A 115,343-nucleotide genomic window follows, 5' to 3' on the forward strand; every position below is an offset into this window, starting at 1 on the left:
AGGCGAAAACACTCCTCTACTTCTGTACGGTTACGGAAGCTACGGAGCCAGTATGGATGCGTACTTTAGCAGTACAAGATTGAGTTTATTGAACAGAGGTTTTGTATATGCAATTGCTCATATCCGTGGGGGGCAAGAAATGGGACGTCAATGGTATGAAGATGGTAAATTGTTGAAAAAGAAAAATACCTTTACCGATTTCATCAATTGTGGAGAATTCCTTATCTCAGAGAAATATACAGGTCTTGGGCATCTTTATGCATCGGGTGGTAGCGCCGGAGGATTACTGATGGGAGCGGTAGTCAATATGAAACCTGAAATCTGGCGCGGTATTGTAGCCGATGTCCCTTTCGTTGATGTTGTAAATACTATGCTGGACGAAGATATTCCTTTGACTACAAACGAATTTGACGAATGGGGAAATCCGAAGAATAAAGAGTATTACGACTATATGAAGAGCTATAGCCCTTACGAAAACGTAGAGCGAAAAGCTTATCCGAATATGTTGGTTACAACCGGCTTGCACGATAGTCAGGTTCAATATTTCGAGCCGGCTAAATGGGTAGCAAAACTTCGTGATATGAAAACTGACGATAATATTCTATTATTAAAAACCAATATGGAATTTGGTCACGGAGGGGCTAGTGGACGTTTCGATTATCTGAACGATATTGCTCTCGAATATGCATTCTATTTTACTCTAGAGGGTATCAATAAATAAGGTACTTATATAAAATACAATAGCTAAGTTTTAAGCGATAGTGCAATGCTACTACCAAATTAAAACTTAGCTATTGTTATTTGAATATTAATTTATCCTTTTCGGCAATTGCATCCGATCAAATGATCGTTTACGAATCCTACTGCTTGTAAATGAGCATAGCAAATGGTTGTACCGAAGAATTTAAATCCTCGTTTCTTCATATCCTTGCTCATTGCATCCGATTCGGGACTTGAAGCAGGGACTTCACTCAACGATTTGAAGTTATTTACGATGGGCTTTCCATCAGGGAAAAACGATAGTGTATAATTGTAAAAGCTACCAAACTCTTTCTGAATATTGATGAAGAGCTTAGCATTACTGATTGTAGATGCGATCTTCAGCCGATTTCGGATAATACCATCAAACTGCATTAGACGTTCAACATCCGATTCGGTCATCTGAGATACTTTCTCAACATCGAAGTTATGAAAAGCTTTTCGATAACCTTCCCGTTTGCGAAGAATAGTAATCCAGCTCAATCCTGCTTGCGCACTTTCGAGTACAAGAAACTCAAATAGAGTCTTATCATCGGTAACAAGCTTACCCCACTCTTCGGTATGATATTTCACATACAATTCATCGGTTCCGCACCAACCGCAGTTGTCATTTACTAAATCTTCCATCTCTCAGTTTTTTACTTCAACTCAATATCGTCTTTCTGAATTTTCACTCCACAGTAATAACATTGAAGCTCAATCTTAGCAGGATCTGTAACATTGAAACGAGTAACCATAGTTTCGTTATTGGTTATACATTTCGGGTTATTACATCTTACGATTCCTTTAACTACCGATGGTAGTTCTACTTTGCGCTTCTCGACAACTTCGTAGTTCTTGATGATATTTAATACTACATTCGGAGCAATTACAGCAATCTTATTCAATTCTTCTTCTTCGAAAAAGTGATCCGAAATCTTGATGATTCCCTTCATCGACATCTTGCGACTTTCGAGTTTGTTACCAATCGTGATCGGGCGATCGATCTTATCGAGATTGAGTAGTGATACGACTTTGAAAACTTCGGTCGTAGGGATATGATCGATAGCAGTTCCGTTGCAAAGGGCTGCTACTAATAATTCTGTTCTTTTTTCTGCCATGACTTTCTCTGATTTTCGTTAATCGACTTGAACTCCTAAGATATCACAAATGATTGCTTCGCGCATAAACATGCCGTTCTTGGCCTGTTCGAAATAGTAAGCCTTCGGACTATCGTCTACATCTTGCTGAATCTCGTTGACACGAGGCAGCGGATGAAGTACGCGAAGATTGTCGCGCGATTCGTCTAGCATTTTCTTACGGAGGATATATACATTTTTCACACGTTCGTATTCCATCAAGTCGGTAAAACGTTCGCGTTGAACACGTGTCATGTAAAGAATATCGGTACGATTGATCTCGGATGTTGAGAAATCGGTATAATGTTCGTGCTCGATATTATGAGCATCGCAAAAATCGATATAAGATTTTGGTAAAGCCAATTCTTCGGGTGCGATAAAGATAAATTTCGGATTGAAATGCGACATTCCTTCTATAAGCGAATGGACTGTACGTCCATATTTCAGGTCGCCAACCATTGTAATGGTCAGATTTTCGAGCGTTCCCTGCGTCTTATAGATGGAATAAATATCCAACATGGTTTGCGTTGGGTGCTGATTGGCGCCGTCGCCGGCATTGATGATCGGCGTTGCCGATATTTCTGATGCGTAACGGGCTGCTCCTTCGAGGTGATGGCGCATGATGATAAGATCGGCATAGTTGTTTACCATGGCAATTGTATCTTTCAGAGTCTCGCCTTTGGTTGAACTGGTAGTTGCTGCATCCGAGAAGCCAATTATGCGTCCTCCTAGACGATTTACAGCTGTTTCGAAGCTCAGACGGGTACGTGTTGACGGCTCGAAGAAAAGCGTGGCACAAACCGTTCCTTGCAACAAACGACGATTTGGGTTTTCGTCAAATTTCTTAGCCAACTCGATCAAACGTAGAATGTCTTCTTTTGAGTAGTCTGTGATTGATACTAAACTTTTTGTTTTGGTCATAAAGCTAAAGTTATGTTACAAAAAAAATCCCCGAATCAACAATTCGAGGATTTTCTATTATATTTAAAATAGTTACCAAAGTCAGAAAAATAAGAATCCTGTGCATGCACTTTGTCGGATATGTAAACATTGTGATTCATCGGATTCAATTATTTTATACTTATGCAAAGGTAGTATTTTTATTTATGAAGTAATTTTTTTTATATAAAATTTTAGAATAACCTAACTCTGATAATGATATATATCGTAAATTTATGACAGCCAATAAATCAACACAACATGAAAAAAATATTTATCATAGTAGCCTTATCTTTTTTTGTATTTCCAATGTTAGCAAAACAAGATAGTATCCCTATTCTCACGCTAGGAGTCTTTCATTTCGCTTTTCCAAATCTAGATAGACAACAAATAGCAGACAATGATCAAATAGATGTATTAGAACCTCAATATCAGCAAGAGATAATTCAACTGGTTGAACAATTAGCTAATTTTCAGCCAACAATTATTGTCATAGAAAGACAACACAAAGCACAAAATAAAGTAGATTCCTTATATAAAAAATACCTAAAAGGCGAATATGAATTAAAAAGAGATGAAGAACAACAAATCGGTTTTAGGCTCGCAAAACGGATGGGTATTGACAAATTATATTGCGTTGATGAATGGGGCAGTCATTACGACAAAATAGATAAGTTATTTGATAACGAAAATAGTTATGAATATATTCAATTTGAAAAGAGTTTTAGCCAACACCCTGATTCAACTATGAGGTTTTATAGTGATAATATATTAAAGCATAGTGGTATTATCGCTGAATTAGTAAAGCTAAACGAAAAAGACAATATAAAAAAAGACATGGGAAATTATCTTATTGGTCATTTTAAATATGAATCTCATCCATACGACTACACAGGTGTTGATTTCGAGACTGGTCGTTGGTTTAATAGAAACTTAAGAATATTTAGAAATATTCAACGCATCAAGATTAAATCGTCGGATAGAATTCTTGTCATTTATGGATCAGGTCATCTGAATATTCTTAATTATCTTTTCGAATGTTCTCCTGAGTATCATTTAGAAGACACCAATAAATACCTGCTTTATAAATAAATTTATTCTTAAGATACCTATCCGTTAACAAAGCAATAAAATAAATACAACTTTATCTCTATAAGAAACAGCTATGGCAAAATACAGCAAAAAACTTGTAGAGACAATCGCAGAATTGTTAGAGAATGATATGTCGGTAATCGACATTTGTCGTGCAGTAGGTATTACACGAAAAACATTTTATGAGTGGAAAAGTTCTAAATCGGAATTTGCACAAGCCATTGACGATGCTCGAGAGCGCGCTTATGACGAACTGATAGCACTTGCCCGACGCACATTACGCGATCGGATAGAAGGATATACCGTTGAAGAAACTACTTTTACTTACGAACCATCATCGCTTGACGAGGCTGAAATGGTTTTGAAAAAGAAAGTTGTTAAACGTAAACGAAAAGAGCCGAGCATCACTTCGCTCAACAATATGATACAACGGATAGAGAAGAAAAGTGACAACCGCAATAGCATCAAAAATTCTTCCACTAACACATCCAACAAAGGCATGATTATTCCGAGTAATAGCCAGGAGGCATTCACATTAGCAAACTTTTTCTTAAGATTGGAGCAAAACAACACAGCTGAGAAACAAGTCGAAAAGTGTAGTAAAGTGTCACTTTTTGAAGATAAAACCCCTCTTATCCCCTAAAGGGGAAGACCTCTTAGAAAAGCCTCTTTAGAGGTTTGGGCTTATGATAAACCGAAAGCATCATATTCCAATAAAAAGCAGTAAATTCGCCTTCTCGTAGACAATATGCAGACAACAACCGATATATCGAAATTCATCAAAGAAGCAGCATCGAAACTTGGATTTGACGCCTGTGGATTTTGCAAAGCTCAATCCATAGGGGATGAGCAGCAAAACTTTGCTGCCTCATGGCTCGCCAATGGGTATAATGCCGATATGGCTTATATGGCAAATAATTTCGACAAGCGTTGCGATCCCACTATATTAGTCGAGAGCGCACGCTCTATCGTTTGTCTTGCATTGAACTATTTCCCTGCAGAATTTCAACGTGAGGATGTTCCTCAATTTGCATATTATGCCTATGGCAAGGATTATCACGACATTGTAAAACAAAAGCTACAAACGCTTTTCGATACAATCAAAGAAGTTGTACCATCGCTCGAAGGTCGTGTATTTTGCGATACTGCTCCCATTCTCGAACGTTATTGGGCATCGCAAGCCGGCATCGGTTTTATCGGTAAAAATTCACTGCTCATCATTCCCCGCAAAGGCTCGTTCTTTTTCTTGGGCGAATTGATTATAAATATCGAACTCGATTACGATCAGCCATTGACCAATCATTGCGGTAACTGTACACGTTGTATTGATGCTTGCCCTACGAAAGCTATCGTTTCGCCAAAAGTCATCAATTCGAACCGATGTATTTCGTATCAAACGATTGAGAACAAAGGAGAGATTGATAGCGCAATAATTCCACTACTTAGCAATCGCCTTTATGGATGCGATATTTGCCAGAAAGTTTGTCCATATAATCATTATGCTCGTCCCCACTCTACCGAAGCCTTCAATCCTTCGTCCGATTTTTTATCTTTAGATGCGGAAGCCGTTGCGAATATGGAAGTCGAAACCTATCAGCGCATCTTCAAAGGATCGGCAATCAAACGTGCAAAACTGAGCGGATTGAAGCGTAACGTTGAAGCTTTAAAACACTCGCAGGGGCAATAAACAGAACGATTCATCCGTTTAAACTAAAAACAGATTAATAATGAAACGTATCTACATATATCTTACTCTTATTACTACATTACTCTTCATATCTTGTGGCGAGGAAGAAAATCCGCAGACAATACCTTATGCTCCGTGCAATTTCGTGATAAATCTGAACGGAACACATAACTATCTGAATGGCTCGTTCACTATCGGTGCTTTCGTCAAAGACAAAGCAGGTTTCGAATCGCTACTTAGTAATGCCTCAGTTGTCAAGGTATATAATTTTCCCAATCTTGCTTCCGAACGCCACGGACTCTCCGGTGTCATGATTTTGAACAAGAATGGATCACTCATAGCTTACGATCTTTGTTGCCCGAATGAAGACAATGCTAATACCAGAGTTCTTCCGAATAATAGTTATACAGCTAAATGCCAGAAATGCAAATCTGAGTTCGACTTAGAGTCAGGAGGTTTCCCAATTAGTGGTCCAGCTCGAGAAAAACTGCAGCAATACAGCGTTATATCTGAGAATGATAATAAATATCGAATACTTCATTAACAATTTCGTAAGAAATTCTTTGATTGAAAGAAAACATTTTTTACATTTGCACTCGCTAAAGTGAAACGGACAAAGAGTTGTCAACAAAGTTTCTTTACACATCTTGCGAAAGTAGCTCAGTTGGTAGAGCACAACCTTGCCAAGGTTGGGGTCGCGGGTTCGAATCCCGTCTTTCGCTCCAAGGATGCTCGGATGGTGGAATCGGTAGACACGCAAGACTTAAAATCTTGTGACCATTACGGTTGTGCGGGTTCAAGTCCCGCTCCGAGTACAGAAAAAGCTTATAATCGATTGATTATAAGCTTTTTTATTTTTAAAGAGGGATAAAATGAGGGATAAAATGTTTATGTTATCTCTAAATCTTCTTCTAACAGGATTTCATCATTGCTAAACCAATCATTATTAATTGCTGTATTTCTGAGTTTTTCAATATCTTTAGTATAAGCTATTAGAGCTAAACTTTCTTTAGCCCTGCTACACACTACATATAGTAGCCGTTTAGTCCTATTTATACTGGAATCCTTATTTTCTTCTATGTTTTTTAAATCCGTATCAGTGAGTTTTTGAACACCAAACAGTTTTTCATAACTAAAAAGAAATCCTTTTGCTCCTTGATCATCCAATATTCCGATAACTCTATCATATTCTAGTCCTTTTACTCCTTGATGTGTAGCAAATTGGGTGTTTCCAGAAATATATTGATTGTATTTTTCTACTTCATCAAAAGTAGCTTTAAAAGCTTCACTCCATGCTTTTAATGGCTTATCGTCTTCTTCTAATTCTTCTTCATCAAAAGCTTCTTCTTCTATATCTATTTCAGTTTCTAATACTTGTAAAAAGATATTAGGTATATTATATAACTTTGAGTTGTGCAGATTTATTAATATGTCATAAATGGTGGGAGTCGAATCATCCCATAATTTCAACAAATCATTGACTTTTTTATTGACTTCTTTTAAAACATTTAGTTGATCTTTACCACTATCTTTTAATAGATCTTTCATTAATAATGGAGAGGTATTTGCTACATGTCTAGCTATTTCTAATTTATTATTCTTTCTAAACGCTTCAATTAGTGGTAATATATTTCTGATAAAAAAATTTAACAGAGACAATGTGCCATCACGTAAACCTTGCCTATATTTTTCTATTTGATTAAGAAGTTGAAATAAATTATTAAATCCTAATCTAGTAGCAGCCATATGATGTTCTAGAATAAGTGTTTTCACACTATCTTCATTTTCATCAAGCCATCTATCATCCTCAGTAATCATTTTCATTTTCTCTCTTACGCGTCGCTCTATTACATCTTTATACGTTATGTTAGATTCGAAAATAAATAATCTCACTAATCCTCCTTGTTTTTCGGCTCTCTCTTTTTGTTCAATACCATCAATATCGAATCTAATTTTATTAATTAGCTCTACAATACGTTTCTGACTCCTATGATTTATCAACTTCATAGGACGTTCCCATCTTTTGGATACACTACTACTCAGATCTTCTTTCCCATCTTGATATATTCGTTGCATCATGTCTCCAAAAAGTCCTAGTGAAAAGTTTTGTTTCTCTTCTTCCATAGAGAATAAAGCCTCAATTAAATCTTTCTTTGTATCTTGACTTTCATCTATTAATATAATAGGATACTTCTGGGTTATTATTTGTTTAAATAGAGATTTGCTCTTAATAAAAGAAGAACAAATAAAAATAACCTCCTCATGACTAAGCGAATTTTTGTCTGAGTTTTTCCCATTGGGATCGTACTTGAACTTTTTTATTTTTTTCAGATTATCAATTCTACTAGCTCCTTTTGTTATGTTTCTTAATCGATTTTTTGAAGTTTTAGTTTCTTTATTTTTATTTTCACTTTCTTCTAATTCCCATTTCTCGATTTTTGTTTGTAGATCAATACTTAGATAGTCTTTTATATCTTTAGTGTAGTTTTTAATGATGTCCCATGCAAAACTGTGTAGTGTTGAAACATGAAAATGTCTAGTATCTATATCATTGGTCGTTAGTCGATTTATAATCTCATTAGTTGCAGCATTTGTATAGGTAATTACTGCAATTTGTTTATTTTGCATTTTTAGATACGAACCATATCTAGCCCAAATCTCTTTTAATACATTTATTAAAGATCTTGTTTTTCCTGCTCCTGCTCCTGCAAAAAGAAAAAAACTTTTAGGTCTCTCTAGATTCAAACACTCTATAAGTTTATCATCAACCCAATCATCAATATTATTTTCGTTCATTTATCTGCTTGTTTAATTGTAGTAATGTGTCTTGTAACCAATCTAATCCTTCTTTGATGTATTGAGGCGGTTTCAATCCATCAAGATATAAAAGATCTAAAGCAAATTCAGCTTTCTTAAATGTTGATTTGTTAATTGTATTGTAGATTTCTGTATTTATAGCGTTAATAATATCTTCATCTTCTGTCAATAAATTAGAAATTTTCATTATAGAATTATCTATTTTATTTTCTTTGATCAGATCGATATTTTCGAAAATTAAAGCATCTTCAAAGGTATTAGGGTATACATTTAAAATCTCACTCCCTAAAGTTACATTTTGTTTATATTGATATGCAATACGTATCAGATTATTAGAGCTTATTTTCGTATTGGTAGATAATAAATCATCAATAAGTTCTTTTTGAGGTAACCATGCTTTAAGAGTTCCATTTCCTGTATATAAATCTTTGCCTATCTCTACTTTTTCCTTCTTTCTTTTATCATCTTTTTGTACAGCATCTATATCTGTAATAATAAGTGTTATGATACCTAACTGTTCAATAAGGCTCTGTAGTGTATGTGCATGTCGTCCACCTATTTCTAAGATAGAGATATAAGCTGAGTTTAGTTTTTCATAATAGTCTTTTATGAATAATGGTACTAAAAGCTTCTCAGCTAGTCCTTCAACTAATATAACAGCATCTGCAAAAAATAAATCTGCATGTGTTAGTTTTAAATATCTTTTTGCAAATCGTATAGCATCTTCATCACTATCAAATATATGTGATAAATTTACAATAGTTGATGTTGGAATTGACTCACAATTAAAATCTCGTTTAAAGTATCTTAATGACGAAAAATCGACTTGCTCAACTATATGGTTAGAATGCGTACTTACAATTAATTGAGTTTTAAACGTATTGTTATCTCCTAGATTTTCATGATCTCTTAATCTGCTATAAGCTTCTTTTATAAATACTTGTTGCACTTGTGCATGAAGATGAGCTTCTGGTTCTTCAATTAATACAACATGTAAAGGCTCAAACTCTTCATTCTCTTTTCTATCTTTAGAGGCCTTACCAACTTTCATCCATTCATCACGAAATGCCATTAGCTTAAAAGTCATTGAGATCAAATTCTGATATCCTAATCCATTGTGCGTTTCAGAAAGTTTTAGAAGTCTATCAAAATCCTTACCAAGTAAATCGAACAACACAACTGACTCATGGTAGTAACCCTCAATAGGATTTAACTTACTAGTCAAATTAATATTAGGACTACCAAATGTTGGATAATTTAGTTTTTCTAATTCTTTTAAAGATTTATTGAATTTTATTCCAATTTTATCATCAAAGATCGCTTTTGCATTTTCAGATGCTTTTATAGCTTCTATATCTGAAGCTTCAATAAATTCATCTGGATTAAGATGTCTATCGTAATATTTTCTCAACTGACTAGATAAACTTTCATAGCCAGTATCTTTATCATTGGAGTCTCTTAAACCTCGTTGAGCATTTATTATATCAACTCTGATTAATCCCTTCAAAGGATCGAAATCTAATGGGTTATTTGTAAGATTTTGATCTAATTCTTTATTATCATATAGTTCAGAAGGTAGAATGTAAGCTTTAATTGTGAAGTATTCATTTAACTTATTTCCTTTCTTCAAAAAATCTAATAATGAGTTTGGCCATAGCTCAACATCTTTAGCATTTAGTTTTTTAACATTTGCTCTTCTATCTTGGTAGTCTTTTAGTAATTTCGTGATGTCCTTCGGTTCAAATCTAAGTCTTAAGCCTAGTTTCCCTCCCTCCCAATCTAATGAGGGTAAAATTTTATGAACTTGATACAATTTACTTTCTGAAACTTCTAACCAAACGTCTAATTGTGGTAGTAATAAATTCCACTCTGATAAGAGAGATACTTTATCATCTTCACTAAATTCTTTCACATCAATAGTTTCCCATCTTTTTCCAATTTCGTTTATTTGAATCCAATTATTGAGTGTGAAATCATATGTAGTGAATGAGTTATTTTCTTTTGATTTATCTAAGAAAAGTCTTAAACAATCCATTGCAGATGTCTTTCCACTATTATTAGCTCCAACAAAGATCGTTTCTCTTTCAGCAATCTCTATTTTACATTGTTTTAGTTTTCTAAAGTTTGAAATGTCTAATCGTGATAATTTCATAGTTATGTATTATGCATTTAAGATCTAATAAGACATAAAGTTAAAAGTAAATCTATTTGGTTCAAAGTGATTATGATATATATTTATATCTTTGTTTGTAGATATAAGGCGAAGCGTCGCATATTAAAATATAACATTAGCATTTTAATTATTACTCTAGTTTTCGAAGTCTGGTAAATTTCAATGGTACGAGAGTGATAAGCAAAGTGCTCCATGTCTGTGTATAGGCGTGGGGCTGTTGCTTATTTGTACCAAGGTTTACCAGAGCCCGAAAACGAGTAAGTTAATAGTTCCCACGTTCTTTTTTGTGGTAATGTGAAATGCTATTGTGAAATAGAATAAACAACAAATGATTATAAACCACAAAATAAACATAACATGACTAATACAGAATCTTTAGAACTCATCGAAGAGCTTTATACAAAGGAAGCCTACAACTACATCAATGAGCATTATCCTACCCAATTTAACGATGATACTGAATCTTTAGAATTCGTATGGAAACTTCTTTACTCAGCACATGACAAATACAAAGAAGCTGTTCTTTTAGGTCAATCAGAGCTTGATGCTTTGAGTTCCGCTAAATCGATATTCACGTCTAAAACTATACAACCATGAAAAAGTTAATTGCTATTGCTTTTTTCCCTTTTGTTATTTTATCTTGTTCGGCTCAATCTGAATATGAAAAGCCTATAAGAGAATATCTTGAAATGCAGAATGGAGTTAAAACAGACCTTAAGATTGAATTTCTAGAAATGAATGTTTCAGATATAACTGTAGCTGATAGCATCGCTATTATACAAGAATATTTCGAAGCAGAAAAGGCTAAAAAAATAGAAGCTCAAAAATCAAATATTGCTCGTTGGCAAAAGTCAATAGAAGAACAAAGGGGAAAAAAGAATCAAGTTGTAGCTAAAGCCTTGATTACGAAGTTTACTGAAAATATATCTAAAGCTGAAAAAGCGCTTGAGAATATTGAAAATTGGCATCCGGAATATTTAGACAGATACAAAGGTCGAAATGTATCAGATATACTAGCTAAAAAAGCAGATACACGTTTCTCTTATTTGAATCCTAAACTACAGACCAGACAGGAAATGCAAGTTTTATTTATTCTTTCTGCTGATGGTAAACAATGTCATAAAATGATTAAGCAATAATGTTACAATATGATATTATGATAAAGTAACATTGTTATAATATTACATTTTTATAAAAATAGAGCAATACTCACTAGCTGATTAACTTTTGATAAATAGTTTTCTAGTGAGTATTTTTGCTAAATTCGAATAGTTGAAAAATAGTACAATATGAAGATTCTCTATTTATCCGATACACACGAAACGCATAGGCAACTGACTAATTTACCAAAAGCTGACATGATTATTCATGGCGGCGATGTTTCATATCGAGGCGGCACGGATGAAGTGGAAGATTTTATAGATTGGTTTTCAAGTCTAGACTATCAATACAAAGTCTTTATAGCAGGGAATCATGACTTTTACTTCGAAGGAAAGCTACAACATATGATTCAGCAAATTCTGTATAAAAACACCTTCTATTTATGTGATAGTGGTATAACAATAGAAGGAATCAATATTTGGGGTTCTCCAATATCTCCTTCATTCTTTGATTGGGCTTTTAATCGTGACAGAGGCGAAGAAATCCTTCGCCATTGGAAACGAATACCTAAAGATACAGATATTCTTATAACTCATACCCCTGCTTACGGGATTCTTGATTATACAGCTAGAGGTGTTAATGTTGGTTGTGAAGATTTGCTTAATGTTATCAATGAAATTAAGCCTAAATACCATCTATCGGGGCATATTCACGAAGGCTATGGTATTGAGAAAAAAGAACACACTACTTTTATTAATGGTAGTGTGTTAAATGAAAATTATGAGTTGGTTAATGAACCTGTGGTATTTGAATACTTGTGAGAACCTTTATTATATAGGGTTATTTTAATAATGATCTTAATTCGCCTTTAGTAGATTCACTTATATTCAAACGTTCATATATATGTTCCACATATTCTAAGGCTGTTTTCCCATTATTATCTTTAGTATATTTATTTGCTCCATATTTTAATAAAAGTTTTACTTTCTGAGGCTCTCCGTTAAATGCTGCCAACATCAAAGCTGTTATTCCATCGACGCTTCTTTTTTGATTTGTTTTTGCTCCATGTTTCAGTAATACCTCAAGCACTTCGCTCGAACCAAAACTTGCCGCTTTCATCAAGACTGAATAACCATTATCTAAAGTTTCATTTGGATTTGCACCATATTTAATCAATAGCTCAACATTTTGAGCGCTATTTTGAGCACAGGCTGTCATCAAGTATATTTCGGGAGTCAATACTTTATTTGTATTGAGCAATGCTTTAACTGCAATCTGACTATCTTTCCTTATTGCAACATCTAAAGCAGTTAGCTCCCATCCAGTATTTTCATTCCCAGATTTAAAATTTACATCTGCATCCTGCTTTATCAATTCTAAAAAAGTTGCAGTTTGGCTATTATATATTGCAATCATCAGAGGTGACCAAGAGTCTCGGTTCTCATCCCATCTTTCTTTATGTGCATAAGAATATAGGCATATAAGTAATAGGAAAATAGAGATAGCAACCTTTTTCATATATTTTCTAATTATTAGTTTAATTAAAGAGTTTTACTTGGACAAAAAACCATGGAACAGGCTCAAATCCATTACTCTCATCATTCATATAGTCAATAATAGCTTCCCATTTGTTCTCATTCTGGATTAATCCAAATTCATTAATTGCTATGTCAAATCTTTCAATTAAATCGTTTGCCAGATCATGACAATGAAAAGAGTGAAATTCGCCTCCTATTTCAACTCCGATTAAATCAAAGCCTAATAAAATCCCTGTATCATCATCGGGTTGATATTGTTTCAATTTATATCTTAATCCTATTTCACCTTCGTTTTTACCTTTTGGCTCAAAACAATCAACAAACTCTTGACTCTCCCTTATTGGAAAATAAAGTCCTAAAATTAAAGTTTCATCTAGATGAGAAAAAAAACAATTTTTATATTCCTTTGCCGTTTCAATGCTATAGAACAAATTCATATAACCAATCATATTACTCGAATCCATTTCATCAGTCCATTTATGAATAGATGAAATAGTTTCTTCACTAATATTATATTCTTTCATAGCATCTTCCTTGTTTGTATTATGGATAGTCCAAGGTCTTGAGAAGTTGTCAAGTAGACTATCATTTAAACATGTGCTGCATGTTAATATTTTTTGTCCTTTAAAGCTCCCAAAATCTATTATTCGTGGTTTTATTAAATAATATCCTGCCTTATTGTAAATCATATAATATATAATAAATTGAACCTAAAAACATTTTAATTACTCTCCTAATATTGTAACAATATCCCAAAAGGATCTTCCATTAGGTAAGAGAAATTCTACATACTCTGTTCCATAAAGCCCGTCCTTTCTCTTTATACATAAACCTTTTAATATCGGCTTATTCTCTCCTCTTTTTGTTATCATAAACCTTCCATCATGTATTAAATCTGCGACAATATAATATAGCTCTCTGAAATAGTACCAATCTTGATTTTTATAATCTATATCTCCAAATTTATTTTTTCTATATTCGTCATCATAATCATACCACCAATCAGTAATAATATATTGAGGCTTTTTTATATTTAACAGTTCTGTTATATTTGAGAATTTATTATTCCATGTCCTTTTATTCTTTTCAATATATTCCTTAATATCAGTTTGCTTTAGATAGATAGTAGCATCCCTTTTATGAATAATAAAAATTGAATCTAAGCCTATATCTATTTGACAAGGAGACAATTCTTTATATTCTATTTTATTATAATCAACCTGTGCACTTAGTCTGCTGAAAACAAGAAACATAACTAAAGTAACAATTACTCTTACCATAGTCAAACTATTTAAATTATTGTTGCATATTTAACAAATATAACAATATTACATTGTCATAATATAATATCACTACCTCTTTCTCCTTCTTTTCCTAATATTCTCCTGCTCATTATCATAATTCAAACCTTGAAAAACACTAGCTACATTATGAATAGCCTCCTGTACCTTAAGAAGGTTTGTGTTCTCTTGATATAAAACTAACTTTTCAGATAAAGAACCATATCTCTGTATTTGATGACTTAAGAGCAGAGATTCTTTTCGGTTAAATCCGAACATTTTATCAAAAGCTTTCTCGCTTTTCAAGTAGAATTGTACTCTATTAAAGCGATTTCGATTATTTATGTTCGGATTCAATGTTATACTTTGGCTCTTATCTCGTGCAGAAACAATGACGTGTATATGCATACTATTTGCCGAAAATTCTCCATTTCTCATATGCTCTAGTTTGGCAAACCAAGTTAGGTCTTCACTTGATAGCTTTTGACCATTCGCCAAATTAAAACTTTGAGCATATTGTTCCATTACTCCTCTGGTGTAATCTTTCATCGCTTCTGTACTTTGTTTAATATGATATAGTTCTTGAGCCGTTGGAGCTATAACAAGACTGTGAAATTTAGGTATATTTCTTCTCAATCCTTTATGATTGCTGTCAATTGCTTGAAGTACTTCATTTGAAGTAACATTGTTGCGATGTTGGTCAAAGAATAGCTCATTGTCTATGAGTTGAAATTCTCTATTTTCCTTGTTGAGATAGTTTACCAAAGCAACACATGAACCTGCATTAGAATAAGCTACTTTTCCATGCTTTGCCGGATTGATGATTTTCGTATACACTATCCGAACATCTTTTTAGTGAGTTTAGTATCTACAACCTCCTTCAATTCATCAATACTCTTAATAAGCTCCGATTTGATATTATCAAGATTTATAGAAAGGGCTTCCGTAATATCTTCATAAGACTCTTTGAATGACGTAGAAATATTTTTGCTTTGGGTTTCTAAATCCTTTTTAGTAGTTGTGTCTTTCAGTTCATGAGCCAAAGCAAGCAACTCTTCCGATATTCGAGTTAAATGCGTCTTCTCTTGTTGCCGCATCCATTTTCTAAAAGTTTCATTCAACGCTTTAACTGCATCATAGGCTGTTTTCTCGTTCTTCTCTATCTCTCCTCGTTTTAGTGCCTGTCTAATAAGAATTTCGGTGGAGCTAGATAAAGTGAGATTTGGAAAGCGAGATACTAGTTCTTTATATTCTTGATGTAAGGGTGCAGATATACGTATTATTTTCTGTTCCATAGGTTATAATTTATTGTTTAAGAGATACTTTTATTCCCTTTAGTTTAAAATGTTACATTTTATAATTTGATATAACTTTACAACTATCAGATTAAGCTATGCTTATCATTCGGAATGTTACTTTGTGACGTTCCCCTCTTGCTAATCTATTCCAAAAGTAATATTTACTATACTAGCCTACTTAAGACAAATAGAACCGGCTGTTTTATTTGTCCTCCTGCATTTCTTATTTCATTAAATAGTTTCCAGATAGGTGTACCTATTTCTCCATAATTAGAGAATAAGATAATTCTATTTGCTTGTTCTCGGGTTGCCCTCAAATCAACTAACCATTTTTTTAAGCTTTCCCAATTACGCTGTATTCCATCATCAGGAGGATTTACATCTTCATATAAATCTATCTTTACGTCTTCTAAGGAGATATTTTTATTTATTTTATTTTTATTTACTTTATTTGCGATCGCTAGGTTATCGCTACCCAATTACTCTGTTATTTTTTTGTTATGCCATCGTATTTGATTACCTTTTTTCCCTGCTTCTGATAAAGCTTTTTTCTTATCAAGATAAATTTGCATTCTTCTATTAAGACTCTCGGAAAAGAAAAATCTGTCATCACGAACAATAAATAACCCATAAGAGAAGACAACCGCTTTCATCTTTTCTGCTGTCGTATTATATCTTCTAGCTAAAGCAGGAATTAATTTGATCGGGTATCTAAAATCAGGTTGTTCTCTTAGAGTCTCAACAAGTACCCAAAATATACCATACCCTTCTAATCCTAATTGTTCTATTAATAACACACATTTAGGATCATCCTTAGCATTACAATCATGGGGGAAATAATATGCGTCCTTTTGCACCCTCATACTTTCAGCATATTATTATTTTGCCTAGCAGCTTCCAACAATTCTGACCTCAAATAGAAAACTCGATTGCCTAGTTTATATTTACTAATAATACCTTTCTTAGACCAGTTAATAATTGTCTGGACAGTCACTTGAAAGAGATTAGCAGCTTCTGTCTGAGATAATCTATCTTTCTCAAATTGGATTTCTTTGGGAAGAATTAAGTTTTGAGGAGTTTCTTCTTGATTCAATTTGATTACAATCGAACCATCTGTGTTAAGCTGTATATTTTCAACAGCCTTGAGTTGTTTGAAATTTGTTTTTGCCATGTCAAATTATTTTTAATGAATTTGGTGGCAATTTATAAAGTATGCGATTACACTATTCTACACTATTTAATAACATGTTGTGTTTTTCTATAAATTCGGGTGAAAAACAACAAATCTTTCCAACTTCCTGTCCAAAATCGTTAAAGTTTTTGTTTACCCTATCTTTTCTTGTTAAGTACGATTTTATAGAGTCATAACTTAGAGATGTTGATTCGGGGAAATAATCAGAAAGCACTTCTATAAATTTTGTCACATTTCTAATACAGAATATATCTGTAGATAGGTCTTTGTCATATTTCAAGAAATATAGTAGTAGAATAAATTTGCGATTAAGTTCTTTATTTGCTTTTATTGTTTCAATAAGTAACATTCTTACATAAATAGCCTCTCCATATCCAAACTCCTGTATATTTTTCTTTTGCAACGTACTTATAAATATATGAATATGTTTTTTAGATATTTCAGGGTTAAAATTATTAAACAATAAATATATTTTCTCTTCAAGCAATTTAATATTAGTAACACTACCTGAATCTAAATAACTAGTCAGATAAATTTGATTTGTTGCAAATTGGATTGACTTTAAATTTCTGTCAATTAAATCTTTCGTTAATATATTAATTTTGATATTACAATCTTCTATATAGATAAAAGGTATTCCACAAATCCCACTATGGTTTATATAGCAATCACTTAATAACACTTCCATTCGATACATAAGAGAATCATCATAGACTACCCCTATATGGGACAAAATATTATCTGCTTCTGATTTGGGATATACCATATATGCCCCTACAGCGTCTATTATATCTAATGTTTGATGTCTTAGAGAATCATATTGCTCCCCTTTTCTATTGTATGCTTTCGCTTTAATTTGCTCCCGTTGGAGTGTCCATAATCGGTGCAAACGTGTACAAATACAAGTAATCTGCTTTTCATATACCTCATTAAATATAGAGGTCGGTGTGAGTTCTAAGAGCCGTTCTTCATATAAGAACATCAAAGAAGCTAGCTTGCTTATTGCTTTTGGATATTCAAAATTAGAAAAAATATAATCTATAGATTTATATCCTTTCTCACATAGGATATTAGTAAATTCAAGTCCTTCAATAAGATAATTAGTTCCACATTCATTTTCATTAAAATTGACTTTTTCTAATATAAAATGTATAGCAGATTCTATCTCCAGTAAACTATGGGAATAATCAACTAAATCCAACATCACATTTTTTAAGTGAGCATAACTTGTATATTCTTGAGGATTAAAAGATTTCAAGAATACCGCTAACAATGGAGAGTGTCTATTATCCTTATTCATAACTTATCCCAAGTATTTTTCATTTATCTAAAATAGAAGTCTAGTCCTTCCAGTGGATTTTGTTCAAAATATCTTTTATTCTTGTGTGTTTTATTTGCAAACTCGAAAATATTTTTAATCCTATCCAAATCATTTTTTGATGGAGTAGCATATAAACTCGTAGCCCGAACTCTCCATGTTTCAACGTGTTGCTTGCCAATATTTCTTATATTTTCATTATTGTCAATAGTAGCTATCATTAAATCTGATAGAGCTTCCCATCCCCCAATTTTATTAAATAAGTTTAGCATAGAAATTTTAAGTTCTTCATTCCCTTTTTCATAACACTTTTGAGCGATTCCGAGCACTTCTCGACTATAATTAGTTGAAAGAAAGTCTATAATAATTCGTCTTAACCCAACAATTGTAGTACCAATATTTGCTATTGCGTAGTTGTAAGCACTTTCTTTATCAAGCTTTATCAGAGCTAGCAACGCAGCTTTCTTTATCTTAACCTTTTTTGAATACAGATATGCCTCGACTGTTTTAGAATATTGACAAGCATCAACTTCAGCTAAACCAAGTAATGATCCGACAATTTGATTGTCGTTTTGAAGCTGTAAGTTATAGAACTCGGCAAAATCAAATGCTGAATCTTTTAGTGTGAATCTAGCCAAATGCCTTATTGAACTGGATTCGTCAGCTAAAAAATCTATTATTACAGTTGAGAAATCTTCTCTCTCTTTTAAAGCATAGAGTGTATTAAGTCTAATTTTTGATGATTTATCTCTTAACAATAGACTAATATCTTCTTCTTTTAATTTGCCAAAATGATTTAAAGCTAAATTTCTTATTGTAAAATGCTTATCTTTCAATAAAAGACTCAATTCACTAGTATCTCGAAGAGAAGACGAGATATGTTTTGCAATTAAGAATCTTAACTTATCTGGATATTTTCTATAATTAGCTATCGTATAATCTCTATTTGTTAATATTATGAACTCAATAAGGCTATTATAAATATCGTCAAGATTTATTCGTTCTACTTTCTGTAGCCATTCAATTACAGGAAGATTTTCTATCAAATCATCAATATACTCCTTTGTTATGTAATTTGACAAAGCTTTTTTTGCAGATTCACGTACTGGCAATACCCAATCAGCAAGCCTATAAATTAAGAATCGTATAGCCTTAGAATTCGAGATTTTGGATAAACTTAGTATTGCTTTCTCTCTAACATAGCCATTGTGATTTAAAGAGCTTACAGCTAATAAGTATGCTAATTGTTCAGAAATAAATTTATCAGCATAATAATCTGTATCCTTTGTGCTTATTTCACAGTATTTTAGAATATTATAGTATTCTTTTTTATTCTTAATCTTTCCGAATAAATGAATAATTGTACTACAAGCCTCTTCTCTGACTAATTTATTCTTGCTTTTCAAAACAAAGATTATACTACTAATATCATTCGGAGAACCATATTTTGCCACTTTATCTAGCGCTGCAAGTTTCTCTCTAGTAGTATCTTTCGATAAAAAAAGAGTTTTATCAGGCTTCTTGAGAATCTCAATATATTTCCAGACTACCATCTCTTATAATTGTTTTTTTATAGTTTATCCCAAGTATTTTCCATTTGTTTTTTAATCTCTTGCTCTGCAATCTTTACATAGCGATTGAAAGATGCATCACGCTTATGTCCTGTTACACTCTTTACAAACCGTTCGCTCATTCCTAAGATAAGAGAAACAGTAGCAAATGTTTTTCGCGCTGTATGGCTTGTGATTAATTCATATTTTGGTAGTGTAACATCTTCTCTCCTACTGCCAACGTATCTTGTAATTGTAACAGGTGTATCAAGTCCTATTTCTTTGCAACACTCTTTGATATACTTGTTCAGTTTTTGAGAGGATATCGAGGGTACAGGCTCAAATGGGGTATCTTTATATTTATCAAGTATGCCTTGACTGAATTTATTCAAAGGGATTACATGGTCAGTTTGTTTCGTCTTTTTAATATTTAGCTTAATATAATCCTCATAAATATTCGATGGTTTTAAGTTCTGAATATCTGAAAATCGCAATCCCGTAAAACAACCAAAGCAATAAAAATCACGAACTTTAGATAGTCTTTCAGACTTAAACTCAAAATTATATAGAGTCATCAATTCCTCTGTATTTAGAAAGATTACTTCTATTTCTTCTTCGGGAGCTTTAAATTTAGAATATTGAGTATTGGTATGGTAGTTTCGCTCTTCTGCCCAAGACATAAAACGCTTTATGATAGAAACTATCTTTGAAAAATAATTATTCCGAACTCCTTTTACTTCAAAGGCAAATTCTCTTAGCTCTTCATAAAATTGATTATTGATATTATCCAATATAATTTGTGTACCTCTATGTTCTGCAAAGTCTTTTAAGAAGTTCAGAACGGTTATACGTCCCTTGGAGGTATTGGGGGAAGATACAGGGCGATTAGTCTCTATAAACTCATTAAAAGTGTCGAAAAAGTCATGTTCTACATTGATCTTCTGCTTTTGCTCCAACTTATCGAGAATAAATTCTTTCGTCAATTCTATCTTATTGAGCAAAGCATAACGCTCTATATCTCGAATACGTTCTTCAAGGTCGTCTAAAATTTGATTATACTCTACATGGAAATTATAATCTTCGGTCTTATAGTTCGCACGAATACGCATCCGCTTATCCTTCCATTGATCGGGTTTTGTATTTACTCCTTTGATGGATTTCTTTATCAGTTGCCCATTGAATGTAATGTGCATCCGTATTGGTGCTAAACCATTTTTGTTTAACAGTTCTTTACGTAAATAAAATGAAACTTCCATACGTTTATTTATCTCTCATAAATTATCAAATTACATTCATCATCTAATACAGCTAATAATTTTTCGTTTACTTGTATTGGTTTATTAAAGAATCCTTGTCCTTCTTTCCTTGTTTCATGCCAAATTATTTCTGCCTTTTCAGTATCGAAAATGCCAAATGCATTGGGAGTTGTGTCGACTAATTTATACATCCCTGAAAAGAATAATAAATTGGGTTCTTCTTGGCGAAAACTACTTCTATTAATTCGCCATCCATCTTCCCACTTACCAAAGTCTCGTTTCATTTTTCCCGTCAATGTATTCAAGTCAACTTCAAAATAATAACGGAACGCGAAAGATTTTAACACTCCTGCATTTTGATCTAAATGGATAGTATATACTGAGAATCCTAACCTACTATCTCCTTGCAATCCTAAAAAAGAAGGAATATCTTCTATGTGATATACTAAATTCCCTGTTACAATATCAATCCCTAAAAAACTGTTTTGACTTGCATAAACCCAAAGGATATTATTATAAATTCCTATTATTTGCTCTATTTCCGGTTTTCTTTCTTCGCCAAAGTGATTAATATAGTATGGAAAATCTGATATAGAAAACTGCCAAATCTCAGTGCCTTCAAGATTGAATAATTTAATCGATTGATCCTGTTTTGAGAATAAATAATTATCTAAAAAGAAAAGATTTTCATATAGCCATTCCGAAAACATCAATTCATTCTCCTTAATATTGAATAAATTAGATATATACAACATAGCATCATAATCGAAATCCATAACAACAATTAAATCTGATACTATACATGGTTTATCCACATCATAGGGTATTGTTTCTATATATTTTGATCTAAAATCGTATATTTCACCTTCTCCACTATTGTAACGAATTACCATCTGATTTTCATTCAAGTATAGATATGTAATGTTGCTATCCTTGTCAGATTCAAATAAGAAAACACATAATCTTTTTTCAAACACATACTCATAGATTAACTTTCCATCAAAATATATACATGTTTTATCATCTAAATGAATAAATTTAATATCATTTTTCTCTAGCAATATTTTCATTTTACTCTACCTTTATCTTTACATCAGTCTAATTGATTGATGCCAGTTAGCTCTGTCTTAAAATTAATCATAATCTTAGCATCTAAATATCTTGCCATTCCTAATAAAATATCAGCAATATCTCTGGTCATATCTTGTTCCAATGTAATAAAAAGCTCTTTTTCATTTATTCGAAATGTTATTGAAAAAGTTTTTAAATCCTCAGTAGATTTATTTATACTATGAGCTATTATTTTATTTAATGAGTGTAAGAGTATTTTTTTAGCCCAATCTTCTAACTCATTAGCAACAGACAATTCCTCTTGACCTCTTTTAGTATGTTCATGCCAAATAAAATGTTGAGGATGGTTTTCTATAAATGTCACCCATCTTTCATAATCAATTCCATCACTATTATTTGATGGTACAATTTCAATTAAATCACTTTTATTAATCTTCATGAATATTTTTATCTCTCCCAATTTATTAAGGGATAAAAATAGGGATAAATTTTAGATTATATAGGATTAAAAAGGATGAAAAATAATTTTTATAATAAACTGATATTGAGAATCAACTAATTAAAAATTATCAAAAGTAGTTTTGATATTAAGCCACTCCCGCTCCGAGTACAGAAAAGGATTTTTTAGTTTTTTGACTAAGAAATCCTTTTTATTTTCCACAACAATCACCTATATCACAACTATTTACATTAAAGAAACGGTTTATTAAAAGAGGTTCGATATGGAATTTTTGTGTTTCGCGATTTCATTCTCAATCTCATCAAAATCAAATAATCTGTTGTACATAAAACTATAGTTATGAAACAACGAAACCCACCTTGTAAAGAAGCGTGGGTTTTGTTGCTATAAATATTCTTATCTGTAAAAACAAAGAGCTTTATTTTAAAATCATCCTTCTTTTATTTTTACTAATAAGTATATATTAATCAATACCTGTATCGATAGAATACTCGATATAATTCAAATATAAATCAGAGATCTAATCATTCATTGTAGACTTTTCTGTAGCGATAGTTCTGACTAAATTTTCACCAATACCGATACGATATCCGACTGAATAATAGAGGATACCTCCATTATTGTTCAAATACAGCGTTAGTGGGAAATTATCATGAAGATCTATTTGCAGCGCTCCTGTTATCTGCCCCAACAATGTCCGTGCATTGTCGATTGACCAAGTTGTTTTTGCAGGTAAGCCTCCAAATACCGCAGGATCAAAAGTTTCACTCATTTTATCATCTGGTACCATGAAAACAATACCACCGCCCCATCCATCAAGAGCGGCAGCCTGTGCTGGCAACTCCTGTAGAATATGCTTAGTTGGCTCTTTTCCTGGATCAGCAAAACAAAGTACGACTCCATTTCCTTCAGATAACTCTTTCAAAGTTTTCTTATTTCCATCTTTAAGCTGAATGATAGAATTCATATCAACTATACCCATAACCTGCATCTTACCTTCAGGTTCGGGTAAAACGATTTCTATCGTTTTGTTCTCATTTTCTTTCAGTTCAAAATAATTGATATTTGCTGTCACCGAACCATCATTGGCACGACTGGCAACCATATATTTGTAATATCCGACATCAAGCGTTAGAGAAGCAGGAAACTTTGCCAAATTAGGGTCATAAGAATAGTTGAGAGTTTTGAAAATCCCATCTTCATAACGTGCAATGCTAAAGTGACTTCCATAAGATGGAGTTACTATATTTTTCGGAGAATTGGAAAATGTTATTTTACCTGTCGGCTGAATTACTTTTTCGACAGGTTTTTCAAAAAAGACATCGACCCAATTACCATTTTCATAATATTGAATTTTAGATGTAGCCCGCTCTATACGAGCTGGAATTCCATAAGCACGGCAAAGTGCAACAAAGAAAATATTACGTGAAATTTTATCCGATACTCTCAGTTCATACACGCCCCAAGGAGTAATACGACAATTATAATAGTTATCAATTGTATTGATTTCAATACTGTCTTTTACGAATTTAATTACTAGAGAAACATCTTTCTGTGCTTTTTTAACTTTTTCTTCATTTACTACGGAGTGAATTTTCCCTCTCCAAGGTGTAATCAATTCTCTATCAATACGAGGAGACAATATATATTCAGCAATCATATCAGAAGGTGTTCCTTCTTTTACCCCAAAAGCCAAACCATTGTTCAGGTGGTCTTTCAGATACTCGGAAGGTGTATCCCGAAGGTCTTTTTCATACAATACATTCAAGAATGGAATTAGGTAAGGATTATCCTTCTCATCTTCAATAAATGATCTGATATCTTTCCAGTTACCTTGAGCTGCCGATAAAAACTTAAATATATCCTTTTTGTCAAGCTTAGTTTCCAAAGCAAGTAACTCTGCATCTTTTTCGGTTGCAAAAGTACTCATGTATACATTCCGAATAGAGTCTTCGTGAGCCAATCGTACCGCATTAATTCTGATCTTCTCTTCCGAAACTTTAGGAGCAGGAGCTTCTTTGGGTGGATTCATCTCTATAGTTTCTTGATATTCTTCTCCGGCATTACGGTCTAACATCACTGTAACAATCTTGTCATCAGGGCTTGACTTTATGTATCCGTAAAAGTTATCTTTATTAGCCCAGACAAGAATATCTCCAAAACCAGAAATAACCGAAGCCATTCCATACTCATCAGTTCTTGATTCGGCTATCGGATAAAATTCGGCCGAATTGTAGACATTAAATTTCACAACAGCTTCTGATACCGGCTGATTTTCAGAATCAACAACTTTCACTTCAACCTTTCTTGTCGGAGCATATATATCCATCAGATTGATAGTAGTACTCAGGTCCGTTTTTTTATTATACTCTTCAGTTCCATTGTATAGACCTATTACGTTGGTAAGCATCATCATACTACGTTGGGCAGGAGATGTAAACCATGCCATATTCAGCTCAGGTTCGGGTTCACAGGCTCCAATATAATACCATTTTCCGTCAGCCCAAGCTTCTACCCACGCATGATTGTTATCGGTATGCACCCAACGTGGAGTATAGGCATCGCGAGCCGGAATTCCAACAGCACGTAAAGCTGCAATCGTAAATACAGTTTCTTCGCCACAACGTCCCCACGAAGTTTTAGCCAAAGCCAAAGGAGCCGAAGTCCGTCCGTCTGTAGCCCGATATGTAACTTTCTCGTGGCACCAGTGATTCACTTCCAAAATTGCGTCATACATTGACATTCCTTTGACACGATCTTTCAGCTCATCGAAAAATACTGTACGAGCTGAATCCAAGTATTCGTTACTTGAACGGTGAACCAAAACAAAATGACGGAATAAATCGTCGGGAACTTTTTTACCCCAATCAAAATATTCTCTTGCCTTGAAAGCCCCCTTTACCTGTTCGTAAAAAAAGCCGCCGTCATAGTCAGCTAAATCAGTTAGTGGCATATATGCATATAGAAATTCCAAAGCTTCACGTTCCTCCAAACTCATTTCGGGATTGTCGAATACCGAAAACAGCACTTCACTACGATTTTTTGCCAATTCTTTACGTTTAAGGAATTGTTCATGTACTTTTTCTCTGTACTCTTTATCTTTCAAAAAATGGTTCTCTGAGCATGATTGCAAAATAAATGCGATCAAAAACAAAGAGACAAATATTAGTTTTCTTCTGATCATTATTTAGTTTCAATTAATTCTTTATACTAATAAATATATCCTGACTGACATATAATTAGGCAGTCAGGATATATGGTATTGTTATTATCAGTCTGTACAAAATTTCAATTTCATTCAGACTTTAACTGCAGAAATTAATATTTATTCTGTATTATTTCTCCTCCACTTATTTCTATTTCAATCTGAGGAATCGGCAATATTTCAGCTCCCTTCTTGAAATCTTTAAACACTTTCTCACCCCATCCGATGCGGGCAATGTCGAAGAAGCGAAATCCTTCCATTGCCAATTCCAGATGACGTTCGTTAATGATATCTTCAAAAAGCTGATCTCCGGTCGATTCTATATATTCCAATTTAGCTCTACTTCTGATAAGATTAAGATATTTTCTAGCTTCAGGTTCTTCATTGGTCAATACACATGCTTCGGCATAGTTTAGATAAACTTCTGCTAAACGAATTAATCTAAGATTTAGTGGCTGGTTGTTTCCATAATTTTCTTCTCTTTCACCAGGACCTAAATATAATTTACGGTTGTAGAAACCGGTTCTGTCTCCAGATATTGGCTTAGCCTTAGGGTTTGCTGCCAATTCTATCTGAGTAACTTCAAGACTATCTATCAATGTCGCTTTTTTTCTAACAGTATCGCCTGCTTTATCAAAAGCTTCAGCCAATGACTTGGTTGGTTGTGCGACACCAAATCCGATAGTAAGTTCGCGAGGCATAGACATCAATACATGACGATTACCATTATTTACATTCCAAGATGCTTGGTCTGGAGAATTATACATATTAACTTCAAGAATCGATTCCGACCCATGTTCTCCAGCTGTCAAAAATTGATGTTGATAGTCATCTACCAAATCATATTCTTTTAGTTTAAATAGTTCTTTAGCTGCTTCTTTAACTTTATCATATTTTTTCTGATATAAACAAACACGTGTCAGCATCGCATATGCAGCACCTTTCGTTATTCTTCCGGCATATTTGCTGTAATCTACCTCTTTTTTCGAAGGTAAAACTGCAGCAGCTTCTTCCAAGTCCTTTTCTATGTAGGCGTATACTTCTTCGGCAGTCGATCTAGACAATGTCTTATGGTCTAATCTTAAGACACCATCATAATAAGGAACTCCACCAAAAGTTTTAACCAACTCGAAATACGAATATGCTCTAAGGAACTTAGCTTCGCCTATCATCTGCTCTTTGTTGTATTTATCGTATACAACACCTTCGCTGTTGTGTTCGAAATCATATAACAGCAAATTGGCTTTGTTAATACATTGATAAGTCTGAGAATATTTATTTAAAATTTCTCCGTGATGCGCTTGATATTGGTATTTCTCCATCAAAGCAAAAGACTGAGCATCATTGTTCGAACCGCTATATGTAGCATCGTCAGACAAGACGTCGCCAAAAGCATTTATCGACCAAGTGTATCGGAAGTCTTTCATATCAGAATATGTAGCCGTTAACCTTAGAAATGCTTGTTTTTCTGTTTCTATTTTACCTGCAATACCATATCCCAGTGGATCTGTATCCAAATCTACACAGCTACTACTGATAAATAGCAAAAACGTATAAAATGCAATTAAAAGTTTATTTATTTTCATGATATTTTCATTTTAAAAAGTGATACTAACACCACCTGTTATTACTCTTGACTGAGGATATATACCAAAGTCTACTCCTCTTGATAATGATGATGACTGACCTACTTCTGGGTCTATGCCACTATAACTAGATACTGTAAATAGATTCTGGCCACTTACATACAATCTAACTTTCTGAAGCATTGCTTTTTTCACTAGTGCCGAAGGTAATGTATAACCGAATTGAACATTTCTCAAACGGAGGTAAGTTCCAGATTCAACATATCTGTCAGACGGACGGTTATTATCATTTGCATCATTTGCTGCCAATCTTGGAATATTGGTATTCGTATTTTCCGGAGTCCAATAATTCAATAGAGCTCTGTCTTTATTTGTTATATCGCTCAAGCTGTATGTATATACACGTGCTGCATTGTAAATATCGTTCCCTATTGTTCCTCCAAACTGCATATTCAAATCAAAACCTTTCCATGCAGCAGAGATATTGAAACCATAAATAATATCCGGGATTGGATTGCCTATCATTACTCGATCATTTGAATCCAAAACATCATTGCCGTCCGTATCGACAAATAATACGTCTCCAAGCTCGGCATATATTTGACCTTGGCTTCTCGCCAAATCCAATTGTCCCTGAGTCTGAATCAAACCATCTGTTTTGTACCCCCAAAATGCACCTATTGGTAATCCTTTATTGGTATAAGTCACATTTTGCTGTCTTACAACTCCACTTGAAATAGGTTTACCGCCATTTAGCTCAGTCATTCTGTTTCGTATAGTAGACATATTGAAGCCCAAGCTATATTCAAAGTCGTTGATTTTATCTCTCCATTCCAGGTTAAATTCAATACCTCTATTGTTAGCTTCACCTGTATTAGTATATGGTGCATTAGGGTATCCCATATAGTAATTCATAGGGGTTCCCAGAAGCATATCTTTAGTATCCTTGTCATAATATTCGAAACTAAAGATCAATCTATTGCTTAGGAAAGTTGCATCAAGTCCGAAATTGACTGATTCGGATGTTTCCCATTTTATATTAGGATTACCCAGTTTAGCTACAGCTATACCTTGTTGATGTTCTTTGTTTGTTCCAAACAGATATCCGTACTGTTTCCATAACGACAATAGGCTTAGATATTGGTGACTTCCGATACTTTGATTACCTATTTGTCCCCATCCGGCACGCAGTTTCAATGAAGATATCCAATTTGCATTCAATTTCTTAAAGAATTCTTCATTGTCTATTCTCCAACCTAAAGCAAAAGAAGGGAAATTACTCCAACGGTTCTCTTTTGCAAACTGAGAAGATCCATCTCGTCTGAAAGATGCAGTCAATAAATATTTGTTGTCAAATTCGTAGTGAACTCTACCTAAATACGAAATCATTGCATACTCACTGGCACCGTTTGAGTTATTCTGCAATGTATTCAAAGCAGCCGTACCATAATGGAAGTTAGGAGATTCGCCTATAAAATCTCTGAAATTATTTCCAAAACTTTCAGATTTACCCCATTCATTGGTATATCCCAATACTACATTCAAACTATGCTTCTCAGCAAATGTATTCACATACGACAATGTATTTTCCCATGTGTAATAGTTACTATTTACATTTGATTTAGACATATAGCTCTCATTATTTTGCTGACTGGATGAGACAAAGTATATAGGACTAAAATATTTGCTATTATTTCTTCTGATCTCTGCCCCAAAGTTGGTTTTTAATTTAAGTCCTTTGATTATACCAACTTCCCCATACACATTACCTACAAAAGTGAACTTTTTGTCTTTAGGATCTCCATATTCTATACTTGCTAATGGATTGTAATAATCAATATAAGGCGATGAACCATATTTCCAATTTCCTACCAAATTTCCATTTGCATCTTTTTCTTTATATTTGGCCATCACAACCGGCTCTACTCTGATTGCATTACTGATTACACCATAATCGGCATCATAGACACCTTGATTGTTGTACTCACTGATACCACTTGAGTTTGATACTGACACCGTAGCATTAGTTCCTACAGTAAAGTAATCTTTGATTACTGTCTTCTCTGTACTTTGACGCAATGAAATTCTTTCGAATTCTGTTCTTTTTATTGTTCCTTCCTGATTAATGTAGTTGGCTCCAAAATTATACATGAAGTCATCTTTTTTTCCTCCGCTAATACCTAAGCTATAGTTATGCATAAAAGCACTTCTTGAAACAGCATCCATCCAATTAGTGTTAGGCACATAAAGGTTATCTCCTACTTTTTGCACTTTACCAACAGCTATATATCTATTATTCAAATCTTCCTCAGTAAGAGTAACTCTACTCAAGTCCAAAGCTTTAACATCTGACGCTGCTTTGATCTTATTTATTTCTGATTGCAGAGTATACCATTCTTTTCCATCCATCAGATCCAGGTTGTTCAACAATTTATTGACTCCCCAATAAGCATCAAATGTTACTATCGCTTTTCCATCCGATCCTTTTTTAGTAGTGATAAGAATGACACCATTAGCTCCTCTTGAACCATAGATAGCCGAAGCCGAAGCGTCTTTCAGAACCTCCATTGATTGAATATCAGAAGTACTCAAATACCCTATATCCGTAACAGGCATTCCATCAACCACATACAATGGGTCAGCATCATTTACGGTACCTACACCGCGAATACGTATCGTAGCCGATGCACCTGGTGTTCCCGAATTGGATGTCACAGATACACCTGTAGCTAGCCCTTGCAACGCTGATGCAACATTTGCTACTGGTTGACGGGATATTTTATCTTTATCTATAGATGCAATAGCTCCCGTAATGTCACTCTTTTTCATCGTACCATAACCAACGACCACAACTTCGTCCATTACGGTTGAATTTACTTTTAGTATGACATCATTAACTCCTTCTTTTACAGCCACTTCTTTAGACTCATACCCTACATAGGAAAATACAAGAATCCCACCTTTGGGTACAGTGATTGAATAATTGCCATCAATATCAGTGGCCGTACCAACAGTAGATGAGCCCTTAAGCGTAATGCCGACTCCTATTAGGGCTTCGCCTTGCTCATCGGCAACGTTACCAGTTACTCGAATATCTCCTTGTTGGCTTACGCCTTGAGACAGACTGTAATTTTGTCTCTCATTGGCTATCATAAAGCCAATAGAAGAGATCGCCAAACACATCAAAAAACAGATTGTTCTTAGCTTTTTTGGATTTCCAATACTCATAATTGATATTATTTAAGAAATTTAAGGTTTTACACTTTGTAGGTCTTTATTGTTATTCATAAAAAAACGAAAGCAAATTTAGCATAATTAACTAAATAAACAACACAATAAGTGACATTGTGTAAAAACACCAATCTCTCAAAAAAAGCAAAAATGAACATTAACATTTGATTTAATAACAAAACCAGAGCAATCAAAAGGCGATTACTTAACGCTTTAACTCAATAATTAACAATTGCCAGAATCATCGACGCAACTTATCACACACACACAAGAATAGATATTATCACTAACAAAAACCAATTTATTCTGTCATTATCAAGCTAAGCAAAGCGCAGCTCTATGCTTCAATATTGTTTGATTGGCATGGAGCTATACTTTATATAAGCATTTATCACGACTTAGCGTACATAAGCGAAAGGATTTCATATATTTTCAGTCAAACCTCCTCCATAATCTTCATCGGCTATAATTATCTTTACTTTCTTATTGTCATCAAGTTGTTCAACAACAAGCCAGCACTCTGTATAACAACTATTTATAAAAAAACACAAACAATTATCTATTTAGCTATATAATTATTCTTTGATTTAAACATAAGTCTCATTCATAGATATGCACATTAATCGTCTGCATGCCGGTGGTTGCCTATCACTACCTTTTGACGAGCAGAAAGTCTCGCAGCAGTTAACCCACTACGCTATAATGTCTGTGATCCTTGAGAAAAGATATTTGACGGAGTATGGCTAGAAAAGAATTGGAATATTATTTGATTCAGTATTCATAAAAAAAAGTTTTACAAAACAGAATAAATACACATTGACAACCTATATACAAACACATTAGCAAAACAAAACACTCTTATTTTACTAAACTAATCTAAATTTAAACCATAATTTCAAAACGACTTTATCTATAGAATAAAATACGATTCTAGAATAAATTAAAACAAAGTAACAATATCCAGACTATTGATTACATTTGCAATTATTAACTTAAAACACAAAACAACATAAAAAAATTACTACTCCTTTTTGTACTTCCTTTACTTTTATTAAATTCATGCAGTAGCGATGATGATAGTGGTTATGACACTCTGGATGGCACAATTTGGATATCAGAAGGAACAGAAGATGGATTTTCATATAAAAGTACAATTAGTTTCCAAGAATCAACATATATCATATCTGGGTATGAAATATTTGATGACAGTAAATATGAGTCTACTAGTATAGGAACCTATACATATAAACATCCAAATGTTACACTAATAGACGATGCATACCCTACTCCAGAAACTTTTAAGATATCAGGAAATAAATTAGGAGTTGGCAATGATATTGTTTGGACTAAGAAATAAAAAATTTACATAAGTTTTAATCTTCTTTTTTAGAGGATTAAAACTTATGTAAATTAACCGACTATTCATAAATAATAGGTTTATACTAGTATATCTGTATTTCATCAACGAATAAAGATGCAGCTTTACCTGCTCCTCCTGCCCATGATGGCTGAGATCTTAAATATTTGGCTGTAACTTTCACATAGCGAGCCTCGACTTTGTCAAATTTCGCATTTAAATATTCCGGACCTATTTTATGGCTTTCATCTACAGGTGCATATTCTTGCGAAAACACTTTTGTAAAACTAGCATTATCATTTGATATTTCTACAGTAAATTCACTAGGATTGAATATCCAGCTTGCTACATCAATAAATGTTCCAATTACAACAGATGAGAAATCAGTGATCTCACCTAAATCAACAGTAGCAACAAGATCTTGCTGAAATCCAATCCATCCGCCACTAGAATATACATCCCCTCCTTTTTGTCCATCCACCAGAGTAGGGGCTCCGGCATATGTATATCTTCCCCAAGGTTTATTTTCCAGAGTAATAGGACGGAAAGTAGCTTTGTTGATATTCAATTCTCGTTCGTAAATTTTACTTTTCACACCATCTCTAATAGATATAGCTTTCAGAATAGCATCTTTATCAATAATCAAAACATCAGTGTACATTGAGCTGTTTTCTGTAGGCTCGCTACCGTCTAATGTATAGTAAATAGCTGCATTGTCAAATGTTGACAAAGTAAGTTTTACTTGTTTCTTTTCGTTATCAATCTCAACTTTATCCTTGATGTTGAAAATGTGCGTAGCATAATTATAACCATAGTGCTTATATAACTTAGTCAAGTTAGCCAAGCGAGGAAGGAATTTGGCATAATCTTTCTTCTCAGGTATTGCCCATTGTATTTCGGACAAAGCACCCATACGTGGTAATACCATGTATTGAACATGATAGAAATTTTTCATATATTCAGTCCAAACATTCGCTTGTGTTCCAATTATATGTTTCTTCTGTTCTTCAGTTAATTCTGCAGGAACAGGTTCATAATTGTAAACAGTTTCAACTGGGACGTATCCTCCGATTCCAAACAATTCACCTTTTAAATCGACTGATTGATAATAGTCGAAATATAAAAACGTAGTAGGAGTCATTATTGCATCGTGGCCTTGTTTAGCAGCAGCAGTACCTCCTTCAACACCTTGCCATGACATAATAGTGGCATTCGGAGCGATTCCTCCTTCCAATATTTCATCCCAACCGATAACTTTACGTCCTTTGCTATTAATGTACTTCTCTATACGTTGAATTACATAACTTTGAAGTCTTTGTTCTTTTGTGTGTTTAGCATCAGCTTTGAGTCCTAGTTCATTTATCTTGGCTTGGCATTTAGGACATTTCTCCCATTGTGTTTTAGGACACTCGTCGCCGCCAACATGAATATATTCAGATGGAAAAAGGTCGATAACTTCGTTAAATATATCCTCTAAGAACGGATAAATATCTTCATTGCCAGCGCAAAGTACATCATCAAATATGCCCCATGTTTGAGCAACCTTATAAGGACCTCCAGTACAACCTAAATTCGGATATGTTGTTAATGCTGCTAGCATATGGCCAGGAAGATCAACTTCTGGTATAACTGTAATAAAACGATCTTGAGCATATTTTACGACATCTTTTATTTCCTCTTGTGTATAATAGCCACCATAAGGTTGTCCATCATATTCACCACTATTTTTACCTATAACGGTTTGTTCTCTCATCGATCCGATCTTTGTCAATTCCGGGTATTTTTTAATCTCCATTCTCCAGCCTTGATCATCAGTCAGATGCCAGTGAAAGCGGTTGATATTATGCAACGCTAGCATATCAATATATATTTTGATTGAGTCGACAGAAAACATGTGACGGGCAACATCAAGATGCATACCTCTGTATGAAAAGCGAGGATAGTCATTGATAGTAGCACCTTTAAAATTCACCATACTTACGTCGTTGTCCGCAGGAATAGATTTACGTATGGTTTGCACTCCATAGAAAACTCCTGCGTGCGAAGCTCCCTCGATATATATACCTTCTGAAGTTACATCAATTTTGTAAGCTTCAGAATTAGAGGAAGAAAGACCTATTTTCAAGATTATGTTATTCGTAGCTGCTGCTTGATCTGTTATCGAAATTTTTAGTCCGGTATTCTGTTTAATATATTCAGCTAAGAATTGGGCTGTACGCTCCAACCCCTCATCTCCAGATGTATATACGATCTTTGTATTCTCGTTCAACGAAAATACAGTTTCATCTTGTATTTCAATGCTTTGAGGTAATGGTACAATATCATAATTCGCTTCTGCCATTTTTGATTCTTTACAACTAGTGAATAATATAATTATACAGCAAACTAATACTGTTATATGTTTTAATTTCATATGCTTTAAAATATAATCATCGTTATTATAATAAATAGAGAGACTCAGACATCTAACTGCTAAGTCTCTACTATTCACTTTTCATATATACTCACACATCTTATTTTGTTGAAGTACAGTAGTTCGATAGTTTAGATGCCCACCATAGAGGAGTTCTTGCTCTATCACCATTGTCGCTATTGCCTCCTGATTCTGCTACAAGTATATTTACACCCTCAGCATAATTCTCTCTGTTTCTTCCTTCTTCATATAAAGGGAAATTGTTTCTTTGAATAAAGTTAAGAGGATTATAGATATCATTGTCTGGCCAGTTAGCTAATCCGTCAGGTCTAACTTCTGGAATATCCATTGCAGGTAGATTCAATCGTCTCTTATCATTCCATACTTGTATAGACATATCAGGATATAAAGCTATATACTTTTGTGAAATAATTTTTTCTAGATTAGTGTTACCTGCTGAAGTGATATCATCGTCATATTTTGCAGATGTACCCCAACCATTTTTGCTTGCAGAAGCTAAATATTCATCAAGCTTAGCATCTACACCGTATTCTTTGAATGATGCTCTAATACCATTTTCATACATTTCTTTGGCATTACCTGCAGCCAATTTGCGTTCAAATGATTCGGCCAACAAGAAACATACTTCCGAATAAGTCATTAGTTTATATTCTCTATCTGCATTAGCAGAGCCTCTGAATACAGACGCATTCATTCTTGATACTTGTAAAGAGAAATCTCCTGCATTTGCTTTGTTTGGGTTCATTCCTTGCCAGTAATACTTATCATTATGTTTCGCAAAACTATACATGCTTAAAGCTCTAGGGTCTATAGTTTCGGGAGCAACAGCAATAGCATCTTTGTTGATATCACTTGGTATTTCCATTGCTATACCTCCAAGTCCGCTAAGATTTTTAGACATTGAGGTCGTTAGAATAACATTATGCCACCCTATCACAGAATATGGATAAGTATTTCCCCATTCACTATAAGATTTTGCAGTCAAATCTTCTCCCTCTAAAATAAAGCCAATTAGTTCGCCATTCTTAGTTGCTTCAAGTGATTTTTTGATTTGCTCTTTAGATAGGTTTTCATCTATTTCTGAAACTTTCAGTGCTAAACGTAAGCGTAGCGAGTTTGCAAAGCGTAACCATTTTTTTACATCTCCGTTGTAAGCCGGTTCTATTTTAAGAGCATCTTGAGATTCATCAAATGATTGGATTGCTGTTTCAAGATCCTCAAAATAATATTTATATTGATCTTTCAATGGCATATATTCTCCGTTGGTTTCAGTTGATGAACGAGGATAGGGAGCTGGTCCAAAATGATCGGTAAAGTTAGATTGTAGAAATGTTCTCCACGTGAGTGCATATCCAATTAGATTATCTTCGTCGAGATAAATATCTGTCTTTTCCAATGCTTTATTCAATAACTTCAGGTGAGAAGTGTAATGTCCTGAAAAGTAATCCGAATTATATGAATCGTTGGAGCTGAATCCTCCTGTTGTAAACTGAGCAAATACGTCTTGTTCAATCATCTTGATTCTTTCCATCAAGTGTCCGCCACCTGCAAGACCTCCGTTTTCTTGAGTATAATTCAAATTGCTAGAATATTGTATAATCGAAGATATGTATCTGTGAGAATTTGAGTATCCGTCCTCTGCTATTTGATGAGGATTTTTGTTTATGTCTTCGAAGCTATCGGTACACGAAGTAGAGAAAAATCCTATGGCTAGCAGTGTTATTAATGTGTATATATATTTATTGTATTTCATAATTCTGAATTTTTTAGAATGTTACATTCAAGTTGAAACCAAAACTTCTAAGAGTCGGCATTGAACCATATTCGAAACCTTGAGCATTTCCGGTAGAATAACCGGCTTCCGGATCAAAACCTTTCACTTTGCTATGTATCATCCATAGGTTACGTCCTACAAAGCTAATTTTTGCACTACGTATGAATGTTTTAGATAGTACTGATTTAGGCAGATTGTAGCCTATGCTCAGTTCTCTTAGTCTTAAGTTTGTTGCGTCTTTTACCCATTCTTCAGTAGGACCATAACCTCCTGCGACTCTAGCCCAATATTCTTGAGCTTGTGTGTGTGATGTCACAGCTTCGCCATCCTTATTCACTCCATGAAGTTCAATACTTCCTTTTTCACGGTTTGCAGCTGTGAAGTCCAATGTTCCAGCTTCAGCTCCTTGTCTTAAAGATCCCATATATACTTTACCTCCATAACGGATATCAATTTGGAAAGCAAGATCTATTCCCTTATAGCTAAATTGATTGATTAAACCTCCCATCCATTTTGGACTAGCATTTCCAAGATAGTGCATTTCCTGAGTTGCCTGAGGTAAACCATCTGAACCTAAAATCAGTTGTCCGGCATCATTTCTCAGATACTTTGTTCCATACATATCACCAAATTTGCCTCCTTCTTTAGCTACAATACGCAACACTTTTGAGTATGAGCTATGACTTAATAAAAATTCGTCAATACGATTATCAAGTCTTACAATTTCATTCGTATTCTTAGAGAAGTTGAAAATAACATTCCAATTAAAATCTTTGCTTACCACTGGTTTCCCGTTCAATACTAATTCAATACCTCTATTCCTTATTTTTCCGGCATTTATCATCCTAGAGAAATATCCTGTTGTAGGCGATACCGGAATTGCGAAAATTTGATCTTTAGCATCTTTGTTGTAGAATGAAAAATCAAGTCCTAGACGATTGTTAAATGCACTTAATTCCAGACCGACTTCATAAGAAGTTACAGTTTCACTTTTCAGGTCAGGATTAATCTTTACAAGTGAGGGTAAAACATTTCCACCACTCATATTTGCATATGGTATTGTTGCATAAGGATTTGTATCATTACCTACCTGAGCCCATGAAAGTCTTATCTTCCCATAATTTATAGGGCCTAATTTAGATGCAAATGTTTCCGAGAATAACCAACTGAAACCTACAGACGGATAGAAATAAGACCAATTCTTTTGGGGTAGAGTTGAAGACCAGTCATTACGAGCGGTAACATCAAGATAGTATGCGTCATCCCAGCTTAGAGATGCTGTCCCATAAAGAGAATTTAGCTTTTTACGAGTATGTGATTGACTCGATCTAACATCCATACCATTCATCATCGAATAAAAATATTCTACATGTAGTCCGTTAGCTGTTGCGTAGATACCATCAAAGCGTGAATACATCATATTTCCTCCGGCACTAGCTAGAATACCTAGACGATCGTTTACGAAACGTTTGTTGAATGTCAATAAGAAGTCTGTATTCATTTCATAACCTTCATTATTATCTGTCATAATATTGCCTCTAACATCGGCGTAAGTAGAGAATACAGTACCTGTTCCTTGAATATTTTCGTATCGTGTTGATATATAATCGATACCATATCTTACCTGCAAATTTAACCAATCTGTAAATTCGTATTTAGCCGAAGCAAAACCCATAAAACGATTTCGTCTATTTACTGTCGTATTATTGTATGCCGAGAAGTATGGGTTAGCTGTATTTCCTGACAAAGGATATACATAGCTGACAGGTTTGCCAACAATATTTTCGGAGCTTTCTACCATTTGTGTTCCTGCAGGCCAAGCATATGGATCCACAATGTGATCGTATGTTGCATGATAGCCGTTGTCTCCTAATCTTAGGTTATTAAGATTTACTGATCTAGGCATAACCAAGAATTGACTGAAGATATTATCGTGATTACCTCCTAATCTCAACATATTCTCTGTATTCTGATGTACAAAGCTTCCTTTAGCATCTACAGATAGTTTTTTCGATAATTGTGATGTTGCACGTAGAGTTGCAGAAGTTCTGTTAAATTCATTATTTGGAACAACACCTTTGTTTCTTAAGTGAGAAACACCAAGACGAACTGTACTTTTATCTGTTGCATTAGTGATATCAACACTATTTGTCCAAGTATGACCGGTCTGTAGGAAATCCTTCATGTCGGCTCCACCTTTATCATATATTAACTCACGACCTACATAATCTGTATAAGTTTGTCCCGAAATAGGTGCTCCCCAGCTAAAACGTCCGTGATCTTTTGTAGTGTTAATTTCACCTTGTGTACCTTGCCCGTATTGATTTTGGAATTTAGGAGTAGTCATTAAATCGTCAATAGTCAAGTTCATCGAGTAAGACACACCTAATCCTTTAGTGCCCTTACCAGTCTTCGTCTTGATCATGATAACACCATTACCGGCACGAGAGCCATACAATGCCGCTGCAGCAGGACCTTTCAGAACCGACATACTTTCGATATCATCCGGAGAAATATCAGCCATTCCTGATCCTCTGTCGACCAATTGTTCACCCCATTGGTCATCATTATCAGATCCAGTACTTCCATCAATTGGAACTCCGTCAACAACAATTAGCGGTTGATTGTTTCCCGTCAATGAACTGTTACCACGTAACACGATTCTGCTTGATCCCCCTGCTCCTGACGGAGATTGGCGAATATCAAGTCCGGCAATCTTACCGGCTAATGAGTTTGCCACATTTGCGTCACGGGTCTCTAGTAAATCAGCCCCTTTAACCTCCTGAAGTGCATAACCTAACGATTTGCGGCTTCTCTCAATACCCAAAGCTGTGACAACAACATCGTCTAAAACGACATCACTCTCTTGCATTGTGATTGTTATCGAAGTTTTTCCGTCAAGATTGATTTCTGTAGTTTTCATACCAACATAGGTAACTACCAATGTCGCATTCGTATTAGTTACATTGAGTGTAAAGTTGCCATCAATATCAGTCATAACCCCCGATGTGGCAATACCTTTTTCTTGTACTGTAGCTGCAATTACAGGTTCATTATTCGAATCAAAAACAACACCTTGTATTGCTACTTTTTGTTGTGCGAATCCCGGTATAGCCATAAACATGAGAATCCCTAGTATAAAGGATTGAATCAAATGGCCATTTCGTCTTTCTTTTAGGTTTTCTTTTCTCATAGAAATAAAGATAAAATGTATAATAATTTTTAAGGTTTTCCGTATAGCTGATTTGCTACAATGTTTATTGGTTAAAATGTGTGTTTTCTTTCATTAAAAAATATATTTTATATTCGTATTTAATCTTAGGCTAATATGTAACAGTCCGATCTATAAGACAATATATCAATTTATATAGATAAGAGGTTTTTCATATGACTTATCTTTCACTTACTTTCTTTATGCTAAGATATGGTATATACAGTTATTGGAAATCCGATTTTGCGTATCAATATCCTCAAATTGCGAAATTAACAACTTCAGTTTTCGACATATTGTATTATATACAGAAAGTATGGATAATTAGTATTCGGATGCCCTATTTCTTGATCTTATGCTGTTTTCTATACTCGAGAGGAGTACAACCTTTCATCTTTTTAAATTGCCGACTTATATTTTTATAATCTGAAAATCCCAGATTCATAGCTATATCAACTATAGCATCATCTGTTTCGACCAATTGCAGGATAAACTTTTCGATGCGTAGATTTAATATGTAATTGTATATTGATTCTCCCGTTACCTCTTTGAACTTTATTTCGAGTAAACGTCGAGACATTGGAACCAAGTTTACAATATCATCAACGTTAAGTTTTTCATTCGTATTAATATGTATATGTTTGAGTGCTTTTTGTATATGTTTATTGCTGGTTGCATAGGTATCAGTCGAATTCCGGGTAGTTATATGCGTTGGCTGAACCACTATATCATATGGTTTCATACCTTTATTGGCTAATAGCCGATCTATCATTTCGGCAGCTTCGAAACCGCCTTTTTCTACATCCTGATTGATAGAAGATAAGGGAGGAATAGACATTAGGCATACTGCTTCATCATTATCAACCCCCAATATGGCAACATCTTCAGGGATTCTGATTGAATTTTTATTGCAAATCTCAATTATATTGTGCGCTTGATTGTCGTCAGACGCCATGATTGCTATTGGCTTAGGAAGAAGTTTTAACCATTCAGTCAATGGCTTGGATTCGTAATACCAAAGATCTTTAAAATCAATATTCTGATATTCAAATAAATTTTTGCCCAAGTTTTTTTTTTCTAATGTTTCTCTAAACCCGATGAAGCGCTCATCAGACCATACAACCCCGCGATATCCGTAGAATGCAAAGTTTTTAAAACCTCTTTGGATAAAATATTCCGCGCCCATTCTTCCGGCTGCTATATGATCACCTGTTATATTAGGAATGTTCGTAAAGCGTTGCTTGAAATCCTGAGCTATAGCAATAATGCCATTTTCTGCAAAAATGGACACATTATCGGTCGGGTAAAACTGAGCAATTATAGCATCAGCTCCCCAGTCCAAAGCCCATTCTAGCACACCTTCTACTCCATGCTCAACCCTATAAGAAAGAGGCATTTTGCATAACTCCCAAGGCTCATGCTCTTTAGTGTATTCGACAATTCCTTTTAGTAAGAATTTAGCGTACTCTTCTGTAAAGTCGGTCAAGAATATTATTTTAGCCATTCTTAAAGATAAATAAAAAAACAGGAAGCTTCAAAGCCCAAAGCCCTAAAACTTCCTATTTGAGAGTTGATCAAAAACTTGTCAATTTATTGTAATAGTAGTTTCATTTATATTCCATCCAGAAATTTTGAGATGATCGATTGCTAGTTTATCTGCATCATATTTACATGTAAACTCCTTCTTCTCTTTAGGTTGTAAACTATTGTAATTGTCATTCCAAAAAATAGGATATGGAATTTCTCCATCTTTATCCTTAGCTAGAAGCTGAACAAAAAATGCTATTTTATCACCAGTATTTTCAATGCTTACTCGAAGTTCGTCTTTTTCTTTAGATACCGAAACTTTTAAGTCAGCTTCAGGCATATTAGTAAGAGCTTTGAAATCACCGTAAGATGTCATCGGAGTACCTACCCACATTGACTTATCCCAATCGTACTGATCTGGTTTCGATGACAATGCGTAAAAATTATCAGACAAAATACTTCCTTCCGCATCAATAATTTCTAAGAACAATAATGTGTTGATAGCTGAGTTGTCTATCTCTGTGATTTTGTCTACTTTATTAGATGCAATTGAAATCACCTGCTCTTTGGAGAATATTATATTAGAGTTTGCATCATATGCTTTTATTATAACTTTTGCATTACTTAATTCAGTCAACTCATCATTGATTACATAAATTCCATTATCAGCATAGTTGTATACAACTTGTAAAGGCTTATTTCCTCTTTTTACTCCGTAATAAGCCGGAACTGGTATTTTCTCATAATCATAAAGTTGCCAATATAATGATGGCCATGCCGAGTTCAGCATCCATTGTACAATTCCTGTAGCTCCTTCTTTATTCACTCTGAAAGCTTCATACATGCTTTTAGTCGACTGATAGCTGATCAAATGAGATCTATCAAGATAATCTTTTAAATTGTCGGCTTTTCCATACATGGCTTCAAGTATCTCTGTATTTAGTTTAAGACTGTTCAATGCAGTTGTAGATGCAGTACAGTGATAATCCCAAACTTCATTTAAAGGCCACAGCTTGTCTTCTGGGATCATTTTCTTTATTGATTCTAATACCGGAATTTGAGGACCAGGTCCTGTTTCTGTATTAAATCCGTATGCACCTCCGTATTTGCGATCGATAAACCAATAGTTAGGCCCAACGTATTCGTATGGTCCAAACATCTTCATTCCGGTCGGACCACTAACTTTACTATCTACGGCTTGTGATGCTGCTATGTATATACGATCATCAACCTCCGCTTTGATATCGAGATACATTCTTTCTAATGTAGGATTTGGAATTTTATCACTTCCTGCCATCCAAACAGCAATACTGGCATGATTTCGTAACCAAGTCAATTGGTCGCGCCAATAGTCAGCCAACAGATTCATATCATGTTCCGAGTGTATGCAGCCATACTGATCATCAGGAATACCAAGATAGGCTTCCCATTCCCATTGGCAGCTCCAACCTACAAATGCAATTAATCCATAACGATCGCATAAATCGTAAATATTCTGACTGGTTCCCCATACGTTTTCGAAACGGATAGAATTGAGATTCATATCTTTCACATACTGTACCTGAATTTCGTTAGACTCGGGTGTATCCCTCAAGAATAAGTCGTCAGTCCAACCAGCGCTTCTTACCAGAACTTTTTTGCCGTTAAGCATTACACCCTGATGTCCATCTTCAGTCCAGTATGAACGGAAGTCTCTTATTCCGAAAGTTACATTTTCACTGCTACTAATTTCATTGTTAACAATGAATTGAAGATCGAGATTGTATAGCTCCGGATTCCCTAATGATGCAGACCACCAAAGACGAGGATTATCAATGCTAAATTCTTTAACTTCATTCTCGGTTAACTTCAGTGTCTTTTTCTCTTTTGGAGCCAGAGTTACAGGTATAGAGAAGTTAATGTCTTCTATCTTTCCTACAAGAAGACCAGAAGTTTCCTCATTGCTATAATTTTCCAAACTTGTTTGTATACTTATAGATGCATGTTTCAAGCTTTCAATATCCACTTTACTCTGCACCCAAGTGTCTTTCATTCCTACTGCACCTTCAATATTTACAGTTACCTCTCTAAAGATCCCCATGTTCTCATCAAGAGGTCTTGGATTCCAATCAACAAAACCAATGTTTGGTTCTCCTTTTTGGGCTCTGAATACTTCTACAGCAAGTATATTGTTTTCTTGAGCATAATCTGTTATATCAATTTTGTGACGGCGGAAAGTGCCATAAAACTTGTCTTTAGAAGCAATTTGCTTGCCATTAAGCCAAACATTAGCTCTATACGTAACTCCGTCAAATATAAGTTCAATATGTCTTTTGATTTGATCAGGTGTCAGATTAAATTCTGTTCTGTACCACCATGACTTATCAAATATACTTTTGTCAGTATCTTTATAGTTTGTTGCTACGAATAAGTCTTGATACAGTCCATTGTCCGAAAGCGTTCCCATTACGGTAGATGGAACTTTTGCCGTATACCAATCAGTAGTATTTTGTCCTGCTGTCGATATGTCACCTCCTTGATTAGCTATTTTAGCTGATGATTGTAATTTCCAATTGTCTGATAGCATAATTTTCCGTGAAATTATTTTCTTCTCATTCGAGCAGGCTGTAAAGAAGCCAGCCAATGCTACTAATACTCCTAAATAAATAATAAAAAACTTGTTCTTCATATATTGTATGATTGAGTGGTATTATCTTAAATTTCTACTAATGATACTGCTCCAAGAAGAGCTATATCCGGATCTCTTGAAATTTCTATTTTTAGTTTTTTTAGAATCTCAGGATATGGGAAACTTTTCAAATTCTCCATCATTGATTCTTTAAAAAATTTATACGCATTGGTTATACTACCTCCTAAAATTATGATCTGCGGATCATAAGTAAAAAGTATCACTTGCACCAAATTTGCTAAATGCTTGCCATATTCATTCCAGGCATTAAGAGAGTTGGGGTCTCCACATTCTGCTTTACAGAATAGGTCTTTGCCGGTGGCTCTATAATATTTCTCAAAAAAAGCTGATGCACAATAATCTTCATAAATGCCATCTAGATATGAAATTGCACCAATTTCTCCTACGCCGGTATTCGCTCCACTATACAGTTTGTCATCTACTACTACTCCGGCTCCGACCCCTGTGCCAAGAGTCACGCCTACTATATTGTGATAATGCTTACCAACTCCGAATCTTTTCTCTCCTAAAGTAAAGCAATTTGAATCATTATTCACAAAAACAGGAATATTAAATTCATCTTCTAAAATTTTTTTTAGGTGTACTTCTTCCCATGAAGGTATATTTGCTACATTATAAACAATTCCTCGATCTTTATCAACAACGGAAGGGACACCTATACCTATTCCTTTTACTTCAGAATTAATAAGTATTTGTATCAGATCTTTTAGTATCTGCAAAGATTCTATCTGGCTTTTATCAGAAGGGCTTGGCGCCGATACTCTCTGAATAAGTTTGTTGCCTTTTAACTGGCCAAGAGTAACTGTTGTACCTCCTAGATCAATTCCAATAATCATAGGTATAGATTTATTACGTTATTTCATGAATGATTTCAATTACAAATAAATAGAATATAAAATCAAATCTCTACGCATCTTGCGTAGAGATTACCGCGTATTGCGAAGAATTAATAAAAAAAGGATTGATACTTTTATCTTATAATCATAAAAAATGATATTCTACACTCTTATCTAATATAATAAATTACTTTATTGCAGATTTTACCAGATACTTAACAATACTATAAAACAAATACTCCAAGATCCACTTACCAGTAAACCTTGGAGTATCAATAAAAACGATTAAAATCACTTTCTAGTAAAAGATTCTATGTAGTAATTTATCTCAAGTGGATTATTTTCGATTTTCAAAATTAGAGGTAGTTTTTCATTGTCCCAGATCCACATCTTAGTATTATCGATATCAGCAATAACGAAGTAGACATTGAATGTACTTTTTTCGATAACTATTTGATCTTGTTTCTGCAATCTGTAGGTTGTATTATTATAGACAAACGAATTATTTTCTTTCAAATCCTTCAGAGCGTTAACCGATATCAAACCAAAAGTTTCATTATCCTTCATATATTCCTGAGTTCCGTTTACCGGTTGAATAAAATTCAAGTCTGTTCCACAACACAAACCTCTCTGTGAAATATGGTAGCTTCCTTTCAGCCACTTTTGATAAGAAAAGATAGTCCAGTCAAAACGAACGCCAGTTTCGTAGTCTGTATTGATCTCCATTTTATAACGTCTTGTTTGGCCGTATAGTTGGAAAACATAGTTCAGTTCAATAGTATCAGTAGATTTCGATTCCTTAGCTGACAAAATCGGAGTCAAGGATAAAATACAACAAACCAACAATAAATATTTTATTTTTTTCATATTACTTATTCTGCAGGTTAATATTATTTACTCAATGAAGGAGGTAATATCTTCGTTCCCCAATTTGAAGGAGTAGCACTCATTTCAAAAATCAATTCTCCGCCATTAGCTATATCCTGATGCTCGATCCAAGATTTATCATATACCTTACCATTCAATCTAGCAGATTTAATATAGATATTTTTGTCTGAAAGATTATTAGCTATTACTGTAAAAGTCTTTCCATCCTCAAGATGCATTGTATATTTAGGAACGAAAGGAGAATTAATTAAATAATACGACTGACCTGCATTCGGATACAATCCTATCAGATGAAAAGATAACCACGAAGACATAGCTCCCGAATCGTCTCTTCCAGGTAATCCCATAGGTGTGTCATTGTAATGTTTCGCAACAATCTCACGAATGCGACGAGTACTTATATCAGGTCTTCCCAGCCAGTGATACAAACAAGGAGTCAGAAATGAAGGCTCATTATTAACATCATAGAATTCCTGATCGAAAAATGTATCCAACCTATTTTTAAAGGCATCTTTTCCCCCACTCTTCACAATCAGACCTTGCACATCATGCGGAGCAAAAAGAGAATATACCCACGATGTACCTTCGTAGAAATAGGTACACCACCAACAATTATACCAAGGAGCTTCTCGCGTTATAGGCGTATATGTATAAGTCGGATTCTGTATTTTAGACGATCCGTATGGCAATTGATCCAACCAATTACCTTCAGCATCGCGAGGTAGAATAAAACCTTTAACTCCATGATGCTCATAATCCTCGCGCCATAAGTTCTGCCAGTTATTCGCTTGTTTCGAGAATCGTTCATAAATATCATCTTTGCCAAGTCCCTTAGCAACAGTAGCTATATTGAAATCATTGTAAGCATATTCAACCGTACGGCTTCCTGCACGATCAATTCCATAAGGTACATAACCTAAACGATTATATTCAATCAGACCACCTCTACCCTCTTGTTCTTCATTTCCGCCCGGAGGAACAGTTGCATCTTTCAACATTGCTTCCAATGCTGTTTCATAGTCGATGCCTTTAAGTCCTTTAGTATAAGCATCTGCAATCAAAGCAGAAGAGTTGGATCCTCCTTGTGTACGCCCATTACTATTACCGCTACGTGCTTCGGGCATATAACCATCGTGCTTATAAATATCAATCATCGAATTTATGATATTGATCTGTCGTTTCGGATCAACAAATGTAAGAAGAGGACTAGATGTGCGATAAATATCCCATATTGCATAATAGTCATCATAATAAGGCTGATCGCTCTTCCATAATGGATTTTCACCAGTACGATCGACCGGCATCAGCATTGCATGATACAATCCCGTATAAAACATTCTTTTATAAGCCAATGACGCACTTTCATCAATTTCTATCTTACTAACAAGTTTATCCCACTCGCCAATTAAGTCTTTTCTGACAGAATCGAAATCCCAGTGAGATATTTCATTCTCAACATTATATTTCGCTTTATTGGTACTTAGGAATGATATTCCGAGCTTCATATTTACAGTCTTGTTGTCCTTGAAACGCAGTAGTGCACCTGTCTTATCATACGAATCAAATTGCACTTTTTCAGTATTTGACAACTTATCACCTTTCCAAGTTGCGAATTCGGCTATAGGCTGATCAAATTTGGCATAGAAATATACTGTATAAGCACGTCCATTATTCCATCCTCCTCGAACTCTGTTATATCCACGAATCTCAGTATCGGATACAATTTCGATTTCTGAACTGATAAATTGTTGAGCTTCGCGTGCATTCGGTACGGGATTTTCGCCTAAGAAGAATCCCGGATCTACTTTCAATGCCATATCCGACTGACTCGGGTATGTAAAGCGATAGAAAGCAACGCGGCGTACAGCAGTTATTTCTGTCTTGATCTTACTCTCTTTGAAAACTGTAGCATAGTAGCCTAGTTCCATAGTCTCCGATTCTCGCATTGCCGAACGATCGGCCAATTCAAGCTTTCCAATATAAGGTATAACACTTATATTTCCGTATTTAGGACCTCCACCTGTCCCACTAGTATGCAACTGGCTGAATCCTAAAACCGGACTTGGCTGTGGAAGCCAACCACTATTAGAACCCAAAGCACAATCGGGACTTGGTTTTATCATGCCGAATGGATACGCAGGACCAATAAATACACGTCCTAAGCCATCGGAACCGATGGTAGGATCTACATACTTCACATTGCTCTTTTGCGCATCAACAGTCATCATGCAGCTGAATAAAAAGCTCAATATGAATAAACAAAACTTTATATTTTTCATGTAATGAATTATTTATCTATTTTCAATCAGTTATAAAGCTAATTGTATAACTGTACGAATATTCTTTATCTGTAAACCTATATTCTTCAAAAGGCTTCGTTTTCCACGAATCTAATCCCCCTACTCCACGTTGGAACAGATCAACACATAAAACGACCTCATCCAAAGGAAGTATATCTGACCAATGCTGTTGCTTTTTAGTAGTTCCCGGATCGAAATCTTCAGGTAAATTCTTCAGAGCACTAACCGAAAGAGGCTGAGCACCATCAACACGGATGCCCTTTCCTGAATCATTCTTCAACGTCAACCAACGAACATCCATTTTATTTCCTGTTTCTTGAGGACGATAGTATGGGAAAGCCTGATCTTCGACCATTCCACTCCAGACGCCCATGAATGCATCTTTATATCTATCAACATAGCTCTCCCACGGACCACGGCCATACCATTCGAAGTTATTCTTGTCTTTTGGTAAAGACATCAACATTCCGAAACGCATCATTTCGGGTAATTCGTCAGACAATGCCTGATATTTAACATCCATAGTCAGACTTCCATCAGCATCTACAGTATATGACAAAAACACTTTTGCATCTATAGCTCTTAGTTTTCCTTCGTAATTAAATGTCGAAATACGTCCATTTTCAGTTTCACCCTTGAACTTCCATATAATGTTATAATTCGCGGCATTCCATAATAGCAGATTATATTGCTCTTCCGAGCCAAAATCGTTATCGATCGGAGCACGCCAGAAATTCATTCTAGGTAATTGTTTGAATACTTTTTCGCCGTTGTCGGTCAAAGACAATAATGTAGCACCATCTTTCAATGAGAATTCATATTTAAGACTACCAGATTGAACAATAGCTTTTCCTTCTTCTTTCGTTATTTGAATATTACCATCACGTTTTACTGGAACGAAATAATCATTAACCGACATAGCAAATTCTTCTTTCGCTACTTCAAATCCAGCCTCTAATATAGGTGTATCCTTTTTCAGATAAGCAAATACTTGTAAAAAATATTCTACCCCGGCTTTCTTCTCTAATACGGGCAAATTCAATGTAATATCTTTCTTTGTATCAGCAGGAATCATTACGCTGAAGTCACCTTCTTTGAAATTCTTTCCGTTACGTAGAATTCTCCACTTGAATGTGTAATTATCACTTGCCAAATCAGTAAATTTGAAATCGTTGATAATCGTAATAATCCCATTATTCAGATCTTTGGCTTCGAATAAGATATCTTGATATACTTTTTTCACAATATGTGTATGCGGCATATATTGTTGATCTGGAGTTACAATACCATCCATACAAAAATTGCCGTGATTCATTTTATTATATCCACCAAGATCGCCACCATAAGCCCAATAAAAACGGCCTTGTTCATCCTTTGTTGGATAACCATGGTTGTACCATTCCCAGATAAAGCCTCCCTGCATATTTTTACTCGATCGCATCAGATCCCAATATTCTTGAAAATTCCCCATACTGTTACCCATCGCATGCGCATATTCGCACATAATGTATGGTCTACCTATATCGCGGGCTGCATCACGTTTCATCTCTTCCCAAGATGGATACATCGGGCAAATAATATCTGTATTGCGTTCTTCCTTTCTTGAAGCTTGTTCGTATTGAGTAGGACGGCTTGCGTCACGTTGCTTCAACCAATCGTACAATTTGAAATAAACAGGCCCGTTACTCGCTTCATTACCTAACGACCATGTAACTACCGATGGGTGATTCTTATCCCGTTCCACAGTACGGATTAATCGATCCATGTGTGCATCATCCCACTCTGGGAAGTTCGACACATTCTTCTCAGCAAAACTTAAACCATGTGATTCAATATTAGCTTCATTCACAACATAAAAGCCATATTCGTCACACAATTTATAGAAAAGAGTCGGTTGCGGATAATGTGAAGTTCGAATTGCATTAATATTCAATTCTTTCATCAATCGGATATTACGCATCATAACCTCACGAGTTACAACATTCCCATCGAAAGCATTGTACTCATGCAGATTAACTCCTTTCATAAATACTTTCTTCCCATTTACCAATAACTGGCCATCGGTTATTTCAATTTTACGGAAACCAATTTTACACGATGTAGCTTCGATAGTTTTACCTGCAGAATCTGTCAACTCTAAAATCATTGTGTATAGATTCGGAGTTTCGGCAGTCCATTTTGCGACATTTGCAATCATTCCGCTCAATGTTACGTTTCTTGAACCATTTGTTGGAATATTTGCACTTTGATATTTCTTCAGTACTTCTTTACCTTTAGTATCAAGTATAGATACCGATATTTGCTGATTCTGAGATACTCCCCTATAATTCTTTAATTTAACATCGACACTGAATATTCCATTACGATATTTACTATCCAAATCTTGCTTCACAAAGAAATCCTGAATACGTGTCTGAGCTGTACTATACAGATATACATTGCGATTGAATCCTTCAAGACGCCATTTGTCTTGATCCTCAAGATATGTTCCATCACTAAATTTATGTACTTCGCATGCTATACGATTTTTACCTTTACGTACATATTTTGTAATATCAAATTCAGCTGGACTTTTAGCATTTTCAATATAACCAACCTTCTCTCCATTTATCCATAAATACATCGAATTTGTACCATTCTCGAAATGAATAAATATACGACGTCCATCCCAACTTTCGGGAATATCAAACGTATGCCTGTAAAGACCTGTCGGAGAATCTTCACGATTAATAAAAGGAGGATTCTTAGGAACAATACCAAAATTCATATTGATATAAACTGGAGTTCCAAATCCATTAAATTCCCAGTTGCCTGGCACAGGCATTTTATCCCAATTACTTGCATCAAAATTATCAGTATAGAATCCCTTAGGTACATCACTTACACGTGGATACCATTTGAAATCCCAGATACCATTTAATGATCTGTAATATGGAGACGATTCATATCTATCTGCTACCGCCGTTTCAACACTCGAATAAGGTATTGATGTTGCTCTGGTAGGTTCAGTATTAACTGCGAAAACTCGAGGGTTTTCCCAATCAGGAATCTGATTCTCTTGAGCAAATATAGCAGCAAATGAAAATGTAAGGCTCAGAGCCAGACTTGCAATTTTTTTCATTTTAGGTTATTAGTTATAGGTAATATAATAGCTATATCCGATCGAGAAAACTTCTTAATCGGATAATATTTTTAATTCAGGACTTAATCCTACAGTACAAATCACGCATCATAGACTGTGCTTTAGAATAACTACTGAAGAATACTTCTATAATAGTTTTTCACATCATTCCAGTTGTAATAAAATCCAGTATCACTCTTGATCGGAATTTTCACTTCGCTCTCATTATGAAGGAATTTAACTAGAACATTTCCTTTTTTATTCTTGTAGAAAATCATCTGCAGATTTCCTGCCATAGGTGATACTCTGAAATCTTGCCATGCTTGGTAATAGCGATCAGGATTCGTTTCTGCATTACTACACCCTTCTATCTGCATAAGGGCTAATAATCTGATAAAGTATGTGTCGTGGCCGAAACGTAATGTTGCACCACCAGTACCTTTTTCTATAGCCTGATCTGCAGACTCTAAAATATTTTCGAGAAGAGAACTTGCGCTCTTAGGAGCAACACCTTTATTGAGAGGTGCAGCAGCATTGCACAAATACATTCGATAGTTTATAGTTTTCCAGATTCCGAATAATTCTTCTTTCTCGAATATATCGTATATTGATAACGATGATCTTAGTTCTGTATTTTGAATGTCCGAAGCAATCCAATAAAGTCCCATCATCAACTCGTGAGGTTGTCTTATTTCTTCTGGATTTTTAAACAGTGATGCTATCAGACGATGAGGATGAATATTCTCATTCTCATATTGATAGAAATCTTTGCGCCATTCTGATTTATTGGAAGCAAAAGCCTCTGCTTCTGGCGTTGTATATGCCAAATATTTCATATAGCGCTGATTTGCTTCTTTTGTTATCTGAAGTGACGGATTAAGCTCTTTCAAGCGTTCGCAAAAAGCGCTCATACTCATAATACAACGCACAACAATGCTTGAACGGGCAGAAATATCAACTCCAGACTTGAATACATCTGGATAATTATTGAACATTCGCTCTGCAATATCCTTATGCTGGCGCTCACCAAGTGGCGTCAAATCACCTCCTCTGCCTTGTGCATCTTCCCAAACTATATTCAGACGTTGCAACACATCCTTACCTAAATCTGTCAGTTCATGTGCTTTAAAAACGTCTATGACTCTCGAATAACGATCGTCAGATGTTATCCAACGCGATCCATGACGTCCGTAATGACTTATATAAAACGCTTCATAACCTTTTGGGGCAACAGTCTGTTGCCCTTTTGGTTCTGGATAAGCATAGTAAATACTACCCAATTGTTCATTTGTAAAATCATCTAACGTATACCCCTGAGCTGTGGCTGATACTGCGCTTACGACAAGCAACAAACTCAGAATAGCATACTTACATTTAGTCAAAATATATGTCATAATTTATTTTTTTACGTTCACTCGGAATGCATTATTTTGCTTTATGTCTCCTCCAAGATAATCTGGTTTAGTATCTCCCCAACGTACCTTACAGTCATCAATTTCGATATCAGACGCCGTATCAATATAAAATCCGTAAGTTTTATCAAAGATAAATCCTTCGCCTTTGCATGGACGACGATCATAAACACCTCCGCTGTAGGCAGTACGTTTCAGTAATTGAACATCTACTTTATCGAAATAAATATTATTTACTTTATCAGGAGTATCACCACCTACAAAGATTCCATTTTCACTAGTACATTTAATGTTGTAGAAATAGATATTGCTTACTTCACCCGAATAGCCTTCTACTGCGCCTTTAGGAAAACGCCATCCAGCATCTTTATGATTACCTATTGCACGTGGATATGAAGTTACATAGATAGGCTCTGCTTTGCCCCACCACACGTCTGAGAAATACATACAATCTACAAGCATATTAGAGAATACTACATTTGTTACAGTTCCCTCATCACGATTTTGGATTCCTATACCACGGTTACTATCTTTAATGATACAGTTATCGAATAATACATTGTTTATCTTGTCCATATTCTCGGACCCGATCTTAATAGCACATGAACGAGAAGTCATCACACAGTTTGTTACAACTATATCTTCGCACGGACCATACTCTTCAAATTCGCGTCTGTTTTTCAAGCAGATACAATCATCCCCTGACTCAATAAAACAATTTGAGATTCTCACTTTACGAGAGTGATCTAAATCGATGCCATCGCCATTACGAACTTTCAGATTGTTCAAAAGCGATATACCATCTATCAATGCATCATAACAACCAATGAGATGTACTGTCCAATAAGCCCCATCACGAATAGTTATATCGCGAATAACTGTTTTCTTTACATTTATCAATGTCAAAACATGCGGACGAGGGTCGAAATCAGTTATTGGCTTCAATTCGTATGAGTCTTCAAGTTCCTTACCCATAAAAGCAATACTGTTCCCGTTAATTTCACCGGTTCCGGTTATCGAAATTTGCTCGATATCTTTTCCGCTTATCCACATCATACCTTCGGCTCTATTTTCACGAAAAGCACTTTCTGTATAAACACTTTCATCGGGATTAGCCAACAGTTTTGAATTTGGCTCAAGATGTAACTCTACAAAGGATGCAAATTTGAACGGACCGCACATAAATGTTTTTCCTGCAGGGACAACGACGCGTCCGCCTCCGGCTTCAGAACATGCATCGATAGCTTTCTGTATAGCTGCAGCATCATCTGTCACTCCGTCGCCTTTAGCACCGTAGTCTGTAATTAAATATACATTTTCCTTGCTCGCCGACGAAGCGCACCCTTGCGTGAGCATCAAAATGCAAATAAGTGTACTCAAAATTGATACGATTCTCATCTCTATTAGTTTTTTAGTTTATTATTTATTTTTTATTTCATTTCCATCAATTACTAGACCTTTTATGTCTTTAAAACTGAATGTTTCATGATTACTATTCGGAGCTTTTACTCCCTTCACTCTGAATAACTCCAGATTCTTTATGTTATCGAAAGAATATGCTTTTCGCCATTCTTTCTGCGAATTATTCGTATTCCATTTTACAGAACAGTCAATTAGTGAAAGACCATCAATTCCGTAAAATAAATAGCCGTCACGAGCACGCTTGTCTACCGCATTTTCCGGCTCCATAAATAATTGAAAATTACGAATACGTATATTTTCAACAATATTATCAAAGCCCTCAATACGAACTCCACTCTGGCCATATGCAATCACATTTTCAATATTGATATTTTCTATACCACCAGCTACAGCTGCATTATCCCTTTTCTGAATAGTAAACCACAATGGATCGCCGTTACCCCACCAAAATGGTGCTTTTCTTACCGTATGAATAACCATATTACTCATTGTTACATTACGAATTGTACCTCCATCACGTACAATAATACATAATCCTCGATTTGCATCATTTATTACACAGTTGGAGATCGTTATATTCTCGAAATCAGCATGAGTCTCTGTTCCAAATTTCAGTGCCGCTGAAGAAGATTTCAAAATGCAATTTGTAACAGTAATCCATCGACAAGGTTCTGCACGACCATTGGTCATAGTAGTCTTAAAGCATAATGCGTCATCACCAGTATCAATATTACAGTTGCTCACCATCACATTACTGCATCCGTCAATATCTAATCCGTCTGAATTTACACCATTAATAGGATTTGATTCTATATATATTCCATCAACCAACACGCGATCGCACCATTGAAGATGAACACTCCATCCGGAAGACTCTAATACTTGAATATCTCGGATATGTACATTATAACAATCCGTAAAGCTAACAGCAGTTGTATAAGGTGGAACTTTTTTATATTTTGTTCTATAATCTGCTCCATATTGCGCAGCATTATAAACCTCTCGACCAGTTACAGAATCTGTTACGGCACGAACTTCCGATCGCTGATAACTATATCTCTCGGCACGACAATGCAACATACCTTTTCCAGTTAAAGAGATATTTTTTGCATCAGTAGCACTAAGCAAAACTTCGACACTCTCGAAATCTGAAGCACCTACTAATTTCGAAATTTTCGGATAATCAGTAACTTTACGGCTTGCATATATCGTAGCTCCTGCATCTATATGCAGATCGACATTGTCTTTTAAATAAATTGTTGAACTTAAATAATTTCCGGCAGGAACAAGCACCGTGCCTCCACCATTAGCTGTGCAAAGATCGATAGCCTTTTGTATTGCAAAAGTCGATAGCTTTGTAGTATCTGATACGGCTCCATAATCTCTGACATTATATATCTGTGATGATACCGAAACAACAGCAAATATTGACAATATGATAATAAATATGCGTTTCATCCATTCAATTTATTGGTAAACAACTTTTGGTTGACGAAGCCCATTTTGTGTTGGGCTCAGCTCCCATCACAAATTCGAATGTTCCTCCAGACATTATATCATCGTGTGAAATATAATTTTTATCATATTCTTCTCCGTTCAATTTAGCTGACTGGATATAGATATTTGTACTTGAAGCACCATGAGCTAGAATCTTGAACTTCTTTCCATTCTCCAGATTGATTGTCATACTTGAAAAAGATGGGCTCGATATCATATAATATGGCGTTCCTGGACATACTGGATAGAATCCCATAGCAGCAAACATATACCAAGCAGACATTTGTCCGGCATCATCATTACCTGATAATCCTCCCGGTACATTCAGGTATTCAGTATCCATTATATGTCTTACTTCACGCTGTGTTTTCCATGGTTGTCCAGCATAATTGAACATGAATGCGACTTGGTGACAAGGCTCATTCCCGTGCCAATAACGTCCTTCACTGAACATTGAGTCAAGTTTTGAAGCGTATTTATCTTTTCCGCCCATTGCATCCATCAGGCCATATACATCATGCGGAGCATACCATGTATAATGGCAAGGAGCACCTTCTGTAATAAACTTAGTAAAACTGAATGCATTATCCTCTTTCAAAAATTCACCATTAGCTTTACGCCCTTGTGCATAGCCAGTAGAAGGATCAATCACATTCTTATAATTTTTCGAACGCCTCATTAGTTCCTCATAATCTTCAGTTTTACCTAACATTTTTGCAATTTGAGCCAACACATAATCATCGTATGCATATTCGAATGTACGCGAAGCTTGTTCATTTGTATGAAATGCTTCTTTGACTTCATCTTCGAGTGGAATATAACCATATTTCAAATACGATTTTAAAGCTCTACGCCCCATACCATTCTTATAATCTTCATATGATTCCGGTGATTCAAAAGCATTCCTACGCATACCTTCGTAAGCTTTGTCAATATCAAAATTTCTGATTCCTTTTACATAAGCATCACCTATAACCGAGATACAATGATCGCCTATCATAGCAGCGGTATAACTATTCCAACAAGGGAAGATAGGTAACCAGCCTCCTTGATCGTATTTGTCGACCAACGACTGCATCATATTCCCGGCTTTGTTCGGACTCAATATATTGATCAGTGGGTGTAATGCACGATAAGTATCCCACATGCTATAATCTTCATAATAAGTTTCTCCCTGACCAACCTTTCTTATAGGCGATCCTTTCGAGAAGCTAGGGTAACTTCCATCTATATCATTGAATGTACGAGGAAGAAATGAAGCACGATAAAATGCTCCATAAAATTTTTCTTTATCGTCATTATTATCAGTTTCTACTTGTATTGCCCCTAGTTGCTTTTCCCAAATAACCGATAATTCTGCACGTACTTTCTCAAAATCCCAATGAGGAATTTCTTCTTGCAAATTTTTCTGAACTCCACTTAGATTTGTAAATGAAGACGCAGCTTTAAACAAAAACTTTTCGCCTTTATTTACTTTGAAGCTAATATAAGCTCCGATTTTTTCTTGTTTAGATATAGAGGTTTGTCCCGGGAAAATACTATCTCCCTGAAATGTTCCAAATCCATCTATTTCATTCTGATAAGATACTATGAAGTATCCATTATATCCGGCAGGTTCTCCCCATCCTTGATATATTCTGTGAACAGGGTTATACCCCCTTATTTCTTTACGAAGCGTATCGATCTCGATAAATCCTTCACCTTCATCACTGTTCGGATTTACAACTAAATGACCTATCCCATCATTATCATACGTGAATCTAAAAATAGCAGAACGTGAACGTCCCGTCATCTCTGCTTTAATAGCATAATCTTCCAGATACGCTGAATAATATGATGGTGTTGCAATTTCTTTATCGTGAGAGAATAAACTAGCACGTTCTAATGGCTGGCATTTTAAATCACCTGATAATGGCATCAATGTCATTGATCCATAGTCTTGCGTACAACCTCCTACAATCCAGTGCGAATTACGAAATCCCTGAAACAAAGAATCTCGGTAATAATATGGAGCTTTACACTTACGCTCCGTATCCTGAGTCTGAGGTGTCCAGAAATTCATACCATTTGGTTCTAAAACTGCGGGTAAAGTTTGACCAAATTCTTCAGTCTTTTTACCAAAAACACCTGCGGTTTTTGTCACACTCGGAGCTGTACCAATACGTGTATCCACATATTGGTGCAATAATTCATTATCTGCAGTATTATTACACGAGCAGAATAAACCTAGAATTAATAGTATGTAGACATTCTTTTTTGCCATAGAACTATGTAAATATTTATATTTTCTCTTATCCTTTCGGAAAGTATATAGTAGGAGAGGAAGTCTCCCTCCCCTCCTACTTAATTAATTATTTGTAACCTTTAGTTTGTTCCCAATGAATATTTTTTTGCATTACTGTAACAGGCACAGGGAATACACGACGATATTTGTCTGTATTAGCAGTACCTAATGACGCCTTTTTCAATCCCCAATCGTTTTCGAATTTACCAAAACGGATCAAGTCATTACGACGCCAGTATTCATCAGCTAGTTCACGAGCACGCTCATCGCATATTTCGTCTAATGTTACCGCCGTTACTTGTGGAGCTTCAGCAGCAGTTCTAACCTTATTTACAAGAGAAATAGGAGTTTCACCTAATGTAGATTTACCGCCACGCAAAATAGCTTCAGCTTTCATCAATAAAACATCAGCATATCTGAATATTGGCATATCATTACTTTGTGGATGCACTGTACTTTCAGCTGTTGGATAAAATTTAACATTTCTATACCCCATAGCTAAACCTAACTCATCGTTACCTAAGTCTAGGCGACGGAGATTATCAGCTTTTTCAGCGTCATTCTTACCTCTTATAACAAGCTCTCTTGTCAATTCAAAATGCCACTTGATCTTTGCCTCAAAGTCTGCCCCAGCATAATAAGCATCATGAGAGCGTTTTGAAACTTCATAAATAAAAGGCTCTCCACTTTTTTCATTATATTGAAGTCCACCTCTCCAGATATTATTTCTTACATCACCTTCAAGATTATAGATATCCAAAAATTCAGGATTTGCACGCATAACTCCACTTGGCTTCTTCTTCAGATTAAATGTATTCTCGAAGAATTTATGTCCCCAAAAACGGAAATGAGTAATTCCATCCCAATCATATCTATCTGTTGTCCATTCATAAGCAAAAGCATAAATGAAGTCTTTTATTTGTGGACCATTAGTATCTTTAAATCTATCTAACCAAGGATCACTTAAATCATATTTTTTACTATTAATAATATTATCACAATGAGCAATTGCTTTATCTAGATTTGGGTTATCATTTGATGGTTCATAATTTGCTACATCATCAATAGAATATACAGCCCAATTAAGATACAACTTTGCTAACAAAGCATCAGCCATATATTTTGTTGGCTTAGCATAAGTTGTTCCATCTACAACATCAGTAAGTGCTGAATAAGACTCCTCTAACTCTTTTACTATAAATTCAGCAACGTCTTTTCGAGGAGAACGATCTGGAGTATCGATACCTATTTTATCAATAATAGGTAGGTCTCCATAGTTATCCATCATCCAGTAATAATACAATGCACGCATAGTACGTACTTCCGCAATATAACGAGGTTTAGCATCTATTTCTGGAGCTTTCTCTAACATAGAGAGAATCTGATTACATTCAGAAATACAACTAAATAAATTATCCCAGTTTAATGTTACAATCTCACTATTTGGATGCCATGTATGAAGGCTCATTTCTCCATATTTACCATTATCATACCAGTTTGGCCCATTTACAGCCATTGTACCTTCATCGGTTGTCGCTGTAGTCATCAACCAATACCAACGTCCGTATCCTGGCCGGAATTTAGAGTATGCAGGACCACATACCGCTTCCATATCTGCATCAGTAGTTGGAAAGTTTTCATCTGTATAACGAGATTCAACATCAACATCCAAATCTGTACAACTCATCATACATAAAGCTGCAATTAATGCTAAAGTAATTTTTCTTATATTATTGTATATCATAACCTTACTATTTAATTTTAGAATGTTAAACTTGCACCAAACATAAATGTACGAGTCTTAGGATAAAAGTTTTTATCATCAATACCTGGAGTTAGTCCACCCATATTAATTTCCGGGTCCAAACCATCGTAGCCTGTTAAGACAAACACATTATTACATGAAGCATAAATACGTAGATTTTTTATATAGTCTGAAAAATTATTAAATGTATAACCTATTGACAAACTAGATAGTCGTAGATAATCTCCTTTCTCAACATAGCGATCTGAAAAATAACTAGCGCCTTTATCTCCGATACGTTCTGTTTTAGCAGCACTGCTTAAGATATTACGTTGTGTAACTTCTGCAATACGGCTCAAATTAGCTTTTGTAGCATTCATTATTTTGTTACCCATCACTCCTGTAAAGAACATAGTCAACGACCAATTTTTATAGTTCAATGTATTGTTCCATCCAAAATTCACTTTAGGTTGTGCATTTCCTGCCCAAAAACGATCATCATTGGTTGGTGTTAATGTCGTTTCACCATCTTTTGTATAAAATAGTGATTCTCCATTTTCTGAATAGCCAGCCCATTTCCAAGTATAGAAAGAGCCAAGTGGTTTACCTGCTTGAATACGTTGTTGACGAACACCAGAAGTACCTGCTCCATCTAGATTCGCTTCATCAAAATAATCAGCAGCAAAGCTATCGTTAGAGATACTTACAACCTCATTCTTGTTGTGCGATACATTCAATGATGTATTCCATGTAAAGTCTTTTGTTGCAATAGGTGTAGCATTTATGGTTAGCTCAACCCCTTTATTACTAATTTCTCCTACGTTAGCAGTCATTACTCCATATGGATATTTTGTTGTACTAACTGCATAGTCAGCAATCAAATCTGTCGTACGTTTGTCATAATACTCAATTGTAGCAGTCAATCTATTATTGAAGAAACCTAGATCAAACCCAATATTAAACATAGCTGTACGCTCCCATTTCAAATTAGGATTAGCATTTCTTGTAGCACCAAGAGAACTCGCTGTTTCTCCTAAAGAATTTATATAGGTTCCTGTTTTGCCATATAATACACGTGCAATGAATGGGTCAAATCCAAGAGAGTTACCACTTACTCCATATCCAACACGAAGTTTCAAGTCATCAAAAATATTTAAATTCTTAATGAATGGTTCTTCGCTCATACGCCAAGCCAATGAAGCTGAAGGAAATGTTCCCCATCTATTATTCTCTCCAAATGCAGAAGATCCATCATAACGAAGCGTTGCTTGGAATAGGTATTTACTATTGTATGAATAATTTACACGTCCAAAGAATGAGATCATTCGAAGAGATGCATAATAAAAATCACCATAATCAATTCTTGATTCATCATTAGCGTTTACCATACCATGGTATCCTAATTCGTTATTAGTAAAACCTCTAGCTGTTGATTGAAATCCATTATCAAAACTATTTTCTTGCCATGAATATCCAACCATTGCACCTACTTTATGAACTTCTTTATATATTTGATTGAAGTTTGCATAAATTTCCAAGTTCTTATTGATATCCTCATTCGAATTTCTAAGAGCAAATCCACCTGAATTACGATTTACCATCGATTCTATATCGTTATATCTACTAATTTCCTCAGTATCGCTTTGATAAGACATATTTGCATCTAAAGTCAAAATCTCTGGTATAATATGCAATGTTGCTTTAGCTACACCTTGCATACGTTTACGACGTACATCATCCGAATTTTGTTTAAGCAAAGCTACTGGATTAAAGTATTGTGTACGATCTAAGTTTTCGAAGAAACTACCATCAGTATTATATACAGGCGATTCTGGTAGATAATAAGTCATTGCATTCAAAACGCTCAACCCTTGGCCTGCGTCTTGAATATATTTACTATTTGTAATACTTGTATTGAAGCTTAAACCTAGATCTAATCTATTCTTAAGAGTCTTAGTATTAAGAGTTGCACGTCCAATAAGGCGATCTAATGAGCTATTCTTCATAATACCTTGATTATCCATGTAGTTCAAGCTTACATTATAGTTTGTGCTTTCATTAGCTCCTGAGATTGAAATATTGTGATTGTGCGAAATACCAGTACGTTGTACCTCATCTTGCCAATCAGTATTTGTTGTATTATCAATATAATCAGCCGAGTGTAATGATAGTCCATTATCGCTTAGGAATTGACGGTGTTCTTTAGCACTCATCACATCCCAACGTTTAGTAACTTCGTCTATTGCCAGATAACCATTATAAGTAACAGTTGTTCCTCCTTTATTACCTTTTTTTGTTGTTACTATAATAACACCATTTGCAGCCTTCGATCCATAAATAGCAGTTGCCGAAGCATCACGCAATACATCAATAGATTCAATATCATCTGGAGCAACTAATGCAATCGAAGCACCTGGAATACCATCGATAACATAATATGGTTCTTGAGCTTCTCCTGAACGGAACGTAGATGCACCACGAAGTGTTACTGATGGTGTAGCTGTTGGATTACTACTTGTAGTAACGGTCATCCCCGGCACCTTTCCTTGTAGCATCTGGCCTGGAGATGTATAAACTCCACCTTTATTCAGATCATCCGCTTTAATAGTTGTAATAGAACTTGTAACGTCTTTACGTGTCATTTTACCATAACCAATGACAACAACTTCGTCAAGTACTTTATCGTTTTCCTTCAATACGATATTCATAGTACTTGTAGCTTTGGCTTCCTGAGCAATAAAGCCAACATAAGAAAATTGTAGAGTACTTCCAGAAGCAACTTCTAATTGAAAGTTGCCATCCAGATCGGTAACCGTTCCGTTTGTTGTACCTTTTTCTATTACACCAACACCAATCAAAGTTTCTCCGTCGGTAGCGCTAGTTACGTTACCTGAAACCTTAATTTGAGCAAATGTCAATGTACTACATAAAAGTAAAAATGTAAAGATAGAAAAGCGTTTGACTATCTTTCCTGTGTGAATTTGCACTTTAAACATAGAATTAAGTTTAGATTTAAATAATTATTTAATTGATGACATAAGAAATAATCTGACTTATCTCAGATTTTAATATATATTCTTTTTTTGTAGAGGACATATCCGGCAACGCCCAACAATGCTGTAAACAAAATAGCATATAGAGCTGAAGCCCAATAAGGATTTGTGATAATTAGGTTTATGTTTTCATAGATAGCATGTTTGATTTTGAATTTCGAAAGGGCAATAGCCAGTAATTCACTTGCTACATAAAGGAATAATGGATTCACTCCAAAAATTAAAAAGACTTTACTCCATTTTTCTTTTTTCTTTATATCAATCAAGTACATTAATGCTGCTAATAAAGAAGAAGCTCCACCACAAGTCATTAAAGTAAAGCTTGGGGACCAAATACGTTTATTGAAAGGCATTGAGTAGCTAAGTAACCAGCCCAAAGCCATTAATATAAACCCTACTAAAAATAGATGAAGAACCTTTTGATCAACATCTTTAACCCGGATAATCAACGATCCACAACAGAACCCTATCAACGTATGAGCTATTGCAGCTAGAGTACTGGTTACACCTTCAGGATCAACTGCTGTTTTCTGATACAAGTGAGAGAAACCGATCAAATTGCGGTCAATGATTGCCAAAATGTTTGTTTCGTCATTAGCATAACCATTACCCAACAAAACGATCGCACTATAACCAATCAGTAACCCTACAATTAGTTTAATCAAATGCTTATGATTAACAAATAAAGCGATAAGAGATACAACACCATAACAAAGAGCAATCCGTGGCATTACACCAGTCAGACGTAATGTATCATAAGGAAAGAAATTACCATTCAATGCTTGAGAAAACCAGCTAATTCCCCAGCCAATAAGCAAAATAATAAGCGTTCGCTTTAGTATTTTACCTACAACTTGAGACGATGCCTCGAAGTTGAATTTATTGAGCGAAATGAATGTTGAAATTCCCATAATGAATAGGAAAAAAGGGAAAACCAAATCACAAGGAGTGAGTCCATTCCAAGCCGCATGTTTCAGCGGCTCGAATGTATATTTCCCTCCCGAGTTATTTACAAGAATCATACCTGCGACGGTAATACCTCGCAGAATATCCAGCGATAGCAAACGTTTTTTCTCAGTCATGGTATTAGCTTCTTATTCTTATTTGAAAGCTTTTCGGAAAACTTCTTTAGCGGTATCTACACAGTCACCTTCAGGTTTAGACGAGTATGTTTCAGTTTCCAGAGTCCAAGGTTCTTCCATAGCATAAAAGTCTATAACTTCTTCTGCTTTTTTAGCCACTTTCTTAGTTTCGGTCGTACTTTCTGTTTCGTACTCTGAATCTTGTTCTTTTTGTTCCAGATTTCTCCAGTAGTCGCTCCAGCGTTTAAAATAGTATTTTGATTCTACGATAGGTTTACCGTTCAATTCAGCCTCCATTACCTCCCAGAATCTACTCCAACGCTTGTAATAGAAGTCTTTAAGTATACCATTCCACTCTTTGTGTGCATAGTCTCTTAATTTCCCATCATTTGCGGCTACTCGGTTACCCCATGTGGTGATTTGCACACGAGCATTCCATTCGTACAAATCTTTTTCTTCTTTCGTATTACCCAAGCTACGAGCACTTTCTGTCCATGTTCCAACACGGAATTCGCTACGTGTTCCCAGAAGTTTATCTTGCAACAATAGTAAATCTAAAAACTCTTGAGAGTTCTTTTTAAAGCTTGCTCTATCGTAGCTCTTAAAGTCAGCTATTGTATAGTTATACACAATACGTCCTCTGTCGGCAATAGACTGGCGTACAATATCTATCAGATCAAATTCGAAGTTGTTGTTACCTCTGTATTTATCAGCCACTTCAACAAGCAGGCGTGCAGCTTTCTCTGTTACAGTAGGATCGTAATAATTATCCATTTTAGACCAGCTAGATACTTGGAAATTATTCAATGAAGGACGACCACAGAAAATAGATTCATTAGGACCTTGTTGATTGTTTCCTACCGGACAATTATATATTGTTTCGGCCAATAACAACCAAGCCTCTTCAATCTTTGGATCTTTCACTCCATAGCGAGCAAAGGCATAGTTTTTGACCCACTCTTCTTTTGTAAATTTTTCCGGTCTCCAAGGAAGTTCCATCATCATTTCTACCATGATCGGGTTGTTTTCAATCCCTTCCATCGAAAGGCCTACCCCTTTTAGATTTGCTGCTAACGGATTCGTTTTTGTTTGATAGAAGTTGTCTAATAATTGATCCATACGACCATGAAGTCCGACATTTCCACCGAAGTTCAATAACATACAAAATACCCAATCGTGTTGCTCATAACCTTTATCACGTTTCCAGATTGACTCCATCCCCCACATAGGACGACATTCTGAGAAAAGATCCAAGATCAAAAGATCTCCTGCTTTCATTTTCTCGATCATTGCAGGACGCGGATTTTCTGTCCATCCTTGTATAACCCAAGTAGCTTTAGGATTTACTTTTTTCATGGCATCCATAATAGCTTTTCCTGAAGCATCGAAGTCAATTTCGTTACCAGCTTTACTCTCATGAAATGGGTCCATCGAATAATAATTTGCTTTTCCGTAAAGTGCTTCAAGTTCCTGATAATATAATGCAGCTATTTCGCTGAAACGTTCGTCAGTTGGCATCAAGAATGCTGGACGAACATATCCGTTCCAAATACCAGATCCTTCGACATTCAAACCAAGTTTTTCGTTTGCATCATGAGGAACCATACCCGAATATCCAGGAAAAACAGGTTCTATATTATACTCGCGCATACGTTTCAGAATCTTCTTTTGTAAAGCTTCTTGCTGTGTATACCACGAATCGGGATTGGGACCACCCCAACCCTCTAGATTATTCATTGCCCACCATGCAAAGAAAGCGGGACCTGATATAAACTTATTAATTTCATCTTTCGAATAACCTAATTTTTTAAGCATATTAAACCAAACACACTCTTGGCCTACTACCGCCAATGGAAGATTGATTCCGTGAAGAGCCATCCAGTCAATTTCCTGCTCCCAACGTTTCCAATCCCAAAACGCCATTGTATATGAGTAAGTACAATAATTGAAATTATATCTTAGACCTAGATCGGTTTCACGACGTTCTTTCTTGGTTACAGCCGGTAGTACCTCAGGAAGATCGGCTTTCATACCATTCCACGACAAATGTACTCCGGCATAGTATTTCAAATACCAATTTAGACCGGTTGCTATATTTACATATGAGTTACCTCTAATAACAACTCGTTTACCAGATTGGTCAAGTTCGAAAAAGTCTTGATCTCCTTTTTTTAATTCGATTTTAAATTTCTTAGATGCACCTTCATCTATACGTTCCAATAATCCCAAAATAGGATTAGCCATCGAGGCTGTTGAAAACACTAAAAGGATAAGTGAGATTAACAGTAATTTTAATTTCATGGTAGCTATTCTTAGTTTTATTATTTGTATACCTAATTGTTAACTACCGCTAAGATATATTAAGGTTTCGACCGAGAGGGGGAAAATCGATCACAAAGGGAGGACAATAGTAAACCTCCCTTTATTTCTTAGCTAGAAGAGTGCTAGGTAGCACTCCTGTATATTCTTTGAAGCAGCGTGTAAAGTATTTCGGATCGTTAAATCCAACTTTATATGCAACCTCCGAAATGTTAATTTGCTCTTTATCGGCTAAATTCTTGAGTATTTCTTGAGCTATATTTAAACGATAGTTTCGCATAAACTGACCGATCGATTGTCCAGTCAAATCTTGCATTTTCTTATTGACAAGTGTTTTACTATAACCCATATCTTTTACGAACGAATCAAGATCGTAATCAGAGTTACCATAATTCGTACTCATAAGAGAAAGGGCTGTTTGGACAAATTTCTGATCTTTTGATTCTGTTTCGATTCCAAGATCATCTGTATTCATTGTCAATGAGAACTGAGCTTTATACTTCTTACGAGCACTCAATATATTCTGAATTCTTAACAACAATATTTCTTCGTCGAACGGTTTTGATAAATAAGCATCTACTCCTATTTGATAACTTATTTTCTTTTGTTCTTCTGATGCAACTGCTGTTAGGATAAGGAATGGAATATGAGAAATCGAAATATTCTGCTTCACTTGTCGCGACAGCTCAATCCCATCCATCACTGGCATCATCAGATCACTCAATATCAAATCTATTTTCTGCGTTTGAATAATCGACAAAGCTTCAGCTCCATCTTGAGCCTCGCGTATACGATAATGTGTCTGTAAAAGAGATTTTATATAAGACCTCATATCCGGATTATCATCCACAACCAAAATTGTTTCTTTAGATGAGATTGAAGTCTGCGTATCATTTGTGACTTGCGACAATATGTCGTTCACGCCAACTTCAGCCTCTATCGGTTGACCTACAACATATGGAACTAATACCCTCAGAGACACACCACCACCTTGATTATTTCTAGCTTTTATATTACCTCCATGCAGTTTTATAATTTTCTCACACGAATATAGACCTACTCCCGTACTATTTTGCCACAATTCGGCATGCTTATTCTTATTTTTTGATTGGTAAAACTGATCGAAGACTTTTTCAATATCATCTTCAGGAATACCGATACCTGTATCTCGAACACAAATATAAAGTTGCTTATCTTGATCCTCAGAGTTTAACTCAGCAACATATACACAGACTTTACCTTTATGGGGTGTGGCTTTTATGGCATTCGAGACTAGATTTACAATTACCTTTCGTATATAACTATAATCTAGACAAACATAAGGATTCGATAATCTATAAAATGTTCTAAATTCAATTTTTCGTTCTCGCGCATAGGCATAAAATGGCATTAAAATATACTCAAAGAATTCCTGTATATTTTGACAACCTATATCTAGCTTAACAAAATCCGAATCAAGCTTGCGAAAATCCATCAGTTCATTTACCAATGTCAACAGATACTTTGAGTTTCTTTCTGCTATAATTAAATTCTCCTTTACATCAGATTTTTCAGTTTGCTTAATAGCTTTTTCCAAAGGACCATGAATCAATGTTACTGGTGTACGGAATTCATGCACCAAATGTGTAAAGAATGATATCTTCTCTTCGGTAGAGTGTGCCAATTTCCGACTAACTTCAATCAATTTCAAATTTTGACTCGCAATCTCCGAAGTCCGTTCTTTAACAATTTTCTCTAATTTTATCTGTTGCTCTCTATATTGTCTTGTTTTTCTCTTGTATAACAAGTAAGTCATTACAACTACTAGGAATAAAACAATTGATATAAACCACCATGATTTATAAAAATATGGCTTAACATTAAAAGTTATTTCAGTGATATTATCAGACCAATAACCTTGATTATTCGTAGCTCGCACTTGAAAAACATAACTACCGGATGGTAAAGATGTATAAGTAGCCGAGTTCTCGCCAACTTTAGTTTCTGTCCATTCCTCATCATGCCCTTTCAGACGATAAGTATAACGAATCTGTGTTATATAATCATATTTTTTTGCCGAGAAATCAATCTTAATAGCTCTATCGCTTTCATGAAAATGCAGTTCGGTCGAAGAACTTATAGATTGACTTATATATCCATCATCTCCTGGATATATATTTTCACCAAGAACACTTAGCCCTGTAAGTGATACCTTTATAGTTTCATAATTATAGTTTCTTGCTAAATTAGGTTTGATTGCAACTAGTCCTACAGTGTTACCAAAATAAACCATATCTTCAGTACTTGAATATAAATATGCATTCCAATAGAATTGATTTGTTAAAAGGCCGTCGTATTTTGTAAAATTGCTAAAAACCATATTTTTCTTATCCAGCAATGCAACTCCTTTATCTGAAGATAACCATAACGAGCCTAAACCATCTTCTACTATTCCTATAATATTGTTATCAGGTAATCCATTCTCGATCTTATAATTTTCAAATTTATACTCTCCTTTTGAGTTTGCAATCATTTTGTATAGGCCATTACCATTAGTTCCTATCCATATTATTCCTTCACTATCTTCTATGATACAGTTTATTTTATCGGCAACAAGATAAGACGGATCTGAAAGTTTATGTTTAATATGATTATAATCGAAGTGTATACGACTTCGTGCAAACGAGAAAAGATCAATAATAAAAAGCCCCTCAGACGTACCAACCCAAAGCTTATTCTTTCTATCAATAAGCAAAGAATTCATAGTTTCAAATCGATTGTTTGGATGATTAAACTTTACTTTCTGAAAAGCATCAGTTTTTTTATCATAAAAATGTAGACCTTCAGTAGTACCGAACCAGATACCATTATTAATTGTGTCCTCGCAGGCACTTGACACAAAATTTAATTCTACGCTTTCAGCTTTAGGTTTATATCTTTTGAATTTTCTGTTATTTGCCACATTCAAATCAAGCTTGTTAATACTACCTCCCCAAGTATATACCCAAAGTTGATTTTCTTTATCCAACAAAATACCACTGACCGAATTATGGCTTATAGTTGTCTGATCTTTTGACTCTGATACGAAATGCTCGAAAGTATCCTGTCCTTTACGTTTCAAGTTCAATCCACCTTCAACAGTACCAACCCATAAATTACCTTGTCTATCTTCACAAATTGCATTTACAGCATTAGCAGATATCGAACTCTCTGTTCTTCGACTGTGTTTCCATATACGTGTAGTCAGGCGGCCTCTTGTCAACAAATTGACACCTCCAATTTCTGTCCCCACCCATAAACAGTTTTCATCACTCATCAGACAATTCACAAAATTGCAGTTCAAAGTCATCCCCAGATTTTCGTCATCGCTTTCAATAAACGAGAAATTATCGCTATCTCTATTATATATATTCAGTCCTTTTAAAGTAGCTATAAAAAGATTTCCTGACTCGTCCAATTTGATATCAGTTATATGTGACTGACTTATCATACCCTCTTTACGTTTCGATGAGGCCCCATACCTTTTTATCTCCTGATTAAAATGATCGTAGCGAAAAAGCCCTCTATTTGTACCTACCCAAAGCAGTTCACCATCAAGCTGTAGACAATGAATAACCCAATCTTCAAAGTAAGCATCTACAAGTTTAGACACTGGCGAAATTTTCAAAATATTTTCTTTACGCTTATCTATACGAACTAAAGAATTATTTATTCCTGCACAGATTGCCCACCCCAGATCGCTTATAGCTAAAACGGGGCGTTCACACACTCCTTTATCGAGACAATAATATTCTGAAATTTGCCCTTTCTCATCAAACTCGAGGCAATAAAGCGTATTATTAGCAGAAATCCACATATCACCTTTTCTGTCTTTATAAACAGATCGAACATTAGAGCTAAATATATCCTCTAATACATCATTGTGTCTCGTTTTGATATCAATGTTACAATATTTATTCATATCAATGATATCAATACCTCCTTCCGAAGCTATCCACAACCTATTGAAATTATCTTCACAAATTTTATTTACATAGTTACTTTTTAATGCAATGGGATTTGTTGTTGTCGTAAATGTTAGAAACTTATAACCATCGTATCTTGACAAGCCATTGTGCGTAGCAAACCATATATAACCTTGGGAGTCTTTTACTATATCATCAACAAAGTTATGAGGTAAGCCCGCATCATTCGTTAAATAAGTATAATTATAAGCTGAGAAGGGATAAGGAATCTCTGCACTTCGTAGAGAAATAAAGCTTATAGATAATAAAATTAACAGAATATTTTTCATTAGGATGATATTGTCAAAGTATAGAGACAGACAAATATACTCATAATTTCAAAATATGACATAGTTTATAATACAAACGCTGTATACCATGCAGATTACACGTACTATAATCAACTTATTTTAAAGTTACCGCTTTCTCCAAAACACAATGTATCAGAAATAACTTTATTAGATAAAAAAGCTCCATCCCATTTACATCTAATAATAAACCACTTACGATTACACTTATAGCAAAAAAGATACAAATACAATAAAAATTTACATTTTTCAGTTGTATAGATTAAACCTTTTTGCTTTTTTGAAGTCATAACTAATTACTCTTATCTTAGCTTAGAAAACAAGCCTAATTATAGATATATCCGAAGATGAATAAAAAGACTAAAATTATTTTATTTGTAGCAATTTTTCTATTTCTAGCGGGAATCATACTTTATCCTCGTATCAAAACTTATTTCCAGACAGAAGATTCAACTACTCCAACTCAAAAGAGTGAGGCTCCATCCCAAAATAATCAAAGGCGACCTCTAAACGTAAATGCCTTAGTTCTCAAATACGAGACATTGGATGACGTAATACGTGGAATAGGACGATTATTGCCTGACGAAGAAGTTGATTTATCTTTCGAAACGTCAGGAAAAATAACCAAGATATATTTTAAAGAAGGTACATATGTACGTAAAGGCGAATTATTGGCAAAGGTAAATGATGCGCCTTTACAGGCTGAGTTAAAAAAACTGGAAGCACAAATACCTTTAGCTCAAGATCGTGTTTTCCGTCAAAAATCGCTATTAGCCAAAGATGCTGTAAGCCAAGAAGCATACGAATCGGTAAATACCGAGTTGGCAAAACTAGAGGCTGATATTCAACTCGTAAAAGCTAGAATAGACCAGACAGAACTTCGGGCTCCATTCGACGGCAACATCGGACTACGACAAGTAAGTGAAGGGACATATGCTTCACCATCTACGGTACTGGCAAGATTGACTAAGACTTCTCCTTTGAAAATACAGTTTTCAATTCCAGAAAAACAAGCGAATATACTCAAAGTTGGCACTCCTTTCAAATTCAGACTCGACGATGGAGCATCCAACCAATATACTGCATCAGTATATGCCATAGAACCGAACTTAGATGGCGAGACTCTGACAATGGAAGTTCGTGCACTATATCCAAATCCAGGCGGTGTTTTACCTCCGGGACGTTCGGTGCAAATTGAGATTAAAGTTCAAGAAATACAAAATACAATTGTTGTTCCGAGCTTATCAGTTATCGCAGAAATGGGACGCGACATAGCTTATGTTTATAAAGATGGGCGCGCTCAGCAAGTAACGCTAAGAAAAGGAATGCGTACTGCATCATCCATCCAAGTTCTGGAAGGACTAAATGTTGGCGATACGTTGTTAGTGACCGGAGTAATGCAGCTTCGCGATGGACTACCTGTATCTATTAATGAGCTTGTTGAAAACGTAAAAGAAGATTAAGATAAAATGAATATTTCCGAACTAAGCATAAAACGCCCGGTATTAGCAACAGTATTCGTCTTAATTATATTTCTATTAGGTATTATCGGATACAGTTATCTCGGAGTCCGCGAATATCCCAATATAGACAATCCGATTATTACTGTCAGTGTTTCTTACCCAGGAGCAAATGCTGAGATCATCGAAAATCAGATCACCGAACCTCTTGAGCAAAATATCAATGGTATTCCTGGCATACGTTCATTAACAAGCCAAAGTAGTCAAGGTAATTGCCGTATCACGGTCGAATTCGAACTATCGGTCGATCTGGAAACTGCCGCTAACGATGTGCGAGATAAAGTTTCGCGTGCGCAACGTTATCTGCCACGTGACTGTGATCCTCCAACTGTATCGAAAGCCGATGCCGATGCCAGTCCAATTATTCAGATAAGTATACAGAGTGAAACTCGCTCGCTACTCGAGCTAAGCGAAATAGCCGAACTTACAGTAAAAGAGCGTTTACAGACAATACCCAACGTTAGTGCTGTTGAGATTTGGGGACAAAATCGTTATTCGATGCGCTTGTGGTTAGATCCCGACAAGATGGCTTCGTACGGAGTTACACCTATGGATATTAAATCGGCTGTAGATAGAGAGAATGTTGAGCTCCCATCGGGAAGTATCGAAGGTGATAATCTAGAGCTATCTATTCGTACTCTTGGTTTGATGGAAACCCCTGAAGAGTTCAACAATATGATTATCAAAGAAGATAACTTCAATGTTGTGCGCTTCAAAGATGTAGGTACAGCCGAACTTGGAACCGAGAATCATCGAAATATCATGCGTCGGAATGGCATTCCGGCAGTAAGCACAGTCATTATTCCTCAACCGGGTGCAAACCAGATTGAGATTTCGGACGAAGCAATGATTCGTCTCGAACAGCTCAAAAAAGATTTACCCGAAGATGTTATAATTGATGTAGCTTTTGATAATACAAAGTTTATCAGAGCATCAATCAACGAAGTGGAAGAAACCGTATATATAGCCTTTCTACTTGTAGTCATAATTATATTCTTATTCCTTCGCGATTGGCGCGTAACCCTAGTACCTTGCGTTGTTATTCCAGTTTCTCTGGTCGGAGCATTCTTTGTGATGTACATCGCCGGATTCTCAATCAATGTATTGTCTATGTTGGCCGTAGTACTTGCCGTAGGACTGGTAGTAGATGACGCTATTATCGTCACCGAGAATATCTATCTAAAAATAGAATCGGGGATGGATCCTAAATCGGCAGGTATAGAAGGTTCGAAAGAAATATTTTTCGCTGTAATTTCGACTACTATAACATTAGTTGCAGTATTCTTCCCTATTGTCTTTCTCGAAGGAATGACTGGGCGTCTTTTCCGCGAGTTTAGTATCGTCGTTGCAGGAGCTGTATTAATTTCTGCATTCGTTGCATTGACTTTCACTCCGATGCTTTCTACAAAACTCCTTAAAAAAGTAGATAAGCCTAATATATTCTACCAAAAGACAGAACCTTTCTTCCAGTGGATTACTAATGGTTATCATAATTTACTAGTTAGCTTCCTGAGAAAGAAAATTATGATATGGCCAATCATTATCCTTTCAGTTATTCTCATTGTAGTTCTCTTAAGATTAGTTCCTTCCGAAATGGCTCCTTTGGAAGATAGATCGCAGATTACATTACGCACAAGTGGACCGGAAGGGTCTACCTACGAATTTAATCGTAATTACACCGAAAAAATATCGATGATAGCTGACACTGTAGCTCGAGAAAGATTGATCAATACGATGCGTGTTTGGACAGGCGGAGGAATGGTCAATTTAACTTTGCCGGATATCAAAGATCGTGAACGAAGTCAGATGGAAATAGCTGATGCTCTGACACGAGCAGTAAGGGGAGAAACTCAGGCTAGAACATTTGTTCAGCAACAGTCAACCTTCGGCGGAAGGCGCTCAAGCATGCCTATTCAATACGTACTTCAAGGACAGAATCTAGCAAAACTCGAAGAGTTTATTCCCGAATTTATGAGAAAAGTACAAGAAAGTCCGATGTTCCAGATGGCCGATGTAAACCTAAAATTTACTAAGCCAGAAACCCGAATTATAATTGACCGCGATAAGTCTGCACTTTTAGGTGTTAGTACACGCGATATAGGACAAACTCTTCAATACGCACTCAGCGGGCAACGCATGGGTTATTTTTACATGAATGGTAAACAATACCAAATTCTTGGAGAAATAAACAGGCAACAACGTAATACACCACTCGATCTAAAATCAATCTATTTGAAAAATCAAACGGGCAAGATGATCCAGATGGATAATCTTGTCCGACTAGAAGAAAGTGTTGCACCACCCCAATTATATCGTTACAATCGTTTCAATTCGGCTACAGTTTCTGCCGGATTAGCACCAGGTGTTACGATCGGTGCCGGACTGGACGAGATGGATCGAATAGCCGCAGAAACTTTAGATGATACGTTCAGAACAGCATTATCTGGCGATTCGAAAGAATTTAGAGAAAGCTCTTCAAGTTTAATGTTTGCATTTATATTAGCTATTCTCTTGATTTTCCTGATTCTTTCGGCTCAATTCGAAAGTTTCAAAGATCCGTTGGTTGTTATGCTTACAGTTCCGCTGGCTATTACCGGAGCATTAATATTTATGTATCTGAATGATGTAACAATGAATATATTCAGCCAGATTGGAATCATTATGCTTATTGGTCTGGTTGCCAAGAACGGGATTTTGATCGTAGAATTTGCAAATCAACGGCAAGAAACCGGCATGAATAAATACGAATCAATTGTTGGTGCATCAGTTCAACGACTTCGCCCTATTCTGATGACTAGTTTTTCTACCATATTAGGATTACTTCCACTTGTTTTGGCAAGTGCCGAAGGAGCTAATGGGCGTATTGCTATGGGAACAGCCGTTATTGGAGGATTGTTAGTGTCAACATTACTTACAATATTTGTTGTTCCGGCAATGTATTTATATATCTCAACAAACAGAGGTAACAAAAAAAGCTAAAATACTGAAAGAAAATATCAGACAAGACTTATGAAAAAAAGGATTCTATTTATTATACTTCTATTAACTCCGCTTTTAAGCCAAGCACAAGAGGTCTTAGATCTAAAGCGTTGTATAGAAATAGGCTTACTAAAAAATTACGAGATAAGAATAACCCGCAATAATCAAGAGATATCTGATAATAATTTAACCATCGGAAATGCTGGTTATTTGCCAACTATCGACTTGACCGGAGGTTATTCTGGTTCAGTCAATAATACGACTCAGAAGCTTAGAGAAGGTGGACAGAATAAAAACAATGGGATTCATAATGAGTTACTGAATGCAGGAGTTAATCTGAACTGGACTGTTTTTGATGGGTTCAATATTCAGGCAAACCATAGTAAGTTGAAAGAATTGCAACAGATGGGCGAGCTTAATACTCGCTTGACTATAGAAAATTTCATTGCAAATCTGACCTCTGAGTATTATAATTATATACAGCAAAGTATTCGGTTGAAGAATATGCAATCGGCAGTTCGTTTATCTAAAGAACGTTTTCGCATAACCGAAGCCCGTTACGAAATTGGTGCAGGATCACGTCTAGATATGCAACAAGCCCGCGTAGACCTCAACAGTGATAGTTCGAAGCTAATTAAGCAATACGAAGTACTGCACACATCGCGTATTGCTTTAAACGAGATGATGTCTCTCGAAGACATAAATCAGCAAACCTTGATTTGCGATACTGCTATAACCTTTGACAGACTTTTGGATAGAGAAACAATTTTTAAAACGACAATGGAATCAAATACATTCCTACTCTTATCCGGAAAAAATAGAAATTTGGGCTTATTAGACCTTAAAATGGCGCAAAGCGAAAATTATCCTTATCTAAGACTGAACGCTGGTTATGGTTACAACAAGAACTTGTACGATACGGGATCAATCAGTAGTCAGCGTAATCTAGGCTTTACTTATGGTGTTACCATCGGCTTTAATATCTTCAATGGATTCAATAGAAAGAGAAAGCAAAAAAATGCTAAGATTGAAATTATGAATCGTGAGTTAGAGCTTGAACAAACAAACCTTTCACTTAAAGCCGATTTATCGAACATGTGGATGGCATATAAAAACAACATCAAGCTTGTTGATCTTGAGAAGCAAAATTTAGAAACAGCTAACGAAACTTACGATATAGCAATTGAAAGATACAAATTAGGAGATTTATCAGGGATCGAACTTCGCGAAGCTCAGAACAGTTTATTGGAAGCCGAAGAACGACTGGTTCAGGCCGAGTACAGCACTAAGTTATGCGAAATATCGCTTCTGCAAATTAGTGGGCAAATTTTAAATTATTCGGAATAGAATTTATTCTTCTTTACGGACGAGGACTTTATCAATTCTTGCTCCGTCCATATCTACTATCTCCATCGAAAAGACATGCCACTGCAATGTATCACCTGTTTTCGGAATACGACCTAGTAAATCGAGAATTAATCCGCTCAGAGTATTATAATCATACTTTGAATAAATTTCTTCCATCTCGAAATAGTCTAGAAAGTTGTAGAATGAACATTTTCCATCGACTAGGAAACTACCATCTTTACGTTCTACAATCTCAGGTTCTTCATTGATTTCAAGAATTTCGCCAACCAAAGCTTCTAGAATATCTTTCATAGTTACTATCCCACTTACAGCACCAAATTCGTCACCAATCAATACCATAGATGAATGTGTTTCCTTCATCTTCTCTAATGCAGGATAAACTTGCATTGTCTCGTAAAAGAAGTTGGCTTGACGACAAATTCTTCTCAGAGAGAAATTTGGATTATCTATATTTGTAAAGATATCTTTCAAAAGTACTATACCTTCAATATTATCAAGATCGTTGTCAGCTACCGGATATTTATCAAACGGGAATTGGGATATTTTTTCTTTCAACTCATCTTTTGTCAGGCTTAAGTCTAACCAAATGACATCACTACGAGGAGTCATTATCGATTCCATATCGCGATCTCCTAATGAGAATACACGTTCAACTATATCTTGCTCAACGGCTTGCACTTCTCCACCCTCAGCGCTTTCTTTTATAATTTGCTTGATTTCCTCCTCTGTCATCTTCGAATTATTGTCTTTTATCCCTAATAAATTAGAAACAAATGATGTACTCTTCGAAAGTATCCAGACAAAAGGTGTTACTAATACTGAGAGCCAAATCATTGGACGAGCTATTATCTTTGCTATTTTAACCGATGCACTCATCCCAATTCTTTTTGGGACCAGTTCTCCAAAAATAATAGTTAAATAAGTAACTACAACTACAATAATTACTTGTGAGATAGGTAATGCATATTGGTGAGGTACGCCGATACTTTCCAATACAGGAGAAAAATGGCCGGCTAAAACATCCCCTGAATACAAACCTGTAAGAATACCAATTAGGGTTATACCAACTTGTACAGTAGACAGAAATTGATCCGGATTATTTGCTAAATCAAGTGCTCTTTGAGCAGACTTGCTCCCTTGCTTGGCCTCGTTACTTAAGCTAGTCTTACGAGCTGAAACGACAGCTATTTCCGACATCGCAAAAATTCCATTCAAAAGAATTAAAACAATAATAATCAGGACTTCCATTCTTAAGATTTATTGGTTATATGATTGTATGTAGTACTATATAAAACAAGAATAAAATCAGTCGTTAACAGAGCTAGATTTTTCGATCTTAATACCGACTTTTTCAATTCCAATTAGAGGATTATCGGTCATACGATGCGAAATACGAATTCTATGATTTTTACGTACATTGCCCTTATCAAAATATACATTTTTCAATAAAGGCATAGAGATCTGATAAGAAGACCCGAAGCCTGATCCATACCATTTACCTTCGCTATCAGCAATTATATATTCTTTTTCTTGCTTATTGGTATAGATAGAATCGGCATCTAATTCGAGTGTATACCCGATCCATAAATTTTGATATTTGTAGGAATTATTGTGGACGACTTCAAGCAAAATATCGTATGATTGTAATGAGTCGTAAGAAGCTGAATCAACATAAAAAACACATTCAGTAGTCTGGTTCCATTTACCATTCTTCAGTTCTTCATACTGATAATAAATCTCTTTCTGGCTACAGGAAATAAATCCCAGAGCCAGAAAAGAAATTAATATTATAAAATATTTCAGATTAAGCATCTGGCTTATTATCCGTTCTTTCACCCCCATTCTGAGGAGGTCTGTTGTTTCTGTTTTTTCGACGAGAACGATTGTGATTATTTGATCTAGGTTTAGATTCCTGGCCTTCTCCCCCATCTTCCGATTTTATGGGTTGTCCTTCTGGTCTAGGACGAGGTTGAATAGGTCTCTCTCTATTTTCTCGCTCTCTATTATTATTTCTATCGCCTCTATTGTTGCCATTCTCTCTACCATTATTATTGGCTTTAGCAGCAACTTCATTAGTATTATTATCCTGATTAGAACTTGTATTATTGTTCGAATCGCCATTACGCTGAGCAGGTTTCTTTTTCTTGCGTTTACTATTCTTTTTATCAGTGTCGAAGCGATTTATATTTTCCTGAGCTAACACATCATGAGTGACTGGCTTATTAGCTTCGAAATCATTATCATCTACAAGATGCAATGTCTTTTTACCATTACGATTAAGCTTCATAATCTCGAACACGCGATCCTTATGGATAGTTACCAGATTCGCTGCAAAATGTTTATCTGTCGAAAAAGTCATCATGCCCGATAGTACATCTGTCTTGAAATGATAATATGTATTATCTTTTGTCTCGAGCACTACATCGCGCGAAGGTAATTTACGCTGTGCTTCAAGATAAGTATCTACTTCGTAGTTTAAACAGCATTTCAATTTGCCGCATTGCCCTGCTAATTTCTGAGGATTAAGCGGAATTTCTTGCATGCGTGCCGCAGATGTAGATACCGAAACAAAGCTCGAAATTGAACTAGAACAGCATAGTTCACGTCCACAAGGTCCGATCCCTCCTACTCGTCCAGCTTCTTGTCGCGCTCCGATCTGTTTCATCTCGATTTTAATGCGGAACTCAGATGCATACTCTTTAATCAATTGACGAAAATCGACACGTCCATCGGCTATATAATAGAAAATTGCTTTATTACCATCACCTTGATATTCAACATCGCTAATTTTCATATCAAGTCTCAGATTTTCCGCTATTTCACGAGCACGAAGCATTGTCTTATGCTCTTTAGCTCTTGCTTCTTCTGCTTTTTCAATATCACCGGGCTTGGCATGACGATACACACGTTTTATTTCGCCGCGGAAATTATTCTTCTTCATCTGAAGCTGAACTAGCTTTCCTGTTAAGGTAACTTCACCTATATCGTGCCCTGGAGTAGCTTCAACAGCAACAGTATCTCCTTTGTATAATTCCAAATTATTGCTATTCAAATAATATCCCTTACGAGTATTTTTAAATTGAACTTCAACCATCTGGCTTTCTTTTCCATGTGCCTCAGGAATATCGTTCAACCAATCATATACTTCCAGTTTATTACGACCAGTTTGCGAACTCTTGCATCTGCATCCGCCACCACTTCCACCGCAGCACGATTTCTTTGGAGGCTGTTGGACAGCAATTAAACTTTCTTTTTTTACTTCATTTTGTTGTACTGCTACTACTGCCATTTTGGGTGCATCTGCAGCAACATTTTCAGCTTCTTCAGCCGGTACACGACATGTACAGCCAATTGGCGTCTTACATGTACCCTGACAGTCGCTGATTTTTATAAATTTGGTTCTATTTTGATTAAAATCCATTATATATCAGTTGTTTTTAATTATAATGCAAAGCTCCTTTTTCAGCTTTGTGGGTTTATTTTATTTACCGCTCTGCGGTATAGCTTATCTTTTCAACAACATAGTCACTTTCAGACATAAATCGAAAAAGACCATGCGTGCATTTACATTCTGTTCGATATGCATCTCGGCCAAAGACAACTCCTGCATGAAGTCCATAATGTTTCGCTCGTTAATAAAAGGAGCAAAACGTACTCCAAAAGCGTTTTCCGAATTATTGAGGTACACAATATCTGGTTGCTGCAAGTTACTAACAAAATATTCACGAATCATCTTTTGGCTATACATTAAATAACTTTTCTGTCGTTCGCGACCTATTCCAGCCAAATCGGCAGCAATAGCTTTGATCGATTTAATGTTGCGCGCGTATGATGATCGCATCATATTAACAAACAGTTCAAAGAAGTATTTGTTCTCTTCATCAAGGCTTATTGTTTCCAAAGCTTTAACGAAGCTTCCTCGCGATAGATGAGCAATATTCTCTGCATCAACTTCGTTGATATTGTATTTAGCAATTAGCTCTTTTTCAATATCCGCTTTTTCAATTGCAGGTATATTTATTCGCTGACTTCGCGACTGAATCGTACCAATTATCATATCAGGAGCATCCGAAACAAGGAGAAAAACCGTATTAGGTGTCGGTTCTTCGATTATTTTCAGCAGCTTATTTGCACAAGCCTCATGCATCTTTTCGGGAAGCCATACGACCATCACTTTGAACTTCGCTTCATAAATCTTTAAGCTAAGTTTTCGGACAATCTCTTCACTTTCTTTTGCATAGATTACTCCTTGCGAATTCTCTGCTTCGATATTGGTCAGCCACTGATGATAGCTGAAATATGGTGTAGATTCGAACATCTCGCGCCACTCAACAATATAATCGTCGCAGACTTCTTTCTTCTTTGCAGCTTTTTTTACGATAGGAAATACAAAATGTAAGTCGGGATGTGCTAGATTATCATACTTCTTGCATGATGGGCACACTCCACAAGAATCAGTTTCTGAAGGGTTTTCACAATTAAGATATTGGGCATAAGCCAAAGCCAAAGGTAGCTTTCCTACACCTTCGGGACCGCAAAAAAGTTGGGCATGAGGAATAAACCCCTCACGTGCCGACTTTATTAGTCTTTCTTTTACTCCACTTTGTCCTACAATATCTTTAAAATACACTTCTCAATTCTTTATTTCTTATTAATACACCTCTTTTGCTATACGTCTTACACTTTCAGTTGCCATCAACGAGTAGAAATGAATGCTAGGTACTCCATGCGCAATAAGGTCACGACATTGCTCAATTCCCCATTCCACTCCTACTTCTTTGGCTTTAGCATCATCTCCATTACAAGCTAACAATGCTTTTTCCAACGGCTCAGGAATACTTGAACGAAATATTTTAGGTAGTACTGTTAGTTGATTAGCCAATACGATAGGTTTAACACCCGGTATAATTGGCTGTGTAATTCCTTCTTTACGACAACGCTCAACGAACGAATAATATTTTTCGTTATCAAAGAACATCTGAGTAACAAAATACTCTGCTCCCTGATCAGCTTTCATCTTCATGTATTTCAAATCAGACTCCAGACTTGGTGCTTCTTCGTGCACCTCAGGGTAACATGCCATACCATACGAGAAAGGTGTTTGCAACCCCTCGAACGGAAAGCCATACATATCAATTCCTTTGTTGAACTGATTAACTTGCGCTTGCAAGTCTGTCGCATGATGATTTATATTTCCCTTAAGCTGATCTGAAGTTAATTTCTTTTCATCGCCACGTAGTAATAGTAAATTATGCACCCCCATAAAATTGAGGTCAATCATTGCATATTCTGTTTCCTCTTGTGTAAAACCTTTACAAATCATATGAGGAATTGCCATTACTTTGTACTTATATTGCAAAGCTGCAGCAATAGCTACCGAACCCGGACGCTTACGAATATTCACACGTTGTATCGATCCGTCAGGCATTTCTTTATCAAGATACTCGCTGTGATGTGTGGTTATATTGATGTACTTAGGATCAAATTCAATCAATTTGTCCACTATATCATATACACGTTGAATACTATTACCTCTCATAGGAGGTAATATCTCGAACGAGAAAGCTGTTTTTGAATCTTTATTTATTAGTTCTGTTACTGTTGTCATTTCATTTATAATTTATCCATAATCCATCTGATTAGATCATTTCCATTCGCAAACAATATCAATCCCAGCAGTAAGAACATTCCTACTATCTGTGCATACTCCATGAATTTTTCGTTAGGTTTTCGTCTCGCTATTACTTCATAAAGCAAGAAAACAATATGCCCTCCATCTAGAGCAGGAATAGGCAATATATTCAAAAATGCCAAAGCTATTGACAAGAATGCAGTCATCGTCCAAAATATATGCCAATCCCATTCAGGAGGGAACATACTTCCGATAGCGCCAAAACCACCAACATTCTTGGCTCCTTCCTTTGTGAATATAAAACGGCTCTGAGAGACGTATCCTTTAAGTGTCTCGACACCTTTCTTTATCCCTACAGGAAACGATTCGATAAAGCTATAACGATCAGTCACTTTTTCGTATATAGGGTCATAGAATCTAGGAATAAAGCCTAAACTTGAAGTAGAATCTATATAAACTTGAGCAGAATATAAACTATCATTTCGATAGAATGAGATATTTATCGAATCATTTTTTACTGCTGAAATCTTACTTTTAAATGCAAAGAAGCTTTCTACTGGCTCTCCGTTGAATGCTACTATACTATCTCCCAACTGCATACCTATTTCCGATGCTGCAGTATTTTCTCCTATACTATCAATAACTGTCGGTAACCAACCTGTAAAAGGAGGCATCTTTGATGCAATTACTTTTTCGCCCAAATCTTCAGATGGCTTTACCGTATGCTGTTGGCCGTCTCTCTCAACAATAACTTCTTTAGCATCAAGAAGTGACATCAGGGTATTTGTCGATAGAATTGAGTTATAATCTTTTAAATCTTCTCCGTCAGCACTTATCAGAATATCTTTATCCCTAAAACCATCGGCTTTCATTACCTCAGAAAACATCATACCACCTTTCATACTTTTGTATGGTATATAAGTATCTCCCCAAGTATAAACGATCATCGACAAGATGAAGATTGCCAGTAAGAAATTAAATAAAACCCCTGCAACCATTACTAATAATCTTTGCCAAGCTGGCTTGCTTCTAAATTCCCAAGATTTTGCCGGCTGCGACATTTGCTCCTTGTCCATCGATTCGTCGATCATACCCGATATTTTCACATAGCCACCTAAAGGCAACCATCCAATTCCATATTCGGTATGACTATTCTTTGGTTTGAATTTAAAAATTGAAAACCACGGATCGAAAAACAAGTAGAATTTTTCGACACGGATACCGAACATTCTGGCAAAAATAAAGTGTCCGAATTCGTGAACTATAACTAGTATAGACAAGCTCAGTAAGAGCTGGAGTGTTTTTATTATAAATGTTTCCATTCAGTACTTTTGAGGGTGTTTTATATTAATTCTTCTGCTATTTTACGCGCTTCCTTATCTGTTGCTACATAATCCTCATATGTAGGATTAACGATAAAACTAGCTTTTTGCATAGTCTGTTCAATTATATCGCTCATTTGCAAAAATCCGACCTCATCGCGCAGAAAAGCTGCAACAACGATTTCGTTCGCAGCATTCAGAATGCAAGGCATATTTCCTCTTTTCTCTATTGCTTCGAAAGCATAGGCAAGATTTCTGAAACGATCTAAATCAGGCTTCTCAAATGTCATTGTACCCAACTCGAAAATATCTAGTCGTTTGAAACTTGATTTCAAACGTTCTGGATATCCCAATGCATACTGAATAGGCAAATGCATATCAGGCAAACCTAATTGCGCTATGATAGAAGAATCTTCGAATTGAACCATCGAGTGAATTATCGACTGTGGATGTACGACTACTTCTACTTGCGATGGAGCTACATCAAACAACCATTTGGCTTCAATCATCTCGAAGCCTTTATTCATCAATGACGCTGAATCAATAGTAACTTTTGCTCCCATATCCCAATTAGGATGACGAAGAGCTTCATTTTTTGTTACTTTAGCTAGCTGATCAATCGTCCTTTTGCGAAAAGGACCTCCCGATGCTGTAAGTAATATCTTTTCGATCGGAGACTGTTCTCCATTCAAGCATTGAAATATAGCAGAGTGTTCTGAATCAACCGGTAATATAGGTACACGATTAGCTATTGCAAGTTCTGTGATCAATTCACCTGCAACAACCAATGTCTCTTTATTAGCTAAAGCAATAGCTTTTCCTGCTTTGATTGCACAAATCGTTGGATACAAACCCGAATAACCTACCATCGCTGTAAGCACCATATCGATAGGTTCGGCGGTAACAACCTGAGCTATTGAATCACTTCCGACCCATACTTTTATAGGTAAATCTGCCAGTGCTTCTTTCAGTTGATCATACTTTGCTTCATTAGCAATAACAACTACTTCCGGTTGAAACTCACGAGCTTGTTTTATCAGTAGCTCAACCTGATTATTTGCCGTCAAGGCATATATTTCAAAACGATCTTCATGTTCGCGAACAACATCTAAAGCTTGTGTTCCGATCGAACCAGTCGATCCTAATATCGCTAGTTTACGTTTCATAATTTAAAAGAACTTATTATACTTTTCTGCTTTATCAGAAAGTCATATACTCTTGCGGATCAACAGCAACCCCATTATACCACAATTCGAAATGAAAATCTTTCTTTGTTTTCACATCCATCATAGCTATCGGTGTTCCTTGTCTAACAACATAACCAACCTCTGTCACTAAAGGTCTACTGCAATTACTGTAGACAGACAAAAATCCATTTTTATGTTGTATACGCAAAATATATCCATTTTCTATATCATAATGCATATCAATTATCGTTCCATCCATCACCGCTACTACTGCAGCAGCAGACGAGGGTTGAATGTCGATACCAAAATGCTTATCTACTGTACTAAACTTACGTGTTATCACTCCACGTATAGGAAGATAAAGAATAACCTGCGCATTGGGTGCAGCTGATGCCGGTAGAACGGACAAGTTATACTTCTCTTCTTCACCATAACGATTTACAAACTCTCGCTCATTCTCTGTCTTTTGCAAAGATGGATCATTTTCGGGAATAAAAATCGTATCTGGAACACTCACAATAGAGTCGATATCCATTGTTCCGTCCAGAATTTTCTGAACATTTGTAAAATATATCTCCTGAGCTTGAATTTTCTGCTCTAATGAGTCAATATTTATAGCAGTCTGAATAGCAGTCTGACGAACTTCAGAATCCAAATACCCTGGCAGAAAATAACGTATAGGCGTAGCTATGATGATTACAGCTGTTATTGCAACCACCCAAAAACCTACTAAAAGAGCTAGTATGACACCCTTAAAAATAGAAGCTCGTATATTCCAGACTTCTTCTAACGTACTCTCATTTATGACAGAAACTCTGTATTTGAAGCGAATCCGTTTCCAGAAGTTATTTAATTTTTTCTTTTTTGACATCTTTAGTTCAACGAATCACAAAAATAAGAAAAAAGACTTATCTAAAGTACTTTGTTAATAAAGAATATGTTTTTTAAGCAAATACTTTCAGCCCATTTTTCTTTCTAAAACAAGTGCAACCCATCTTTGTATGTTTTATACTTCAATTCGGGTAACAATTCCATCCTCATACGACTAGTATCTCCATAATAGGAAACCATGCCTATGCGTATAAAATCGACAGTTAATGGGCTCTTGACCCCAAACAAGTGCGAAGCTATTTCAAAAGACCTAGCCGCAGTCATTATCATCCAAAGAGGCATACGCCATGGCTTAAAATTTCCTTTATATTTAGTAATATCATCCAAAAACTCCTGTAGAGTTTGTACACCCTCATCTCCAATATGATAAATACCATTTATATTCTCTTTCTCAACAGCAGCTATTGTTGCTGCTACAAAATCATCCTTAGAAATAAGATGTATCCAAGTCGGTTTTCGCCAAACGCCTAATAATCCATAACGAGCAAACCACTGCCCTGCATCTATCATCAATATTCCTTTCCCATAAACCATTCCGACTCTCAATGAAACGGGTTCAAAATTATGTCGTTTTGCATAGTCAAACAAAAGGTTCTCTTCCTCTAACCGAGTAGTTGCATGAGCCGATATTGGATTCCCATTCAAGTTCCCTTTAGCTGGATTATCTGGAGTTGTCTCGCCTTCAACATGAGGAAAGCTTATCAATATTACACGTTTTACTTTTTGAGCGGCAGCAACATCTAACAGATTCTTAAAATACTGGGTATTTGTTCTCGGTAAAAACTTTTCCGGATTAGCCTTAAACAGCACTCCGGCAAAATGCACAACAACATCTACACCCTCAAGAGCTTCTCTCAATGTACTAGGATCAGCCAAATCTGTTCTAAATATGGAAATATTTGTTCGATTCTTTAGATCATCTGATACATCTTTATTGTGAATCAATAAATTTAGATTCCAATTCATATTTTTCATCGATTGAGCCAGCAACCCTCCCAAATTTCCTGCAGCACCAGTAATCGCTAGTTTTCGCATAATCAACACATTTAATTCGTATTATTTTCTATAAATGTACAAATTATAACCTTATTATTTGAATCCAAAATTTTATTAGAGAATATATGTAATAATAATATCGTTAATGCGTTATATATATAAAGGGAATCAAACGTACACATTTAATTTATTTGCAAATCAGGCGTAATACAAAAAAAATAGTTACTTTTGCAGATCGAAATATAGAATGTCCATACGTGACTCTAGAATTTTACTCATTACAATTTGAATATGAATCTTTTAAAAGAAAAAATGCATAGATTCGATGCTGCTCGTAAAGCACGAGAAGCAGGTATCTACCCTTATTTCAGAGCCATAGAAAGCGACCAAGACACGGAAGTTACCATCAACGGTAAAAAAGTATTAATGTTTGGATCAAATGCATACCTTGGCTTAACTAACCATCCGGCAGTAAAAGAAGCAGCTATTGATGCTGTAAAAAAATACGGAACTGGAATGGCTGGATCAAGATTCCTAAACGGAACCCTCGATATACACGTTGAACTAGAACACAAATTGGCTAAATTTGTTGGTAAAGAAGATGCTTTAGTATACTCTACGGGCTTCAACGTTAACCAAGGAGTATTAGGATGCATAACAGGACGCGAAGATTACATTATTTGGGACGAACTAGATCATGCCTCAATTATTGAAGGAAACAGAGCTTCGTTCTCAAACAAGCTAAAATTCCGCCATAATGATATGGACTCTCTTGAGAAACAACTGGAGAAATGTGAACCTGATAAGGTTAAACTTATTGTTGTTGACGGAGTATTCAGTATGGAAGGTGATGTAATTAATCTACCGGAAGTTGTCCGTTTGGCTAAAAAATACAATGCAAACGTTATGATTGACGAAGCGCATGGTATTGGCGTTATGGGACGCGATTTCAACGGAAAAGGAGTACATGACCACTTCGGACTAACAGACGATATGGATCTGATTATGGGTACATTCAGTAAATCCTTAGCTTCAATCGGAGGATTTGTTGCCGGTGACGAAGACTCAATCGATTACCTACGCCACAATTCTCGTCCTTACATATTCAGTGCAAGTATTACCCCTTCTGCTACTGCTGCAGCTAGCAAGGCTTTAGACATCCTTATAGCTGAGCCGGAACGTATTGCACATCTATGGGATATTACTCATTATTCTCTTGACGGATTCCGTCAGATGGGTTGTGAAATAGGACATACTTCTACCCCAATTATACCAATTTTCATCAGAGATAACGAAAAAACATTTATGATCACTAAAATGTTATTCGAAGAAGGTATCTTCGTGAATCCGGTTGTTTCACCAGCCGTTGCACCAAAAGATACTCTTATTCGTTTCTCGCTAATGGCCACTCACTCTAAAGAACAAGTAGACTGTGCATTTGATAAAATACAGAAGGTATTCAAACAAATGGGCGTAATTTGATAAATAAAGAATCTCAACATAATAAGATCAACCCTCTTTCCGTTAAAAGATAGAGGGTTTTCTTTTAACCTAATTAAAGCAAATGATTAGATCTACATTATTTATACTGGGAACACTGTTTTGCTACATATTTTCTTTCGCACAAGAGAATACTAGCGAGGTATATATAGAAGCCAAACAAGAATTGAAAGATGGTAGCTTCACTGATCAGATAGGAGGGTCAGCTCCTTGCTTGATTCACTTCAATGCTTTCCCTCAAGGAACAGGATACTATCATACATGGCGTATCTATGACAAAACTGATACCAACACTCCTATATTGAAATATACAGATCAAGATATAACATACACATTCGACAAAGCAGGCACTTACATCGTGAAATTGGAAGTTGCAGACCTTAGCTCTGACTGGGTTGTAGATGCTGATCCCATTAGTTTCGAAATATGGGAATCTTACTTAAGAATACCAAACTATTTTAGTCCGAACGATTCTCCTGGAATCAATGATGAATTCAAAATTGAATACAAATCGCTCGTAAAATTCAGATGTACTATTTTTAATAGATGGGGAGTAAAACTTTATCAATGGACCGATCCTGATCAAGGTTGGGATGGTACATATAAAGGCAAACACGTCAAACCCGGAGTCTACTATTGTGTCGTGGAAGCTGTCGGATCAGACGGTAAGAGATATAAAGAAATGGCTGATATTAATATCTTACGCTAACTTAATAAACATATCCAAGTGCCACTTCGAAATTCTTAAACAACTGATTGATAAAATACAGAGTGCTTTTTTTCGTATTAAGTCTAACCTCACTCAAATCATCGTCAATGTTAATTGCTTGATCAGAAATAAAATTCTCAGCTCTCAGTAATCGAGGTATTTTATTAGCTTTAGCATCTCCTTTGTTAGCTTGATAAAGCAGTGCAATATCTACTACTTCTAATACACACTTATTATCTTCTGTGACGAAACTGTTTATACGATAGCGCATCACAAAACGCTCGCGCTTACCATTCGAGTCTACCGGCAAAAGAAGCTCAATACGAGACTTAGCAACTATTTCTAAATCTTCTTTATCTACTCTTACTGACGAAACAAAAGGATCGCGTCCATAACTATCGGAAGCCCATCTGTCAATTTTCTCGAATGCTTGAGTTCGACTATTTCCTGCAGGAAGAGGAATTTCTTTGATAAACGCAACCTTACCTTCAATGATTGGAATAGTTACAACCTCTTCATTTAAGCCAGTTATTTGTGCTGAAAGGCCTACCGACACAGAGAATGATATAAGTAGAAATATTATTTTTTGCATAGTCTCAACTTATTAGTTAATACAAATGTACTAATATTTTATGTTTGTGTGTAAATACTGCTCAATAAATACCTACGATAGCTGTTTTCTACTCGAGATTGCAATAATCCCATAAAAGCCATAAACAAGTACCCAAAGAGTCTGAACTCCAAATACAGCTACAGCAAAAGCTTCTGCTGATATTGTGTCTACCGAGTATAATAATAATGCAGCAATAATTGCAGCATGCCATGCTCCCATTCCACCATTTGTTGGTATCATCATACTCAGACTACTGATAGCAAAAGCAATTAATCCGGCTGTAATCCCCAGGTCTTTCGTGAAGCCAAATGCATAGAAAGCAATATAAAAATGCAGGAAATAGAAAATCCAAAGCAAAATGCTGTATAATATTAAGCGGGACTTTTCTTTCATTTGCCCCATAGCTTTCAGATCAGACCAAAAACCAATAACAAGACCAGTTACTTTCTTGACGATCTTATTCTCACCAAAATACTTAAACACAACAAACATTCCTAGTACACCAACCACAATAATAATGTATAGATAAGGTGAATACACCAGTGTTTGTACCAAGCTTAGCAATTTTTCATTACTATTTATATACGATATAAAGAATTGCATATTGAACAGGAATGCACTAGATACAATTACTACAACCATCACTATATCTAGAATACGATCCAAAATAACTGTCCCTACAAGCTTCACAAAAGGAATTTTCTCTTCTTTTGCTACAATACCACACCTCCAGATTTCGCCTCCACGAGGAATAGCAAAATTGACAGCATAGCTTCCGTATACAGCATAAACCAGTGTTGACAATCGAGGCTCATAACCAAGAGGTCTAATCAGCAGGTTCCAGCGATATGCACGCATCGTATTCCCCAGAATTCCAAAAGGAAGGGATAACAGTAAAATATACCAATTAGCTTGACTCAATACAGCCTTCAGTTGTTCAAAATCTGTATCACGGAATAAAAAGTACAAAATCAACCCGCCAACTAGTATGGGTAAACCTATTTTGATAATCTTATTTAATAGAGAACTTTTGGGATGATCTGCGTTTAGTTCTTTCGTATTATCCATTTGTGAAGTAGTCTTTCCATATATAAATCTTTTCTATCGATTCATTTTTGAATAAAATCCATATCTTTGTAGCAAAGATAAGAATATATTTAGAAACCGATACGTGACGCAGGTAAAACCAAAAAAAAATCTAGGACAGCACTTCCTTAAAGATCTGGATATTGCTAGGCAAATAGCCGATACTCTCGACGAGTTTGAGGGTACCCCCGTTATCGAAGTGGGCCCCGGAATGGGCGTACTTACGCAGTACCTCATCGAAAAGAAGAAAGACCTTACTGTTGTCGAGATCGACCGTGAGTCGGTTCCTTATCTGGAAAACCATTTTCCTGAACTTAACGGACATATCATCGAAGGCGATTTCCTTAAAATTGACTTAACTGATATTTATCCGGAAAAATTCTGCGTTATAGGTAATTACCCTTACAATATTTCGTCTCAGATATTTTTCAAAGTACTGGAATACAAAGATAAAATTCCTTGCTGCTCGGGTATGCTTCAGAAAGAAGTAGCCGAACGTATTGCAGCAAAACATGGGAATAAAACCTATGGCATTCTTAGCGTACTATTACAAGCCTGGTACGATATAGAATATCTTTTCACTGTTAGTGAAAAAGTATTCGACCCTCCCCCCAAGGTCAAGTCGGCTGTTATTAAACTGGTAAGAAATGAAAGACAATCGCTGGGATGTAGCGAAAAACTATTCAAAACCGTTATAAAGACCAGTTTCAATCAGCGACGAAAGACTCTGCGCAATTCGATGAAACCACTTCTAGGGAAAGACTGTCCGGCATATGCGGATGAAATATTCAACAAACGTCCCGAGCAACTATCGGTAGAAGAGTTCATCACTTTGACTAAAATCACCGCAGCGCATCTAACAGAGAACAAATAACCTCTTTCAGCCGGAAGAGAAAATACGAACTCATTAAATATGGAGGGGCAGTATGTCAGAAGTAAAATTATTCTATCACAAAGAGAATAACATACGCATCAGTCGCAGTATCGAGTTTTTGAAGGTAACACCTATCAAAAATTTCTTTTGGATCGACCTCAACAACGTTGACGAAGAAATTGAAACCGAACTGGAAGACTACCTAAAAATATATATCCAAGAGGAAGAAGAAATGATCGAGATCGAGATGTCGTCACGTTATATCGAGACGGCCGATTCGCTTGTCATCAATATGAACTTCCTGCTGGATAACTTCGAGCGTGAGCCCGTTTCGTTTATCCTAAAAAATAACATCCTTATAACCGTCCGTAGCGAGGAGCTTCCTTCGTTCCACGAAACGGTAACCAAGATGTTTACCAACCCGAAGAACTATCCGAACGGATTCCATGTTCTTCTGGGCTTGATAGAGACCCGCATCGAAAAAGATGCCGACATGATAGAGATTCTTACAAGTCAGATTTCGAGTCTATCAAATAGTATCAGCGAAAAAAGTGCCGACGAAGATTTGCTGACCGAGATCAAGAACTTGCAGGAAAAGACCATGACATTGCGAGAAAATATCATTGATAAGCAGCGTGCTGTAACTAATATGCTAAAGAGTGAGCTGATTCCGCCCGAACTACATGCACGCGTAACCATCCTGGTAAAGGACATCAATTCGCTGATAGAACATACTCGTTTTAGCTTCGATCGTCTTGATTATCTACAAGATACATTCCTAGGTTATGTTAACATCGAACAGAATAAAATTATCAAGATGTTTACCGTCATTTCGGTTATTTTCATGCCTCCTACACTGATAGCGAGTATATATGGCATGAACTTTAGAGATATGCCCGAACTTAGTTGGGAGTTTGGTTACAGCTTCTCTATTGGCATCATGGTCCTATCTGTCACAATCATCCTATTCTACTTTAAGCGAAAGAAGTGGCTATAAATAAGTTAGGCTAAAAAAGTGACACTTGTACACAGATTTTTCAGTTTTTCGATTTGTACCGATTATATTATCAAAGAGCTTTTAGATATAGATAAAATTTGATATGACTCTTTGATTATTCAAGCATAAAAAAGACTTACTCTTTTAGGGTAAGTCTTTTTCTATATTATCATTCGAAAATTAGCCGTTTACTTTTTTATAATCGGCAAGGAAAGTAGCCAAACCACTATCAGTAAGAGGATGCTTCAATAAACCTTTGATTGCCGAAAGCGGACAAGTAGCTACATCTGCTCCAACTTCTACACACTGAATGATGTGTTGTGTTGATCGAATTGATGCTGCAAGTACTTCGGTGCTCATACTGTATGTAGAATACATATCCACTATTTTACCGACAAGTTCAATACCATCGCTCGAAATGTCATCCAATCGTCCTACAAAAGGTGACACATAAGTTGCTCCTGCTTTAGCTGCAAGAAGTGCCTGTCCTACCGAAAATACTAAAGTACAATTTGTGCGAATACCCAATTGGCTGAAATGCTTGATTGCTTTGATTCCATCTTCGATACAAGGCACTTTCACTACAATATTCGGATGCAAAACAGCTAATTCTTTTCCTTCGCGAATCATATTTTCATAATCCGTTGCAATCACTTCGGCACTGACATCTCCATCCACGATATTGCAGATATCTACATAATGCTGGCGCTGATTTTCAACTCCTTTGATTCCTTCTTTTGCCATCAACGATGGATTGGTAGTAACACCATCCAAAACTCCCATAGCATTAGCCTCGCGAATCTGATCGAGGTTAGCTGTATCAATAAAAAATTTCATAGTTAAATTACTTTAGGTTCGTTTGATAAATGTCGTGATATTTATTTATTAAAACTAATTTATCGACAACGAAGTGCTCCTAAAAAGTGACACTTATTTTCAATCAATACAAGCCAAACCAATCTCTTCAATCATTTTCTGATAAAGCAGATTTTTAGACATCAGGATATCGTTTCCGATGATAAATAACTGTTCACGTGCCCGAGTTAAAGCAACATTCAGTTTGCGATCTACCGTACCCTCCTTATTCATATTCGAGAAGAATCTTAATTGATAGAAGCGATTGAAACAGCATGATACAATTATCACATCGCGCTGACTACCCTGATAACGTTCGACTGTATCAATCATAATTTTATCCGCATCAACTACATTAGCGTCTATAAGTTTCTGACGAATAAGCGCAATCTGATTGCGATATGGAGTAATTATACCGATCGTCTTCCGCGAATCGAAAGACAATCCATTATTTGCATAAAGCTCTTTCAATGATCGAACAAGATCGACTACACGATCAGCTTCTGCATGATTCATCTTATCCGATTTGCCTATATCCGACAAATCACGACTCGGAATAAATGCAATACGATTTTTCGCCAATAACGATTGAAGTTGGTCCTCTTCATTGTATTTTTCGAACGGTAGCTTTTCTTTTTGTCGCAGAGTAGCTACTCGCAATTGGTTTTCATAGAATTGCTTGTTCACAAAGTCAGCAACCTCTTCGTGCATACGACCATGGTAGGTCAATGTATCGTAATTATCAGTCCAACCATTCGATTGGCAAGTACGAAACAAACGCTCGAACAACGACTCACGGCAATCGAACAAACCAATTTCGTTTAATAGAGGATTCGTCACTGCCGATTTATTTTCATTCTGTAACGTAATTGTTGATAACTGTTTGTGGTCTCCAATCATTATGAAACGATCGAAACAAGGCAACAATCCTATAATCTGAGGCTCGAGAATCTGCGAAGCTTCGTCGATAATCGCTATTTCGAAATGTTTCAGATCGAATATTTCGGGTTTACCTACAACCGAAGCCTGCGTTCCGACAAATATACGTTGCTTAGCCAGTATAGATAATAGTTCATCTCTGTTCTGAACACCTTGCGATATATTTTGTAACAAGCGATGACGATAAGCCTCGGTACACGACAATTCAGTTCCTATACGGATGAATTTATCGCACTCACTTTCAGCTTCTCCGAATGCAGCACAAATAGCAGCACACAATTCATCTACAGCACGATTGGTATAAGCCATTACAAGGATGTTCGCATCAGGCGATTGATATAATTCTTCTATCAAACGGCGAACAAATATCGAAGTTTTTCCCGTTCCGGGAGGACCAACGATAAGGAAGTAATCTTTCGACAACAATGCTTTCTCAATTACTTCATCTTGCTTTTGCTGTATATCCAAATCCTGAAGCCCTTTATATTCATAGTCCGATTCAGGTCTACGTAATCCGAGTAAGAGATCACGTATATTTTTATCAGCACGTAAAAAAGCGGCTAAACTGCGATACATGGCATTGTAAGAATGGTCGAGTCGATCGTGTTCTACTACCCAGAAACGATATTCGTTGAATAATCTCCGGTTACGCTGTTTGTGCCTGAATCTCAAAGTAACATACTCATCAGTGATTTCTACAAGATTACCTTTTAATATCTGATTCGTCATCAGGCTGTCTTTCTCCGAATCTCGTGGATAGAGAATACAAATTTCTCCTTCGCGGAAATTGACACAATCAGTCGTTTTGAAGCGATGAAATCGAATCGTCATATCACGACCGCTATTATCCACTTCTTCAATCTCCAGATCGGAAATAACCTCCAAAGCATTCTGTCGATCAGCAAACGAAGTGTTCCACAACGAAGATGTACTTGTCGGCGAATCGTAACCTTCATCCCCTACTTTCTGCAAATACAGTTCACGCGAGATGAATGAAATATATTGAAAGAAATATGCCTTTTCAGTATCAGATAAGTTTGTAAGCATGACTTGGAGATCAGTCAGTCTGTCGTTGAAAAAATCGGGAATACGCCCGTAATTGTTTCGATCGAAAAGTTCTTCAAATTCAGCATTTACAGCTTCACAGCCTCCCACATACAAGTCATGTTCGGTAGCAACAATCAAGTTTCGGATATTAAGCAGTTCCTTTTCCAGTTTTTTATAAGCTGCAGCCAGACGAATATTCTCTCCTTTATTCTCAGCTGAAGAGTACAAAATGGCGGCATATACATGACGCGAATCAGTACCGAAGACAGTTTGAATCATCAGTCGATAGATCATCGTCTGTATCTCGTGATTCGGCGCAATCTTAGTTACATCTTCGCGGGGATAAGGAGGTTTACCTGACTTTAGCTCTATGATTCGATAGATATCTTCCGAGCTGGATGGAATTTGCAGAAGGTCGAGACGACCTTGAAAGCCGTATTTCTCGCAGTAGAATGATGGTTCTAATATACAGTTCGCCAGATCGAAGCCTCCTTGTGGCATATCCTCTAACACAACTCGCTTGATATTCGTAAACTGAACATAAGCCCGAGCCATGAAATCTTTAAAATCCGCTGTTGACTGAATGTCTTTACACGAAGCATACTCGAAAGGCATCTGTCGGAACGACTTGATGAAAACATCCTGAAAGTTCAACGAACGAGGATCGTCCACATAGAGCAATTCATCAAGAAAAAAGTTTGCCAGATTACCCAGCAATATATAATGTGTATTTGTCGGCTGATCAAATTTCCGACGAAAATAATGCAGATGCGAATTCCCGTAATTCTGAAAACATTCGGCTACAGCCGAAGCATCGATCAGATAATCAGGCTCGAGAACAAAAGCACTGGGGATATACTTTCCTTGCTCATTTCGACGAACGTCAATCAGATTCATCTGAGCTCCTACCCAAAGGCGTTCTATCGTTTCGTCAAACTGATCGTTTATACCAACATCGCCATAACTAACAACAAGTTCTTCGCCGACAAAATCGGCAGACTCGCAAGTCAGAAGTTGGTTTTCGCGATCAATAGCCGTGACTTGCACTCGAATTTTATCCAGAACTTCGGGCATTTTATGCTCCGATTGCATCTCTTGAAAATCATCTTCCGATGTTTCGCTACCTGATACATATCTCCACAAACGGAGTACTGCCGATCGCGCCATCTGATATTGACCATCGGTCACGAAACGTTTTTCATCCTGCTGCAAAAACGTTGTCTGCACACGAATATGCTGCAATTGCCATTCGAGTGTTTTTGGTAAATTGAAACGTTGTGCAATGAATACAAGACGCGAAAAGAAAGAAGGAAATTGCAGCGATTCACTCGCCGTAATTTCCTTACAACTTATTTCTAATAATCGTTTTAATTGAATATACTTATCTCGGGCAGGAAGACCTAAATCGTCAATCTGTTGTACTACTGCATAATAGTCCGGAGAAATTGAGTATATCATTGATCTATATTAGCCTCGTATTGATATATCCAAATCAGACAGAGATTCTATATCAAATTCAAAATCAGAAATACCGACACCATTTGCATTACGCATATAGCCTCTTATATATAATACTGTTTCACCTCTGTCGACTAATTCAAGTAATAGATTTTGTATAAATCTGGTGTAATCTCTATTATGAGTATCTATAAATGCTTCCTTGTTACCACTCGGCTCTATTACAAATTTATACTCGCCTATTCTACTTGTACTTAAGCCAAATGTAATATAATCTCCAGTTCTAAAATTACGAAGAGGTAAGAACGATAGATATGAGTCATACACATCAACATACCTTATATAATCATAAGAGCTCAAACCTGCAATATTTCTCACATCCAAAGGGTAAGCTATTTCAAAGTATCCATCTCTATAATCTGTTGTGGGTACTTTATTGTAGTCCTTTGTTGTAAAAAACAGCTCTCCTCTTTTAGTATAATCATCCGAATCACAAGCCGTAAAACTAGCGATCAGAACAATAGCAGCTAATGCTAATAACGTTTTTCTAAATAATCTCATAACTTTATATTCTTCTTTTGATTTATCTACATTATTTACCAGTATCACCTATCCACGTAAGATGCAGATCGTAATTTACTCTCAAACCAGCATTAAATTTGACCGTCGGAACAAGATTACCTTCAGCATCCGACATAGTAGTTTGTATCAACAACTTTGCCGTTCCATCTTTGTATATTTTTTCCATATACTCTTGGACAAGGTTCTTATATTCCATATTACTATGATCAATCAACATTGATTTATCAGCCAGAATTTCAAAGCTATGTCCTTCCATATCTCCAACTGACAAAGTTACTTTTATTGTCTTTACTAAATTTTTAGCATCATTGTCTTCTTTGACGAAGTCATAGTAGAACTCCGATTTTTGCACTTCAATTTTTCTAATTCTATATAACGGACTATAATCAAGGCTATCTCGATCAAGCCAAAAAGACACATTGTTCTTACCTTCTACCGTTTCTTCAAATGTATTTTTATTTGTTCTTTTTGTTGAATAATCAAATCCTCTGTTGGATACACTATCTCCTTCATCATCTCCACACGATATAAACATGCAAGATATTAATATAACAACGATAGCTAAAAAGTAGTTTTTATTCAGATTCATAATCTTGTGTTTTTAATATTCAACAACAAAAATAGTATTTTTTCGGTAAGAGTTGACTATCAAAAAGTAAATAGAGCGATTTATATCAAACAAACATACTGACCGTCTAAATTCTAATAGCAAAAAACAGCCTAACTCCTTAATTGATTCATAAATAATTCATACATTTGAGATTATACTCGAATTCAAACTAGTTGATCTTCATAATCTAAAAACATATAATTTAATCTATGACTAGCACAAACAAAGAACAAAAAAAGAGTTGGTACGAGAAAATCAGTTCTATACTACCAAACCTTTATTACATTGGAACTTTAATATCACTGATTATCATTCTTGCCCAAGTTTTTTATGCCAAACGCTCCATCGTCGAATCCAGTGAATGGGAAAAAGCAAAAATGACAATTGAAAACATAGAGCGCTTTAAGGTTGAAATAAGTAAGTGTCCAATAGGAGACGATAATGTATGGATATTTGGCGATCAATTTCATCCTGACTTTTCGAAAGCAGAAGGATGGAATTCTCCTAGAGCCGATAGCTTACTTATTATTTTCGTTTCTCTCTATAAAGAAGAGGAAACGAAAGCTTCCCAAAAAATCAGTCAAGAAGTACAGCATGAAATAGAACGAATGATAGATGTAATGGATGCATTTGCATACCCAATAATTATGGGATATGCAAGCGAAGTGGGCTCCTCAAAAAGTGTTCTCAGACAATATTACACCTATGGTTCTTTCATTATGCCAATAGCCTTTTCCAATTATAAACATATTGGGTTATACGCTAAGCTTTTATATAGATTGTGGAGAATCAGATATGAACAAGAAGTCTTAAGTGTCATGTTACTGAATATTGATGGGTACGGAATAAATGGTCTTATCTCGGAAAAAGACAATCTCTTGTTTTTTGACGAAAATGAAATAACCGAAAGTTCTCTTAGAAGATACATTAAAACACTGGATAAAGAGATTAATAAAGTGAAGGAAGAAATAGATGATTTCAGGAAACAAAACAACGACTAACTTATTCTATCCATATATTAAAGAATAATTAATTTTATACGAGAGGCTGATCATACGATCGGCCTTTTTTGTTAAAGAGCACACATATAGTTAAAAGTTTTCATCGTAATAAAATTTATTATACCTTAGCTCCCAGAAATCGTAGGGGTGCCTAAATAAAACAGGCTGAGATCATACCCATAAAACCTGATCCGGGTAATGCCGGCGGAGGGAAAAAAGATGATGCATCGCGCGCACATCATTCTTTAGGGAATCACTAATCTTATCAAAACCCCTTTTTTGTTTAACTCTAGGATCGGCATATACTGTCTCCTAAAATGTATCTAAATTTAAATGAAAAAGGTATTATTCACTCTTTTGGCGGCAAGTAGTATTATTTGTCCGCGTCATCTGCAATCGCAAGAGAAAGCCGACTCACTGCAACAAGTAAAACTCGAAGAAATTGTAGTATCAGCTACACGTGTAGGACAAACAGCTCCGGTAGCTTTTTCGAATCTGAACAGCAAGGAAATCAAAGGAAACAATGCAGCCCGCAACATTCCTTTCGTATTGCAGACATTACCATCCGTAGTATCGTTTACCGAAGGCGGAACTGCGATAGGAAACACAGCCTACCGTATACGAGGTACTGATGGCAATCGCATCAATGTTACTCTCAACGGGATGCCTTTGAATAATCCTGAAAGTCAGGATGTTTTTTGGGTTAATCTTCCCGACATTTCCAACTCTCTGAAAAGTATTCAAGTTCAACGAGGAGTAGGAACTTCTACAAACGGAGCAGCCTCATTCGGAGCAAGTATATCACTCGAAACAAATACAGCACAACCAAAAGCTTATGGAGAAGCCTCGACTGCAATAGGTTCTTACGGAGCTTTCATTTCTTCAATTGCCGCAGGTACGGGGATTCTGAAAAACGGTCTATCGCTGGATGGCCGGTATTCTAAAACTACGGGTGACGGATATATTCGTAACGGCAAAGTAGATCATCAAAGTGCATATGCCTCTGCATCATTATATAAAGGCAATCAGATATTACGGGCAATCTATATGTACGGCGAGCAACATACCGGAATCACTTGGAATGGAATTGACCCTGAGACAATGAAAACTGATCGTAAATACAACGGAGCTGGCGAATACTACGACGAAGCGGGTAACACATTGTATTACGATAACGAGACTGACAATTACTATTCACATATTGCACAATTGGTGTATCTCAACCAAATAAATAATCATCTTACACTCAATGCATCTTTCAACTATAACAATGGATTTGGATATTACGAGAATTACAAAGTAGCTGACGAAGACTATGCATTCAGCACTTTTGGGTTACAACCACAAGTTATAAAAGAACTAGACGAAAACTTAGTTGAAAAAGAAGTAACTTACGATCAGTCCGACTTGGTACTTCGTAAGATGATGTCAAATAATTTGTATGCAGGAAACATCAATATAGATTACGAGAAAGATAAATTAAAGCTAAGTTTGGGCGGAATGTATAGTTATTATGATGGTTCACATTTCGGGAAACTAATCTGGGTAAAATACAATCAGAACATTCCTGAAAACTATAAATGGAATACAAATACTGCTACCAAACGTGACATAAATACGTTTATAAAAGCGAATTACACACTGGCTGACAACCTAAATCTTTTTGGTGAATTACAATACCGTTATATCGATTATCGCATGAAGGGATTCGATGATGATTTAGTAGATATTACACAAAATAACTACTATAGTTTCTTCAATCCTAAAATTGGAGCAACTTACCAGTTCCTTCAGAGAAATTCTATTTATGCTTCGCTAGGCATTTCGAATCGCGAGCCTCTGAGAGCCGATCTGAAAGAATCCGTAAAAGCTGGAGGAAAACAGAAAGTATTACCCGAACGACTTTTCGATTATGAATTAGGATATAAATATAATGCACCTAATTTGTCATTAGGCATCAATCTATACTATATGAACTATAAAGATCAGTTAGTATTGACTGGAAAGCTTAATGATGTAGGATATAAATTGCAAGAAAATGTTCCAGATAGCTATCGTATGGGAATCGAATTGGAAGCTTCATGGACTCCACTACAATGGTTACGTTTGGATGCTAATACTACTCTTAGCAGCAATAAAATTAAGAACTATACAGCATATTACGATAACAAGGTAACTGTTATACATCCTAATGGAGACAAAGAAACCATATTGGATGGTCAGATTGAAGAATTCAAGAAATCAACCGATATATCATTTTCTCCTCGTGTTGTAGGATCAGGCATCATTAGTATAATGCCACTCAAAGATCTTACACTCTCACTTGTTAATAAGTATGTCGGTAAAATGTTTTATGACAATACTTCGAACAAAGAAAATCAATTGAAAGATTATTTCGTCAGCGATTTTGTTGCCGGATATACTTTCGACACAAAAAGAATAGGAAAAATAGATTTACAGTTGTTTGTATATAATATTTGGGACAAAGAATATGTTGCCAATGCTTGGGTAGACACAAGCTACAAAGACGGTAAAAAACGTGTATATAAAGGTCTATTTCCTCAAGCGCCATGCAATATCATGGCACGCGTTGGAATAAGATTTTAACTAAAATAACTAGCCATACTTAAAAAGGCCTCCATTTAGAATGGAGGCCTTTTTATTTTTTTCTGATTTTGCTCTTATATAAACTTCAATGCTTGTTCAATATCAGCTATAATATCATCTACGTTTTCGATTCCAACCGAAAGACGGATCAAATCGGGAGCGACACCCGCAGCAATCAACTGGTCATCGGACAATTGACGATGTGTATGGCTTGCAGGATGTAACACACACGTACGAGCATCAGCTACGTGAGTTACGATAGAGATAAATTTAAAATTATCCATCAACTGAACCGACTTGTCGCGACCACCTTTCAATCCGAATGTAATAACTCCGCAAGTGCCATTTGGCATATACTTTTTAGCCAAAGCATAATCTTTCGAACTTTCCAGTCCTGGATAATTCACCCAAGCTATTTCCGAACGACTTTCTAAATATTTTGCAACTTTCAAAGCATTCTCACAATGACGTGGGACCCGAAGATGAAGTGTCTCAAGTCCAAGATTTAATAAGAACGCATTCTGAGGAGACTGAGCAGAACCTAAATCGCGCATCAACTGAACAGTTGCTTTCGTTAGATAAGCCGCTTTACCAAAAGCTTTAGTATATATTAATCCGTGATACGAATCATCTGGTTGTGTCAGCCCTGGAAACTTATCGGCATGAGCGTCCCAGTCGAAACGACCTCCATCAACAATTGCTCCTCCCAAACTTACAGCATGTCCATCCATATATTTACTGGTAGAATGCACTACAATATCAGCACCATAATCGAACGGGCGAAGATTTATCGGTGTTGCAAATGTATTATCTACAATCAGAGGAACTCCTTCTAAATGTGCTAGTTTTGCAAACTTTTCTATATCCAATACATTCAATGCTGGATTTGATAAAGATTCGGCAAAAACTGCTTTTGTATTCGGGCGAAAAGCTTTTCTTATTTCTTCCACTGGCGCATGCTGATCAACAAAAGTCACTTCTATACCTAACTTTTTAAGTGTCACACCAAATAGATTGAATGTTCCCCCATAAATAGTCGAAGCACTAATAATATGATCGCCTGCTCCCGCAATATTAAATATAGCATAAAATGTAGCCGCTTGACCCGACGAGGTTAGCATAGCTCCTACTCCACCTTCCAAGGCTGCAATCTTAGTTGCTACAGCTTCGTTTGTAGGATTTTGTAAACGGGTATAAAAGAAGCCCGATTCTTTGAGGTCAAACAAGTTAGCCATTTGCTCGCTTGTTTCATACTTGAACGTCGTACTCTGATAAATTGGCAGTACACGCGGTTCTCCTTTCTTTGGGTCCCACCCTGCCTGCACACAGAGTGTTTCGGGATTCTGTTTCTTTTCCATAGCTATATCTTATTTAAAAACTTTCTCCATCACAACATATTCATGACCGTTACGCTCAAATTTCTCTGAGGTTTCGTCCATTCCACGTTCTTTATAGAATTTAACCGCCTCTTTACGTGCATTACACCACAAACGGCTAAGCTTTACATCATATGCATAATCGGCAAGCCATTTCACTAACGTGCTGCCATATCCTCGTCCTTGTGCCTGAGGGAGCACTGATAATTTACGAAACTGAACACTTCTGTCAGCAGCCATAAAAATTGAAACTACAGCTACAACTGTTCCGCCATCATACACGCCCATATGGATACCTTGTTCGTCGTCAGGTAACTTTACGAAATCAATATCTTTATCAGGGTATAATGCTAATTGTCTGATACGAAGTACATCTTCATAATTTGCTTCATTTACAGTCATATCTTTATTTTTGTTTTTCTGGTTTATAATTTTAGTCCATGCTCGTTATATACGATTCTGCTTACAGAGTCTTCTAAAACTATTTTCTCATCAATAGTTCTATAATTCTCAGCTGGAATTTGAGTATAACTTATAGCCGTTATCTCTACTGGTAAGAAAAATAACTTACCCGAATAAAACTCTGTATTTTCAATTTCGTGTTCGAATGGGAATACCGAACTTATTCGCCCTTCGTTATTCAACTCTACAACTACATTTTTCAAGAATAAATCGGGATAGATAAAGGTATAGTGAGAGAAGAATCTTCTATATTTATTTTGCACTTTTCAGCTCCTTTTCATCTACTTTCAACATCTTCAACTCATCGGATTCATTCAACTCATTAGCATCAATATCTAAGCCTAAAGAGTCTTGTGCATAGCTTACATCATATACTTTCATAGGCATAAGTGTACTTATACGAGGCAATCTGAAGAATCCTTGAATTTGCGTAAGAAGTGAGTCCGGCATATCAGGCTTCACTACTACATAAGAAGAATCTTGTTTCAACGTCATCTTATCGACAATTGTTGTGTCTTTATATACAAAATATACGCCAGTTTCAATATTTCGGTCAACACCATTAAGTCCTATAACTTTAAATGATAGTTTAAAATTCTTCAAACCTCCCTTATCAGCCATATCCGATTCTCGCAATGAGAATGTCTTCCGTGTATTCGATCTGTCTAGATAAAAATAGAATGGAAGGGTATTGTTATTATCAACATTAATTCCACGAAGAATATTATCTTCTACACGTAAAATATCTACTTGTTTTCTCAATTTAGCAGTTACAGAGTCATTTATCGCTTTATAGTCCGATAAATTATCTGAATACCACACTATCGAAGAATCTAAATCGGCACGACTCAGATTGTATTTAAGCAATACACTATTCATTATTGCTTCCTTACCTTCTTTTGTTTTAGCCAATTCTATATTATAGTCGTCATGCATTGCCTGAGCTAGCTGCAGATCATACAATACATCGATCATTTCATTCTTAGACAACACATTTCCAGGGCGTTCGCTACAAGAAACCATTACTAATAACGAAACTACCAATAATATAAATCCTGCCTTTCTCATTTGTTTTCTTCTTTTTCGAACGACTGAGATAATGTCTTATGATAAAACAATACAAGGATAAAAATACCTATCGTTATAGCCGAGTCGGCAATATTAAATACAGGGCTGAAGAATATAAAATGTTCTCCACCCACAAATGGCATCCATGAAGGGAAGTTACTTTCTATCAGCGGAAAGTAAAGCATATCTACAACTTTACCATGCATCCAGTCAGCATAACCTTCTCCCAGAGGAACAAAGGTAGCGACTTGACCGTAGCTCGACGAAAATATTTCGCCATAGAATATGCAGTCAATGATATTTCCAAATGCACCGGCTAATATCAATGCAATACAAGCTATAAAGCCTTTAGCATATTTCTTTTTTATAAGTTGTACTAAATAATATCCAATAAAACCGACTGCAACTATACGGAATAGCGTGAGAAACAATTTTCCTCCTAGTTCTAATCCGAAAGCCATCCCTGGATTTTCAATAAAATATATTTTAAACCAACTTGCAATTTCTATCGAGTCACCTAACATCATAGATGTTTTAACCCAAATTTTAGATATCTGATCAATCAGAATAACAAGTGTAACAACGATAATTGCAATCGTTCCTCTGGATAAATTTTTCATTTTACATTCTTATCTGAAAACGAGAATCTGGATATGACTCCAAACTCTCGTTTACTCAAATATTTTCGTTTTTTACTTTATACCACTATTTTTTGCTTCAATACTTAAAGTCGCATGTGGCACTGCGCGCAAACGTTCTTTAGGTATCAACTTGCCAGTCTCGCGACAAATTCCGTAAGTTTTATTTTCGATACGGATCAATGCCGATTGCAAGTTCTGAATAAATTTCATCTGGCGTTGTGCTAATTGACCGGCTTCTTCTTTCGACAAAGTCGAAGCACCTTCTTCCAACACTTTGAATGTAGGCGATGTATCAGTCACATCGTTTCCATCCTGATTTGTCATCGAAGCTCTCAGATGTTCATATTCATCTTTAGCTTTAGCCAGTTTGCCCAAAATCAACTCTTTGAATTCGGCCAATTCCTCATCTGTGTATCTTGTTTTTTCGTTCATAGCCTTTAGTTTTATGTTTAAATTTCCTGTTTTTATCTTTTATGAAGATAATAAACTTTTTCAAATTTTCTCTATAGAAATAGCTAAATTATAGTCGTCCATCTCAAGCTCTACGCCATTCTCGACATTTCCTACAGCCACATTATCAGCAAGAACCTGAGTTGCAATATATTCGCCATATTCTTTCACTGCTGTACGGATTTGTTCTGCATCTTCAATTTTCACATTGATGCGGTCTGTTATCTCATAACCGCTCGATTTGCGAAGATTTTGAATACGATTTACCAACTCGCGAGCAATACCTTCGTTGCGTAATTCGTCAGTGATAGTTACGTCTAATGCTACCGTCAATCTACCTTCATTTGCAACTAGCCATCCTGGTATATCTTCCGATATGATTTCAACATCAGCCAATTCGATCGCAGCTTTTTCGCCATCTACGTCTAAGGTATAAGTACCAGCTTTCTCAAATTCAGCAATTGCTGCCTGATCCATATTCTGGATAGCTGCTGCCAATTGTTTCATCACTTTTCCGTAACGTGGCCCTAGTTTTTTAAAGTCAGGCTTAATACGTTTAACCAAGATTCCAGCACCGCTGTCAACATAATTCAACTCTTTTACATTGACTTCGTTCAGCACTAGATCGCGAATAGCTTCTATATCTGTCTGCTGCTTAGTATCAACAACAGGAATCATTATTTGGTTCAGAGGTTGACGAACTTTAATATTTACTTTACGACGAAGTGCCAACACTATTGATGAAAGATCTTGTGCAATCTGCATACGTTCTTCCAACAATTTATCAACTACTGCTTCATCATACTTCGGATAGTCAGCTAGATGCACTGATCCTGCATTCTCAAGACCCGTTGCATTTACCAAATCACAATACAATTTATCCGCATAAAACGGCGATATTGGAGCCATTAGTTTAGATACTGTCACAAGACATGTATATAATGTCTGATAAGCAGCCAATTTATCTTGAGTCATACTTCCACCCCAGAAACGTTTACGATTCAGACGGACGTACCAGTTACTCAAATTATCGTTTACAAATTCAGAGATTGCACGACCAGCTTTTGTAGGTTCATAGTCTGCATAGCATTCGTCAACATATTTCACCAACGAGTTCAGCAACGAAATAATCCAACGATCTATTTCCGGTCTTTCATTTACTGGAATTTCCGCTTCTTCAAATTTGAATCCATCGACATTTGCATACAATGCAAAGAATGAGTATGTATTGTATAATGTCCCGAAGAATTTACGGCGAACTTCTTCAACACCTTCAATATCAAATTTCAAGTTATCCCAAGGCGATGCATTGGTAATCATATACCAACGAAGCGGATCTGAACCATATTTTTCGATAGTAGAGAATGGATCTACAGCATTTCCAAGACGTTTCGACATCTTGTTACCATTCTTGTCCAATACCAATCCATTAGATATCACATTCTTGAAAGATACGTGATCCTTAAACATTGTCGAAATTGCATGAAGCGTAAAGAACCATCCACGAGTCTGATCAACTCCTTCGGCGATGAAGTCGGCAGGATAAACTTTCGAGAAGTCATCTTCACTGATATTCGGGTAGAATACCTGAGCAAATGGCATAGCTCCCGAATCGAACCATACGTCGATCAGGTCTAACTCACGCTTCATCGGTTTACCTGAATCAGATACTAATACTATATCATCGACATACGGGCGGTGCAAATCTATTTTTTCGTAGTTTGCTTTATCCATATTACCTATTTCGAAACCATCCCACGGAAGTTTAGTCATCACACCTGCTGCAATGGCTTTTTCCATTTCTGCATAAAGTTCTTTTACCGAACCGATGCATTTTTCTTCCTGACCATCTTCGGTACGCCATATAGGAAGCGGAGTTCCCCAATAACGACTACGACTCAGATTCCAGTCTTGCAGATTTTCCAACCATTTACCGAAACGGCCAGTACCAGTCGAAGCAGGTTTCCAGTTGATCGTATTGTTCAGCTCCATCATACGCTCACGGCAAGCAGTTGTACGGATAAACCAGCTATCCAATGGATAGTAAAGAATCGGCTTATCTGTTCTCCAGCAGTGTGGGTAGTTGTGGACATGTTTTTCGATACGGAATGCTTTGTTCTGTTGTTTCAACATCACGCTGATATCCACATCCAATGTCGGATCAAGGCTTGTCAGAGTACTGTCATATTCATTCTTGACATATCTTCCGGCAAATTCTTTATATAAATCTACATTTACATTTTCTTTCACATAGTCGGCATCTAATTCTTCTATCAAAAAGAATTTACCTCTCAGGTCAACCATCGGACGAAGATTACCATCTTTATCAACCAGCATTAATCCCGGTACTCCGTTAGCTTTTGCCACGCGCGCGTCATCGGCACCGAATGTAGGTGCAATATGCACTATACCAGTACCATCTTCGGTTGTAACAAAATCGCCGACAATTACTTTAAATGCGCCTTCACCCGGATTCACCCAAGGAATCAGCTGTTCATATTCCATTCCAGCTAACTCTGAACCTTTCCATTCTGCAACAACTTTGAATGGTACAAGTTTGTCTCCTTGATTATAATCTTCCAAAGCCAAGTCTGCAGCTTTATCATTGAACAAAGTATGTAATAAAGCTTTAGCTGCAACTACAGTTTCTTTTTGTCCAGTATACGGATTATAAGTTTGTACAGCTACGTATTCTATTTCCGGTCCTACGGCCAATGCTGTATTCGAAGGAAGCGTCCAAGGAGTTGTCGTCCAGGCCAAAAAGTATGCTTCTCCGAATTGAGCCATCTCAGGTTTCGGAGATTTTATCTTGAACTGAGCAATACAAGTAGTATCTTTTACATCGCGATAACAGCCCGGCTGATTCAACTCGTGCGAGCTCAAGCCAGTACCTGCAGCTGGTGAATATGGCTGTATCGTATATCCTTTGTACAAGAATCCTTTATTATAAAGCTCTTTCAACAAGAACCATAAAGTCTCGATATAACGATTATCGTATGTGATATACGGATCTTTCATATCAACCCAATACCCCATTTCGCGAGTCAACTGCTCCCACTTGTCGGTATATTTCATTACCTCTTTGCGGCAAGCATCGTTGTATTCTTCTACAGTAATCTTTTTACCAATATCTTCTTTTGTGATACCAAGCATTTTTTCGACACCAAGTTCGACTGGTAATCCGTGAGTATCCCATCCCGCCTTACGGTTAACAAGATATCCTTTCATCGTTTTGTAACGACAGAAAATATCTTTGATAGCACGTGCCATCACATGGTGAATACCCGGCATACCATTTGCCGAAGGTGGACCTTCATAAAACACGAAAGAGGGTGCGCCTGCACGCTCATCCAAACTTCTTTGGAAAATGCCTTCAGCATCCCATTTTTTCAATATTTCTTTATTGACTTCCGACAGGTCAAACTTGTTGTATTCTGCAAATTGCTTACTCATATATATTTATATTCTTGTAGTATCTAAAAAATTGACGCAAATATAATATTTTTTAGCCAAAAAACCGAAGTATATTATCTATATATTACATTCTGTAAATACGCTGTATACTAAAAATTGATTGCTATATATGTCTATAAGACATAAAGCGAGCTTCAACACTCTCAAGCAGAAGTAGATAATTTAAAGATTTTATATTAATTTAGTATTTTAAAAACAAAATCATTACTTTTGCCAATCATTCTGAAAATTGACAAAACAAACTCATTGTCTATTTTCGGCAGTAATTATTCAAAAGATAGCGTTCGCAAACATGCATAAAAACCTAGTTATAGTCGAGTCTCCGGCAAAAGCCAAAACCATTGAAAAATTTCTTGGAAAAGATTTTAAAGTCATGTCCAGCTATGGACATATCCGAGATTTGAAGAAAAAAGATCTTGGAATAGATATCGAGCATGATTTCAAACCAGTATACGAAGTCCCTGCTGACAAGAAAAAGGTTGTTGATGAGCTAAAAAAAGCGGCCAAAGAAGCTGATACAGTATGGTTGGCTTCCGATGAAGACCGCGAAGGAGAAGCTATATCTTGGCACTTGTATCAAACTCTTGATTTAGCGAAAAAGGATACAAAACGTATTGCTTTTCACGAAATCACAAAAGATGCTATTCTGAATGCAATAGACAATCCGCGCAACATTGACGTCAATCTGGTAGATGCGCAACAAGCCAGACGTGTGCTTGACCGCATAGTGGGATTCGAGTTATCTCCAATTTTATGGAAGAAAGTCAAGCCCGCATTATCTGCCGGACGTGTACAATCAGTAGCTGTAAAACTGATAGTAGAACGCGAAAAAGAAGTTCAAAGCTTTGTATCTGAAGCATCTTATCGTGTTGTTGCAATCTTCACGAAAGACGTTGACGGACAAAAGCAGGAAATTAAAGCCGAACTAAATAAACGTCTCAGTACGAAAGAAGAGGCAATAGCATTCCTAGAAAAGCTAAAAGAAGCATCTTTCAGTATTGAGAACGTGGAGACCAAAGCCGTTAAGAAATCACCGGCTGCGCCATTCACGACATCAACTTTGCAGCAAGAAGCCTCACGTAAGTTAGGATTTCCGGTATCAGTTACAATGATGGTTGCTCAGAAATTATACGAATCGGGAAAGATTACATATATGCGTACCGACTCGGTAAATCTTTCGTCTTTAGCTCTGAATACAGCACGTCAAGAGATTGAATCTTCGTATGGCAAAAATTACTGCAAAACACGAACATTTGCCACCAAGAGTAAAGGCGCACAAGAAGCCCACGAAGCAATCCGCCCTACTTACATGAGCGAACATACTGTATCAGGAACTGCACAAGAAAAGAAACTATACGAGTTGATCTGGAAACGCACATTGGCTTCGCAAATGGCCGATGCTGAACTAGACAGAACAACAATCACAATAAGCATATCTAATAGCGATATGAAATTCGCTGTTAGCGGAGAAGTTCTTAAATTCGACGGATTCTTACATGTCTATCTTGAAGGCACTGACGACGAAGATATTGACAACGAAGCAAACCTTCTACCTGCAGTTACAGTCAACGAACTATTACAGATGAAGGAAACGACTGCAACAGAACGATTCACTCAGCGTCCGGCTCGTTATACCGAAGCTTCGCTTGTCCGCAAGATGGAAGAACTTGGCATTGGCCGTCCTTCTACATACGCCCCTACAATTTCCACGATTCTGAATCGTGAATATGTAGCAAAATCAAACCTTGAAGGAACTGAGCGTGAATACAATATTCTAACTCTGGCAAACAACAAAATTTCGGATAAGACTAAAACCGAGATCACTGGTGCAGATAAAAACAAGCTTATCCCTACTGATATAGGCATGGTTGTAAACGAGTTCCTGCAAGAATATTTCTCAGGAATCATCGACTACAATTTTACAGCAAATATTGAGAAGAGATTTGACCAAATAGCCGAAGGAAAAGTCGATTGGTCCAAAGCTATAAAAAACTTCTACACGGAGTTCCATCCCATAGTTGAAGCTACGAACAACATGCAAACCGACAAAAAAGTCGGCGAGCGTATTTTAGGTAACGATCCAAAGACAGGCAAACAAGTATCGGTCAAAATCGGTCGTTTCGGACCAATGGTTCAGATAGGCACAACTGAAGATGAAGAAAAACCGACGTTTGCTTCTCTACAAAAAGACCAATCGATAACTACGATCACACTTGACGAGGCTTTGAAATTATTCGATTTGCCTCGCGAGATCGGGATGTTCGAAGACAAGAAAGTAGTAATCGGAGTTGGTCGTTTCGGACCGTACATCAAACATAATAGTATGTTTGTTTCATTACCGAAAGACAAAGATCCATATACGATTACCCTCGAGGAATCAATTCCTCTGATTTTGGATAAACGTAAAAAAGAACAAGAGAAACTGATAAAAACATTTGAGCAAGATGAAAATATTCAGATTCTGAATGGTCGTTTTGGTCCGTATATTTCTTACAATAAAACGAATTACAAGATTCCTAAAACAACAGATCCCAAAACGTTGTCATATGAAGACTGTATGAAGATTATTGAAGAGACAGACAAAAAAGGGACAAAAAAGGGCGCTAAAAAGACGAAAGCAGCATCAAAACCAAAAACAACTACCAAATCAAAAGCAGCTGCTAAGACATCTACCAAAAAGAAAAAAGCTGAATAATATAAGCGATTATGCGCAGAGTATTCAATAATCGAATTTTTGGGGTACTGGTCATTATTGTTGATCTGATTCTGGTATATGCATCTATACTATTGGCATTTGAGATACTAAGGAATTCTCTTGTAGCACTAAATGATAACTACTACGCTTTCACGCAGGTAGCACTATATATAGGAATTGCCTACCTATTGTTGGCACATATTTTCGAACTGGACAAGCCTAAAGATTTCTCTTTTTGGGGTATTGCATATAGTGTTACTCTATCTATTATTGGTCTTTTTTGCATTACAATGGCTTTTAGCTTCTTTGCTAGAGTATTTGCATATCCACGAAGCGTACTAATATTGAGTTCAATATTTCAGGTTACATCAATCACTCTTTGGCATTGGATAACAAATATCATGTATCGTCGTGAGAATCGGAAGAAAACCATTCTCATTATTGGTAAAGAAAATGCAAAGACATTAGCTTATAAACTACTTGAATCGAACAATATGTGGTCGTCGATAAAACACATATGTTCACCATCCAATCCGCGAATAAAGGACTATATTGAAGATTGTAATCTCACTTTTCTGACAGAAGACATAGATGAGAATGAGAAACAGGACATTGTACGCCACTGCGTCGAATTAGATAAGCAAGTTTTGTACGAACCTCGTAACACCGAAATTCTACTATTCAACGCCAATATAACCCAAGTAGACGACACTCCTCTACTAAGTGTTAGACCTCTAGGTTTGCAATCAGCAAATGAATCGACCAAACGCGTAATGGATGTTATAGTAGCATCACTTGGATTGATTGTTTTTATCATACCTTCTACAATAGTATATCTTTGCCTGAAGATTAGTGGAGGTACTGCATTTTTTGTACAAGAACGTGTTACTCGTGGAGGTAAGATATTCAAGATTTACAAGTTTCGTACAATGATTGAAAATGCCGAGGCAAAATCCGGTCCTATGTTAGCTCAAGATAAAGATAATCGAATAACCCGATTCGGACATTTTCTAAGAGCAACACGTTTGGATGAAACGCCTCAAATTTTCAATATTCTGAAAGGCGATATGAGTATCGTTGGCCCTCGTCCAGAGCGACCATTCTTTGTTGAACAATTTAAGCAGGAAATTCCGGAATATGAACTTCGCCACCGAGTAAAAGCCGGATTGACTGGTCTTGCTCAAATACAAGGTAAGTACAACACAACAGTACGAGATAAACTGAAATACGATCTACTATATATCAATGGCTATTCACTGGCATTAGATATTAAGCTTATAATGCAGACCTTGAATATCCTCTTACGCAAGAGTAGTACTGAGGGTATAAAAGAAGTAAAAGATATTGAATCGGAGATCGAAAAACTATATAGAGACTAAAATGAAAGATTTTCAAGAACTCATAAATAAACGCCGTAGTATTCGTAAATTTACTGATCAACTTCTGACACCGGAACAAGTAGAACTTATACTAAAAGCCGGACTAAAATCGCCGTCATCGAAAGGTAAAACGCCGTGGTACTTCTTGGTTGTTGAAGATAAGGAAGCTTTGAAAACCTTATCGAAATGTAAAAGCTCAGCAAAATTAATCGAAGGATGTGCTTTAGCAATCGTAGTACTTGCCGATCCAATCGTCAGTGATGTATGGATTGAGGACGCTTCGATAGCTTCGATTATGATGCAGCTACAAGCTGAGGATCTTGGACTCGGTAGTTGCTGGGTACAAATACGTAATCGTTTTACACCATCGGATACTGAATGCGAACAGTATGTACGAGATATGTTCGATATTCCATATCAGATAGAAGTATTATCGGTAATAGCTTTTGGATACAAGGCTCAAGAACGACCTCCATTTGATGAAGAGAAACTTCAATGGGAGAAAGTTCGCATTGGTAAATTCTAACTATATTAGTTCTTAGTTAACTCAAATACAACAGCAGTTATGGCAAAAGATTCTAACAACGACAAATTATCATACGGACTAGTACTTCTAACATTCGGATTTCTATTCCTACTCGATAAACTAGGTATTTTAGCTCATATTCCTATCAATTATAATTTCCTGAGCGTTAGTGCATTTTTCTTGATAGCAGGTATCATATTTATGCTTACTCAGCCCAAAAGAACACTCAGTTGGGTATTCCTTGTTATAGGTATTTTCCTCAACTTCAATATCTTTTTTGGCTGGCTCAACGCCTACTCAAAATTCTACGTTCCTCTGGCGCTTATAATTGCAGGACTATTTATGGTATTCTCATCTAAGAAAAAATGAAAATAGTATTCATCGGAGCCGGAAATGTAGCTACACACCTAGCTAGTGCAATGGATTCGACTGGATTTGAAATCATTCAGATATTCAGCCAAACAATCGAATCGGCAAAAGCTCTGTCTGAAAAATTAAGCAAAAAGCCAATTTACACTAACCAGATTGATCAGATAGATAACAGAGCTGATTTATATATTTTTTCAATAAAAGACTCTGCTTTACAGCAAGTAGTATCACAGATCAAGCCAAATTCGGGTATTTGGATACACACCGCAGGAAGCATGTCTATCGATCTATTCAGAGGATATGCCAACCGCTTTGGTGTTATTTATCCATTACAAACGTTCAGCAAAAACAAACAAGTAGATTGGACAAATATTCCGATCTTTTTGGAAGCTTCAGATATTGACACGCTTGACGTTCTGAAATCCGTTGCTGGTCAATTGTCAAAGAGCGTATACGAGTTATCGTCCGATAAACGTAAGTATGTACATCTAACAGGTGTATTCGCTTGTAATTTCACTAACTATATGTACAGCGCCTCGGCCGATATACTTCAACAAGCAGGTTTGCCTTTCGAAGTAGCTCTACCGCTGATAGACGAAACTTGTGCTAAGGTGCATACGCTATCGCCGAAAGAGGCACAAACCGGACCTGCAATTAGATTCGACGAGAATGTCATGAACAGACATATCGATCTGATAGAGGATGCTAAACTAAAAGAAATATATCGCCTTATAAGCGAAAAAATTCACGAAAACCATCTTAAGAAATAACAATCATGAGCAGCATAAATTACGATCTTCGAAAAATAAAGGCTATAATCTTTGATGTTGACGGTGTATTGTCAACCGATTGTGTACCCTTGTCGGTAGAAGGAATTCCCATGCGCATGATCAATATAAAAGACGGCTATGCCATTCATCAGGCTGTTAAACGTGGATTCAGCTTGGCAATCATAACCGGCGGAGACACCGAAGCTGTACGCATACGTTTCGAACGTCTGGGCGTTCAGCATATCTATATGAAATCGAGCCACAAGATTAACGACCTCAATGATTATATAGCAAAAACGGGCTTCAAACCCGAAGAAATAGCTTACGTTGGCGACGACATTCCTGACTATCCGGTAATGCAAGCCGTTGGATTACCTATTGCTCCGGCAGATGCTGTAGCCGAAGTGAAGAGTATAGCCAAATACATCTCGCACAAAAAAGGAGGCGAAGGTGTAGCTCGTGACGTTATCGAACAAGTTCTGAAAGCTCAAGATATGTGGATGGATGCCGAAGCTTTCGGCTGGTAATCGGCTACCCTTTCAGCATTTTATAATACTTATCCCAATTATCATACAAGGCTTTCATCGAAGGAAGTACAATGTTAGCACCAGCATCGTATAACGATTGTTCGGTCAATGGACCTGTATTGATTGCTATCGTAAAAATTCCTGCTGCAGCGGCTGCCTCTATCCCACGAGGAGCATTTTCGACAACAATAGCCTGATATGGCTTTAAATCACCAGCTTTCTGCAAGCCTCTCAGATAAGGCTCAGGATGCGGTTTTCCTTGTTTAACATCGAAAGCTGTAACCATTTTAGGACGTTCGAACAATCCCTCGAAACTCTCTGAAATACGATCGATCAATGATGGTTGTCCCGATCCCGTAACAATAACACGTTCCAATCCTTGGCTAGCAACTAACTTTACAAAATCGAGTGCATAAGGTATCAGACTATTATCGTTATACTGGCTGAATAATTCTGATTTACGAGCATATATCGTTTTCTTTTCTTCTTCGGTAGCTGGTCTACCCTTCTCGCGACGAATTAAATGATCTATAGTACTGAGTCCAACCATCCCTTCGTACTGATAAAACTCATCAAAGGTGCTATTAATATCGTATTCGGTCATTGTTTCGTGCCACGATTTAGCATGCCACTTCATAGAATCGAACAAAACACCATCCATATCAAATAATACGGCTTTCAGATCGAAAGCTTCGTAATGATGCTTTTCGAGATACGCTCTAAATATTTCTTCCATCTTTCATTTTTTATTCGACACAAATTTACACAAAATAGACTAGTATATCAACTTTGATAATTTTAACAAAATTTAAAGAAAGTGACACTTGTGTACAGAAAATAGATAATTTTTAGTTGATTATTTTTATTCTATCTACAATTTCATCCTCCTCCAGACATTGTCTTCGATATAGATAAAATTTT

The 115,343-nt window shown here is 36.0% G+C and carries 85 protein-coding genes, 2 tRNA genes and 1 riboswitch (1 of these 88 only partly in view); of the genes, 25 read left to right on the forward strand and 62 right to left on the reverse strand.

Going from position 1 to position 115,343, the window contains the following annotated elements:
- Positions 1 to 721, forward strand: the end of a protein-coding gene (locus C1A06_RS03835; protein WP_101688919.1) for a S9 family peptidase. 1,418 nt of this gene lie to the left of the window's left edge; only the last 721 of its 2,139 coding nucleotides appear in the window; the start codon falls outside the window, past its left edge; the stop codon is at positions 719 to 721.
- Positions 722 to 813: 92 nt separating this feature from the next.
- Here the strand turns inward: C1A06_RS03835 and C1A06_RS03840 are convergent, their stop codons facing one another.
- The 3 genes from C1A06_RS03840 to pyrB are packed head-to-tail and all read right to left on the reverse strand — an operon-like array spanning position 814 to position 2,798.
- Positions 814 to 1,386 carry a DNA-3-methyladenine glycosylase I gene (locus tag C1A06_RS03840; RefSeq protein ID WP_101688920.1) on the reverse strand — a complete coding sequence of 191 codons (573 nt, stop codon included), beginning with the start codon at positions 1,384 to 1,386 and terminating at the stop codon, positions 814 to 816.
- Positions 1,387 to 1,397: 11 nt separating this feature from the next.
- Complete coding sequence (locus C1A06_RS03845; protein WP_101688921.1) at positions 1,398 to 1,859, reverse strand: aspartate carbamoyltransferase regulatory subunit; 462 nt, start codon at positions 1,857 to 1,859, stop codon at positions 1,398 to 1,400.
- A gap of 18 nt (positions 1,860 to 1,877) precedes the next feature.
- Positions 1,878 to 2,798, reverse strand: coding sequence for an aspartate carbamoyltransferase (gene pyrB, locus C1A06_RS03850; protein WP_101688922.1), 921 nt, complete (start codon positions 2,796 to 2,798; stop codon positions 1,878 to 1,880).
- 279 nt (positions 2,799 to 3,077) lie between these two features.
- Between pyrB and C1A06_RS03855 the strand changes: the two genes are divergently transcribed.
- The 6 genes from C1A06_RS03855 to C1A06_RS03880 all read left to right on the forward strand — a co-directional run bounded on the left by C1A06_RS03855 (position 3,078) and on the right by C1A06_RS03880 (position 6,410).
- A complete protein-coding gene (locus C1A06_RS03855; protein WP_221405674.1) occupies positions 3,078 to 3,908 on the forward strand; it encodes a DUF5694 domain-containing protein in 831 nt (276 codons plus the stop codon).
- Between the two features lie 73 nt (positions 3,909 to 3,981).
- A complete protein-coding gene (locus C1A06_RS03860; RefSeq protein WP_101688923.1) occupies positions 3,982 to 4,551 on the forward strand; it encodes a TetR/AcrR family transcriptional regulator in 570 nt (189 codons plus the stop codon).
- Positions 4,552 to 4,656: 105 nt separating this feature from the next.
- Complete coding sequence (queG, locus tag C1A06_RS03865; RefSeq protein ID WP_101688924.1) at positions 4,657 to 5,595, forward strand: tRNA epoxyqueuosine(34) reductase QueG; 939 nt, start codon at positions 4,657 to 4,659, stop codon at positions 5,593 to 5,595.
- Positions 5,596 to 5,635: 40 nt separating this feature from the next.
- Positions 5,636 to 6,139: a Rieske (2Fe-2S) protein gene (locus C1A06_RS03870; protein ID WP_101688925.1), complete on the forward strand. Its 504-nt coding sequence runs from the start codon at positions 5,636 to 5,638 to the stop codon at positions 6,137 to 6,139.
- A gap of 105 nt (positions 6,140 to 6,244) precedes the next feature.
- Positions 6,245 to 6,320: transfer RNA gene (locus C1A06_RS03875), tRNA-Gly, on the forward strand.
- A gap of 5 nt (positions 6,321 to 6,325) precedes the next feature.
- A tRNA-Leu gene (locus C1A06_RS03880) sits at positions 6,326 to 6,410 on the forward strand.
- A 73-nt stretch (positions 6,411 to 6,483) separates the two neighbouring features.
- Here the strand turns inward: C1A06_RS03880 and C1A06_RS03885 are convergent.
- Positions 6,484 to 8,391: a UvrD-helicase domain-containing protein gene (locus C1A06_RS03885; RefSeq protein ID WP_101688926.1), complete on the reverse strand. Its 1,908-nt coding sequence runs from the start codon at positions 8,389 to 8,391 to the stop codon at positions 6,484 to 6,486.
- Positions 8,378 to 10,564 (reverse strand): ATP-dependent nuclease, encoded by a 2,187-nt coding sequence (locus tag C1A06_RS03890; protein ID WP_101688927.1) that lies wholly within the window; start codon positions 10,562 to 10,564, stop codon positions 8,378 to 8,380. The genes C1A06_RS03885 and C1A06_RS03890 overlap by 14 nt, the downstream gene beginning before the upstream one ends.
- Positions 10,565 to 10,942: 378 nt before the next feature.
- Here C1A06_RS03890 and C1A06_RS03895 point away from each other — a divergent pair, with 378 nt between their 5' ends.
- The 3 genes from C1A06_RS03895 to C1A06_RS03905 all read left to right on the forward strand — a co-directional run bounded on the left by C1A06_RS03895 (position 10,943) and on the right by C1A06_RS03905 (position 12,507).
- A complete protein-coding gene (locus tag C1A06_RS03895; protein ID WP_101688928.1) occupies positions 10,943 to 11,182 on the forward strand; it encodes a hypothetical protein in 240 nt (79 codons plus the stop codon).
- Complete coding sequence (locus tag C1A06_RS03900) at positions 11,179 to 11,724, forward strand: hypothetical protein (protein ID WP_101688929.1); 546 nt, start codon at positions 11,179 to 11,181, stop codon at positions 11,722 to 11,724. The genes C1A06_RS03895 and C1A06_RS03900 overlap by 4 nt, the downstream gene beginning before the upstream one ends.
- 150 nt (positions 11,725 to 11,874) lie before the next feature.
- On the forward strand, positions 11,875 to 12,507 hold the full coding sequence (locus tag C1A06_RS03905; protein ID WP_101688930.1) for a metallophosphatase domain-containing protein: 633 nt from the start codon (positions 11,875 to 11,877) through the stop codon (positions 12,505 to 12,507).
- A 19-nt stretch (positions 12,508 to 12,526) separates the two neighbouring features.
- Here C1A06_RS03905 and C1A06_RS03910 read toward each other — a convergent pair whose 3' ends face one another.
- The 34 genes from C1A06_RS03910 to C1A06_RS04075 all read right to left on the reverse strand — a co-directional run bounded on the left by C1A06_RS03910 (position 12,527) and on the right by C1A06_RS04075 (position 69,894).
- Positions 12,527 to 13,204, reverse strand: coding sequence for an ankyrin repeat domain-containing protein (locus C1A06_RS03910; RefSeq protein ID WP_101688931.1), 678 nt, complete (start codon positions 13,202 to 13,204; stop codon positions 12,527 to 12,529).
- A gap of 19 nt (positions 13,205 to 13,223) precedes the next feature.
- Positions 13,224 to 13,748 carry a hypothetical protein gene (locus C1A06_RS03915; RefSeq protein ID WP_145996335.1) on the reverse strand — a complete coding sequence of 175 codons (525 nt, stop codon included), beginning with the start codon at positions 13,746 to 13,748 and terminating at the stop codon, positions 13,224 to 13,226.
- A 201-nt stretch (positions 13,749 to 13,949) separates the two neighbouring features.
- Positions 13,950 to 14,504: a hypothetical protein gene (locus tag C1A06_RS03920; protein WP_101688933.1), complete on the reverse strand. Its 555-nt coding sequence runs from the start codon at positions 14,502 to 14,504 to the stop codon at positions 13,950 to 13,952.
- Between the two features lie 72 nt (positions 14,505 to 14,576).
- Positions 14,577 to 15,341 (reverse strand): DUF5712 family protein, encoded by a 765-nt coding sequence (locus tag C1A06_RS03925; RefSeq protein ID WP_101688934.1) that lies wholly within the window; start codon positions 15,339 to 15,341, stop codon positions 14,577 to 14,579.
- A complete protein-coding gene (locus tag C1A06_RS03930; protein WP_101688935.1) occupies positions 15,341 to 15,799 on the reverse strand; it encodes a hypothetical protein in 459 nt (152 codons plus the stop codon). Before C1A06_RS03930 ends, C1A06_RS03925 begins: the two co-directional genes overlap by 1 nt.
- A gap of 167 nt (positions 15,800 to 15,966) precedes the next feature.
- Positions 15,967 to 16,281 (reverse strand): hypothetical protein, encoded by a 315-nt coding sequence (locus C1A06_RS03935; protein ID WP_101688936.1) that lies wholly within the window; start codon positions 16,279 to 16,281, stop codon positions 15,967 to 15,969.
- Positions 16,282 to 16,665 carry a Lin1244/Lin1753 domain-containing protein gene (locus tag C1A06_RS03940; RefSeq protein WP_101688937.1) on the reverse strand — a complete coding sequence of 128 codons (384 nt, stop codon included), beginning with the start codon at positions 16,663 to 16,665 and terminating at the stop codon, positions 16,282 to 16,284.
- Entirely contained in the window at positions 16,662 to 16,973 is a 312-nt protein-coding gene (locus C1A06_RS03945) for a helix-turn-helix domain-containing protein (protein ID WP_101688938.1), read from the reverse strand. The genes C1A06_RS03940 and C1A06_RS03945 overlap by 4 nt, the downstream gene beginning before the upstream one ends.
- Positions 16,974 to 17,025: 52 nt before the next feature.
- The gene (locus tag C1A06_RS03950) at positions 17,026 to 18,294 is read right to left on the reverse strand and encodes a hypothetical protein (protein WP_101688939.1); all 1,269 of its coding nucleotides are present in this window, start codon (positions 18,292 to 18,294) and stop codon (positions 17,026 to 17,028) included.
- Positions 18,295 to 18,317: 23 nt separating this feature from the next.
- Positions 18,318 to 19,865, reverse strand: a complete 1,548-nt coding sequence (locus C1A06_RS03955; protein WP_101688940.1) for a HEAT repeat domain-containing protein — start codon at positions 19,863 to 19,865, stop codon at positions 18,318 to 18,320.
- Positions 19,866 to 19,882: 17 nt separating this feature from the next.
- On the reverse strand, positions 19,883 to 21,118 hold the full coding sequence (locus C1A06_RS03960) for a site-specific integrase (RefSeq protein WP_101688941.1): 1,236 nt from the start codon (positions 21,116 to 21,118) through the stop codon (positions 19,883 to 19,885).
- An 8-nt stretch (positions 21,119 to 21,126) separates the two neighbouring features.
- Positions 21,127 to 22,188 carry a hypothetical protein gene (locus C1A06_RS03965; RefSeq protein ID WP_101688942.1) on the reverse strand — a complete coding sequence of 354 codons (1,062 nt, stop codon included), beginning with the start codon at positions 22,186 to 22,188 and terminating at the stop codon, positions 21,127 to 21,129.
- 23 nt (positions 22,189 to 22,211) lie between these two features.
- A complete protein-coding gene (locus C1A06_RS03970; RefSeq protein ID WP_101688943.1) occupies positions 22,212 to 22,628 on the reverse strand; it encodes a hypothetical protein in 417 nt (138 codons plus the stop codon).
- A gap of 541 nt (positions 22,629 to 23,169) precedes the next feature.
- Positions 23,170 to 25,755: a transglutaminase domain-containing protein gene (locus C1A06_RS03975; RefSeq protein ID WP_245871999.1), complete on the reverse strand. Its 2,586-nt coding sequence runs from the start codon at positions 25,753 to 25,755 to the stop codon at positions 23,170 to 23,172.
- A 212-nt stretch (positions 25,756 to 25,967) separates the two neighbouring features.
- The gene (locus tag C1A06_RS03980) at positions 25,968 to 27,440 is read right to left on the reverse strand and encodes a RagB/SusD family nutrient uptake outer membrane protein (protein ID WP_101688945.1); all 1,473 of its coding nucleotides are present in this window, start codon (positions 27,438 to 27,440) and stop codon (positions 25,968 to 25,970) included.
- 12 nt (positions 27,441 to 27,452) lie between these two features.
- Complete coding sequence (locus C1A06_RS03985) at positions 27,453 to 30,668, reverse strand: SusC/RagA family TonB-linked outer membrane protein (RefSeq protein WP_185116811.1); 3,216 nt, start codon at positions 30,666 to 30,668, stop codon at positions 27,453 to 27,455.
- A gap of 1,445 nt (positions 30,669 to 32,113) precedes the next feature.
- Positions 32,114 to 34,441, reverse strand: a complete 2,328-nt coding sequence (locus tag C1A06_RS03990; protein WP_101688947.1) for a glycoside hydrolase family 20 protein — start codon at positions 34,439 to 34,441, stop codon at positions 32,114 to 32,116.
- A 100-nt stretch (positions 34,442 to 34,541) separates the two neighbouring features.
- Positions 34,542 to 36,215, reverse strand: coding sequence for a SusD/RagB family nutrient-binding outer membrane lipoprotein (locus C1A06_RS03995; RefSeq protein ID WP_101688948.1), 1,674 nt, complete (start codon positions 36,213 to 36,215; stop codon positions 34,542 to 34,544).
- 13 nt (positions 36,216 to 36,228) lie between these two features.
- Positions 36,229 to 39,429, reverse strand: coding sequence for a SusC/RagA family TonB-linked outer membrane protein (locus tag C1A06_RS04000; RefSeq protein ID WP_101688949.1), 3,201 nt, complete (start codon positions 39,427 to 39,429; stop codon positions 36,229 to 36,231).
- 358 nt (positions 39,430 to 39,787) lie between these two features.
- On the reverse strand, positions 39,788 to 40,951 hold the full coding sequence (locus C1A06_RS04005; protein ID WP_101688950.1) for a DNA-binding transcriptional regulator: 1,164 nt from the start codon (positions 40,949 to 40,951) through the stop codon (positions 39,788 to 39,790).
- 81 nt (positions 40,952 to 41,032) lie between these two features.
- Positions 41,033 to 43,642 (reverse strand): glycoside hydrolase family 2 protein, encoded by a 2,610-nt coding sequence (locus C1A06_RS04010; RefSeq protein WP_101688951.1) that lies wholly within the window; start codon positions 43,640 to 43,642, stop codon positions 41,033 to 41,035.
- A gap of 26 nt (positions 43,643 to 43,668) precedes the next feature.
- Entirely contained in the window at positions 43,669 to 44,499 is an 831-nt protein-coding gene (locus tag C1A06_RS04015; protein WP_101688952.1) for an ROK family protein, read from the reverse strand.
- Positions 44,500 to 44,790: 291 nt separating this feature from the next.
- Entirely contained in the window at positions 44,791 to 45,366 is a 576-nt protein-coding gene (locus C1A06_RS04020) for a hypothetical protein (protein WP_101688953.1), read from the reverse strand.
- A 23-nt stretch (positions 45,367 to 45,389) separates the two neighbouring features.
- Positions 45,390 to 47,666, reverse strand: a complete 2,277-nt coding sequence (locus C1A06_RS04025; protein ID WP_101688954.1) for a GH92 family glycosyl hydrolase — start codon at positions 47,664 to 47,666, stop codon at positions 45,390 to 45,392.
- A gap of 22 nt (positions 47,667 to 47,688) precedes the next feature.
- Entirely contained in the window at positions 47,689 to 50,808 is a 3,120-nt protein-coding gene (locus tag C1A06_RS04030; protein ID WP_101688955.1) for a glycoside hydrolase family 2 TIM barrel-domain containing protein, read from the reverse strand.
- Between the two features lie 131 nt (positions 50,809 to 50,939).
- Complete coding sequence (locus tag C1A06_RS04035; RefSeq protein ID WP_101688956.1) at positions 50,940 to 52,202, reverse strand: histidine-type phosphatase; 1,263 nt, start codon at positions 52,200 to 52,202, stop codon at positions 50,940 to 50,942.
- A gap of 3 nt (positions 52,203 to 52,205) precedes the next feature.
- Positions 52,206 to 53,576, reverse strand: a complete 1,371-nt coding sequence (locus C1A06_RS04040) for a glycoside hydrolase family 28 protein (RefSeq protein WP_370738360.1) — start codon at positions 53,574 to 53,576, stop codon at positions 52,206 to 52,208.
- A 63-nt stretch (positions 53,577 to 53,639) separates the two neighbouring features.
- Positions 53,640 to 55,100, reverse strand: coding sequence for a glycoside hydrolase family 28 protein (locus tag C1A06_RS04045; protein ID WP_101688958.1), 1,461 nt, complete (start codon positions 55,098 to 55,100; stop codon positions 53,640 to 53,642).
- A 4-nt stretch (positions 55,101 to 55,104) separates the two neighbouring features.
- Positions 55,105 to 57,402: a GH92 family glycosyl hydrolase gene (locus C1A06_RS04050; RefSeq protein WP_101688959.1), complete on the reverse strand. Its 2,298-nt coding sequence runs from the start codon at positions 57,400 to 57,402 to the stop codon at positions 55,105 to 55,107.
- An 88-nt stretch (positions 57,403 to 57,490) separates the two neighbouring features.
- Positions 57,491 to 59,167 (reverse strand): RagB/SusD family nutrient uptake outer membrane protein, encoded by a 1,677-nt coding sequence (locus C1A06_RS04055; protein ID WP_101688960.1) that lies wholly within the window; start codon positions 59,165 to 59,167, stop codon positions 57,491 to 57,493.
- A 17-nt stretch (positions 59,168 to 59,184) separates the two neighbouring features.
- Positions 59,185 to 62,163 carry a SusC/RagA family TonB-linked outer membrane protein gene (locus C1A06_RS04060; RefSeq protein WP_101688961.1) on the reverse strand — a complete coding sequence of 993 codons (2,979 nt, stop codon included), beginning with the start codon at positions 62,161 to 62,163 and terminating at the stop codon, positions 59,185 to 59,187.
- 62 nt (positions 62,164 to 62,225) lie between these two features.
- The gene (locus C1A06_RS04065) at positions 62,226 to 63,302 is read right to left on the reverse strand and encodes an acyltransferase family protein (RefSeq protein ID WP_101688962.1); all 1,077 of its coding nucleotides are present in this window, start codon (positions 63,300 to 63,302) and stop codon (positions 62,226 to 62,228) included.
- 18 nt (positions 63,303 to 63,320) lie between these two features.
- Positions 63,321 to 65,603, reverse strand: coding sequence for an alpha-N-acetylglucosaminidase (locus tag C1A06_RS04070; protein ID WP_101688963.1), 2,283 nt, complete (start codon positions 65,601 to 65,603; stop codon positions 63,321 to 63,323).
- Between the two features lie 121 nt (positions 65,604 to 65,724).
- On the reverse strand, positions 65,725 to 69,894 hold the full coding sequence (locus C1A06_RS04075; RefSeq protein WP_101688964.1) for a hybrid sensor histidine kinase/response regulator transcription factor: 4,170 nt from the start codon (positions 69,892 to 69,894) through the stop codon (positions 65,725 to 65,727).
- A gap of 365 nt (positions 69,895 to 70,259) precedes the next feature.
- On the opposite strand from C1A06_RS04075, the gene C1A06_RS04080 reads away from it, so the two are divergent.
- Genes C1A06_RS04080 through C1A06_RS04090 form a run of 3 tightly spaced genes read left to right on the forward strand, consistent with a single transcriptional unit; the run spans position 70,260 to position 75,758 of the window.
- Positions 70,260 to 71,375 (forward strand): efflux RND transporter periplasmic adaptor subunit, encoded by a 1,116-nt coding sequence (locus C1A06_RS04080; protein WP_101688965.1) that lies wholly within the window; start codon positions 70,260 to 70,262, stop codon positions 71,373 to 71,375.
- 6 nt (positions 71,376 to 71,381) lie between these two features.
- Positions 71,382 to 74,411 carry an efflux RND transporter permease subunit gene (locus C1A06_RS04085; RefSeq protein WP_101688966.1) on the forward strand — a complete coding sequence of 1,010 codons (3,030 nt, stop codon included), beginning with the start codon at positions 71,382 to 71,384 and terminating at the stop codon, positions 74,409 to 74,411.
- A 30-nt stretch (positions 74,412 to 74,441) separates the two neighbouring features.
- A complete protein-coding gene (locus tag C1A06_RS04090) occupies positions 74,442 to 75,758 on the forward strand; it encodes a TolC family protein (protein WP_101688967.1) in 1,317 nt (438 codons plus the stop codon).
- Positions 75,759 to 75,761: 3 nt separating this feature from the next.
- On the opposite strand, the gene C1A06_RS04095 is transcribed toward C1A06_RS04090, so the two are convergent.
- From C1A06_RS04095 to C1A06_RS04135, 9 genes are all read right to left on the reverse strand, one after another.
- A complete protein-coding gene (locus C1A06_RS04095) occupies positions 75,762 to 77,027 on the reverse strand; it encodes a hemolysin family protein (protein WP_101688968.1) in 1,266 nt (421 codons plus the stop codon).
- A 57-nt stretch (positions 77,028 to 77,084) separates the two neighbouring features.
- The gene (locus C1A06_RS04100) at positions 77,085 to 77,621 is read right to left on the reverse strand and encodes a gliding motility lipoprotein GldH (RefSeq protein ID WP_159461381.1); all 537 of its coding nucleotides are present in this window, start codon (positions 77,619 to 77,621) and stop codon (positions 77,085 to 77,087) included.
- On the reverse strand, positions 77,584 to 79,200 hold the full coding sequence (locus C1A06_RS04105; RefSeq protein ID WP_101688970.1) for a PSP1 domain-containing protein: 1,617 nt from the start codon (positions 79,198 to 79,200) through the stop codon (positions 77,584 to 77,586). The genes C1A06_RS04100 and C1A06_RS04105 overlap by 38 nt, the downstream gene beginning before the upstream one ends.
- Before the next feature lie 84 nt (positions 79,201 to 79,284).
- Positions 79,285 to 80,409 carry a DNA polymerase III subunit gene (locus C1A06_RS04110; RefSeq protein WP_101688971.1) on the reverse strand — a complete coding sequence of 375 codons (1,125 nt, stop codon included), beginning with the start codon at positions 80,407 to 80,409 and terminating at the stop codon, positions 79,285 to 79,287.
- 21 nt (positions 80,410 to 80,430) lie between these two features.
- Positions 80,431 to 81,387 carry a methylenetetrahydrofolate reductase gene (locus tag C1A06_RS04115; protein ID WP_101688972.1) on the reverse strand — a complete coding sequence of 319 codons (957 nt, stop codon included), beginning with the start codon at positions 81,385 to 81,387 and terminating at the stop codon, positions 80,431 to 80,433.
- A gap of 5 nt (positions 81,388 to 81,392) precedes the next feature.
- The gene (gene rseP, locus C1A06_RS04120; RefSeq protein WP_101688973.1) at positions 81,393 to 82,733 is read right to left on the reverse strand and encodes an RIP metalloprotease RseP; all 1,341 of its coding nucleotides are present in this window, start codon (positions 82,731 to 82,733) and stop codon (positions 81,393 to 81,395) included.
- A 20-nt stretch (positions 82,734 to 82,753) separates the two neighbouring features.
- The gene (locus C1A06_RS04125) at positions 82,754 to 83,899 is read right to left on the reverse strand and encodes a 1-deoxy-D-xylulose-5-phosphate reductoisomerase (protein WP_101688974.1); all 1,146 of its coding nucleotides are present in this window, start codon (positions 83,897 to 83,899) and stop codon (positions 82,754 to 82,756) included.
- A gap of 34 nt (positions 83,900 to 83,933) precedes the next feature.
- The gene (locus C1A06_RS04130) at positions 83,934 to 84,791 is read right to left on the reverse strand and encodes a murein hydrolase activator EnvC family protein (protein ID WP_101688975.1); all 858 of its coding nucleotides are present in this window, start codon (positions 84,789 to 84,791) and stop codon (positions 83,934 to 83,936) included.
- Between the two features lie 104 nt (positions 84,792 to 84,895).
- On the reverse strand, positions 84,896 to 85,846 hold the full coding sequence (locus tag C1A06_RS04135) for an NAD-dependent epimerase/dehydratase family protein (RefSeq protein WP_101688976.1): 951 nt from the start codon (positions 85,844 to 85,846) through the stop codon (positions 84,896 to 84,898).
- 252 nt (positions 85,847 to 86,098) lie between these two features.
- Between C1A06_RS04135 and spt the strand changes: the two genes are divergently transcribed.
- Entirely contained in the window at positions 86,099 to 87,289 is a 1,191-nt protein-coding gene (gene spt, locus C1A06_RS04140) for a serine palmitoyltransferase (protein WP_101688977.1), read from the forward strand.
- Positions 87,290 to 87,371: 82 nt separating this feature from the next.
- Entirely contained in the window at positions 87,372 to 88,016 is a 645-nt protein-coding gene (locus C1A06_RS04145) for a T9SS type B sorting domain-containing protein (protein WP_101688978.1), read from the forward strand.
- A 1-nt stretch (position 88,017) separates the two neighbouring features.
- Here C1A06_RS04145 and C1A06_RS04150 read toward each other — a convergent pair whose 3' ends face one another.
- Together C1A06_RS04150 and C1A06_RS04155 are read right to left on the reverse strand one after the other, a co-directional pair.
- Complete coding sequence (locus C1A06_RS04150) at positions 88,018 to 88,608, reverse strand: DUF4468 domain-containing protein (RefSeq protein ID WP_101688979.1); 591 nt, start codon at positions 88,606 to 88,608, stop codon at positions 88,018 to 88,020.
- A gap of 72 nt (positions 88,609 to 88,680) precedes the next feature.
- Positions 88,681 to 89,697 (reverse strand): lysylphosphatidylglycerol synthase transmembrane domain-containing protein, encoded by a 1,017-nt coding sequence (locus C1A06_RS04155; RefSeq protein WP_101688980.1) that lies wholly within the window; start codon positions 89,695 to 89,697, stop codon positions 88,681 to 88,683.
- A gap of 103 nt (positions 89,698 to 89,800) precedes the next feature.
- Here C1A06_RS04155 and rsmA point away from each other — a divergent pair, with 103 nt between their 5' ends.
- The gene (rsmA, locus tag C1A06_RS04160) at positions 89,801 to 90,589 is read left to right on the forward strand and encodes a 16S rRNA (adenine(1518)-N(6)/adenine(1519)-N(6))-dimethyltransferase RsmA (protein ID WP_101688981.1); all 789 of its coding nucleotides are present in this window, start codon (positions 89,801 to 89,803) and stop codon (positions 90,587 to 90,589) included.
- 52 nt (positions 90,590 to 90,641) lie between these two features.
- A complete protein-coding gene (corA, locus tag C1A06_RS04165; RefSeq protein ID WP_101688982.1) occupies positions 90,642 to 91,586 on the forward strand; it encodes a magnesium/cobalt transporter CorA in 945 nt (314 codons plus the stop codon).
- A 180-nt stretch (positions 91,587 to 91,766) separates the two neighbouring features.
- Here corA and fsa read toward each other — a convergent pair whose 3' ends face one another.
- From fsa to C1A06_RS04185, 4 genes are all read right to left on the reverse strand, one after another.
- Positions 91,767 to 92,423, reverse strand: coding sequence for a fructose-6-phosphate aldolase (fsa, locus tag C1A06_RS04170; protein ID WP_101688983.1), 657 nt, complete (start codon positions 92,421 to 92,423; stop codon positions 91,767 to 91,769).
- Between the two features lie 99 nt (positions 92,424 to 92,522).
- Positions 92,523 to 95,885 carry an ATP-dependent helicase gene (locus C1A06_RS04175; protein ID WP_101688984.1) on the reverse strand — a complete coding sequence of 1,121 codons (3,363 nt, stop codon included), beginning with the start codon at positions 95,883 to 95,885 and terminating at the stop codon, positions 92,523 to 92,525.
- A gap of 9 nt (positions 95,886 to 95,894) precedes the next feature.
- Positions 95,895 to 96,446, reverse strand: a complete 552-nt coding sequence (locus C1A06_RS04180) for a hypothetical protein (RefSeq protein ID WP_145996336.1) — start codon at positions 96,444 to 96,446, stop codon at positions 95,895 to 95,897.
- 31 nt (positions 96,447 to 96,477) lie between these two features.
- Positions 96,478 to 97,056: a hypothetical protein gene (locus C1A06_RS04185; protein ID WP_101688986.1), complete on the reverse strand. Its 579-nt coding sequence runs from the start codon at positions 97,054 to 97,056 to the stop codon at positions 96,478 to 96,480.
- A 230-nt stretch (positions 97,057 to 97,286) separates the two neighbouring features.
- On the opposite strand from C1A06_RS04185, the gene C1A06_RS04190 reads away from it, so the two are divergent.
- Positions 97,287 to 98,078 (forward strand): hypothetical protein, encoded by a 792-nt coding sequence (locus C1A06_RS04190; protein WP_101688987.1) that lies wholly within the window; start codon positions 97,287 to 97,289, stop codon positions 98,076 to 98,078.
- 133 nt (positions 98,079 to 98,211) lie between these two features.
- A riboswitch (TPP riboswitch) is annotated at positions 98,212 to 98,308 on the forward strand.
- Positions 98,309 to 98,411: 103 nt separating this feature from the next.
- Positions 98,412 to 100,685, forward strand: coding sequence for a TonB-dependent receptor (locus C1A06_RS04195; protein WP_101688988.1), 2,274 nt, complete (start codon positions 98,412 to 98,414; stop codon positions 100,683 to 100,685).
- Between the two features lie 74 nt (positions 100,686 to 100,759).
- On the opposite strand, the gene C1A06_RS04200 is transcribed toward C1A06_RS04195, so the two are convergent.
- The 7 genes from C1A06_RS04200 to ileS form a co-directional block, all read right to left on the reverse strand.
- Positions 100,760 to 102,043, reverse strand: coding sequence for an O-acetylhomoserine aminocarboxypropyltransferase/cysteine synthase family protein (locus C1A06_RS04200; protein ID WP_101688989.1), 1,284 nt, complete (start codon positions 102,041 to 102,043; stop codon positions 100,760 to 100,762).
- A 9-nt stretch (positions 102,044 to 102,052) separates the two neighbouring features.
- Positions 102,053 to 102,463: a GNAT family N-acetyltransferase gene (locus tag C1A06_RS04205; RefSeq protein ID WP_101688990.1), complete on the reverse strand. Its 411-nt coding sequence runs from the start codon at positions 102,461 to 102,463 to the stop codon at positions 102,053 to 102,055.
- Between the two features lie 23 nt (positions 102,464 to 102,486).
- Positions 102,487 to 102,786, reverse strand: a complete 300-nt coding sequence (locus C1A06_RS04210) for a hypothetical protein (protein ID WP_145996337.1) — start codon at positions 102,784 to 102,786, stop codon at positions 102,487 to 102,489.
- Positions 102,776 to 103,591 (reverse strand): DUF4296 domain-containing protein, encoded by an 816-nt coding sequence (locus C1A06_RS04215; RefSeq protein WP_101688992.1) that lies wholly within the window; start codon positions 103,589 to 103,591, stop codon positions 102,776 to 102,778. Before C1A06_RS04215 ends, C1A06_RS04210 begins: the two co-directional genes overlap by 11 nt.
- Entirely contained in the window at positions 103,588 to 104,211 is a 624-nt protein-coding gene (locus C1A06_RS04220; RefSeq protein WP_101688993.1) for a lipoprotein signal peptidase, read from the reverse strand. The genes C1A06_RS04215 and C1A06_RS04220 overlap by 4 nt, the downstream gene beginning before the upstream one ends.
- A gap of 72 nt (positions 104,212 to 104,283) precedes the next feature.
- Positions 104,284 to 104,664 (reverse strand): TraR/DksA family transcriptional regulator, encoded by a 381-nt coding sequence (locus C1A06_RS04225; protein WP_101688994.1) that lies wholly within the window; start codon positions 104,662 to 104,664, stop codon positions 104,284 to 104,286.
- A gap of 60 nt (positions 104,665 to 104,724) precedes the next feature.
- The gene (gene ileS, locus C1A06_RS04230; RefSeq protein ID WP_101688995.1) at positions 104,725 to 108,135 is read right to left on the reverse strand and encodes an isoleucine--tRNA ligase; all 3,411 of its coding nucleotides are present in this window, start codon (positions 108,133 to 108,135) and stop codon (positions 104,725 to 104,727) included.
- A gap of 313 nt (positions 108,136 to 108,448) precedes the next feature.
- Between ileS and topA the strand changes: the two genes are divergently transcribed.
- From topA to C1A06_RS04260, 6 genes are read left to right on the forward strand one after another with little or no spacing between them, the layout of a single operon-like run.
- The gene (topA, locus tag C1A06_RS04235) at positions 108,449 to 110,851 is read left to right on the forward strand and encodes a type I DNA topoisomerase (RefSeq protein WP_101688996.1); all 2,403 of its coding nucleotides are present in this window, start codon (positions 108,449 to 108,451) and stop codon (positions 110,849 to 110,851) included.
- An 11-nt stretch (positions 110,852 to 110,862) separates the two neighbouring features.
- Positions 110,863 to 112,230 carry a sugar transferase gene (locus tag C1A06_RS04240; RefSeq protein ID WP_101688997.1) on the forward strand — a complete coding sequence of 456 codons (1,368 nt, stop codon included), beginning with the start codon at positions 110,863 to 110,865 and terminating at the stop codon, positions 112,228 to 112,230.
- Between the two features lies 1 nt (position 112,231).
- Positions 112,232 to 112,756: a nitroreductase family protein gene (locus C1A06_RS04245; RefSeq protein ID WP_101688998.1), complete on the forward strand. Its 525-nt coding sequence runs from the start codon at positions 112,232 to 112,234 to the stop codon at positions 112,754 to 112,756.
- 39 nt (positions 112,757 to 112,795) lie between these two features.
- On the forward strand, positions 112,796 to 113,125 hold the full coding sequence (locus tag C1A06_RS04250) for a LiaF transmembrane domain-containing protein (RefSeq protein WP_101688999.1): 330 nt from the start codon (positions 112,796 to 112,798) through the stop codon (positions 113,123 to 113,125).
- Positions 113,122 to 113,895 carry a Rossmann-like and DUF2520 domain-containing protein gene (locus tag C1A06_RS04255; protein ID WP_101689000.1) on the forward strand — a complete coding sequence of 258 codons (774 nt, stop codon included), beginning with the start codon at positions 113,122 to 113,124 and terminating at the stop codon, positions 113,893 to 113,895. Before C1A06_RS04250 ends, C1A06_RS04255 begins: the two co-directional genes overlap by 4 nt.
- Before the next feature lie 5 nt (positions 113,896 to 113,900).
- On the forward strand, positions 113,901 to 114,422 hold the full coding sequence (locus C1A06_RS04260) for a KdsC family phosphatase (protein ID WP_101689001.1): 522 nt from the start codon (positions 113,901 to 113,903) through the stop codon (positions 114,420 to 114,422).
- Positions 114,423 to 114,426: 4 nt separating this feature from the next.
- Here the strand turns inward: C1A06_RS04260 and C1A06_RS04265 are convergent, their stop codons facing one another.
- Positions 114,427 to 115,158: an inorganic diphosphatase gene (locus C1A06_RS04265; protein ID WP_101689002.1), complete on the reverse strand. Its 732-nt coding sequence runs from the start codon at positions 115,156 to 115,158 to the stop codon at positions 114,427 to 114,429.
- Positions 115,159 to 115,343 lie beyond the last annotated feature (185 nt).

This window comes from Dysgonomonas massiliensis (assembly GCF_900240225.1).
Classification (GTDB): domain Bacteria; phylum Bacteroidota; class Bacteroidia; order Bacteroidales; family Dysgonomonadaceae; genus Dysgonomonas; species Dysgonomonas massiliensis.

What these genes read in the sequence shown, in the direction of transcription:
- C1A06_RS03840 (WP_101688920.1), bottom strand. Translation starts at nt 1,386, where the DNA reads ATGGAAGATTTAGTAAATGACAACTGCGGTTGGTGCGGAACCGATGAA.
- C1A06_RS03845 (WP_101688921.1), bottom strand. Translation starts at nt 1,859, where the DNA reads ATGGCAGAAAAAAGAACAGAATTATTAGTAGCAGCCCTTTGCAACGGA.
- pyrB (WP_101688922.1), bottom strand. Translation starts at nt 2,798, where the DNA reads ATGACCAAAACAAAAAGTTTAGTATCAATCACAGACTACTCAAAAGAA.
- C1A06_RS03855 (WP_221405674.1), top strand. Translation starts at nt 3,078, where the DNA reads ATGAAAAAAATATTTATCATAGTAGCCTTATCTTTTTTTGTATTTCCA.
- C1A06_RS03860 (WP_101688923.1), top strand. Translation starts at nt 3,982, where the DNA reads ATGGCAAAATACAGCAAAAAACTTGTAGAGACAATCGCAGAATTGTTA.
- queG (WP_101688924.1), top strand. Translation starts at nt 4,657, where the DNA reads ATGCAGACAACAACCGATATATCGAAATTCATCAAAGAAGCAGCATCG.
- C1A06_RS03870 (WP_101688925.1), top strand. Translation starts at nt 5,636, where the DNA reads ATGAAACGTATCTACATATATCTTACTCTTATTACTACATTACTCTTC.
- C1A06_RS03885 (WP_101688926.1), bottom strand. Translation starts at nt 8,391, where the DNA reads ATGAACGAAAATAATATTGATGATTGGGTTGATGATAAACTTATAGAG.
- C1A06_RS03890 (WP_101688927.1), bottom strand. Translation starts at nt 10,564, where the DNA reads ATGAAATTATCACGATTAGACATTTCAAACTTTAGAAAACTAAAACAA.
- C1A06_RS03895 (WP_101688928.1), top strand. Translation starts at nt 10,943, where the DNA reads ATGACTAATACAGAATCTTTAGAACTCATCGAAGAGCTTTATACAAAG.
- C1A06_RS03900 (WP_101688929.1), top strand. Translation starts at nt 11,179, where the DNA reads ATGAAAAAGTTAATTGCTATTGCTTTTTTCCCTTTTGTTATTTTATCT.
- C1A06_RS03905 (WP_101688930.1), top strand. Translation starts at nt 11,875, where the DNA reads ATGAAGATTCTCTATTTATCCGATACACACGAAACGCATAGGCAACTG.
- C1A06_RS03910 (WP_101688931.1), bottom strand. Translation starts at nt 13,204, where the DNA reads ATGAAAAAGGTTGCTATCTCTATTTTCCTATTACTTATATGCCTATAT.
- C1A06_RS03915 (WP_145996335.1), bottom strand. Translation starts at nt 13,748, where the DNA reads ATGAAAGAATATAATATTAGTGAAGAAACTATTTCATCTATTCATAAA.
- C1A06_RS03920 (WP_101688933.1), bottom strand. Translation starts at nt 14,504, where the DNA reads ATGGTAAGAGTAATTGTTACTTTAGTTATGTTTCTTGTTTTCAGCAGA.
- C1A06_RS03930 (WP_101688935.1), bottom strand. Translation starts at nt 15,799, where the DNA reads ATGGAACAGAAAATAATACGTATATCTGCACCCTTACATCAAGAATAT.
- C1A06_RS03940 (WP_101688937.1), bottom strand. Translation starts at nt 16,665, where the DNA reads ATGAGGGTGCAAAAGGACGCATATTATTTCCCCCATGATTGTAATGCT.
- C1A06_RS03945 (WP_101688938.1), bottom strand. Translation starts at nt 16,973, where the DNA reads ATGGCAAAAACAAATTTCAAACAACTCAAGGCTGTTGAAAATATACAG.
- C1A06_RS03950 (WP_101688939.1), bottom strand. Translation starts at nt 18,294, where the DNA reads ATGAATAAGGATAATAGACACTCTCCATTGTTAGCGGTATTCTTGAAA.
- C1A06_RS03955 (WP_101688940.1), bottom strand. Translation starts at nt 19,865, where the DNA reads ATGGTAGTCTGGAAATATATTGAGATTCTCAAGAAGCCTGATAAAACT.
- C1A06_RS03960 (WP_101688941.1), bottom strand. Translation starts at nt 21,118, where the DNA reads ATGGAAGTTTCATTTTATTTACGTAAAGAACTGTTAAACAAAAATGGT.
- C1A06_RS03965 (WP_101688942.1), bottom strand. Translation starts at nt 22,188, where the DNA reads ATGAAAATATTGCTAGAGAAAAATGATATTAAATTTATTCATTTAGAT.
- C1A06_RS03970 (WP_101688943.1), bottom strand. Translation starts at nt 22,628, where the DNA reads ATGAAGATTAATAAAAGTGATTTAATTGAAATTGTACCATCAAATAAT.
- C1A06_RS03980 (WP_101688945.1), bottom strand. Translation starts at nt 27,440, where the DNA reads ATGAAAATAAATAAACTTTTAATTGCATTTTATACGTTTTTGCTATTT.
- C1A06_RS03985 (WP_185116811.1), bottom strand. Translation starts at nt 30,668, where the DNA reads ATGAGTATTGGAAATCCAAAAAAGCTAAGAACAATCTGTTTTTTGATG.
- C1A06_RS03990 (WP_101688947.1), bottom strand. Translation starts at nt 34,441, where the DNA reads ATGAAATTAAAACATATAACAGTATTAGTTTGCTGTATAATTATATTA.
- C1A06_RS03995 (WP_101688948.1), bottom strand. Translation starts at nt 36,215, where the DNA reads ATGAAATACAATAAATATATATACACATTAATAACACTGCTAGCCATA.
- C1A06_RS04000 (WP_101688949.1), bottom strand. Translation starts at nt 39,429, where the DNA reads ATGAGAAAAGAAAACCTAAAAGAAAGACGAAATGGCCATTTGATTCAA.
- C1A06_RS04005 (WP_101688950.1), bottom strand. Translation starts at nt 40,951, where the DNA reads ATGGCTAAAATAATATTCTTGACCGACTTTACAGAAGAGTACGCTAAA.
- C1A06_RS04010 (WP_101688951.1), bottom strand. Translation starts at nt 43,642, where the DNA reads ATGAAGAACAAGTTTTTTATTATTTATTTAGGAGTATTAGTAGCATTG.
- C1A06_RS04015 (WP_101688952.1), bottom strand. Translation starts at nt 44,499, where the DNA reads ATGATTATTGGAATTGATCTAGGAGGTACAACAGTTACTCTTGGCCAG.
- C1A06_RS04020 (WP_101688953.1), bottom strand. Translation starts at nt 45,366, where the DNA reads ATGAAAAAAATAAAATATTTATTGTTGGTTTGTTGTATTTTATCCTTG.
- C1A06_RS04025 (WP_101688954.1), bottom strand. Translation starts at nt 47,666, where the DNA reads ATGAAAAATATAAAGTTTTGTTTATTCATATTGAGCTTTTTATTCAGC.
- C1A06_RS04030 (WP_101688955.1), bottom strand. Translation starts at nt 50,808, where the DNA reads ATGAAAAAAATTGCAAGTCTGGCTCTGAGCCTTACATTTTCATTTGCT.
- C1A06_RS04035 (WP_101688956.1), bottom strand. Translation starts at nt 52,202, where the DNA reads ATGACATATATTTTGACTAAATGTAAGTATGCTATTCTGAGTTTGTTG.
- C1A06_RS04040 (WP_370738360.1), bottom strand. Translation starts at nt 53,576, where the DNA reads ATGCTCACGCAAGGGTGCGCTTCGTCGGCGAGCAAGGAAAATGTATAT.
- C1A06_RS04045 (WP_101688958.1), bottom strand. Translation starts at nt 55,100, where the DNA reads ATGAAACGCATATTTATTATCATATTGTCAATATTTGCTGTTGTTTCG.
- C1A06_RS04050 (WP_101688959.1), bottom strand. Translation starts at nt 57,402, where the DNA reads ATGGCAAAAAAGAATGTCTACATACTATTAATTCTAGGTTTATTCTGC.
- C1A06_RS04055 (WP_101688960.1), bottom strand. Translation starts at nt 59,167, where the DNA reads ATGATATACAATAATATAAGAAAAATTACTTTAGCATTAATTGCAGCT.
- C1A06_RS04060 (WP_101688961.1), bottom strand. Translation starts at nt 62,163, where the DNA reads ATGTTTAAAGTGCAAATTCACACAGGAAAGATAGTCAAACGCTTTTCT.
- C1A06_RS04065 (WP_101688962.1), bottom strand. Translation starts at nt 63,302, where the DNA reads ATGACTGAGAAAAAACGTTTGCTATCGCTGGATATTCTGCGAGGTATT.
- C1A06_RS04070 (WP_101688963.1), bottom strand. Translation starts at nt 65,603, where the DNA reads ATGAAATTAAAATTACTGTTAATCTCACTTATCCTTTTAGTGTTTTCA.
- C1A06_RS04075 (WP_101688964.1), bottom strand. Translation starts at nt 69,894, where the DNA reads ATGAAAAATATTCTGTTAATTTTATTATCTATAAGCTTTATTTCTCTA.
- C1A06_RS04080 (WP_101688965.1), top strand. Translation starts at nt 70,260, where the DNA reads ATGAATAAAAAGACTAAAATTATTTTATTTGTAGCAATTTTTCTATTT.
- C1A06_RS04085 (WP_101688966.1), top strand. Translation starts at nt 71,382, where the DNA reads ATGAATATTTCCGAACTAAGCATAAAACGCCCGGTATTAGCAACAGTA.
- C1A06_RS04090 (WP_101688967.1), top strand. Translation starts at nt 74,442, where the DNA reads ATGAAAAAAAGGATTCTATTTATTATACTTCTATTAACTCCGCTTTTA.
- C1A06_RS04095 (WP_101688968.1), bottom strand. Translation starts at nt 77,027, where the DNA reads ATGGAAGTCCTGATTATTATTGTTTTAATTCTTTTGAATGGAATTTTT.
- C1A06_RS04100 (WP_159461381.1), bottom strand. Translation starts at nt 77,621, where the DNA reads ATGGGGGTGAAAGAACGGATAATAAGCCAGATGCTTAATCTGAAATAT.
- C1A06_RS04105 (WP_101688970.1), bottom strand. Translation starts at nt 79,200, where the DNA reads ATGGATTTTAATCAAAATAGAACCAAATTTATAAAAATCAGCGACTGT.
- C1A06_RS04115 (WP_101688972.1), bottom strand. Translation starts at nt 81,387, where the DNA reads ATGACAACAGTAACAGAACTAATAAATAAAGATTCAAAAACAGCTTTC.
- rseP (WP_101688973.1), bottom strand. Translation starts at nt 82,733, where the DNA reads ATGGAAACATTTATAATAAAAACACTCCAGCTCTTACTGAGCTTGTCT.
- C1A06_RS04125 (WP_101688974.1), bottom strand. Translation starts at nt 83,899, where the DNA reads ATGAAACGTAAACTAGCGATATTAGGATCGACTGGTTCGATCGGAACA.
- C1A06_RS04130 (WP_101688975.1), bottom strand. Translation starts at nt 84,791, where the DNA reads ATGTCAAAAAAGAAAAAATTAAATAACTTCTGGAAACGGATTCGCTTC.
- C1A06_RS04135 (WP_101688976.1), bottom strand. Translation starts at nt 85,846, where the DNA reads ATGCGAAAACTAGCGATTACTGGTGCTGCAGGAAATTTGGGAGGGTTG.
- spt (WP_101688977.1), top strand. Translation starts at nt 86,099, where the DNA reads ATGAATCTTTTAAAAGAAAAAATGCATAGATTCGATGCTGCTCGTAAA.
- C1A06_RS04145 (WP_101688978.1), top strand. Translation starts at nt 87,372, where the DNA reads ATGATTAGATCTACATTATTTATACTGGGAACACTGTTTTGCTACATA.
- C1A06_RS04150 (WP_101688979.1), bottom strand. Translation starts at nt 88,608, where the DNA reads ATGCAAAAAATAATATTTCTACTTATATCATTCTCTGTGTCGGTAGGC.
- C1A06_RS04155 (WP_101688980.1), bottom strand. Translation starts at nt 89,697, where the DNA reads ATGGATAATACGAAAGAACTAAACGCAGATCATCCCAAAAGTTCTCTA.
- corA (WP_101688982.1), top strand. Translation starts at nt 90,642, where the DNA reads ATGTCAGAAGTAAAATTATTCTATCACAAAGAGAATAACATACGCATC.
- fsa (WP_101688983.1), bottom strand. Translation starts at nt 92,423, where the DNA reads ATGAAATTTTTTATTGATACAGCTAACCTCGATCAGATTCGCGAGGCT.
- C1A06_RS04175 (WP_101688984.1), bottom strand. Translation starts at nt 95,885, where the DNA reads ATGATATACTCAATTTCTCCGGACTATTATGCAGTAGTACAACAGATT.
- C1A06_RS04180 (WP_145996336.1), bottom strand. Translation starts at nt 96,446, where the DNA reads ATGAGATTATTTAGAAAAACGTTATTAGCATTAGCTGCTATTGTTCTG.
- C1A06_RS04185 (WP_101688986.1), bottom strand. Translation starts at nt 97,056, where the DNA reads ATGAATCTGAATAAAAACTACTTTTTAGCTATCGTTGTTATATTAATA.
- C1A06_RS04190 (WP_101688987.1), top strand. Translation starts at nt 97,287, where the DNA reads ATGACTAGCACAAACAAAGAACAAAAAAAGAGTTGGTACGAGAAAATC.
- C1A06_RS04195 (WP_101688988.1), top strand. Translation starts at nt 98,412, where the DNA reads ATGAAAAAGGTATTATTCACTCTTTTGGCGGCAAGTAGTATTATTTGT.
- C1A06_RS04200 (WP_101688989.1), bottom strand. Translation starts at nt 102,043, where the DNA reads ATGGAAAAGAAACAGAATCCCGAAACACTCTGTGTGCAGGCAGGGTGG.
- C1A06_RS04205 (WP_101688990.1), bottom strand. Translation starts at nt 102,463, where the DNA reads ATGACTGTAAATGAAGCAAATTATGAAGATGTACTTCGTATCAGACAA.
- C1A06_RS04215 (WP_101688992.1), bottom strand. Translation starts at nt 103,591, where the DNA reads ATGAGAAAGGCAGGATTTATATTATTGGTAGTTTCGTTATTAGTAATG.
- C1A06_RS04220 (WP_101688993.1), bottom strand. Translation starts at nt 104,211, where the DNA reads ATGAAAAATTTATCCAGAGGAACGATTGCAATTATCGTTGTTACACTT.
- C1A06_RS04225 (WP_101688994.1), bottom strand. Translation starts at nt 104,664, where the DNA reads ATGAACGAAAAAACAAGATACACAGATGAGGAATTGGCCGAATTCAAA.
- ileS (WP_101688995.1), bottom strand. Translation starts at nt 108,135, where the DNA reads ATGAGTAAGCAATTTGCAGAATACAACAAGTTTGACCTGTCGGAAGTC.
- topA (WP_101688996.1), top strand. Translation starts at nt 108,449, where the DNA reads ATGCATAAAAACCTAGTTATAGTCGAGTCTCCGGCAAAAGCCAAAACC.
- C1A06_RS04240 (WP_101688997.1), top strand. Translation starts at nt 110,863, where the DNA reads ATGCGCAGAGTATTCAATAATCGAATTTTTGGGGTACTGGTCATTATT.
- C1A06_RS04245 (WP_101688998.1), top strand. Translation starts at nt 112,232, where the DNA reads ATGAAAGATTTTCAAGAACTCATAAATAAACGCCGTAGTATTCGTAAA.
- C1A06_RS04250 (WP_101688999.1), top strand. Translation starts at nt 112,796, where the DNA reads ATGGCAAAAGATTCTAACAACGACAAATTATCATACGGACTAGTACTT.
- C1A06_RS04255 (WP_101689000.1), top strand. Translation starts at nt 113,122, where the DNA reads ATGAAAATAGTATTCATCGGAGCCGGAAATGTAGCTACACACCTAGCT.
- C1A06_RS04260 (WP_101689001.1), top strand. Translation starts at nt 113,901, where the DNA reads ATGAGCAGCATAAATTACGATCTTCGAAAAATAAAGGCTATAATCTTT.
- C1A06_RS04265 (WP_101689002.1), bottom strand. Translation starts at nt 115,158, where the DNA reads ATGGAAGAAATATTTAGAGCGTATCTCGAAAAGCATCATTACGAAGCT.